The sequence below is a fragment of the Streptomyces sp. NPDC090025 genome (genome assembly GCF_044748125.1).
GTDB lineage: Bacteria > Actinomycetota > Actinomycetes > Streptomycetales > Streptomycetaceae > Streptomyces.
The window spans coordinates 175,895-290,275 of the sequence record NZ_JBIVFL010000006.1; the positions used below are offsets into that span (position 1 = coordinate 175,895).

Here is a 114,381-nt window from a genome sequence, read left to right on the forward strand (position 1 = left end):
TACCCCCAGATCCGCCCCACCAGCGGCTACGCCGACCCCCGTATTCGCCACACGGGCCCGGGCCCGGGAGCCGGCACCGAACAGGAGCCCGAGCGCTCCTCCAAGCTCTCGGCCCGGCTCACCCTGGCCCTCACCGTGGTCATCGGCCAGCTGTGGGGCCTGACCATCGTGGTCGACGAATGGATGGCGGGCGACACAGGCACCGCCTGGTGGGGCGCCGGATTCCTGGTCCTGTCGTTCCTCGTCGTCCTCGGCCTGTGGCTGCTCGACCCCAAGGACCGCTGACCCGCCCGCACCGCCCCGCACCCGGAACCGCCCTGATCAGCCCCTGGATCGACCGGGTACGGGGCGGTTCCCGCGGCGTACCCTGAAGACATGAGCACCGCCCCCGCCCACGGACCGCGAGCAGCGAAGCAGTCCGACGACGCACCCGAACCGACACCGCGGCCGGCACTGATCTTCGACGATCCGCTGGACCAGCAGTCCACGGACGACACGGACCGTGGCTGGGGCGAGCGGCCTCCGGCCGGCGGCAGCGCCGCCGACCTCGCGCGCTTCCTCGACGAGAAGCCGCCGCACCACCTCTGACGCCGACGGGCGCCGCCGGTCAGGAGGTGGGGTGAGCCCCGCCACCGCCGGAACCGGGCACGGAGCCCGAACCGGAACCCGCGCCGGGACCGCGCTGCGCGACGAGGTGGTCCCGGATCTCCTTGAGCACTTCGAGCTCGCTGATCTCCATGGTCTCCTGCACGCCTTCCTTCGCCTTGTCGTGCGCGGCACGCTTGGCCAGGATCTTTGCCATCGGCAGGACCATCAGGAAGTAGACGACGGCCGCCGTGATCAGGAAGCTGAGGATCGAGCTCAGGACCAGACCCCACTGCAGCTCGATGCCCTGCATCTCGCCGTTCACGACCTTGCAGGGGTCCTTGATGCAGCTGGTGTAGCTCTCCAGGTCCTTGGTGCCGAAGGCGCCGACCAGCGGATTGATGATCCCCTTCACGACCGAGTTCACGATATTGGTGAACGCGGCGCCGATCACGACCGCGACCGCCAGGTCGATCACATTGCCTCGCATGAGGAAGGCTTTGAAGCCGCCCAGCAAGCTCTCCTTCTTGGCGCTCACCCTTGTGCCCTTCGTTCGGTGTGCAGTGTGCGGAGCCATTACGCCGCGAACGACGCGAAGGCGTCCAATCCGTACACACGGGACGGTGACTTGACAGGGCGTCAGTGCGAATCAGCACAACGTCACCGCCAGTTGGGACGTCATGCCCGCCCCGGCGAGCGCGGTCGCCGTCGACCGTGGAACGGACAGGACGACCAGAGCCCCACCGTCCGAACGAGTCTCACCCGAGCGCGGCACTTCGGCCACTCGAACGCCCGAGGCCACCACATGGGCCTCACCGGCCTCACCCAGCGCCGAGTTGGGCGCGGCGATCACGTCGACACGGTCGCCGGGCCGTAGCAGCCGCACCGTCGCCGCGTCGGAGATCCGCACCGGTGCGGACACGAGCGGGACGGGGGACGGCCGGTGCGCCGGCCGGTCCGAGACCGGGGGTGGTGGCTGCGGGGACAGGTCGTCGGCCCCGGCGACGCCGGTCGCCGCGAGCGCTGCGGCCGTCATCGCGAGAACCGCGGCGGGCGCCCGACGCCGCCTGCGCAGGGCCCGGCGCAGCCTCAGCCGCGCACCGCGCACCCGGAGCGGGTCGAACTGCGGGACCCCGCACGGCGGGGGCACCGAGCCGCGTGGCGAGGGAAGGCAGGAGTGTGTGGTCATCGCGCAACCGCCTGTCGTGACATCGCGGTTCACCGGACCGTCCGGCGAACCACGATCACCGTGCCGCACCCCGCCACCGTCCCGCTCGGGCCTGTGGACTACTCGCCGGTTGTGGACAACTTCCTCACTCGCGTGAGCGATTGCCGGAGCGGGCCGGGGGCGAGCACGCTGGAGTCAGTCCCGACCCGTGGGCGGCCGGCCCTCACCCGGTCCCACTCCCCGGTCCGCGCGGTTCAGGGCAGCTCGATGCCCAGGTCCCACCCGTCGTGGGCCTGGGTGCACAGGCAGGCACGGTCGGCCGTCGCGGGGAGCGCGGCGACCGCGTCGAAGAGCACGTCGCGCAGCCGGCCGACGTTCTCGCCGAACACGCGCAGTACCTCGGTGTGGGAGACGCCGTCCCCGGTCTCCGCACCCGCGTCCAGATCCGTCACCAGTGCGAGGGAGGTGTAGCAGAGTCCCAGTTCCCGGGCGAGTACGGCCTCGGGGTGGCCGGTCATGCCGACCACCGACCAGCCCGCGGCCGCGTGCCAGCGCGACTCGGCGCGCGTGGAGAACCGGGGGCCTTCGATGACGACCATCGTGCCGCCGTCGACGGGCTCCCAGCCCCGGCCCCGGGCGGCCTTGAGGGCCACCAGGCGGCCGTCGGGGCAGTAGGGGTCGGCGAAGGTCACGTGGACCACGTTGGGGACGGCGCCGCCCCATGCCTCCGGCAGTGGCTCACCGTCGAAGTAGGTCTGCGTCCGCGACTTCGTCCGGTCGACCAGCTGGTCGGGCACGACGAGGGTGCCGGGGCCGTACTCCTCGCGCAGGCCGCCGACCGCGCACGGCCCGAGGACCTGTCGCACGCCCAGGGAGCGCAGGGCCCAGAGGTTGGCGCGGTAGTTGATGCCGTGCGGCGGCACATGGTGGCCGCGGCCGTGCCGGGGGAGGAAGGCGACGCGCCGGCCGGCGATCTCGCCGAGGAAGAGGGAGTCGCTGGGGCTGCCGTACGGGGTGTCGACCGACACCTCGGTCACATCGTCCAGGAAGGAGTAGAACCCGGAACCGCCGATCACGCCGATGTCCGCGTACGAGTCCGTCGTGGGGTCAGTCGTCTGCTGGGTCGCCATGGCCGTCACCCTAACCGTCCGCCCGGTCAGGGAGCTCGGGGCGGCCGACCCGGGGCGCCCGGCCCGACCGGGCCCCATACACCAGGCCCCATGCATGGGGGGAGATACGCCGATGCCCCGCCGCGCGAGGCGACGGGGCATCGGGAAGAACCGGGTGAACCCGAGATCGGAGGTCAGGCCGCCGACGTGGAGCTCGACGAGGTCGCGGGCTTCGAGTCCGAGGAGGACGTGGAAGGCGTCGACGACGCGGTGGGGGACGAGGAGGTCGAGGACGAAGTCGTGGAGGACTTCGACGCGGCCGGCGAGCTGCTGGACGACGAGCCGCGGCTGTCGTTGCGGTAGAAGCCGGAGCCCTTGAAGACGATGCCGACCGCGGAGAACACCTTCTTCAGGCGTCCCTTGCAGTTCGGGCACTCGGTCAGAGCGTCATCCGTGAACTTCTGCACCGCCTCGAGGCCCTCGCCGCACTCGGTGCACTGGTACTGGTAGGTCGGCACTTGTCTTCCTCCTGGCACTCACACTCATCGAGTGCTAACGACGATCCATAGTGACGTATTCCGCGGGATCAGTCCACCGCCACGGGAACTCGGTGACCGACGCCACGCGCCGCGACCCGGCTCGCCGCGCGGGGCCGGAGCCGCGAGCGGAGGGCGAGCAACGTGATCAGGGCGAGCAGGGTGCCCACCATCGGGACCAGGAAGCCGGTGCTCGCACCGTGGGCGTCGGCGAGGCGGCCGGCGACCGTGACGGCCATGGCCTGACCGAGCGCCACCGCGGCGGTCAGCCAGGTGAAGGCTTCGGTGCGGGAGGTCGCGGGGACCAGGGTCTCGACGATCGTGTAGCCGGTGATCAGGGCCGGGGCGATGCACAGACCCACGACCAGGCCGAGGGCGCCGAGCAGCAGGACGGAGTGGGCCGACCACAGAAGGGAGGCGGCGACGGTGAGACCGATGTAGCCGAGGATCAGACGACGGCGGGGGCCGATCTTCCAGGCGACGGCACCCATGGCGATACCGGCGAGCATGTTGCCGGCGGCGAAGACGCCGTACAGCAGGCCGTTGGCGCCCGGGTTGCCGATCTCCTCGGAGAAGGCGGTGAGCGAGACCTGCATGCCGCCGAAGACGGAGCCGATGCCGAGGAAGGCGATCACGAGGACGCGGACGCCGGGCACCGACAGGGCCGAGCGGTGCGGTTCGCCGTCGGAGCGACCGGCCGCGGCGGCCAGGCCGTGGGCGGGCTGGGTGCGGCGCTGGGCGGCGAAGAACAGGCCGCCGATCAGGGTGAGACTCGCCTCGGCGATCAGACCGGCCGCCGGGTGGATGCCGGTGCACAGGGCGGTGGCGAGGACCGGGCCGACGACAAAGGTGAACTCGTCGGTCACCGACTCGAAGGCGGCGGCGGTCGACATCAGCGGGGTGCCGTCGAGCTTGGCGGCCCATCGGGCCCGGACCATCGGGCCGACCTGCGGCACCGAGGCACCGGCCGGGACGGCGGCCAGGAACAGCGCCCACATCGGGGCACCGGCGAGGGCCAGCACCACGAGCAGGGAGACGGAGGCGGTGTGCACGAGCACACCGGGGAGGAGGACCGCGCGCTGGCCGAAGCGGTCGGCGAGCTTGCCGCTCTGCGGCGCGAAGAGCGCCATGGAGACACCGGTCACGGCGGCGACGGCGCCGGCGCTGCCGTAGGAGCCGGTGGTGTGCTGGACGAGCAGCACGATGCCGATGGTCAGCATCGCGAAAGGCTGTCGGGCGGCGAAGCCCGGCAGAAGGAAGGAGAGAGCACCGGGAGTGCGGAGCAGTTGTCCGTAACCGGGCCGCTTCTCGGTGTTGACCGTGGACGCCACGGTCCATGCCTTTCTGCCGCCTGGTAGCGGGCCCGGGCAAGGTGGTGCGGGCAACGCCGAGAGCTGTCCTCTTGCGCGGAACTGCGGTAGATACCGGGACCCACTGCGAGGTTCCGCGGCCGCCATACGGTCGCGCCAGCTCTGCGTCAGGCAGAGTTGGTTCGATCTTGTGTTCCTTCATGGTACAGGGAAGGGCGTCTTCCCGCCTGGGAAAACGCCCTGGGGCCCGAATTAATGCCTGGGATTAACCGGAGGTTCGCCTGGGTGGCCTCCGGAACGGGCGTCGCATGGCGGTCGGGCCGTGGTCGGCGGTGCTGACCGCCGTGGCGCCGCCCGTGCCCAGCCAGCCGGCCAGCTTGCCGCCCTGGCCGACCGCCCTGAGGCGGCGCTCGGCGGCGTCCCTGACCGGGTCGGTGGCGACGACGAGGAGTTCGTCGCCGCGGCGCAGCACGGTGGCGGGGCCGGGGACGAAGCTCTTGTCCTCGCGGACGACCAGGGTGACGGCGGCGCCCGCGGGCAGGCGGAGCTCGGCGACCTCGACGCCGTGCATCTTGGAGCTCTCCGGGATGGCGACGGAGAGCAGGTGGCCGCGCAGCCGCTCCAGCGGGGCGGACTCGACGCCGAGGTCGGCTGCCTCGCCCTGGTCGCCGAGCTTCAGGGCCTTGGCGAGCCAGGGCAGGGTCGGGCCCTGCACCAGGGTGTAGACGACGACCAGCACGAAGACGATGTTGAAGATCCGCTCGCTGCCCTCGATCCCGGACACCATCGGGATGGTGGCCAGGATGATGGGCACGGCGCCGCGCAGGCCGGCCCAGGACATGAGGGCCTGCTCCTGCCAGGGGATGCGGAACGGAAGGAGGCTGACCAGGACCTCCATGGGGCGCGCGACCACGGTGAGGACCAGGCCGATGATGACGGCGGGCCAGAAGTCGTTCACCAGCTCATGGGGGGTGACCAGCAGGCCGAGCAGGACGAACATGCCGATCTGGGCGATCCAGCCGAGGCCCTCGGCGAAGCCCCGGTTGGCCGGGGCGTGTGGCAGCTTGGCGTTGCCGAGGACCATCGAGGCGAGGTAGACGGCGAGGAAGCCGGAGCCGTGGGCCATGGCGCCGGCGGCGTAGGCGACGACGGCGATGGCCATGACGGCGATCGGGTAGAGGCCGGAGGCGGGCAGCGCGATGTGGCGCAGTCCGTAGGCGCCGGCGAAACCGACGGCGAGTCCGACGGCGGCGCCGATGGCGAGTTCGAGGCCGATCTTGCCGACCAGTACGTACCAGGCGTCGACCGGGCCCGCGGTGGAGAAGGCGACGACCAGGATGACGACGGGGGCGTCGTTGAAGCCGGACTCGGCTTCGAGGACACCGGTCACCCGGGACGGCAGCGGCACCCTGCGCAGTACGGAGAAGACGGCGGCGGCGTCGGTGGAGGACACGACGGCGCCGATGATGAGGGCCTGCTGCCATTCCAGGCCGACCAGGTAGTGCGCGGCCGAGGCCGTGATGCCCACGCTCACCGCGACGCCGACGGTCGACAGTGCGACCGCCGCAGGCAACGCGGGTTCGATCTCCTTCCACTTGGTGCCCAGGCCGCCCTCGGCCAGGATCACCACCAGAGCGGCATAGCCGATCACCTGGGTGAGTTCGGCGTTGTCGAACTGGACGTTGCCGATGCCGTCCTGCCCGATGGCGATCCCGATCCCGAGGTAGAGCAACAGGCTGGGGAGCCCGCTCCGGGACGAGATCCGCACCGCCGCGACAGCGATGAGCAGCACGAGCGAGCAGATGAGCAGGAGTTCGTTGAGCTGGTGGACAGTCAGTGGCCGTTCCTTCCCCTCGCGTACGGGTCGCCGGATCGTTCCTCCGACACCGTTACTTCGTTACCTTACCTAATCTTTAACGCATCCTTGACGCCTCCTTGGTGTTACATCGCACATCAGTACGTATAGGAACGGTGCTCTTCCTGACTCCGCGTCCGGGCCCTCCGGGCGCTGCGCCTAAGGTTGCTCCCGTACTCCAGGACCACCCTGCCCCTCGAAGGACAGCGATGCCCTCCAACACGACCGCGCCCCCCACCAAGAAGAAGGGGCGGCGCGCCCGCCTGATCGTCCTCGTCCTGGTCCTCGCGCTGCTCGCGGGCATCGGGTACGGGGGGTACTGGGGCGTCAGCACCGTCCGGGCCTCGTTCCCGCAGACCAGCGGCACGCTCCGGCTGGACGCGCTGTCCGCGCCCGTCGAGGTCAAGCGCGACGCCTACGGAGTCCCGCAGCTCTACGCCGACAACGAGTCCGACCTGTTCCGCGCCCAGGGCTATGTCCAGGCGCAGGACCGCTTCTACGAGATGGACGTCCGCCGCCACCTGACGGCCGGCCGCCTCTCCGAGATGTTCGGCAAGAGCCAGGTCGACACCGACGCCTTCCTGCGGACCCTGGGCTGGCGCAAGGTGGCCCAGGAGGAGTACGACAAGGTCCTCACGCCCGAGACCAAGAAGAACCTCCAGGCGTACTCCGAGGGCGTCAACGCGTACCTCAAGGGCCGGGACGCGTCCGACGTGTCCGTCGAGTACGCGGCCCTCGCCTTCACCAGCGACTACAGCATCGAGCCGTGGACCCCGGTCGACTCGGTCGCCTGGCTCAAGGCCATGGCCTGGGACCTGCGCGGCAACATGCAGGACGAGATCGACCGGTCCCTGATGGCCAGCCGGCTGAGCGCCGCGCAGATCAAGGACCTGTACCCGGGGTACCCGTACGACCTGCACCAGCCGATCGTCGGGCAGGGCGCTGTCGACAAGATCACCGGCAAGTTCGACCCCGACGCCGAGCCGCGCGGCGGTGACGGCGGCAGCTCCGGCGGCGGGTCCTCCGACAACGGCATCCAGTCCCAGCTCGCCGGGCTCTCCGACGTCCTCGACAAGATCCCCGCCATGCTCGGCCCCAACGGCAACGGCATCGGATCCAACTCCTGGGTCGTCTCCGGCAAGTACACGACCTCCGGCAAGCCGCTCCTGGCGAACGACCCGCACCTCGCGCCGATGCTGCCGTCGCTCTGGTACCAGATGGGCCTGCACTGCCGCACGGTCTCCGCGACCTGCCGCTACGACGTCGCCGGATACACCTTCTCCGGCATGCCCGGCGTGATCATCGGCCACAACAACGACATCGCCTGGGGCTTCACCAACCTCGGCGCCGACGTGACCGACCTCTACCTGGAGAAGATCGGCACCGACGGCTACCAGGTCGACGGCAAGACCAAGCCGTTCATCACCCGCGACGAGATCATCAAGGTCGCCGGGGACAACGACCGCAAGATCACCATCCGCTCCACCGAACACGGCCCACTGGTCTCCGACCGCTCCACCGAGATGGAGAAGGTCGGACAGACCGCCCCCGTCGGCAACGCCGCCCCCGACCGCGGCACCGGCTACGGCGTCGCGCTGCGCTGGACCGCCCTCCAGCCCGGCAAGTCCATGGACGCCGTCTTCGCGCTCAACCGCGCCAAGGACTTCACCACCTTCCGGGCCGCCGCCAAGGACTTCGAGGTCCCCTCGCAGAACCTGATCTACGCCGACACCAAGGGCCACATCGGCTACCAGGCACCCGGCAAGATCCCGGTCCGCACCAAGGCCAAGGGCTACGACGGCACCCTGCCCGCGCCCGGCTGGGACTCCTCGTACGACTGGAAGGGCTACATCCCCTACGACGAGCTGCCGTACGAGTACGACCCGGCGCGCGGCTACATCGTGACCGCCAACCAGGCCGTCGTCGACGAGAAGAAGTACCCCTACCTGCTCACCAAGGACTGGGGCTACGGCTCGCGCAGCCAGCGGATCAACGACCTCATCGAGTCGAAGACCAAGGACGGCGGCAAGATCTCGCCGGACGACATGCAGACCATGCAGATGGACAACCGCAGCGAGATCGCGACCCTGCTCAACCCGCTCCTGCTGAAGATCGACATCTCCGACCCGCAGGTCCGCGAGGCCCAGAAGCTCCTCGAGGGCTGGGACTACACCCAGGAGTCGGACTCGGCCGCCGCCGCGTACTTCAACGCGGTCTGGCGCAACCTCCTCAAGCTCGCCTTCGGCAACAAGCTGCCCAAGGAACTGCGTGTCGAGGGCGACTGCATCAACGTGCGCGTGAGCGACACCACCGGCCCGGTCGACGAGCAGAACAAGCTGGTCCCCGAGTGCGGCGAGCGCGACGCCGACACCGCGCAGCCGGACGGCGGCGACCGCTGGTACGAGGTGGTCCGCCCGCTCCTCAAGCAGGAGAAGAGCGCCTGGTGGACCACCCCGGGCGACCGGCTGAACCCCGCCACCGAGACCCGCGACCAGCTGCTCGCCCAGGCCATGAAGGATGCCCGCTGGGAGCTGACCGCCAAGCTCGGCAAGGACGTCTCCACCTGGAGCTGGGGCCGGCTGCACCAGCTGACCCTGAAGAACCAGACCCTCGGCACCGCGGGCCCCGGCTTCGTGCAGTCGCTGCTCAACCGCGGCCCGTGGAACCTGGGCGGCGGCGAGGCGGCCGTCGACGCCACCGGCTGGAACGCCGCGGGCGGCTACGAGGTCATCTGGGTCCCGTCCATGCGGATGGTGGTCAACGTCGGCGACTGGGACAAGTCCCGCTGGATCAACCTCAGCGGCGCCTCCGGCCACGCCTACAACGCCCACTACACCGACCAGACGGACAAGTGGGCCAAGGGCGAACTGCTCGACTGGGCCTACGGGCAGGGTGCCGTGGAGGCCAACACCAAGGACACCCTGAAGCTGGAGCCCTAGAAGAACCGCCCCGGGGCCTCCGGGACCCTGGCCCCCGTTGACAAGGGGCCGGGGCCGGTTCCCTCAGGGCGCGAAGCGCCTGACCCCCTCCGGGGTCACCACCGCGTGCACGGGGTGGTCGTGCGGCTCCTCCGGGACCCGCGCGACCACCTCGTTCGCGTACAGGAGCACCACCAGCGCGGGCCGCGCCCCGGCGCGCGCCAGCCGGGCGAGCACCCGGTCGTACGACCCGCCGCCCCGCCCGAGCCGCATGCCGCGCGCGTCGACCGCGAGCCCGGGCAGCAGCACCGCGTCCGCCGTGGTCACGGCGTCAGGGCCGAGCCGTTCCCCGACCGGTTCGAGCAGTCCGCGGCCCGCCTTCGCCAGCCGCTCGGCACCCTCGTACGGCGCCCAGTCCAGGTCGTTGTCCGGCAGCAGCACCGGCAGCAGGACCCGCACGCCCCGCGCGCGCAGCGCGTCGAGGAGCGCGCGGGTGCCCGGCTCGCTCCCCACCGAGACATACGCGGCGACCGTGTCCGCCCGCGCCAGCTCCGGCAGTTCGCGCGCGGAGTCGGCCAGCGCCTCGGCGGCCCGCACCCGCTCGTCGGCACCGAGCGCGGCGCGGGCGGCGAGCAACGCCTTGCGCAACGGCGCCTTTTCAGACGTTTCCGGACCAGGTTCGATGCTCACGGCGACTCGTATTCCCCTTGTGTCGGGCGGTGGCGGCACGGGCGCGAAGGCGGCACGACGGCGGCGCGGAGCCGAGGCGCTGCTGAGGCACCGTCGACGAGGCACGCGCCCGAGCGCACGCCCGCGCGGACCCCGCCATTCTCATGGCTTTTTCGCAGCTTTCTCTCATATTCGGCCCATACCGAACGGCTAGGGTGCTCCGCATGACTCAGACGCCGTCCCTCACCAAGGCTGTCATCCCGGTCGCCGGTCTCGGCACCCGGTTCCTCCCGGCGACCAAGGCGACGCCCAAGGAGATGCTGCCGGTCGTCGACAAGCCGGCCATCCAGTACGTCGTGGAAGAGGCGGTCGCCGCCGGCCTGTCCGACGTCCTCATGATCACCGGACGCAACAAGCGTCCTCTTGAGGACCACTTCGACCGGAACTACGAGCTGGAGGAAGCCCTCGTCCGCAAGGGCGACGGCGAACGGCTCGCCAAGGTCCAGGAGCCCAGCGACCTCGCCACCATGCACTACGTGCGCCAGGGCGACCCGCGCGGCCTCGGCCACGCCGTCCTCTGCGCCGCCCCGCACGTCGGCGACCAGCCGTTCGCCGTCCTCCTCGGCGACGACCTGATCGACCCCCGCGACCCGCTGCTCGCCCGGATGATCGAGGTCCGCGAGCGGTTCGGCGGCAGCGTGATCGCGCTGATGGAGGTCGAACCCTCGCAGATCCACCTCTACGGCTGCGCCGCGGTCGGCCCGACCGACGAGTCGGACGTCGTGAAGGTGGGCGGCCTGGTGGAGAAGCCGGAGGCCGCCGAGGCCCCCAGCAACCTCGCCATCATCGGCCGCTACGTCCTCGACCCCGCCGTCTTCGCCATACTCCGCGAGACCGAGCCGGGCCGCGGCGGCGAGATCCAGCTGACCGACGCGCTGCAGAAGCTCGTCCAGGACGAGCGGGTCGGCGGCCCGGTGCACGGCGTGGTGTTCAAGGGGCGCCGCTACGACACCGGCGACCGCGGTGACTATCTGCGTGCCATTGTCAGACTGGCGTGCGAACGTGATGATCTGGGGCCGGACTTCCGGTCCTGGCTCCGCAGTTACGTCAACGAGGAGATGTAGCACCTTGAGCAGCAGCACGGCTCCGTCGGACCCCGGCCACGGCCATGGCGACGGCCAGGGTCACGCCCACGACTCCGGCCATGACTCCGGCCACGGCCAGGGCCACGGCACCGAAGACGCCCGTGCCGACGCCTGTTCGGGCCCGGCCAAGGGCCTGTGGTCCGTCGACGAGCACCTGTCCGACGTCCTGGCGGCGGTCGCCCCGCTCGAACCCATCGAGCTGCAGCTGCTCGACGCCCAGGGCTGCGTCCTCGTCGAGGACGTCACGGTGCCGGTCGCGCTGCCGCCCTTCGACAACAGCTCCATGGACGGGTACGCGGTGCGGGTCGCCGACGTGGCCGGGGCGAGCGAGGAGTTCCCCGCCGTCCTGACCGTGATCGGCGACGTCGCCGCGGGCGCGGGCGGGCTGCCCGAGGTCGGCCCCGGCCAGGCCGCCCGGATCATGACCGGCGCCCCGCTGCCGCCCGGCGCCGAGGCCGTCGTCCCGGTCGAGTGGACCGACGGCGGCACGGGGGAGGAGGGCGCGGCCGGCACCATGCGCCCCGCGAGCGCCGCCCCCGAGGGCGCCGAGGGCGAGGTCCGGGTGCACCGCCCGGCCGAGGCCCGCGCCCATGTCCGCGCGCGCGGCAGCGACGTCACGGCGGGCGAGCTGGCCCTCGCCGCCGGGACCGTCCTCGGCCCGCCGCAGATCGGCCTGCTCGCCGCCATCGGCCGCGGCACCGTGCGGGTGCGCCCCCGCCCGCGCGTGGTCGTGATCTCCACCGGCAGCGAGCTGACCCAGCCCGGAGAGCCCCTGGGCGAGGGCCAGATCTACGACTCCAACAGCTTCGCGCTCGCCGCCGCCGCCCGCGACGCCGGAGCCCTCGCCTACCGGGTCGGCGCGGTCGCCGACGACGCCGAGTCGCTGCGCTCCGCCATCGAGGACCAGCTGATCAGGGCCGACCTGATCGTCACCACCGGCGGCGTCAGCGTCGGCGCGTACGACGTGGTCAAGGAAGCCCTCACGGCGGACGGCGAGGTCGACTTCCGCAAGCTCGCCATGCAGCCGGGCAAGCCCCAGGGCTTCGGCATGATCGGCCCCGACCACACCCCGCTGCTCGCACTGCCGGGCAACCCGGTCTCCTCGTACGTCTCCTTCGAGCTGTTCGTACGGCCCGCGATCCGGGCCCTGATGGGCCTCGCCGACCGGCCGGACGCCCAGCGGCCCGAGGTGCGCGCGGTCCTGAAGGCCGACCGGGCGCTGTCCTCGCCCGCCGGACGCCGCCAGTTCCTGCGTGGCCGGTACGACGCGGTGTCGGGCACCGTCGCGCCCGTGGGCGGTGCCGGTTCCCATCTGATCGCGGCGCTCGCGCACGCGGACGCGCTCCTCGTCGTACCGGAGGAGGTGACGGCGGTCGAGCCCGGCACCGAGCTGTCGGTGCTCCTGCTCGGCTGACCGACGGCCGGGCGGCCGACGGTCCGGCGGTCGATGGCCGGGCCGTCGATCGGGTGAGGTGACCGGCGGCCGACCGTTCCCGGCCCCCGGACCCGGCGAACGGGTGGTCGGTTCCCGGGTGCCCACCGGTCCTTTTCCGGGGCGCCGGTGACCGGTTCCGGCGGCGGGTGACCGGCTGCCGGGCCCGTTCCGGCGGACCGGCCCCGGTGGGGGTACCGTGTCGTCCCACACAGCGACCGGGAGTGTCACCGCCATGAGCACGCAGCAAGGACTCACCCACATCGACGAGGCCGGGGCGGCCCGGATGGTCGACGTCTCCGCGAAGGACGTCACCGCCCGTACCGCGCGGGCCAGCGGACGGGTCCTCGTGGCACCGCGCGTGATCGAACTGCTGCGCGGCGAGGGCGTCCCGAAGGGCGACGCGCTCGCCACCGCCCGCATCGCCGGGATCATGGGCGCGAAGAAGACGCCCGAGCTGATCCCGCTCTGCCACCCGCTGGCCGTCTCCGGCGTCACCCTGGACCTGAAGGTCACCGACGACGCGGTGGAGATCCTGGCGACGGTGAAGACCACGGACCGCACGGGCGTGGAGATGGAGGCCCTGACGGCCGTGTCGGTGGCGGCCCTGACCGTCGTCGACATGGTGAAGGCCGTCGACAAGGGAGCCGTCATCTCGGACGTACGGGTCGAGGAGAAGACCGGCGGCAAGTCCGGGCACTGGACGCGGGACGAGGCATGACCGGCACGGAGAACGCGAACGCGAACGGGAACGGGAACGGCGGCGCGCTGCTCGCCCCGTACGCCGCGCTCGTCGTCACCGCCTCCAACCGGGCGGCCGCCGGGGTCTACGAGGACAAGGGCGGCCCGCTGATCGCCGAGACGCTGCGGGGCTTCGGCTTCGCCGTGGACGGACCGCAGGTGGTGCCGGACGGCGCGCCGGTCGAGGCGGCGCTGCGCGCCGGGATCGACGCCGGTTACGACGTGATCGTGACCACCGGCGGTACGGGCATCTCGCCCACCGACGCGACCCCCGAGGCCACCCGGCCGCTGCTCGACCGGGAGATCCCGGGCATCGCGGAGGCGATCCGGGCGTACGGCCGGGACAAGGTGCCCACGGCCGCGCTCTCGCGCGGGCTCGCCGGGGTCGCCCGGAACACGCTGATCGTCAACCTGCCCGGTTCGACGGGCGGCGTACGGGACGGGCTCGCCGTCCTGGAACCGCTGCTGATCCACGCCGTGGACCAGATCCGCGGCGGTGACCACCCGAGACCCGCGACGGAAACGGGCCCGGAGTCATGATCCCGTCCTGGCCCGTGGTCCTGGTGGACGGCGATGTCCTGCTCCGCCCGATAAAGATGCGCGACCAACGGGCCTGGCGCGAGGTGAACCGGCGCAACCGGGACTGGCTGCGCCCCTGGGAGGCGACGGTGCCGCCGCCGGGTCCCGGCGGACCGGTGACGCAGCGCCCCACATACCGTCAGATGGTGCGCCATCTGCGGTCGGAGGCGAACGCGGGCCGGATGCTGCCGTTCGTCATCGAGTATCAGGGGCGGCTGGTCGGACAGTTGACCGTCGCGGGAATCACCTGGGGCTCGATGTGCTCGGGCCATGTCGGTTATTGGGTCGACCGGGACGTGGCCGGACGGGGTGTGATGCCGACGGCGGTCGCGCTCGCCGTCGACCACTGTTTCCGCTCGGTCGGACTGCACCGGATGGAAGTCTGCATTCGCCCGGAGAACGCGCCCTCGCGGCGGGTGGTGGAGAAATTGGGATTCCGCGAGGAAGGTCTGCGCCCGCGCTACCTCCACATCGACGGTGCCTGGCGTGACCATCTGGTCTTCGCGCTGACCGCGGAGGAGGTGCCGGAGGGGCTGCTGCGCCGCTGGCACCAGGGACGCCGTCAGCATCACTGACCCCTCGTCGGCGCCACGAACAGAGGCGCGAATGCAATAAGTGTTCGAATTTAATCGCCAGTTGACCGTCAATCGATCTGAACAATCACAAAAAAGTTCAGTGATATCAGCCAGATCGTGCGACACACCGGCCCAATTGGCCGATGCCCTCACCCGAACCCCTCTACGGTGTGAGGCGTGAGCAGCAGCGGCCTCATCTACGCAGTCATCGTCGGGGCCTGGGCCGCCTACTTGGTGCCGATGTGGCTCCGCAGGCAGGACGAGCTGAACGAGGCACGTCCGACGGAACGCTTCAGCACCGCCATCCGGCTGCTGTCCGGACGGGCGGGCATGGAGCGCCGTTACGCCAAGGAGCTGCGGGACCGGGACCGTGCGGCGGACGCGGCGCCCGACGTGGACCCGGACGTGGCGACGGAGCAATTGAGCTCGGTCGACGTCCGGGGCTTCAGCGCGCCCGCGACCAGGACGGAAGCGCGCCTCGAGATGCCGGAACCGGCGCCCGAGGCGCAGGGGCAGGCGGGCTCGAAGGCGGGCCGGAAGGCCGCCGCCAAGGTCTCGCCCGCGGCCTCCGCCCCGGCCCCGCACCAGGCTCAGGCCCACGCCCGGGTCCAGGCGGCCGCCGCCGGTCCCGCGGCCGGGGCCCAGGCCGCCCGGCGGACGTCCGGTGCGGCGGCCGAGCGGGCCCGGCGCAGCAAGGTCCTCGCCCGACGCAGGCGCACCACGGTGCTCCTCTTCGTCGGCTTCACCATCGGTGCGGTGGTCGCGGCCGTCGGCGGCCTCGGCTTCCTGTGGGCGCCGGCCGTCCCCGCGCTGCTGCTCAGCTGGTACATCGTCTATCTGCGGGTCCAGGAGCGGCGGCGCTTCGTGTACGTGATGGACCGCCGCAACGCCGAGGCCGCCGCGGCCCGGCTGCGCGAGAGCCGCCGCCCGGCCCCGACGCCCGAACCGGAGCCCGCCCCGGCCCCGGCCGCCGAGCCCGCCGTCTCCCCGCAGGAGGCGGACCGCCGGGCGCTCGTCGAGCAGACGGACCACGCGGAGTGGGTGGACCAGCAGCGCGAGCGCGGCCCGGTCCGCGGCGACAGCTGGGACCCGGTGCCGGTGCCGCTCCCCACGTACGTCACCGCGCCGGTCGCCCCGCGCGCGCCGGGCGGCGTCGACATCACGGACCCGGAGACCTGGAGCTCGGCCCGCTCCTCCACGGCGGCCGACCCGGCCCCCGCCCCCGCCCCGGCCCCCCGCCAGCGCACCACCCCGCCGCGCTCGCGCCGCGACCACGGCCGTACTCCGCTGTTCGACCAGTACGCGGACGACGACCGCCCGCGCGCGGCCAACGAGTGACCCCGGGCGACCGACCCACAACTGACCTGCGTCCGGCCTGCACCTGACCTGCGAGGGAGTGAATTTCGTCGGACGGCGATCGGGATGCTAATGTTTCACACGTCGCAGGGGCCTGTGGCGCAGTCCGGTAGCGCACCTCGTTCGCATCGAGGGGGTCAGGGGTTCGAATCCCCTCAGGTCCACAGACAGAGAAGATCCCGTCCGATCGTAAGATCGGGCGGGATCTTCGTCGTTTTGAGGTGAGCGTCACGACGCTGCCGGCCCTCCAGTCCTACCGGCCCGCCAGCCTTTCCGGCCCTTCCGGATCCGCGCTCTCCGCGTCCGGGACGGTGTAACCCAGCGCGCGGGCCTGTCGCGCCACCCTCGCGAAGTCCGCCGTGGGCGACAGAGAGGCCACCGTCCGGCGGTTCAGCGGTGCCTGCGTCAGGATCGCCGCCACGGCGTCGCGGTCGATGGCGCGCTCGAAGTAGTCCTCGGCGAAGCTGAGGTACGCGTCCGTGCTGCCGTCGGTGAGGAGCTCGAAGAGGTGGTCCGCGCCGTCCGACTCGTCGGCGGCGAACTCGACCGGGCCGCACTGCCAGGACGTGGCTCCCTGCTCCCGCCACGCACACACCGTCGCGTCGAAGAACCCGTCGAACTCGAACTCCGGCGCTGTCGCGTAGTGCGCGAGCGACGCGGGCAGGCCGTCGAGGAGTCCGGGCCAGTGCGCCCGGGGCGACTCCCGCCACGGGGTGGCGGTGCTCTCGTGATCGAACCCGTAGAGGAAGATCCCGGCCGGATCGAACACGACGGCGTACTGGTCACCGGAGCCGTTGTCCATGAGGGCCAGGCCGACGTCCTCGCGCCAGTCGGAGGCGAACGTGTGGGTGGGAGCGTGCGGGTCGAGGATGGTGTCGAGCAGTGCCAGGGCTCGGCAGCGGGCGAGCAGGACGTCGGGGTCGGGCAGTGAGGCCACCAGCGTGTGAACAGCCATGGACGTCATTGAAGCGCCTGCCACTGACAACGGACCCGTGCCCGGAGCCCGGAACGCTCACACCCGGCACGGGCCGTGTCCGCACGGGACTCTCCTGCCTCCCCCACGCGCGCGCGTGCCGCGCGGACGGACGGACGGGCGGGCGGCCAGCGGCCGTGGGGTTCACGGGTTCACGGGGCCCCGTGGGCGTACGCGGCTGTCGCCGCCTCGACGAAGGCGCGGATCAAGGGGTTCGGGTCGGTCTCGTTCCAGGCGGCGACCACGCGGCTCGGCGGGAGGTCGAGGAGGGGGACCACGGCAAGGTCGGCGGGGAGGTCGTGGCCGAGCGGGGTGAGGCCGATGATGCCGGTCCACAGCACGGCCTGCAGACACTCCTGGACCACGCGGACCACCGGGCCCTCGCGGGGCTCGCCGCCGTTCCAGTAGGACTGCCAGTGCGGGTCGGTGCCCGGCGGGAACTGGAACCAGCGGCGGTCGGCCAGGTCGGCGAGGCGGAGATGGGGGCGGCGGGCCAGCGGGTCGTCCGCGCGGAGGACCACCCCCACCCGGTCGGCGCGGAGTTCACGTACCGTCAGGGCGGTCTCGTCGAACGGCGCACGGGTCAGGGCGACGTCCACCAGGCCCGCGCGCAGCCCGCAGGTGGGGTCGGTGAGGTCGGTGTCGCGGATCCGGATGTCGACGCCCGGGTGGGCGCGGCCGAACGCCGCCGCGAGCCGGGTGGTCCCCGGGTCCGTGCTGTCGCCCAGGATGCCGACGGTCAGCGTGGCGCGACCCGCCGCCGCCCCCACCCGGGTACGGATCAGGTCGGCCCGGTCGAGCAGCGCCCGCGCCTCGTCGAGCAGCGTCGCGCCCGCCGGGGTGAGCAGCACGCCGGCGGGGGAGCGGGTGAGCAGCCGGGCGCCGAGCTCGGCCTCCAGGCGGCGGATCGCCCGGCTCAGCGCCGGCTGGCTCATGTGCAGTCGGTGGGCGGCCCTGCCGAAATGGAGTTCCTCGGCGACCGCCACTAAATAGCGCAGGGTACGTAGCTCCACGCTGCGACGATACCCACCGTGCATCGGCCGTGCGGAACAGGTCTTGGACAGCCGCCCGGCGCCGGCGGTGCACTTGCGGCATGTCCATGAACACCGCCACCGTGATCGCCTACTGGGTACTCGCCGGGCTGCTCGCCCTCTTCTACCTCTACGCGGGCGCCATGAAGCTCACCCGCGACCGCGACCAGCTCCGCCCGATGATGGCCTGGGTCGACCGGATCCCGCTGCCCGCGCTCCGGGGTCTCGGCACGGTGGAGGTGCTGGGCGCGCTCGGTCTGCTGCTGCCGCCCGCCACCGGCGTCGCGCCCTGGCTGGCGCTCGCCGCGGCGGTCGGCCTCTTCGTGCTGCAGATCGGTGCCGTCGTCACCCATCTGACCGGCGGCGACCGCAAGATCGGCCTCAACATCGGCCTGATCGGAACGACCGCCGTGACCGGCTGGCTCGCCGCCGCCGTGTGGCTATGAGCCAGCCGTGAACCAGCCGTGAGCCGGTCGTGAGACAGACGTGAGCCCCATCCCAGGACCAGGTCAGGACGTCTGCGCCTTGTTGTAGAGGGCCTGGGCGTCCGGCCCGAAGTAGGGGCCGAACATCCTGTTCGGCAGGAACGTGTAGCCGAAGCTGTTCACCGACGACTGCAGGCCCGCGCCCGTCGCCTCGTCGAACGAGCTGAACCAGGGACCGCCGCTGGACCCGCCGGTCATGTTGCAGCCCAGCCCGTGGTCCTGGGTGAGCAGGAAGTCCTTCGACGAGTTGCCGGAGCAGTGGATGAGCCTGGTCCCGTCGTACGGGGCCGCCGCCGGGAACCCGAACGCGTACATCGGCTTGTTGTACGCGCCGTTGAACTGCAGGCCCTGCGCGCCGGTGACCGAGGTGAGCGTCCGGCCGTTCAGCGGCGCGACGACCGCCGCGCCCACGTCGTAGTTCATCTCCTCGCTCGCCTCCCACTGCGGGGTGGTGAGCGTCCGGGAGGCCGTCCACTGACCGTAGGGCGCGTTGCCGTTGTCGTACGCCGGGACGAAGACCCAGTTGGTGTGCCAGGCGCCCTGGTACTTCACGCAATGGCCCGCGGTGATGACGGTGCTGGCGTTCTGGCTGGTCACGGCATTGCCGGAGCAGGACGCGGTGCGGCCCTGGAAGGTGAAGAACACCCGCCCCGAGGTCTTCACCACCGCCCCGCCGCCGGTCCACGGGCCGCCCGCCTGCGGGAACGAGGCGGGGGAGAGCGCGGACACGGGGGATGTGTGGCCGGGCGCCGTGGGCGCTGTGGGCGCGATCGTGGTCGGGGCGCCGACGGCGGTGGGTGGGACCGTGGCGGGGGCCGTGGTCCGTAACGCGTCCGGGTCGGCCGTGAGGTCCAGCGGAGTGGCCGTACGCATCCGTTCCGGCGTCCAGAAACCGGTCGCCGCGCGCTGGGCGCCGACGCTGAACGAATGGCCGGTGTTGCCCGCCGCCTGGGCGCTTCCCGAGGCGGCGAGTCCGCCGCCCAGGAGCGCGGCGGCGAGGCCGGTGGTGAGGACGGTGGCGAGGGCCGAGCGGTGGTGGCGTGACACGCAGGTCTCCTTCTGTCGAGGGTCGACGTGCGTGGGCAGCGTCCCAGAGCGTGGCGGACTTGTCAGGGGCGCGTCACGGCCATTCCGTCACGGATCTCCTGCGGATCTCGTTGACGGGCTCTTGCGGGCCCGGACTACAGCTGCTTCGCGTAGCAGCGGCTGCTCGGGTAGTCCCGGTAGTAGCCGAACTTCGCGCACGCCTCGTAGCCGCTCGACTCGTACAGGGCGATCGCCTCCGGCTGCGCGTCCCCGGTCTCCAGGACCATCCGGGTTCGCCCGGCCGCCCGCGCGTCCGTCTCCAGGAGGGCCAGGATCCGGCGGGCCAGGCCGAGCCCGCGCGCCTCGGGGATCACGTACATGCGCTTCAGTTCGGCGTCGCCGTCCGCGTACCCCTCGTCGTTCTCGTCCTGGGTGCGCCAGCCGCCGGTCGCGACCGGCCGGTCCTCGGCGTCGTACGCGATCAGGTAGAGGCCCTGCGGCGGCGCGAACATCGACGGGCTGAGCGGTGTGAGATCGCCCTCGCCGTCCTCGCCGTCCTCGTCCCCGTACCGCACGGCGTATTCGAGCTGTACGGCGTCGTTGAGCTTCACCGCGTCCGGGTGGTCAAAAGGAGTGGGGCGAATGTCCATGCGCAAAATCGTACGTCCATGCGATGCGCCGAAGGCGTGGGGGCGCGAGGTGTCGGTATTCTCCCGGGATGCTCACTGTCACGTCCGTGAACGTCAATGGTCTCCGTGCCGCCGCCAAGAAGGGCTTCGTCGAGTGGCTGGCCGGGACCTCCGCCGATGTGGTCTGCCTGCAGGAGGTGCGCGCCGAGGAGGCGCAGCTGCCCGCGGAGGTACGGGCCCCCGAGGGCTGGTTCACCGCCCACGCGCCCGCCGCCGCCAAGGGGCGGGCCGGGGTGTCGCTGTACACCCGGCGTGAGCCGGACGCCGTTCGCGTCGGCTTCGGCTCGGCCGAGTTCGACGGCAGCGGCCGCTACATCGAGGCCGACCTGCCCGGCGTCACCGTCGCCAGCCTCTACCTCCCGTCCGGAGAGGTCGGCACCGAGCGGCAGGACGAGAAGATGCGCTTCATGGGCGAGTTTCTTCCGTACCTGAAGGCACTCAAGGAGCGGGCCGCCGCCGACGGCCGCGAGGTCGTCGTCTGCGGCGACTGGAACATCGCGCACCAAGAGGCCGACCTCAAGAACTGGAAGGCCAACCAGAAGAGCTCCGGCTTCCTGCCCGAGGAGCGCGACTGGCTCGGCCGCGTCCTCGCCGAGGGCGACGGCGGATACGTGGACGTGGTCCGCGCCCTCCACCCCGACCAGGTCGGCCCCTACTCCTGGTGGTCCTACCGGGGCCGCGCCTTCGACAACGACAGCGGCTGGCGCATCGACTACCAGATCACCACGCCCGGGCTCGCCGCCAAGGCGGTGAAGGCGTACGTCGAGCGCGCCGCCACGCACGCGGAGCGCTGGAGCGACCACGCGCCCGTGACGGCGGTCTACGAGCTGTAGGCGCTTGGCCCAGCCCCAGCCCCAGCCCCAGTCTCGGCCCCGGCTTCGGGTCTCAGCCGTGGCTCCGACCGTGACCGTGGCTGTCGCCATGGCTCTGGCCATGGCTGGGGCTGTGGAGGCGGCGGTCGAGGGCGAGGGACAGTTCCGCCTCCACCACGCTCTTGGCGAGCGGACGCCACCGCCGCAGAGCGTCCTCGTCCTCGTCCTTGCCCCTGTCGCTGTTCTTGTGCTTGTCCTTGCTCTTGCTGTTGTTTGTCTCGTTCGCGTGGGCGCCGTCCCCGGGTCCGCCCGCGTACCGGCCGAGGATGTCCGCGAACAGCTCGGCGAGCGCGTCCGCGTGCTCGCGCACCCGGGCGCCCGCCTCCAGGACGGCCGCCAGCGGCACGCCGTCGCGGACCAGCTCGGCCGAGACGTCGAGCAGGCGGCGGCTGACGTGCACGATGTCCTCGCCGTCGGTGGCGAGGTAGCCGAGCCGCAGGGCGGCGGCCAGGTTCTCCGGCGTCACCTGCCCCGCGAAGTGGTCCGCCAGCTCCTGCGGGGTGAGCCGGACCGGCTCCTCCTCGGTGGGGACGCCGAGTTCGAGCACCTCGCCGACGTCGCGGCCGGACTCGAAGGCGGCGGTGAGATCGGCGATGCCGTTGAGGGTGTGGCCGCGGTCGAGGAGCGCGGAGATCGTCCGCAGCCGGGCCAGGTGGTGCTCGTCGTACCAGGCGATCCGGCCCTCGCGGCGGGGCGGCGGGATCAGTCCGCGCTCGCGGTAGAAGCGGAGGGTGCGGACGGTGATCCCGGCGGCTTCGGCGAGGTCGGCCATCCGGTACTCGCGGGGGGCCGCTGCCATCACGCCGGTTCCGGGGTCCGTGCCGGTGCCGGTGCCGGTGCTGGCACCGGGGTCGGCGCCCGTGTCCGTGTCCGGCTCGCCGCTCCGGCGCGCGCCCGCTCCCGCTACCGCGCTCGCGCCCCCGTCGGACGCCGCGCCCGCCCCCGTACCCGATCGTTTCGCCACGTCCGCCAGCCTATGTTGTACCGCCGGTAACTTTCCCCGGCCGACCCCTACCGCTCGGTATGCCGCTGCTCTACAGTCCCGATTGTGCCAGTGATTGCTGGCGGAGTCTTGGCCGGGCGCACGGGAGGCGGCATGGCGAAGCACGAGCACGTACGGGTGGCGGTGATCGGATCGGGGTTCGGCGGGATCGGGGCCGCCGTCCGACTGCGACGTGAGGGGATCACCGACTTCGTCGTCCTGGAGCGGGCCGACGCGGTGGGCGGCACCTGGCGCGACAACAGCTACCCCGGCTGCGCCTGCGACGTTCCCTCCCACCTCTACTCCTTCTCTTTCGCGCCAAACCCCGACTGGCCCCGCACTTTCTCCGGCCAGCGGCACATCCGCGCGTACCTGGAGCGCGTCACCGACACCTTCGGCGTCCGGCCGCATCTGCGCCTCGGCCACGAGGTCACCAGGGCCGCCTGGAACGAGAGCGAACTGCGCTGGGACATCGAGACCAGCCGCGGCACCTTCTCCGCCGACGTCGTCGTCTCCGCGACCGGGCCGCTCTCCGACCCCAAGATCCCCGACATCCCCGGGCTCGCCGGCTTCACCGGCAAGGTGTTCCACTCGGCCCGCTGGGACCACGACTTCGACCTCGCGGGCAAGCGGGTCGCCATGGTCGGAACCGGCGCCTCCGCCATCCAGATCGTGCCGTCCATCCAGCCGAAGGTCGCCCGTCTGACCCTCTTCCAGCGCACGCCCCCGTGGGTGATGCCCCGGGTGGACCGGGCCATCACCGGCCCCGAGCGCTGGCTGCACCGGCAGCTGCCGGTCACCGCGACCGCCCGCCGCGGCCTGCTCTGGGGCATCCGGGAGCTGCAGGTCAGCGCGTTCACCAAGCGGCCCGACGAGCTCGGCCTGGTCGAGCGGCTGGCCAAGCGCAACATCGCCCGGTCGATCAAGGACCCGGTGCTGCGGGCCAAGCTGACGCCCTCGTACCGCCTCGGCTGCAAGCGGATCCTGCTGTCCAACGCCTACTACCCGGCGCTCGCGCAGCCCAACGTCGACGTCGTCGCCTCCGGTCTGGAGGAGGTGCGCGGCAATGTCGTGGTCGGCACCGACGGGACCGAGGCGGAGGTCGACGCGATCGTCTTCGGCACCGGCTTCCACGTGACCGACATGCCGATCGCCGCCCGCGTCTTCGGCGCGGACGGGCGCTCGCTCGCCGAGCACTGGAAGGGCGGCATGGCGGCCCTGCGCGGCGCGACGGCCGCCGGGTTCCCCAACTGGATGACGATCATCGGCCCCAACACCGGGCTCGGGAACTCCTCGATGATCCTCATGATCGAGTCCCAGCTGAACTACCTGGCCGACTACCTCCGCCAGATCGACGTCCTCGGCGGCCGCACCGCCCTCGCCGCCCGGCCCTCCGCCGTCAACGCCTGGAACCGGAAGGTCCAGACCCGGATGGAGCGCACGGTCTGGCAGGGCGGCGGCTGCGAGAGCTGGTACCTCGACGCCAACGGGCGCAACACCACGCTGTGGCCGGGCACGACGGGCGAGTTCCGGCGCGAGACGCGGGGGGTCGACCTGTCCGAGTACGAGGTGCTGCGCGCCCCCGCGCCGGTCCCGACCCCGACCCCGGCACTGACCCCGACTCCGACCTCGGTTCCGGCTGCGGCTGCCGAGGCCGCGGGTGCGGGGGCGGGCGCGAAGGCAGCGGGCCGTTCCCGTACCGGCTCCGGTACGAAGAAGGAGGCGGTCCAGTGAGCCCCGACCTGCGGCTCGTGAGCCCCGACCCGCGGATCGTGACCGCCGTCTCCGCCGACGGCACGCCGCTGCACGTCGAGGTGTACGGCCCCGAGGGCGCGCCCGTCGTGGTCCTCGCGCACGGCTGGACCTGCTCGACCCGCTTCTGGGACGCGCAGATCAGGGACCTCGCCGTCGACCACCGGGTGGTCGCGTACGACCAGCGCGGGCACGGCGGTTCGCCCGCCCCGGATCCGGTCGGCACCGCCGCCGGGGCCGTGCCGGGATACTCGACCGAAGCGCTCGCCGACGACCTGGAGGCGGTGCTCGGCGCCACCCTCGGCCCCGGCGAACGCGCGGTCCTGGCCGGGCACTCCATGGGCGGCATGACGCTGATGGCCGCCGCCCGGCACCCGCTCTTCCGGCAGCACGCGGCCGCCGCGCTGCTCTGCTCGACCGGGCCGTCCCGGCTCACCGAGGAGTCGCGTGTCGTGCCGTTGCCGCCCGGTCGGCTGCGGACCCGGCTGACCAGGGCGGTGCTCGGCTCGAAGGCGCCGCTGGGGCCGGTGAACGGGATCTCGAAGCGGATCCTCAAGTACGCGACGATGGCGCCGGGTTCGGCGCCCGACCGGGTCGACGCCTGCGCCCGGATCGTGCACGCCTGCCCGCGCGGCGCCCGGTACGGCTGGTCGCAGGTGCTGGCCGGGCTCGATCTGGAGCCGGGGATACGGGAGTTGCGGCTGCCCGTCGCGGTGCTGGTCGGCACCGACGACCGGCTGACGCCGCCCGCCCACTCCCGGGCCATGGCGGCGGCGCTGCCGCACTGCACCGGTCTCCTGGAACTGACCGGGGCGGGACACATGACGCCGATGGAGGCCCCGGAGGCCGTCACGGCACAGATCCGCGAACTGACGCTGACGTATCTGGGCGCCGGAGTGGGTGCCCGAGCGGGCGAGGAGGCAGGGGCATGAGCAAGGTGAGTCTGGAGGGGCAGGTCGCGGTCGTCACCGGCGGTGCCCGTGGCGTCGGCGAACTCCTCGCCCGCAAGCTCTCGGCGCGCGGCGCCAGGATCGCGCTGGTCGGGCTCGAACCGGAGCTCCTGAAGGAGGTCACCGGGCGGCTGCACACCGAGGCCGACTGGTGGCACGCCGACGTCACCGACCACGAGGCGATGGCCCGGGTCGCGAACGAGGTGAAGGAGCGGTTCGGCAAGGTCGACATCGTCGTCGCCAACGCGGGTGTGGCGGCGGGCGGTCCGTTCGTCGACTCCGACCCGGCGGCCTGGCGGCGGGTGATCGAGGTCAACCTGATCGGCGGCGCGGTCACGGCCCGCGCGTTCCTGCCCGTACTGATGGAGTCGCGCGGCTACTTCCTGCAGATCGCGTCGCTCGCGGCGATGACGCCGGCGCCGATGATGACCGCGTACTGCGCCTCGAAGTCGGGCGTCGAGGCGTTCGCGCACAGCCTGCGCGCCGAGGTCGCGTACAAGGGGGTGAAGGTCGGCGTCGGCTACCTCTCCTGGACCGACACCGACATGGTGCGGGGCGCTGACCAGGATGACGTGATGCGCGAGCTGCGCACCCGGCTGCCGTGGCCCGCCAACTGCACGTACCCGCTGGGCCCGGCCGTCGAGCGGATCGTGGCGGGCGTCGAACGGCGCTCGGCGCACGTGTACGCGCAGTGGTGGCTGCGCGGGATGCAGTCCACCCGCGGATATCTGCCCGGGATCATCGCCTCCGTCGGGCAGCGCGAGATGCGGCGCTTCGAGCCGCGGCTCGGGGCGGTGTCCAAGGGGCTGGTCGGCGCGGGCGGCGCGGCGGACGAACAGTCCCGGCGGCAGGAGCGGGTCTGAGCTGAAGGGGAGGGGCGGGGCTGAGGGGGAGGGGCGGGGCTGAGGTGGTCCGAGCTTGTCCTGACTCTCCGTGTCTGATCGAAGTGCGCGGTATGTCCGGTCGTGTCAGGCTGGTCGAGGCCCAAGGGGCGGCACGCCCCGCATCCCTCACACCCTTCTAGGAGTGACTCTTCATGGGCATCAAGGACCAGTTCCAGGACAAGGCGCAGGAGCTCAAGGACAAGGCCCAGCAGGCGATGGGCAACGCGAAGGACGAAGCGTCCGAGCGTGCCTCGCAGGCCAAGGACCGCGCGCAGAAGAGCCAGGACACGGCTCAGGACGCGGCCCAGGACGCGGAGGACCGTTTCCGCGGCTGACTCTCCGCCGCACCGGCTCTCACGCAGTCGGCTCTGACGCCGTTCTGTGAGGAAGGCGCACCCGGGACGCCGGGTGCGCCTTCGCGTTTGTCTCGCCCCAGCTCTCTTTCCAACTCGTCGGATCGGCCTGTGGATAACCCGGTGCACGAAGTTGCGAAGTTACGTAGAGTGATGTTCATGGCCGCAACTGATCTCACCCACGCAGCTGACAACACACCCGTGTCCGGCTCCGCGTCCGCTCCCGAGTTCGTCCTGGAGCGGCTGCGTGCCGATCACGCGCCCGCCCTGCTCGCCTTCGAGCGGGAGAACCGGGCGTACTTCGCCGCCTCGGTGCCCGACCGGGGCGACGACTTCTTCGAGGAAGCCGGGTTCGCCGCCCGGCACCGGGCCCTGCTCGACGAGCAGGAGACCGGGACGATCCTCTTCCATGTGCTGGTCGCGGGCGACGGGGAGATAGTCGGGCGCTTCAATCTGATCGACGTCGCCGACGGCAGCGCCGAACTCGGCTACCGGGTCGCGGAGAAGGTCACCGGGCGTGGCCTCGCGACGGCGACGGTACGGGAGTTGTGCGTACGGGCCCGCGACGAGTACGGGCTGCGCCGGCTCACCGCCGGGACCACGGCGGAGAACAGCGCGTCCCGGGCGGTCCTCGCCCGGGTCGGCTTCGGCGCGGTCGGCAGTGTGCCGCTGCGGCTGGGGATATCCGGCATCGCCTACGAGCTGGACCTGGGCGGCAGCTTCGGGCGGGAGCGGTCCGGCACCTCCTCGTAGCCGGGCGGGCTCGCGGGCGGGTTCTCGGCCAGCAGGGCGACGGCCACGTGCACGGCGTCGTCGAGCTGGGCGTGGCGGCCCTCGGCCCAGTCGAGCGGGGTACGCAGGATCGAGAGGTCGGGCGCCACCCCGTGGTTCTCGATGGACCAGCCGTACTCGGGGAACCAGGCCGCGTTCATCGGGACGGTGATCTGGGTGCCGTCGCCGAGCCGGTGGCGGCCGGTCATGCCGACCACGCCGCCCCAGGTGCGCTGGCCGACGACGGGGCCGAGGCCGAGCAGTTTGAAGGCGGCGGTGATCATGTCGCCGTCGGAGGAGGTGGCCTCGTCGGCGAGGGCGACGACCGGGCCCCGGGGAGCGTTGGAGGCGTAACTGACCGGCTGGGCATTGCGGGTGAGGTCCCAGCCGAGGATCTTGCGGGTGAGTTTCTCTATCACCAGCTCGCTGATGTGGCCGCCGGCGTTGCCGCGGACGTCCACGATGAGGGCGGGGCGGGAGACCTCCATCCGCAGGTCGCGGTTGAACTGGGCCCAGCCGGAGCCGCCCATGTCGGGGATGTGGAGGTAGCCGCAGCGGCCGCCGCTCACCTCCCGGACGACGGCGCGGCGCTTGGCGACCCAGTCCTGGTAGCGCAGCGGGCGTTCGTCGACGAGCGGGACGACGGCGACGCGGCGGGAGCGGCCCTCGCCCTCGGCGGGGGTGAAGGTGAGTTCGACGGTGGTGCCGCCGGTGCCGGAGAGGAGGGGATAGGGGCCGGTGACGGGGTCGACGGGGCGGCCGTCGACATGGGTGAGGGCCGCGCCCTCACGGATGCCGGTGCCCGCGAGCGGCGAGCGGGCCTTGGAGTCGGAGGAGTCGCCGGGCAGGATCCGCTTGACCAGCCAGCGGCCGTCGCGGGGCACGAGGTTGGCGCCGAGCAGACCCTGGGCGCGCTGGTAGTGCGGCGGGCCCTCGTTGCGGCGGGCCGGGCTGACGTACGCGTGCGAGGTGCCGAGCTCGCCCATCACCTCGCGCAGCAGGTCGGCGAACTCGTCGGGTGAGGAGACGCGTTCGACGAGCGGGCGGTACTGGTCGAGCACGGCGGTCCAGTCGACGCCGCCGAGCTCCGGTTCCCAGAAGTAGGCGCGGACGATCCGGCCGGCCTCGTCGAACGACTGCCGCCACTCGGCGGCCGGGTCGACCTCGTGCACGATCCGCCGCAGGTCGAGGTAGACCGTCGAGTCGCCGTCGCCGGACTCGGTGGCGGGCACGGCCCGCAGTTCGCTCTCGTCGACCACGACGAGCCGGGAGCCGTCGCCGCTGACCGCGAACCAGTCGAGGTGGTCGACGAGTTCGGTCTTGCGGCCCTTGGTGATGTTGTAGTGCTCGAGCGTCGGACGGGGGGAGGGATCGGAAGGGTTGGCGAAGGTCTCGCCGAGAGCGCCGGAGATCGGCCAGCGCAGCCACACCAGGCCGCCGCCGGACACCGGCTGGAGCGCGGAGTACTTGGAGGCGGACACGGGGAAGGGCGTGACCCGTTCGGGAAGTCCCTCGATCTCGACGGTGACCGTGCCGTCGCCGGACCCCGCACCCTCGTCGTCGGGGTCCATCCCGCCGGCGGCGGGCCGTCCGTCGGGAAGCAGCGCGAAGGGGGAGGGGGTCGCGGAGGAGAGCGGTACGAGATAGGGGCGGCAGCCCAGCGGGAAGGACAGGTCGCCGGTGTGCACGTCGTACACCGGGTCGAAGCCCCGCCAGGAGAGGAAGGCGAGATAACGGCCGTCGCGGGTGAAGACCGGGTTCTCGTCCTCGAACCGCCCGTTGGTGACGTCGACGATGACGCGGGCTCCGGGGCCCGAGATCCGGGCCATCTTGATGGAGCGCAGGGAGCGGCCGATGCCGGGGTGGGACCAGGTGAGCCAGCTCCCGTCGGGGGAGAACGCGAGGTCGCGGACGGGGCCGTTGACGGAGCGGATGAGCTCGGTGACCTGGGCGGGGGACGGGTCGGTGCCGGCGGGCTGGCTTGGGGCGGTGCCCGGTTCCGTGCCGGACTCTGTGCTGGTGCTGGTGCTGGTGCTGGTGCTGGTGCTGGTGCTGGTGCCGGTGCCCGGGCCCGGGCCCGGGCCCGTACCTGCGCCCGTATCCCCGCCCGCACCCGTACCCACACCCGCGCCCGTCTCCGACGCGGCGGCCGACCCGCCCCGCGGTGTCGGCTCCGGCTCCGTCAAGGGCTCGGGTGGTTCCTCCTCGGTGGTGTCGATGAGGAGGAGGCGGCCGTCGCTGCAGGCGATGGCGAGGCGTTCGCCGTCCGGGTCGGAGACCAGTTCCTCGACGCGGCCGAGTTCGCCGGAGGCGAGGCGGCGCGGGGGGCGGTCGCCGGTGGCGCGGGGGAGGTAGGCGATCTCGATCGCGTCCTCGCCCTCGGCGTCGGTGACGTAGGCGACCTGGCCGCCGCTGCCGAGCATCTCGGGGAGCCGGACGCGGACCCCCGGGGTGTCGGCGATGGTGCGGGCGGGGCCGTCGCGGTGGGTGAGCCAGTACAGGCTGCCGCGTACCGAGACGGCGCTGGCCCGGCCGGTCTCGTCGACGGACAGCGCGTCCACGTGCTGGGCGGCGGGCACCTGGTAGGGGCGGCGGCCGGTGCGGGGGCCGCCGAGGCGGATGTCGAGGCGGCGCGGCCGGGAGTCGGCGGTCAGCTGGTCGACGATCCACAGTTCGCCCGCGCATTGGTAGACCACCCGGTGCCCGTCGCTGGAGGCGTTGCGGGCGTAGAACTCGTCGTGATCGGTGTGGCGGCGCAGATCGGTGCCGTCCGGGAGACAGGAGTAGAGATTGCCGATGCCCTCGTGATCGGAGAGGAAGGCCACGCGGAAGGCGTCACCGCCGCCCGCACCCCCCGCGCCGCCCTCGCCCTCCGGGGCGGTGACGAACATGGGCGCGTCCAGGTGGCCGCCGATGTCCGGGAGCAGGCGGCGGCCGTGCAGCCAGAGGCGTCCCATGGCGCCGCCCCGGTAGCGCTTCCAGGAGGCGGGTTCGTGCGGTGGGGTGCCGGTGAGCAGCAGGGTGCGCCGGGAGGTCTCCTCGTCGGCCTCGGGCGTGGCGAGGTCGGCGACGGCGATGTCGGTGACCGGGCCCCAGGGCATCCGGCCGCCGGGGGAGCCGTCCGTGGGCACGGTGTAGGCCCAGGAGAAGTACGAGAACGGCTGGCCGTGCGAGGAGACGGCGAGGATGTCGCAGTGGCCGTCCTTGTCGGGCGGTGACCAGCCGCAGACCCGGGTGTCGGATGAGCCCCAGTAGGTGAGCCGCCGGGAGGGCCCGCCGTCCACCGGGGCGAGGTGGATCTCCGGGTCGAGGCTGCGCCAGCTCGTATAGGCGATCCGGCGGCCGTCCGGGGAGAAGCGCGGATGGCCGACGCGGGTCCGGTCGGCGGTCAGCCGCCAGGCGCGGCCCGGGCGGTGGCCCTCGGGGACGAGCGGGGCGACCCAGAGGTCGTCCTCGGCCGCGAAGCACAGCAGCTCGCCGTTCAGGTGCGGGAAGCGGAGATACGCGTGGTCGTCACTCACCTCCTCATGCTTTCCGCGCGGAGGGGGTGCGGCAACTCGTATGGGGGCGCGGATGCGTGTGCGGACGTGATCACGGACGGGGAAGGCGGGCGCGACGGCAGCCGTGGGTGAGGGCCGACGGGGGTGCGGGGCGACGGGGTTGCGAGGGTGTGGCCCAGGACACGTACGAAACGGTTTCGTTTCGCTAGGGCCGGGGGTATCGTCATGGTGTACGAAACAGTTTCGTTCGCTCGTCGGACCAGGATCGACCGGGAACAGGAGACGGCATGGCCAGCAGGCTCACCCCCGAACGGGAGGCCGAGCTGTACGAAGCCGTGCTCGACCTGCTCCGCGAGGTCGGCTACGACGCCCTCACCATGGACGCCGTCGCCGCCCGCACCCGGTCCAGCAAGGCCACCCTCTACCGCCAGTGGGGGAGCAAGCCGGAGCTCGTCGCCAAGGCGCTGCGCCACAACAAGCCGGTCTCGCTCGCCGAGATCGACACCGGCAGCCTGCGTGGTGACTTCCACGCGATGCTGCTGCGGACCGACGACTGCCAGATGGAGAAGGACTCCGCGCTGATGCGGGGCCTGGCCCATGCCGTCCACAACAACCCCGAACTGCTCCAGGCACTCCGCGAGCTGCTCATCGAACCCGAGATGACCGGCCTCCAGGAAGTGCTGAACCGAGCCGTCCGGAGGGGCGAGATCGACGCCGAGAACCCGGCGTTGAAGTTCGTCGCCCACATGCTGATCGGAGCGTTCATCGCCCGCCCGCTGATCGAGGACCAGCCGGTGGATCACGACTTCCTCAGCGCCTATGTCGACGCCGTGATGCTCCCCTCACTCGGCGCCTGACCGGCACCCACCCACCACCCACCGGGCCTCGTACCCCCGCGCGCCCCTGCGCGGATCCCGAAGCCCGCGGTGCCGCGACACCTCGGTGCGCGGTACCTCAGTACCTCGATTCCGCATACCCGCAGACCCGCAGTTCCTGACGTCGCACCGCTCACGCCGTCGGGCCGGCTCCCCATGCCCTGTCCCACTGACCAATGGGAGTACGCCCCCGTGGCCACGTTCCTGTACAAGCTCGGCCGGTCCGCCTTCCGGCGCCGACGGCTCGTCGCCCTGCTCTGGGTGGCGCTCCTCGCGCTCGCCGGAGTCGGCGCCGCCACCGCCCCCACCGCGACCTCCAGTTCCTTCTCGATCCCCGGCACCGAGGCCCAGCGCGCCTTCGACCTGCTCGAAGAGCGCTTCCCCGGCGGCAGCGCCGACGGCGCCACCGCCCGCGTGGTCTTCAAGGCCCCGGCCGGCCAGTCCATGAAGGACCCGGAGAACAAGGCCAAGGTCGAGAAGACCGTCGCCTCGCTGAAGTCCGGCTCCGACCAGATCGCCCGGGTCACCGACCCGTACACCGGTCAGGCCGTCTCCCAGGACGGTTCCACCGCCTATGTCTCCGTGGCCTACAAGGTCAACGGGATGGAGCTGACCGACGAGACCCGTGACGCGCTCAAGGCGACCGGCGAGGCCGCCCAGGGCCAGGGGCTGACCGTCGAGATCGGCGGCGACGCGCTCCAGAGCATGCCGGAGACCGGCGCGGGCGAGATCGTCGGCGTGATCATCGCGGGCATCGTGCTCGTCATCACCTTCGGTTCCCTGGTGGCCGCGGGGCTGCCGCTGCTCACCGCGATCATCGGTGTCGGCATCGGTGTCTCGACCATCACCGCGCTCGCCAGCGTCCTGGACCTCGGCTCCACCACCTCCACCCTCGCGATGATGATCGGCCTCGCGGTCGGCATCGACTACGCCCTCTTCATCGTCTCCCGCTACCGCGCGGAGCTCGCCGAGGGCCGCGCCAAGGAGGAGGCCGCGGGCCGCGCCGTCGGCACCGCCGGTTCGGCCGTCGTCTTCGCCGGTCTGACCGTGGTCATCGCGCTCGTCGGCCTCGCCGTCGTCAACATCCCGATGCTCACCAAGATGGGCTTCGCGGCGGCCGGCACGGTCGTGATCGCCGTCCTCATCGCACTCACCCTGATCCCCGCGCTCCTCGGCTTCGCCGGTGACAAGGTCGTCGGCCGCAAGCAGCGCAAGGCCGCCAAGGCCGATGCCGCGGCGGACGCGAGCGAGACCGGCACCGGCAACGGCGGCAAGGCCGGTGCCAAGGCCACCGCCAAGGTCAACGCGGGTACCCGCTGGGCCCGGTTCGTGCTGCGCCGCCCGCTGATGGTGCTGCTCGTCGGCGTCATCGGCCTCGGCGCCATCGCCGTACCCGCCGCCTCCCTGGAGATGGGCCTGCCGGACGACGGCGTGAAGCCCACCTCCGCCACCGAGCGCCGCGCCTACGACCTGCTGTCCGACGGCTTCGGCCCCGGCTTCAACGGTCCGCTGCTCGTCGTCGTCGACGGCGACAAGGCGGTCGCCGACAAGACCGTCGAGACCATCAAGGGCCTCAAGGGCTGGGCCGCGGTCACCCCGGCCACGCCCAACAAGGCCGGCGACGCGGCGATGATCACGGTCGTCCCGAAGGACCGCCCGTCCTCCGTGCAGACCGAGAACCTGGTCCACGACATCCGCGGCGCCACCGGCGACGAGGTCCTCGTCACCGGCGCCACGGCGATGAACATCGACTTCTCGCAGAAGATGAACGACGCCCTGCTGCCCTACCTGGCCCTGGTCGTCGGACTCGCCTTCCTGCTCCTCATGGTGGTGTTCCGCTCGATCCTGGTGCCCCTGAAGGCGGCCCTCGGCTTCCTGCTCTCCGTCGTCGCCGCCCTCGGCGCGGTCGTCGCGGTCTTCCAGTGGGGCTGGCTCGGCAGCCTGTTCGGGGTCGAGCAGACCGGCCCGATCATGTCGATGATGCCGATCTTCATGGTCGGCGTGGTCTTCGGTCTCGCCATGGACTACGAGGTCTTCCTCGTGACCCGGATGCGCGAGGCGTACGTCCACGGGGCGCGCCCCGGCGAGGCGATCGTCGAGGGCTTCAAGCACGGCGCCCGGGTGGTCTCCGCCGCCGCGGTGATCATGATCGCGGTGTTCTCGGGCTTCATCGGCTCCAGCGAGCAGATGGTGAAGATGATCGGCTTCGGTCTCGCCGTCGCCGTCCTCTTCGACGCCTTCGTGGTCCGCATGGCGATCGTCCCGGCCGTGCTCGCGCTGCTCGGCCACAAGGCGTGGTGGCTGCCGAAGTGGCTTGGCCGGGTGCTGCCCAACGTCGACGTCGAGGGCGAGGGCCTGGCGGCGCTCGACAAGAAGGACGCCGACGACGACACCGACGGCAGGGGCCCCAAGGGCCCGGACGGCGACCGCGAACTCGTCACCGTCTGAAGCGACCTGCCCGACCTGCCCGACCTCGTGCCGCTTTGACCGCAGCCGCTTGACCTGAGCGGCACGACCTACCCGAGACGTCCGGCCCGACCCGAGTGGTCGGGGCGGACCCGGACCCCGGGGCCCACCGCGTGAGCGGGCGGTGCGCCCCGGACCGCGGCGGAACCTGTGGGGACGGGGAGCCGGCGCGGCCCGTACGCCGTCAGCGTGCCGATACCGGCGCGCCGACGGCGTACGTGTGCTTGAGGAAGCGCAGCAGCGCCGTGGTGTCGAACTGCACGACCGCCACCCCGTCGTCCGTGTGGAACTCCACCACCGTCTGCACCCGCCCGCACGGCCACACGCCTATGTCGCCGCGGCGGGCCGGGGCGCGCAGCCCGGTCTCCAGGAGGGCGCGCGGGAACGACCACTCGATGTTGCCGGGGAAGACGAAGCGCACGGTGGCGGGCTGGAAGTCCGGATCGAAGCGCAGGGCCACCGGTACCGGCCGTGAGAGCGGGGCGTCGCTGATGATCCGGCCCTTGGCGTGGTCCTCGACGTGAAGGTCACGGTTGTGGTCACGATCGTGGTCAGGGGCATGGCCATCGGCGGCGCGGGGCATCGGGCGGCTCCTCACACTTATTCGTACTTATTAGTCCCTAATGTCCCATTATTTGGCGGCGTGCGCCCGGTCAGGGACGGGCTCCTCTCACCACTCCTGACCTCTCAGCGCTCTTGCAAACAGTTCGCAGGAGGGCTCTATCATGCGGGCGTGCATGTACCTGACGGATTCATCAACGCCCCCGTATCGGCCGCCGCCGGTGTCGTCGCCGCCGGCGCCGTCGCCGTCAGCCTGCGCGGTGCCCGCAAGGAGCTCGGGGGCACCTCCCGCGCCGAAGGCCACGGGGGAGAAAGGACCGCGCCGCTCGCGGGCCTCGTCGCGGCCTTCATCTTCGCCGTGCAGATGCTCAACTTCCCGGTCGCGGCCGGGACCAGCGGCCACCTCCTGGGCGGCGCGCTCGCGGCGATACTCGTCGGCCCCTACACCGGCGTGCTCTGCATAGCCGTCGTCCTGCTCATGCAGGGCGTCCTCTTCGCCGACGGCGGCCTGACCGCGCTCGGCGTCAACATCACCGTCATGGGCGTGGTGACCGTCGTCGTCGCGTACGCCCTCTTCCGCGGCCTGGTCCTCGTCCTGCCCCGCACCCGGCGCTCGGTCACCATCGCGTCCTTCGCCGCCGCGCTCGTCTCCGTACCGGCCGCCGCCACCGTCTTCACCGTGATCTACGCGATCGGCGGCACCACCGACGTCCCCGTCGGCAAGGTGCTCACCGCCATGGTCGGCGTGCACGTCCTCATCGGCATCGGCGAGGCGGTCATCACCATGCTGACCGTCGGCGCGGTCATCGCCGTCCGCCCCGACCTCGTGTACGGCGCCCGCGGCCTCACCGCGCCGCTCAAGCTCCGCGTGGACGGCGAACTCGTCGACGCGGCCCCCGTGGCTCCCGCCCCGGCCCCGGCGGCAGCCCGTACCGGCTCTAAGGGCTCCGGCACCTCCCGCGCCTCCGCCAGGAAGCTGTGGATCGCCGGACTCGGCACCGCGCTCGTCCTCGCCGGATTCGTCTCCTTCTACGCCTCCGCCAGCCCGGACGGCCTGGAGAAGGTCGCCGCCGACAAGGGCATCGACGCCAAGGTCGAGCCGCACGCCGCCGCCGACTCCCCGCTCGCCGACTACGGCGTCAAGGACATCTCCGACGCCCGTCTGTCCGGCGGCCTCGCCGGGGTCATCGGCGTGACCGCGACGCTGGCCGTCGGCTCCGGCGCGTTCTGGGCGGTGCGCCGCCGCCGTGACAGCGCGGCGGCGGCCACCGGTTCCGGCTCCGGTTCCGGCTCCAGCCCCAACTCCGCGGAAACGGTCTGACATGGGTGCGGGGCACGCGCACAAGCTGTACCGGCGGGCGGCGTCGCCGGTGCACGCGCTGCCCCCGCACACCAAGCTCGCCGCCGTCTTCGGCTTCGTCGTCGTGGTCGTCGCCACGCCCCGCGAGGCGGTCTGGGCGTTCGGCGGGTACGCCGTGCTGCTCGGCGCGGTCGCCGTACGCGCGCGCGTACCGGCCGGATTCGTCCTGCGCAGGCTGCTGATCGAGATCCCGTTCGTGGCGTTCGCGGTGCTCATGCCGTTCGTCGTGCCCGGCGAGCGGACCACCGTCCTCGGCGTCTCGCTCTCCGTCCCCGGCCTCTGGGGCGCCTGGAACGTCCTCGCCAAGGGCACCCTCGGCGTCGCCGCCTCCGTGCTGCTCGCCGCCACCACCGAACTGCGCGAACTGCTCCTCGGCCTCCAGCGGCTGAAACTCCCGCCGCTCCTGGTCCAGATCGCCTCCTTCATGATCCGCTACGGCGACGTGATCACCGACGAGATGCGGCGGATGTCGATCGCCCGCCGCTCGCGCGGGTTCGAGGCCCGTGGCGTACGGCACTGGGGCGTCCTCGCGAAGTCCGCGGGGGCCCTCTTCATCCGCTCGTACGAGCGCGGCGAGCGCGTGCACCTCGCCATGGTCAGCCGCGGCTACACCGGCACGATGCCGGTCATCGACGAGGTGACCGCGACCCCGGCGCAGTGGCGGCAGGCCGCCGCGCTGCCGCTCGCCGCCCTTCTCATCTGCCTTCTCGGATGGACGCTATGACCGCGATGACCACGACCCCGCACCCCTCTCCGGCCGACGACCCCGCGCCCGCCTCCCTCGACGTGCGCGGCCTCGCGTACGCCTACCCGGACGGCCACCAGGCGCTCTTCGGCGTGAACCTCACCGTCGGCCGCGGCGAGCGGGTCGCGCTGCTCGGCCCCAACGGCGCCGGCAAGACCACCCTGGTGCTGCACCTCAACGGCATCCTGACCGGGGGCGCGGGCGGCGTGAGCGTCGCCGGGCTGCCGGTCGGCAAGAAGCACCTCGCCGAGATCAGGCGCCGGGTCGGCATCGTCTTCCAGGACCCCGACGACCAGCTGTTCATGCCCACCGTCCGCGAGGACGTGGCCTTCGGCCCGGCGGCGGCCGGGGTGAAGGGCGCCGAGCTGGAGGCCGTCGTCCGGCGGGCCCTGGAGCGGGTCGGCATGGCGGAGTTCGCCGACCGTCCGCCGCACCACCTGTCCTTCGGGCAGCGCCGCCGGGTCGCGGTGGCGACCGTGCTCGCGATGGAGCCCGAGATCCTCGTCCTCGACGAGCCCTCGTCCAACCTCGACCCGGCCTCCCGCCGTGAGCTGGCGGACATCCTGCGCTCGCTGGACGTCACCGTCCTGATGGTCACCCACGACCTGCCGTACGCCCTGGAGCTCTGCCCGCGCGCGGTGATCCTCAGCGAGGGCGTGATCGCGGCGGACGGGCCGACGGCGGAGATCCTCGCCGACGCGGAACTGATGGCCCGGCACCGCCTGGAGCTGCCGTTCGGCTTCGTGCCGGGCGCGGCGGCCTGACGCCTCCCTCCCGGCCGGTGGTCCCCGGATCTTGGATCCGAGATCCCGGACCTTGGATCCGAGACCTTGGATCCGAGACCTTGGATCCGAGATCCGAGATCCGAGATCCGAGATCCGAGATCTTGGATCCGGGATCCAAGGACCCCGGAATCGGCGGGCCGCCGCCCCCGTTGCACCATGAGGGGCGATCGGTACGAGCCGACCGCGGTGACGAGGCAATCGGTACGAGAGGGAGTGTGGGTCCGGTGGACGTCCGGGGCACGGTGGCGGCGGGTTTCGAGCCGGTCAGGGACGCGTTCCTGCGCAACTTCGAGCAGCGCGGGGAGCGCGGCGCGGCGGTCGCGGTCTACCGGGACGGCAGCAAGGTGGTCGACCTGTGGGCGGGCGCCCGGGACGCCGACCATGGCTCTGCGGGCCCCGAGGGCTCCGAGGCCCCTGACGGCTCTGCGGGCTCCGGCAACGGCGTGCCGTGGGCCGTGGACACCGCGCAGGTGGTGCGCTCGGCCACGAAGGGCGTCGCCGCCGCCGTACCGCTGCTGCTGCACCAGCGCGGGCTGCTCGACCTGGACGCTCCGGTGGCCACGTACTGGCCGGAGTTCAAGGCGGCGGGCAAGGAGCGGGTGACCGTACGGCAGCTGCTCGCGCACCGCGCGGGCGTGCCGGTGCTCGACCGGCCGCTGACCCTCGCCGAGGCGGTCGACCTGCCGACGGCGACGGCCGCGATAGCCGCCCAGGCGCCGTTCTGGGAGCCGGGCACCGCGCACGGCTACCACGCGCACACCTTCAGCTGGCTGCTGTCCGGGCTCGTGCACCGGGTGACCGGGCGGACGATCGGCACCTGGGTCGCCGAGGAGATCGCCCGGCCGCTCGGGCTCGACCTGTGGATCGGGCTGCCGGAGGCGGAGGCGCACCGGGTCGGGCGGCTCGGCCCGGTCGAGGAGATCGAGCCCGCCGACAGCCCGGCGCTGCGGCTGCGGCCCAAGCCGGCGGTGACGGTGGCCTATCAGGACCCCGGGTCGCTGACCCGGCGGGCGTTCGCGGTGATCGAGCCGCGCCCCGACGAGAACGATCCGGTGTACCGGGCGGCCGAGCTGCCCGCTTCGGCGGGGGTCGCGACCGCCCGGGCGCTGGCCCGCTTCTACGCGGCGACGCTCGGCCCGGTGGACGGCGGGCCGCGCCTGTTCGCGCCCGCGACCCTCACCCTCGCCAGGACCGAGGAGTCGGCCGGGCCCGACCGGGTCCTGGTCGTCGGCACCCGCTTCGGCCTCGGCCACATGCTGCACGGCCCGGCGTCCCCGCTGCTCGGCCCCGGCTCCTTCGGGCACCCGGGCCGGGGCGGCTCGCTCGGCTTCGCCGACCCCGACACGGGCATCGCCTTCGGCTACGTCACCAACGGGATGCGCAAGACGGTCACCGCGGACCCGCGCGCCCAGTCCCTGGTCCGGGCGGTGCGGGCCGCGCTGGCGTGACGCCGGGCGGGTGACCGCCGGTACCGCCCGGGGTCAGCGGGCCGTCCAGAACTGGTCGGCCCAGCCCTCGCACGGGTACTGGAAGACCCGGCTGCCGTTCTCGAAGCCCTGCGCGACCAGGCACATGCCGCTGTTGACGTTCTTCAGCTGGAACTTGTCGGGGTTTCCGGCGGCCGGGACCTTCTTCCAGAGCTGGTCGGCCCAGGGCCCGCACTCGTACTGCTCGGCGCCGGTCCCGTTCTCCATCCCGCGCACGATCAGGCACTTGCCGCTGTTGGCGTTCTTCAGCCGGTAGCCGCCGCCCTGGGGCCGGTCGAGGTAGGTCGTGTCGAACACCCACCGCTGGTCGGCCCAGGGGCCGCACTCGTACTGCTCGGCGCCGGTCCCGTTCTCCATCCCGCGCACCAGCAGGCAGTGCCCGCTGTTGGCGTTCGTGACGCTGAACTCCGACTCCGCGGCCCCGGCGGCCCCGCCCGCGGCGACGACGGTGGTGACGGCGAGCGCGGCGGTGGCCAGCGCGGAGCCGACGATGCGCGACCTGATCATGGATCCCCCTCGGTTCACGACAGCAAGATGATCTTGATGTCCCGATCAGGACCATAGGGGGCGAGGGTCGGACAACGGAACCCAGTTCAGGATGTGAGGGGACACCCTCCGGTTCCGGCGCGGTCGTGCGGTCAGGGGGCGGGCGGTCAGGGGCGGGCGGTCAGGGGGCGGGCGGTCAGGGGGCGGGCGGTCAGGGGGCGGGCGGTCACGCCGGGGCGAGCCGACTCGTGAACCCGGCGGAGCGCAGCCGCTCGTAGGCGTCCGTGACGTCGGCGGGGACGGGCAGCTCGATCATGAAGCCCCGCTCGGGGTAGACCATGAGTCGTTGAACGGCTCCGACCAGCATGTCCAGGACGAGTTTCGGGTCCCCGATCGACTCCGCGTAGGCGTCGAGCGACATCGGGGAGGACGCGCAGAGGAACTCCACCCCCGGCCACGCGCGCCGGGCCGTGGCGTACGCCCTGCGTTCCTCGTACGGCTTGCTGATCAGCAGCGCGGACGAGACGTCCACGCCGTGCTCGGTGAGCAGGGCCCGGGTGAAGGCGATGTTCTCGCCGGTGTTGCGCGCCCGCGGCTCGACCAGCACGGCCGAGGCAGGGACACCGGACGCCAGTGCCCGCTCGCGGTAGTGCTCGGCCTCGCCGCGCGGCATCCGGTCGACGGTGGTGCGGCTGGTGGCCCCGGTGAAGACGATCAGGGGGATCAGACCGCGCCGGTAGAGGCCGACGGTCACGTCGGCCACGCCGAGGTCGTGACTGCCGAGCCCGATGCCCACCGAGCACGCGCGCGGGGCGTGCCCCATCCGCTGGAAGTCCCAGAGCAGTTGGGCGTCGGCCCGGTGCGGGGCGGGGATCACTCCGTGCCTCCGGTGGCGCTGTCGGGAACCTGGAACTCGTACGTCCACGAGAAGCGGGTCGCCGCGTGGACGCCGATCGCGAACTCGACGACGGTGCCGTCGGCCGTGCACGTCGTCCGGTACAGCTCCACCACCCACTCCCCGGGAGCCAGTTGGAGTCGTGCACCCTCCTCGGTGGTGGCTGCCCTGGCGTGCAGCTCCTCGCGCATGTGGTCGATCTCGTACCCCGCCTCGTACAGCACGCGGAACCCGCCACCTCGGCCGGCGGGGCCGGGGGCCGGGTCCACGAGCCGCGTTCCCTCGACGTGTTCGGGCAGGTAGTAGCTGGTCAGGGAGTGTGTCGGCTGAGTGCCTTCGCGCACGAGGCGGGCTCGCGCGTACACCTCCGTGCCCTCGGCGATCCCGAGCGCCGCCGCCACGACGGCGGATGCCGGTACGCGCTCGACCGTCTGGGTCTGCTCGCCGCGTCGGTAGGTGCGTCCGGAGGCGACGCGATCGGCGATGAAGGCGACTTCGTCGCCGTCTCGCCACTTCGCCTTGTCGTAGCGGGTGATCCCTAGTCGCTTGAGAGGGTGCCGCTGTCGTACGACGGTGCCGTGTCCGCGTGAGGAGCTGACAAGGCCCTCCGCCTCCAGGGCCTTGTAGGCGGCGTGCACCGTCGACTTCGATCCTTCGCCCGCTTCGACGAGTTCCCGGATGTGCGGGAGCCGTTCACCGGGTGCGTAGGCGCCGCTCCGGATGCGCTCGGCCAGCCGGTCGGCCAGCTCGCGCCACTTGGGTGTCACACGGGCTCCTCTCGCCGCCTGCTCGCGGACCGGTGGGGCATCTCCGATCGGCAGGGGGTGGGGAAGGTCGTCTGGGCCGAACTGCGCGGGGTCGCGGTCGGTGAGGGAGGGGGAAGGGTCGGTCAGCTCGCGTAGAGCATCAGGCCGATGCCCACCACCATCAGGCCCGCCGCCGCGACGCGGGGGCCGCCGAAGCGTTCCTTGAAGAGGAGGGCGCCGATGGCCGCGCCGACGATGATCGAGGATTCGCGGAGGGCGGCGATCGGGGCGAGCGGGGCCTTGGTCTGGGCCCAGAGGACGAGGGCGTAGGCCAGGACCGACATGGCGGCGGCCAGCAGGCCGCGGGCCGCGTACGGGCGGAGTTGGGGGAGGAGGTCGGAGCGCAGGCGGTAGGCCGCGTACGCCGGGATGGCGAGGCCCTCCACCAGCATCAGCCAGGCGATGTAGCCGAGCGGGGTGCCCGAGGCGCGGACGCCGATGCCGTCGACGACCGTGTACGCGGCGATCGACAGGCCCGTCGCGCCCGCCGCGAGCAGGGCCGGCCAGTGCGGCTTGGCGCCCTTGCCGCGGATGCCCCACAGGGCGAGGCCCGTCAGGCCCGCCGAGGCGATGGCCACGCCCGTGAGCTGGCCCGCGTCCGGGATCTCGCCGACGAACACGGCGGCGAGCAGCGTCACCACGAGCGGCGCCGTGCCGCGGGCGATCGGATACATCTGGCCGAAGTCGCCCAGCGCGAACGACTTCATCAACAGGATGTAGTACGCCACGTGCAGCAGCGCCGAGGTGATCAGGTACGGCCAGGCCGCCGCGTCCGGCACCGGCGTGAAGCAGGCGCCGACCGCGCCGATCAGCAGACCGCCGCCGGATATCAGGGTGAAGGAGATCAGCTGGTCCGTGATGCGCGCGGCGATCGCGTTCCAGGTCGCGTGCGTCACCGCGGCGAGCAGCACCGCGACGGCCACCAGAGGGGTCACGCCGTACGCTCCCTGACGTCCACGAGCACGCCGCCCGCCTGCGCGATCAGCGTCGCCGGGTCCAGCGCGAACACCGTGTGCGGGTCGCCCGCCGCCGCCCACACCACCGCGTGGCCGAGCAGCCCCCGGTCCGCGAGCACCCGCGTCGCCGTGCGGTGCCCGAACGGCGGGACGCCGCCGATCGCGTACCCCGTCGTCTCCCGGACCACCCGCGCGTCGGCGCGCGTCACCTCGCCCGCGCCCAGCTCACGCCGTACCGACTCCACGTCCACCCGCGAGGAACCGTCCATCAGGACCAGGACCGGCACCCCGTCCGCCGCGAACACCAGCGACTTCACGATCTCCGCGACCTGGCAGCCGATGGCCTGCGCGGCCTGCTGCGCGGTGCGGGTCTCGTCGGGGAAGCGGCGGACCTCCACGTCGAGGCCCCGCTCGCGCAGGGCCTCCGCGAAGAGGGGGTGGGCGAGTTCGTACGACGTCGTCATGCGCGCACGCTAGCGGGTCGATGTAAACGCCACACGAACTTCCGGGTGGAGGGCCCACCGGGTGTCCGGTCGCGGTCGGTCCGCGGTCAGTCCGCGTTCAGGACCGACGCCACGATCGGGCCCGCCGCCGTCGCCCCGTGGCCCGCGCCCTCCACGAAGGCCGCCGCCGCCAGGTCGTCCGCGAAGCCCGTGAACCACGAGTCCGACGTCGCCTGCCCGTCGACCTCCGCCGAACCCGTCTTCGCGCCCTTGTCCCCGCGCACCGAGGCCATCGCGCCGGTCGCCGTGCCGTAGCCCGCCGTCGCCGTCGTCCGCATCATGTCGCGCAGCTGGCGCGCCACCGAGGCGGGCAGCTTGCGCTCGGCCTCCGCGAACTGGCGGTCGTCGACATCGGCCGCGACCAGGTACGGCTGCCGGAACACGCCCTCCTTCGCGGTCGCCGTGATCGACGCCATGTTCAGCGGGTTCATCTGGACCGTGCCCTGACCGATGTACTGCGCCGCCGCCTCGCCGCCGGTCTCCGCCGGGATCGAACCGTCGACGGACCGGATCCCGGTCTTCCAGTCGAGGCCGATGCCGAAGACCTCCTTGGCCTCCTTGCCGAGGGCGGCGTCGTCCTTGACGTCGTCGATCTTCTTGATGAAGGCGGTGTTGCAGGAGCGGGCGAAACTCTCCTTGAAGGGCGCGTTGTTCAGCGAGAAGCCCTCCAGGTTCCGGATCGTCCGGCCGTAGTACAGCGCGCTCGGCGGGCACTCGGCGGCCTGGTCCGGCTTGACCAGGCCCTTCTCCAGGAGGAGCGCCGCCGTCACGATCTTCAGCGTGGAGCCGGGCATCTTCTTGCCCTCGAACGCGGCGTTGAAGCCGTTCGCCGGGCTGTTCGCGACCGCCCGCACGGCGCCCGTCGACGGCTGGACCGCGACCACCGACGCCGAGCCGAACCGCTTCACCGCCCGCTCGGCCGTCGCCTGCACATCGGCGTCGATCGTCGTCCGGACCTTGCCCGCCTCGCCCTTGGCGAGGGTGAGGAGCGTGGTGTCGGGCACGCCCTCCTTGCCCGCGTCGACGACGACCTCGACGCCCGGCTTGCCGCCCGCCGTCGCGCCGTACCGCTCGCGCAGCTGGGCGAGGACCGGGCCGAGCGAGGGGTACGTCTCCGCCGTCAGGACCCGGCCCTTGCGGTCCAGGGCCTCGATCTCACCGGTCTTCGCGCCGCCCGTGCGGAGCGAGGCGCCGACGGTCAGCTTCGGGTGCACCACGGTCGGCGTCCAGCCCACCAGCGGCCGGCCGGTGGTCTGCCCGCGCACCACGGTGAGCCGCGAGGTGTACGTCCAGGGCTTGGTGACCCCCTGGTACGTGACGGTCGCCTCGACCGTGAACGGCACCGTGGTGCCGGTCGCCGGGCCCGGGGTGATCGTGGCCCGCGACACCTTGGCCTCCTCGCGGAAACCGAGCAGCGCGGGGCTCGCGTTCACCGGGTCGGTGGTGAGCTGGGCGGCCCGGTCGGCCTCGCCCGCGGCCCAGGCGGCCAGGAAGTCCTTCGAGGTCGCGGTCACCTCCTCGGCGGTGACGGGCCCGGACTTCTTGGCGGCGGAGTCGCTCGTGCTGTTGGCGCCGGTGGACGAACCTCCGGTGACGCCCGTCCAGAGGTTGTAGCCCCCGTATCCGATGCCGCTCGCGACGACGACGAAAACGCCGCCGATGATGCCGACCTTGACTCCACTGCGCATGACCGCGGTCCCTCCCCCAGGTGTGGTGCCCCTGAGGCAGCGTAAGCGTCAGGCGTGAACGGGGGGACGGTTGTGACCGGATAGCGATCGGAAAGCGACCTGGGGGGCCGGTTTTCTTGGCCCGGGGGCCCGGGGAGGGCCGGGGGCCGGGGGAGTGGCGCTGGCCCTCCCCCCCCGGGGCCCCGGGTCAGCCGCAGAAGGGGATCGTGCCGATGTTCCTGGCGTACCGTGCCGCGATCCAGCCGCGGCCGTTCGCGAGCTTGTACCAGAGGTCGTTGCCGTTGACGTTCTCGCCCTTCACCTTGCAACTGATGCGCACGATGGTGTCGGTGGCGACGGTGCCGGTGACGGTGTGACGGCGGTGGGGGCCGCTGTGGACGGGGAGCCGGTCGCGGGAGACGATCCGGGCCTTGTGGACGTTGTCGGTGCAGTTGGTTCCGCAGGTGCCGGGGTCGCCCTTGGGGCCGGTCGGCCCCTTGGGGCCAGTAGGGCCGGTAGGGCCGGTGGGTCCAGCCGGTCCGGTGGAGCCTGTCTGGCCCTTGGGGCCGGACGTGCCGGTCGGGCCGGTGGGGCCTGTGGGGCCTGTTGTTCCTGTGTCGCCGGTCGGTCCGGTGGTACCTGCGGGACCCGTCGGACCGGTCGCGCCCGCTGCGCCAGTGGCACCTGTGCTGCCTGTCGCTCCGGTGGCGCCCGCCGGGCCGGTGGGCCCCGTGGCTCCTGTTGCTCCTGCGGTGCCCGTTGGGCCAGTGGGCCCTGTGGCTCCGGTTGCTCCTGTGGCCCCGGTGGGGCCTGTTGCGCCAGCCGTACCCGTTGCGCCCGTAGGACCGGTCGCTCCGGTGACCCCGGCCGTACCCGTTGCGCCCGTAGGACCGGTCGCTCCGGTGACCCCGGCCGTGCCGGTGGCGCCCGTTGGTCCCGTCGCGCCGGTGGGTCCGGTGGCTCCCGTCGCGCCGGTGGGCCCGGTCGGGCCGGTGGTGCCCGTGGCACCCTCGGCTCCTGTGGCGCCCGTCGAACCCGTTGCTCCGGTCGTGCCTGCGCTTCCTGTGGGGCCTGTTGCGCCGGTCGGACCCGTGGCTCCCGTTGCCCCCTTCGCGCCAGCCTCTCCGTCAGCGCCGGTCGCTCCCGTAGCGCCGGTCGGTCCGGTCGGGCCCGTGGTCCCGGCGGATCCGTTCGCACCTGTGGCGCCGGTGGGACCCGTCGCCCCGGTCGGCCCCGTCGCGCCAACAGCGCCAGTTGCTCCCGTGGCCCCGGTAGCCCCGGTAGCCCCGGTAGCCCCGGTGGCTCCTGCCGCACCTGCGGCTCCGGTCGGGCCCGTCGCGCCGCTGGCGCCCGTTGCGCCGGTGGCTCCCGTCGGACCGGTCGCCCCGGCCGCGCCCGTGGCTCCGGTCGGTCCCGTCGCTCCAGTTGGGCCAGTGGCCCCGGCTGCCCCCGCCGTTCCGGTCGCGCCCGTGGCTCCTGCGGCCCCCGTTGCCCCTGTGGCTCCCGTTGGGCCAGTGGCCCCGGCTGCCCCGGTCGCCCCAGCAGCGCCCGTGGCTCCTGCCGCGCCTGTGGCCCCAGTTGCCCCCGTCGCGCCGCTGGCGCCCGTTGGCCCCGTGGCTCCGGTCGCTCCCGTCACCCCCGCCGCACCGGTAGGGCCCGTCGCCCCGGCCGCGCCCGTGGCCCCGGTGGCTCCAGCAGCTCCTGCCGCACCTGTGGCCCCCGCCGCACCGGTAGGACCCGTCGCCCCGGTCGGGCCAGTAGCCCCCGTCACCCCCGCCGCACCGGTCGCGCCCGTCGCTCCCGTCGCCCCCCGCACCGGCGTCACCACCGCGAACACCGCCGGCGACGCCGTGTACCCGTTCTCGAACACCCACCGCCCCTCCAGCGTCGTCCCCTCCGGCGCCGCCGCGTCGACCTTCAGGACGACCGCCAGGCGGGTCGTGGAGCTGGCAGGGAAGGTGTAGGCGCCGGTGGAGGGGCAGGTCAGGAGGGTGTTGTCGGTCGAGGCCGTGCAGGTGATCGAGCCCTGGGCGTCGTTCCAGTAGTAGCGGGACTCGGCGAAGGTCGTCTGGGTCGGGGCCGTGATCCGGAAGGCGTTGATCGACGCGGCGCCGGTGCCGTTGCGGGCCAGGAGGGTCGCGCGGCCCGTCGCGCCGGGGGCGATCGTCGGGACGTACGGCTGGCTGAAGGTGATGTTCGAGGCGTCGGCGAAAGCCAGTGGCGGCAGCGGCGTCAGGAGCGTGCCCGTGGCGAGGGCGGCGACCGTTGCCGCGCGCAGGTGCCTCGTACCGAATCGGTGGGGGGAGCGGGACATCGGCGGGGATCCCTTCGGACCGTCCTCGTCGGACGGGAACGGACGGGAGCCGGACCGGACGGACGGGCCGGCCGGAGGCGTGGGGTGGCAGAGCTCCCCGAAGGAACTCGTCCGACGAGATGATCAGATGTCCGACCCTCTCCGGTCCCCGCGCCACGCCCTCCGGTGCCCCGAACAACCCCGCGCGGAGCACCCCGAACCAGTTCGGAGCACTCCGCGCGGATCGGGCACGGAACCATTCGCCGGAATGACCGGATCATCAGGACCATCAGGATCATCCGGATCGTCGCCGAAAAGCGACCGCCGCGACTGTTTTTCCTTACACCCAGGTGTCCAGCCACATCCGATTCCGCCAGGCGTCGATGGGAATCGCCTGCCCGGTGTACAGCGGCCAGAAGTAAATGAAATTCCAGACGATGAGCAGCACCAGCACGCCCGCCGCCACCGCACCGAATGTGCGCCGTCTCTCCGAGGATCCGGCCGGGCCCACCATCGCCCCCAGCATCATCGCCACCGCGAGACACAGGAACGGGACGAACACCACCGCGTAGAAAAGGAAAATGGTGCGTTCCTGGTAGAGGAACCAGGGCGCCCAGCCCGCCGCGATGCCGCACGCGATCGCGCCCGCCCGCCAGTCGCGGCGGAACACCCAGCGCCACAGCACGTACAGGATCGCGAAGCAGGCCGCCCACCACAGGAGCGGGGTGCCGAGGGCCAGCACCTCCTGGGCGCACTTCTCCTTGGCGTCGGCCGGGCAGCCCGCGGTGCCGGGGGACGGGGACTCGTAGAAGTACGAGACCGGGCGGCCCAGGACGATCCAGCTCCACGGGTTCGACTCGTAGGTGTGCGGGGTGCTCAGGCCGACGTGGAACTTGTAGACCTCGGTCTCGTAGTGCCACAGGCTGCGCAGCCACTCCGGCAGCCAGCTCCAGGTGCCGCCGCCGGTCACCCGGTCCTGCTCGGCCGCCCAGTGCCGGAAGTAGCCGCGGTCGGTGAGGATCCAGCCGGTCCAGCTCGCCACATAGGTGGCGACGGCCACCGGGACCACCGACACGAACGCCGGGATCAGATCGCGCCGGGCGACCGTCGCGTACGGGCGGACCGCACCGGCCATCCGCCGCGCGGCGACGTCCCACAGGACGGCCATCAGACCGAACGCGGCCATGATGTAGAGGCCGTTCCACTTGGTGCCGGCGGCCAGGCCGAGCATCACGCCCGCCGCGAGCCGCCACGGCCGCCAGCCGAGGCCGAGGGTCGCCGCGACGGCGGCGTCCGGCCGCAGCAGCGGCTTCCCGCCGGGCCCGGTCTCGCCGTCCGGGTCCGTCGGCAGCCCCGCGATCAGCCGGGCCCGCGCCCGGTCCCGGTCGACGACCAGGCAGCCGAAGGCGGCGAGCACGAAGAACATCAGCACCTGGTCGAGCAGCGCGGTGCGGCTCATCACGAAGTGCAGGCCGTCGACGGCGAGCAGCAGGCCCGCCAGGCAGCCGAGGAAGGTGGAGCGGAACAGGCGGCGGCCGATCCGGCACAGCATCAGCACCGACAGGGTGCCGAGCAGCGCCACCATGAAGCGCCAGCCGAACGGCTCGAAGCCGAAGAGCTTCTCGCCGATGCCGATGATCCACTTGCCGACCGGCGGGTGCACCACATAGCCGGGGTCGGTCGGCACGAGCACCGAACCCGGATCGGTCAGGATCGACTTGTCGATGTCCTTCGGCCAGGCGCCCTCGTAGCCCTGGTTGATCAGCGCCCAGGAGTCCTTGGCGTAGTACGTCTCGTCGAATATCACCGCGTGCGGTTTGCCGAGGTTCCAGAACCGCAGCACGCCCGCGAGCAGCGCGACGAGCAGCGGGCCGGTCCAGGCGGCGGCCCGCCACAGCCGTTCGGCGAGGTGCGGCGGGACGCCGAGCAGCGACCACACCCGCGGCGAGGGCCGGGTGTACGGCGGGTCGAGCCGTTCCCGCAGGCCGACGGCGAGCGGATCGACGGCGCGGCGGCCGAAGGCACGGCCGGTGCCACGGCCCGGGCGGTAGCCGAAGTGGCGCAGTCTGCGCTCCCAGGAGGAGGGCGGCGCGGGCTCTGCCACGGTCGGTGCCACGGGGTGCGGACCCTCCAGGGCCTCGGGTGCGGTACTGGTCACCGCGCCATCGTAGGGAACGCTCCTGTGCGCGTCGCCCGTCCGGGCCGGGTCCGGGCCTGGGCAGGGGCCGGGTGGGGGCCAGGCAGGGGCTGGGTACGGGCTCGGCTCCGGGCTCGGCTCCGGGCCCGCGTCCGACCCCGCCCGGTCCGGGTCCGGGCCGGGTCCGGTCCGGGTCCGGGCTGGGTGGAGCACCGGCCGGGCTGCGAGGATGACCCTTGTGACAGGAACGCTGGTACTCGCAGGGACCCCCATCGGCGACATCGCGGACGCCCCGCCGCGGCTCGCCACCGAGCTGCAGAACGCGGACATCGTGGCCGCCGAGGACACCCGCCGACTGCGCGGGCTGACCCGCGCGCTCGGTGTGCACACCTCGGGCCGGGTGGTGTCCTACTTCGAGGGCAACGAGGCCGCCCGCACCCCCGAGCTCGTCGAGGCGCTGGCCGGCGGGGCGCGGGTGCTGTTGGTCACCGACGCGGGCATGCCGTCGGTGTCCGACCCCGGCTACCGGCTGGTCGCCGCCGCCGTCGAGCAGGACATCAAGGTGACCGCGGTGCCGGGCCCGTCCGCCGTGCTCACCGCGCTCGCGCTGTCCGGGCTTCCGGTGGACCGCTTCTGCTTCGAGGGCTTCCTGCCCCGCAAGGCCGGCGAGCGGCTGAACCGGCTGCGCGAGGTCGCCGCCGAGCGCCGCACCCTCGTCTACTTCGAGGCCCCGCACCGCCTCGACGACACCCTCGACGCGATGACCGAGGCGTTCGGCGCCGAGCGCCGCGCCGCCGTCTGCCGGGAGCTGACCAAGACGTACGAGGAGGTCAAGCGCGGGCCGCTGGGCGAGCTCGCCGCGTGGGCGAAGGAAGGGGTACGGGGCGAGATCACCGTCGTCGTCGAGGGCGCCCCGGAGACCGGGCCCGCCGAGCTCGACGCCGAGGAGCTGGTGCGCCGGGTGCGGGTGCGCGAGGAGGCGGGGGAGCGCCGCAAGGAGGCCATCGCGGCGGTCGCGGCCGACGCGGGCCTGCCCAAGCGGGAGGTGTTCGATGCCGTCGTCGCGGCAAAGAACGCGGCCGCGCCGGGCCCCGGAAACGGTAAAGGGCTAATCTGAAAGGCAAAGCGGAAACCGCACGGCGGGGCCGCTCGAAGCCCTTTGGGCAAGGAAACGCCAAACTGCGTTCATGGTTTCTCCGGCGCTGATGCGCTCGGGCCCGAAAAGGCGTCCACTGGTTCAGTGGAGAGGAGCTGGAATGACTGAGATCACCGGCACCGGAACGCCCGTCGTGCATGAGGCGTATGCCTTCGCGTGCATGAGATGCGGATACGGCTGGGAGCAGGCGTACGAGATAGCGCACCATGTCGACGCGCACGGGAACCCCTTCGTCGTCTACACGGCGGACGGCCAGCGGGTCCCGTCCCCGCTGTCCCGGCCGACCTGCATGAACTGCGGAAGCCACGTCGTGCGGATCATGCGGTCGGGCATGGTGTCGTCGGTGCTCCAGATGGCCGCCGCGCGCGAGCACCACGGGCGCGGGGCGAGAGCGACGAAGCCGGTGTCCCCGGCGGGGCCGATCGGGCAGGAGCTGACCGAGGACGTCCCGGCCGGGGGCGAGGAGCCGCCGCCGGTCCCGCACCACTGGCACCTCTCCGACCTGCTGCACCCGTTCCGCGCCCGGAAGTGACCGGCGGAAGTGACCGGCGGGAGACCGGCGGGAGACCGTGAGGGCCCCGGCACCGCCGCGCGGTAATCCCCGCGCGGCGGCGCTCGGGGCCCTCGTACGATCGTGGTCATGACTGCCAAGGACGCCCCGCCGCCGCTGCCCGAGCCCCTGCTGGTCCCGGTCGCGGACTCGCACACCCACCTCGACATGCAGTCCGGCACCGTCGAGGAGGCGCTCACCAAGGCCGCCGCCGTCGGCGTCACCACGGTCGTCCAGGTCGGCTGCGACGTGAAGGGCTCCCAGTGGGCCGCCGAGACCGCCGCCGCCCACGAGAACGTCCACGCGGCCGTCGCCCTGCACCCGAACGAGGCGCCCCGGATCGTGCTGGGGGACCCCGATGGCTGGTCACGGCAGGGTGCCAGGGCCGGGGGCGGGGACGCCGCGCTCGACGACGCCCTGGCCGAGATCGACCGCCTCGCCGCCCTGCCGTACGTCCGCGCCGTCGGCGAGACCGGCCTCGACACCTTCCGCACCGGCCCTGAGGGCATGGCCGCGCAGGAGCGTTCCTTCCGCGCCCACATCGAGATCGCCAAGCGCCACGGCAAGGCCCTGGTCATCCACGACCGCGAGGCCCACGAGGACGTGCTGCGGGTGCTCGACGAGGAGGGCGCCCCCGAGCGGACCGTCTTCCACTGCTACTCCGGCGACGCCGCCATGGCCGAGATCTGCGCCGCCAAGGGCTACTACATGTCCTTCGCGGGCAACGTCACCTTCAAGAACGCCCAGCCGCTGCGCGAGGCCCTCGCCGTCGCCCCGCTGGAGCTCGTCCTGGTCGAGACCGACGCCCCGTTCCTCACCCCCGCGCCCTACCGGGGCCGCCCCAACGCCCCGTACCTGATCCCGGTCACCGTCCGGGCGATGGCCGCGGTCCGCGGGATCACCGAGGAGGAGCTGGCCGGGGCGATCGCCGCCAACACCGCCCGCGCCTTCGACTACTGACCGGTCCCCGATCCAGGGTCACCGATCGATAACGGTTACGTGAGGTAGTCGAGTCGTTTTGGAGAGTGACGGGCGCTGCCGCTAGGGTCGCGGCCTCGTGAGCACCTCTCATCGGTCCGGCGCCCGACGGCGCAAGGCGAACCCGCCCGCCGACGGCCTGCGCCGGATCGTCCCGCAGGCCCTCGTCGTCGCGTTCCTGGCCGGCGGCACCAGTGCCTTCGTCGCCAACGACAAGGCGGTGAAGCTCTCCGTCGACGGCGTCCCCCGCACCCTGCACACCTTCGCCGACGGCGTCGACGAACTCCTCGCCGCCGAGGGCCTCGCGGTCGGCGAGCACGACATCGTCGCCCCCGCCCCCGGCACCGACCTCGCCAGCGGCGACGAGATCGTGGTCCGCTACGGCCGCCCCGTCGCCCTCACCCTCGACGGCCGCCGCCGCGAGGTGTGGACCACCGCCCGCACCGTCGACGGCGCCCTGCGCCAGCTCGGGGTGCGCGCCGAGGGCGCCTATCTGTCGGTGTCCCGGTCCGCGCCGATCTCCCGGCAGGGCCTCGCCCTCGACGTCCGCACCGAGCGCGCCGTCACCTTCCTCGCCGACGGCCGCGAGCGCACCGTCCGCACCAACGCGGCCACCGTCCAGGAGGCCGTCGAGGAGGCCGGGATCACCCTCAGCGGCCAGGACACCACCTCCGTGCCGCTGGACTCCTTCCCGCGCGACGGCCAGACCGTCACCGTGCTGCGGATCACCGGCACCCAGGAGATCCGCGAGGAGCCGCTGCCGTTCGCCGTCGAGCGCACCCGCGACCCCGAGCTCTTCGCGGGCACCGAGGTCGTCGAACGGCAGGGCGCGCCGGGCGTCCGCCGGGTCACGTACGCGCTGCGCACCGTCAACGGGGTGCGGCAGCGGCCACACCGGGTCCGCGAGGAGATCGTCCGGGAGCCGGTCGCCCAGCGGATCCGGATCGGCACCCGCCCGCTGCCCACCTCGGTCGCCGGGGCCGACGGCCTGAACTGGGCCGCGCTCGCCGCCTGCGAGTCCGGCGGCAGGCCGGGCGCCGTCGACCCGTCCGGCACCTACGGCGGGCTCTACCAGTTCGACCCCGGTACGTGGCGCTCGCTCGGCGGCAGCGGCGTCGCCCAGGACGCGCCCGCCGGTGAGCAGACCTTCCGGGCGAAGAAGCTGTACGTGCAGCGCGGCGCCAGCCCCTGGCCGCACTGCGGCCGCAGGCTCCACGGGTGACCGCGGCGCGGGGACCCGCCGCCACCCCGGCCCCTCGGTCGGCCGCCGTGGACCGCCCCGGACCGGTGAGGCGTGGGGCGGGCCCGCGGGCGCCCCGTAGGCTGTACCGGTGAGCACCACCACCGGCCCCGAAGGCCCCGACGCCCTCCTCGGCCCCGCAGACATCCGTGAGCTGGCCGCCACCCTGGGCGTCCGCCCCACGAAGCAGAAGGGCCAGAACTTCGTCATCGACGCCAACACCGTGCGGCGGATCGTCCGCACGGCCGAGGTGCGCCCCGACGACGTGGTCGTGGAGGTGGGGCCCGGACTCGGCTCCCTCACCCTCGCGCTGCTTGAGGTCGCCGACCGGGTGACCGCCGTCGAGATCGACGACGTCCTCGCCGCCGCGCTGCCGTCGACGATCGCCGCCCGGATGCCCGAGCGGCAGGACCGCTTCGCGCTGGTCCACTCCGACGCCATGCAGGTCCAGGAGCTGCCGGGCCCGGCGCCCACCGCGCTCGTCGCGAACCTGCCGTACAACGTGGCCGTGCCGGTGCTGCTGCACATGCTGGAGCGCTTCCCGACCATCGAGCGGACCCTGGTGATGGTCCAGGCCGAGGTCGCCGACCGGCTGGCCGCCCAGCCGGGCAACAAGGTGTACGGCGTGCCGTCGGTCAAGGCCAACTGGTACGCCGAGGTGAAGCGGGCCGGGTCCATCGGCCGCAACGTCTTCTGGCCCGCGCCGAACGTCGACTCCGGGCTCGTCTCGCTGGTCCGCAGGACCGAGCCGCTCGCCACCACCGCGACCCGCCGCGAGGTCTTCTCGGTCGTCGACGCGGCCTTCGCGCAGCGCCGCAAGACGCTCCGGGCCGCGCTCGCCACCTGGGCGGGCTCACCCGCCGCCGCCGAGACGGCGCTGGTCGCCGCCGGGGTGTCGCCGCAGGCGCGCGGCGAGGCGCTGACGGTCGAGGAGTTCATCCGGATCGCCGAGAACAAGCCGCTGTCGGCGCCCCAGCCGCTGTCGGCGTCCCAGCCGCAGTCGAAGGCCAAGGCGAAGGCCGAGGCCAAGGCGAAGGACGCCAGGTACCCCGAGGCCCCCGAGGCCGCCGAGGACGCGACGGCCGCCGAGGACGCGAAGGAGCAGGAGGCGTGAGTGCGAGCGGGAGCGCGGGCGTCACCGTACGGGTGCCCGCCAAGGTCAACGCGCAGCTCGCGGTCGGTGCCGCACGGCCCGACGGCTTCCACGACCTCGCCAACGTCTTCCTCGCCGTCTCGCTGTACGACGAGGTCACCGCGACCCCCGCCGAGACGCTGACGGTCACCTGCGAGGGCCCGGACGCCGGTCAGGTGCCGCTCGACCGCAGCAACCTGGCCGCGCGCGCCGCCGAACTCCTCGCGGCCCGCCACGGCATCGCCCCCGACGTCCATCTGCACATCGCCAAGGACATCCCGGTCGCCGGCGGCATGGCGGGCGGCAGCGCCGACGGCGCCGCCGCCCTGCTCGCCTGCGACGCCCTGTGGGGCCTCGGCACCCCGCGCGCCGAACTCCTGGAGATCTGCGCCGAGCTGGGCAGCGACGTGCCGTTCAGTCTGGTCGGCGGTGCCGCGCTCGGCGTCGGCCGGGGCGAGAAGCTGACCGGGCTGCCGGTCGGCGGCACCTTCCACTGGGTGTTCGCGGTCGCCGACGGCGGCCTGTCGACGCCCGCCGTGTACGGCGAGTTCGACCGGCTCACCGCGGGCGTGGACGTGCCCGAGCCGGTCGCCTCCCCGGCGCTGCTCGACGCCCTCGCGGCCGGTGACACCACCGCCCTCGCGGCCGCCCTCGCCAACGACCTCCAGGCCGCCGCCGTGTCGCTGCGCCCGTCGCTGACGGCGACCCTCGCGGCCGGGACCGGGGCGGGCGCGCTCGCCGCGCTGGTCTCGGGCTCGGGGCCGACCACCGCGTTCCTGGTGAAGGACGCGGAGGCCGCCGAGCAGGTCGCCGCCGCCCTGATCGCGTCCGGCACCTGCCGGACCGCGCGGGTCGCGACCTCCCCGGCGGCCGGGGCCACGATCGTCTGACCGGGCCCGGCGGCCCCGGGACCGGCCCCGGTGGCCCGCCCGGCTACCGCTTGTTCTTGGAGATCCGGGCGACCAGCAGGTTCGGGTCGGGCGCCGAAGTGGCGTAGTAGGCCGCGCTGTTCACATGGACCCGTTTGGCGTGCACGGCCAGCGAGGTCGGGTTGCGCAGTCCGTCCTTCGCGGTCAGCACCGTCTTGTGGCTGCCGTCGGGACGGACGAGCGCCACCTCGTCGCTCGGCAGCAGCGCGGCGAGCACGGTGCCGCCGTGGTGCCCGGTGAAGGCGAAGTCGTCGATCCCGGTCAGCCCGCTCGCGCGGACCTCGACCGGACCGGCGGCCCGCTCCGGCGGCGGGCCCGCCGGGATCCGCAGCAGGGTGGCCCGGTCGGTGTTGGACACCCACACCGCCCCGTCGCGGAACTTCAGCCCGTTGGCCCCGAAGCCGCCCGCCGCGGCGGCCCGCAGCGCCGCGCCCTCGGCCCACACGGCCGGGGCGCCGCCGTCCCGGGGGACGCTCCACACCACCCCGCGCGCCGAGTCGGCGACGTAGAGCGTGCCGCACTCCTCGTCCAGGGCCAGGCCGTTGGGCAGGCCGTCGGCCGGGAGCTGGGCGATCTGCTCGGGGGCGGCGCCGGGGGCGATGCGCCAGACGCCGGTCTCGGCGGTGCCGGTCGCGTAGTTCACGTACAGGGTGCCGTCCTCGGCCCGCGCGATGCCGCTGACGGCGGCGGCGCCGATCAGCGGGGTGTGCGGGTCCGCGACGGGCGGCAGGGTGGCGAGCACGGTGACGGCGCCCGTGCGGTCGACCCGGGCGACCTGCCGGGCGAAGGAGAAGGTGACGTCGGCGGAGCCGTCGGGTTCGAGGGCGATGTTCTCCGGGGCCCGCCCGGCCGCGAAGGGGAAGTGGGCGAGGACCCGCGCGTGCGAGACGGTCGGGTCGCCGCCGGACGGCGTCGCGGCGGTCGCGGTGGCGGTCGTGGCGCCGGCGGGGGCGAGGAGGGCGAGCGCGGCGGCGAGCGGCGCGGCGAGGCGGGGGAGTGCGGGCACGGTTCCTCCGGTGAGGGGTGGCTCGGTGGGTGAGCGGGTGCGGTCGGGACGAAGATGACCGGCCGTCAGGGGCGGGACCCGGTGCCCCGGCCGCCAGGTCGCCCGCCCGGTGGACCCGGCCCCGCCATCCGCACCCGCGCACGCCCACCCGTCCCGCGCGCCCCCGGGCCGTACGGGAGTCCTCGCCGCCGCCCCGTACTCATCCCCGAGTTGAGTATCCGAGCGCTCCCGCCGCCCCGCCCCGCCCGGCACCGTGCCCTGAGGGATCGGGACCGGGACCGGAATCGGGACCGGAATCGGGATCGGGATGGGGGACGGGGAATGGGAATGGGCAAGGGACTCGGCGCGCGGGAGCTCGCCGCCGCGACACCGGCGACCCGGGACCGCTATGTCGACCTGCTGCGGGTCGCCTCGCTCGGCGTCGTGGTCCTCGGGCACTGGCTGATGGCCGCGGTCACCGCCGACGGGCAGGTCGGCAACCTGCTCGCCGAGGTGCCCGCGCTCCAGCCGCTCACCTGGGTGCTCCAGGTGATGCCGGTGTTCTTCTTCGTGGGCGGCTTCTCGCACGCCCTCGCGCACCGCTCACGGCCGGGGTACGCGGTCTTCCTGCGGGCCCGGCTGCGGCGGCTGCTGCGGCCGACGATGGTGTTCATCGCGGTGTGGGGCGTGCTCGCGCTCGTCGTGCAGCTGCTCGGCGCGGACGGCGGGCTGACCGGGGTCGCGCTGCGGCTCGTCACCCAGCCGCTCTGGTTCATCGGGATCTATCTGGCGATGGTCGCGTTCACCCCGCCGCTCCTGAAGGCGCACGAGAGGTACGGCTGGGGCGCGTTCGGCGGTCTGGTCGCGGGGGCGGTCGCGGTCGACGTGCTGCGGTTCGCGGCCGGGGTGCCGTACGTCGAGTTCCTCAACTTCGCCTTCGTCTGGCTCGCCGTCCACCAGCTCGGCTTCCTGCGCGCCGACGGCATGATCCGCCGCCCCGAGCTCCTCGCCGGTGCCGGACTGCTCGGCGCGGGCCTGCTCGTGGCCCTCGGCCCGTACCCGCTGTCGATGGTCGGGATGCCCGGCGAGCAGGTCTCCAACATGGCCCCGCCGACCCTGGCGCTGCTCTGCCACGGCCTGTGGCTGGTCGGCGCGGTCGAACTCCTCAAGGGCCCCGGCGCCCGGTTCACCGCGCGGGCCCGGGTGTGGCGCGGGGTGGTCGCGGCCAACGGGATCGCGATGACCGCGTTCCTGTGGCACCTGACGGCGATGCTCGGCGTGTACGGCGCGCTCCTCGCGCTCGGCGTCCGGCTCCCGGACCCCGCGACCGGCACCTGGTGGGCCCACGTCCCGCTCCGCCTCGCCGCCGCGGCCGTCCTCACCGCGCTGCTCGTCGCCCTCTTCCGCCGCTTCGAGTCCCCCACCCCGGCCACCCCGCCCCCACCCGGCCCGGCGACCGGCACCCCGCTCGCCGCCCTCGGCATCACCCTCGCCCTGCTCGGCGTCCTCGCCCTGTCCATGACGGGCCTCGGCGGCCTCCTGGAGGGCCACGCGGCCACCCTGATAGCCGCCAGGGTGACGGCCCCGGTGGCGGTGGGGATGGCGCTGGCGGGGTGGCTGCTGGTGGAGCGGCCTACAGCTCGTCGATCCCGCTGAGATCGATGTCGATCGGGAAGGGGACGGAGAGCTTCAGCCGGTCCCGGTGGACACCGGTGGACGTGTACGTCTTCGTCACCGGGTCACGCTCGTAGACCCGTACGACCGCGCTGCTGTCGCTGTCCATCTCGACGAGCCAGAAGTGGTCGATCCCGGCGGCGGCGTACTTGTGCGGCTTGGTGTCGCGGTCCCGTGACTCGGAGTCCGGAGAGACGACCTCGACGGCCAGCACGACGTCCCCGACCGGGTACGAGGTCTGGGCGAGGCCGCGCACGGCCTCCTTGTGGACGACGAGGAGATCCGGCTCGGGACAGTTGCGGCGGTCGATGATCACAGTCATCCGACCGTCCACCCGCAGCTGCGGCGGAACACTGCTCCGCAGCCCCATGCGGAGCAGGAAGACGAGGATGTCGTGGGATCGGCGGCGCGGGCTCACGAACACCAGGCTCCCGTCGAGCAGCTCGGTGTGCGCGGGGAGGGCGGGCAGGGTGAACAGATCGTCGACGGTCCAGCCGCCCTGCGGCGGCCTCGGCCAATGCCGGGCGCACTCGTGCTCCGACCCGGTCGTCCGCTCGGCGGACACGGTTTCTCCCATGGGCGTGATTCTTCGGCTCGTCCGTCACAGCAGCCCCCGGATCCCGACCACGTCATCACAAAGAGTGACCGCGTCATCCGTCACCGCCGCCGACGTACCCTTGGGCGTCGATCGTGTGCCCCGTACCAGGAGTGAAATGGCCGTCAATCTGGTCAATGTCGAGTCCGTCACCAAGGTGTACGGCACCCGTGCGCTCCTTGACGGGGTGTCCCTGGGTGTCTCCGAAGGGGACCGGATCGGCGTCGTCGGCCGCAACGGCGACGGCAAGACCACCCTCATCCGGATGCTCGCGCGCCTGGAGGAGGCCGACACCGGGCGGGTCACGCACAGTGGCGGGCTGCGGCTCGGGGTGCTCACCCAGCACGACTCGCTCGACCCCGAGGCCACCATCCGCCACGAGGTGATCGGCGTCCTCGCCGACCACGAGTGGGCCGGCAGCGCCAAGATCCGCGATGTGCTCACCGGGCTGTTCGGCGGGCTCGACCTGCCCGGCTTCGAGAAGGGCCTCGACACCGTCATCGGGCCGCTGTCCGGTGGCGAGCGGCGCCGGATCGCGCTCGCCAAGCTGCTCATCGAGGACCAGGACCTGCTCGTCCTCGACGAGCCCACCAACCACCTCGACGTCGAGGGCATCGCCTGGCTCGCCGGGCACCTGCAGACCCGGCGCTCCGCGCTCGTCTGCGTCACCCACGACCGGTGGTTCCTCGACCAGGTCTGCACCCGCATGTGGGACGTGCAGCGCGGCGACGTCTACGAGTACGAGGGCGGCTACTCCGACTACGTCTTCGCCCGCGCCGAGCGCGAGCGGATCGCCGCCACCGAAGAGGTCAAGCGGCAGAACCTGGTCCGCAAGGAGCTGGCCTGGCTGCGCCGCGGCGCCCCGGCCCGTACCTCCAAGCCCCGGTTCCGCATCGAGGCCGCCAACGCGCTCATCGCCGACGTGCCCGCGCCCCGCGACAACACCGAACTGATGAAGTTCGCCAACGCCCGGCTCGGCAGGACCGTCTTCGACCTGGAGGACGTGACCGTCACCGCCGGGCCCAAGACCCTGCTCCAGCACCTCACCTGGCAGCTCGGCCCCGGCGACCGGATCGGCCTGGTCGGCGTCAACGGCGCGGGCAAGACCTCGCTGCTGCGCGCTCTCGCCGACGCCGCCCGCACCGACGGCGAGCAGCAGCCCGCCGCGGGCCGGATCGTCGTCGGCAAGACCGTGCGGCTCGCCTACCTCTCGCAGGACGTCACCGAACTCCCCGCGACGCTGCGGGTCCTGGAGGCCGTGCAGCAGATCCGCGACCGGGTCGACCTCGGCAAGGGCCGCGAGATGACCGCGGGCCAGCTGTGCGAGCAGTTCGGCTTCGGCAAGGAGAAGCAGTGGACGCCGGTCGGCGACCTCTCCGGCGGTGAGCGCCGCCGTCTCCAGCTGCTGCGGCTCCTGATGGACGAGCCCAACGTGCTGTTCCTCGACGAGCCCACCAACGACCTCGACATCGAGACCCTCACCCAGCTGGAGGACCTCCTCGACGGCTGGCCCGGCTCCATGGTCGTCATCTCCCACGACCGGTTCTTCCTGGAGCGCACCACCGACCGCACCCTCGCGCTGCTCGGCGACCGGGCGCTGCGGATGCTGCCGCGCGGCATCGACGAGTACCTGGAGCGCCGCCGCCGGATGGTCGAGGAGGCCGTGCCCGCCGCGACGACGGTGGCCGCCGCCCCCGGCAAGGAGAAGTCGGCCGCCGACGCCCGCGCCGCGAAGAAGGAGCTGCAGAAGGTCGAGCGTCAGCTCGACAAGGTCACCGAGAAGGAGACCAAGCTGCACGCGCAGATCGCCGAAAACGCCACGGACTTCGAGAAGGTGGCGAAACTGGACGCGGAGCTCCGGGAACTCGCTGGTGAACGCGAGGAGTTGGAGATGCGGTGGCTGGAGCTCGCCGAGGACGCGTAGAGATGTCGTAGAGGACGCATAACGACGGCATCACGGGCCGGTCCTCCCTTGGGAACAAGGGGAGGACCGGCCACTTTTGCGCCATCCCCCGAGTGGTAGAAAGAAAACCCGCTCACATCAAGGGGGAAGCGCTGATGACCCAACCGCCCAGCAACCAGCCACCGGAGGGCTTCGGCGCGCCGGACCCGAACCAGGGGCAGAACCTGCCGCCGGTCCCGCCGATGCCTCCGCAGGCACCGCCGGTCCCGCCGCAGCCGCCGCAGGCTCCGGCCCAGCCGCCCGCGCAGCCGCCCGCCGGGCAGCCGCCGCAGGCCGCCGGCCCGTACGGGTACCCGCAGCAGCCGCAACAGCCCCAGCAGCCCGGCCCGTACGGGTACCCGCCCCAGCAGCAGCCTCAGCAGCCGGGCCCCTACGGGTACCCGCAGAAGGGCGAGCAGCCCGGCCCGTACGGCTACCCGCAGCAGCCCCAGCAGCCCGGCCCGTACGGCTATCCGCAGGCGGGCCAGCAGCCCGGCCCGTACGGCGGCTACCCGACCGCCCCGATGCCGCCGGCGCCCGCGGGGGGCGGCGGCGGCAAGAACTTCTTCAAGGGCAAGCCCGGGATCATCGTCGCCGCGGCCGTCGCCGCCGCGCTCGTCATCGGCGGCGGCACCTGGTTCGCCCTCAGTGGTGACGACGACAAGAAGCCGGTCGTCCAGCCCACCCAGTCCGCCACCACCGGCCTGCCCAAGCCGACCGAGTCCGTCGACAAGGGCGACGGCAAGGGCGACGGCGAGGAGGGCGACCCCAACGACCTCAACGCCGGCCGCAAGGACGGCGAGGCGAAGATCAACTGGCTGCTCAAGAACAACGTCGACCTGCCCCGCAACGGCGCCGACGTGTACGGCCCGTGGATCGTCGGCGACGTCGTCGTCAAGGGCATGTACAAGAGCATCGACGGCTACAGCCTCGCCGACGGCGCCCCCAAGTGGCACATCGACCTGCCCTTCGACCTGTGCGCCGCGCCGCCGGAGCCCAACGCCAACGGCGTCATGGTGTTCGGCTTCAAGGACAGCGCGGGCGACCGCGCCAAGTGCCTCCAGCTGAAGCAGGTCGACCTCAAGACCGGCAAGAGCGCGTGGACGAAGTCGGTGCCCAAGCCGACCGGCCTCTTCGCCTTCTCCGACAACACCCTCACCATCAGCGGCAACACGGTCACCGCGGCCGGCTCCAGCTCCGCCTACGGCTTCTCGCTGACCGACGGCAAGCAGCTCTTCACCTCGCCCACCACCGGCTGCAAGCCGTACGCCTACGCGGGCGGCAGCAAGCTCATCGCGGCCACCAAGTGCCCGTCCGGCGACGTGAACAAGGAATCCCACGCGGTCAGCGAGATCGACCCGGCCACCGGCAAGGTCCGCTGGACCTACAAGCTGCCGCTCACCTGGGAGGTCGACCGGGTCTACTCCGTCGACCCGCTGGTCGTCTCCATGACCCAGCGCGAGCAGAAGAAGTGGTCGATCGTCGCGCTCACCGCGGCGGGCAAGCAGCGCTCCCAGATCCAGGGCGCCGCCAACGACAAGTTCGCCCCGCGCTGCGGCGGCAGCTTCGTCGTCTTCGGCAAGAACCTCCAGGGCTGCACCGGTGTCGCCGCCGACCCGAACACCTTCTACATGGCGACCGAGACCGCGTACGGCACCCCCAACGAGGTCGTCGCCTTCGACCTGGCCACCGGCAAGCCCAAGTGGCGTTCCAAGGCGCCGGGCGAGCAGTCCATGACACCGCTGCGGATGGAGGGCTCCGACGTCCTGCTGTACATCGAGCCGCGGTACGACGCGGGCAGCGCCGTCGCCACCCTCGCCCCGACCGGCGGGGCCCCCAAGGTCGTGCTCCAGGGCCAGGCGGCGGTGTCGACGGTCGAGAGCTCCTTCTACGACGCCGCGTACGCGTACGGCAACGGCACCTTCGTGATCGCCGCGGGCCGGGTCTCCGCCCCCAGCGACGCGGAGGAGAAGGAAGCCAAGACGATGATGGCGTACGGCAAGTGAGCGCCGCCCTCAGCACGTCGCCGCGCTCGCGCCGCCCGTCCCGTCCGCTTCCCGACACCGTCGAGACCTCCGAGGTGCCCACGCCATGACGCAGCCGCCGCCACCGCCGAACCAGCCCCCGGGTCCGCCCCCGGGCGGGTTCGGCGCGCCGCAGGACCCCCCGCCGGGGGGTTTCGGCGCGCCCCAGGACCCGCAGCAGCAGCCGTACGGCTACCCGCAGGCACCGCAGCAGCCGCCGCAGTACCCGCAGCAGCCGTACCCGGGGCAGCCGGGCCAGCCGGGTCAGCCCGGACAGCCGGGTCAGCCCGTGTACGGGTACCCGCAGCCCGGGCAGCAGCCGTACGGCTATCCGCCGCAGCCGCCCCAGCAGCAGCCCGGGTACGGCTACCCGACGCAGCCGCAGTACCCGGGGGGACAGCCGGTCCCGCCGGTCCCGCCGGTCCCGCCGGGCTCCGGCGGGGGGAGCGGCCGCAAGCTGTCCGCGCAGGCGCAGATCATCATCGCGGCGGTCGTCGCCGTGGTCCTGATCGTCGGCGGCGGCGTCTGGTACGCGAACTCCGGCGGTGACGGCGGCAAGAACGACGACGCCAAGGGCACCTCCGGCGCCGCCAGCGGCTCCAAGGACGGCGGTTCGGGCGGCTCCGGCGGCGGCGACGGAGGGCTCGGCGGCGGCGGTACGGAGAAGGTCCCGGCGGACCCCACGTCCACCGCCTCCTTCCAGCTGCCGCTGCCGCAGGTCCCGGACATCACCGACGTGTCCGGCTCCTGGATCACCGACAAGGCGTACGTGAAGACCGGGGTCGACTCGGTCGTCGCCTACGACCTGGACAAGGGCACCGTCCTGTGGACCCTGCCGCTGACCGGCCAGGTCTGCGGCGCCTCCCGGCAGATGACCGCCGACTTCAAGGTCCCGGTGCTCTTCGAGGCCGCCAAGCGGACCCCGCCGCGCTACCTCCAGCCGTGCACAGAGGTCGGCCTGCTCGACCTCGCCACCGGCAAGCTGGTCTGGTCGACGTCGGTGACCGGCGGCACCGGCGGCGACAAGAAGGTGACCTTCAGCGAGGTCACCGTGCACGACCGGACCGTCGCGGCCGGCGGCCTCGACGGCGGCGCGGCGTTCGACCTCGCCAACGGCAACCCGCGCTGGAAGCCGGTGGCCAACGCGGCCTCGTGCGAGGACCTCGGCTACGGCGGCGGCGCCGGCCTGGTCGCGGTCCGCAAGTGCGGCCCGTACGACAGCCCGACCGTCACCATCCAGAACCTCAATCCGATGACCGGCGCTCCCCTCTCGCAGTTCAAGATGCCGCCGGGCGTCGACTGGGCGTCGATCGTCTCCACCAAGCCGCTGGTGGTCGCCGCGAACGTCGGCGACACCGCCACCGACGGCAGCGGCATCTCGGACTTCTTCTCCATCGACGAGAAGACCGGGAAGCTGAAGGCGAAGATCACCGCCGACTCGGACCGCTACGCGGCCCGCTGCCGCTCCACCAAGGTCGAGTCCTGCACCCAGGTCGTCGTCGGCAACAACCGGCTCTACGTGCCGACCGAGGAGCACGACGGCAGCACCGGCGAGTACGCCTCCCGGACCAACGAGATCGTCGGCTTCGACCTGAACACCGGGCGGCTGACGCCGAACAAGGCCGACGCGGGCGACCGTTACACGCTGTTCCCGCTGCGCATGGACGGCGGCGACATCATCGCGTACAAGTGGCCGCCCTACGACAAGGGCGGGCAGATCGTCTCCATCAACGGCGGCACCATGAAGGCGACCACGCTGATGGAGAACCCGTCGTTCAAGGCCACCCGCGACATCGAGACCAGCTTCAGCCAGACCGGCGCGGAGTACCGCTACGCGAACGGGCGGCTGTTCGTCTCGCAGACGACGCTCAGCAAGCCGTCGAGCTCGTCGACCACCTACAAGCGCTATCTGGCCGTCGGTTTCAGGACCACCGGCTGAAGGGCTGACCGGCGCCGCCGGTGATGCGATTCTGGGGTCCCTCCGGTGGAGGGGCCCCAGTGCCGTTTCCGGGCGGGGGTGATGGGGGCCGCCGCCGCGCATGGGGCAAAGCGGGGCGGGGGAGTGTGTAGCTTGCCGGGCAGCAGGGTGGCCGGGGGAAGGCCGGCCCGGGGATGGGGGAGGAACGATGGGCGTACGCCTCATGGTGGTCGACGACCACCGCCTGCACGCGGAGGCACTGGCCTCGGCGCTGAAGCTGCGGGGGCACCGGGTGCTCGCCGCGGCGGCGCCGGTGGCCGGGGCCGCGGAGCTGGTGGTGAGCCGCGCGCCCGAGGTGTGCCTGCTCGGCACGGCCGCGCCCGCCGAGCCCGGGGTCTTCGACCCGGTGGTCCGGATCAAGCGCGAGCGGCCGCAGATCGCCGTGGTGGTGCTCGGCCCGGTGCCCTCGCCGCGCGGCATCGCGGCCGCCTTCGCCGCCGGGGCCTCGGGCTATGTGCGGCACGACGAGCGCATCGAGGGCGTCGAGCGGGCCCTGGTGAAGGCCAGGGCGGGCGAGGCGGCGGTGGCGCCGCAGCTCATCCAGGGCGCGTTCGCCGAGCTGCTCAACCCGGCCGCGCAGCCCGACGACGAGGGCCAGCGGCTGCTGCGGCTGCTGACCCCGCGCGAGGCGGAGGTGCTCGTACGGGTCGCCGAGGGCGAGGACACCCGGCTGATCGCCGCCGGGATGGCGATCGCGCCCAGCACCGCGCGCACCCATGTGCAGCGGGTCCTGATGAAGCTGGGTGTCGGCTCGCGCCTGGAGGCGGCGGCGCTCGCGGCGCGGACGGGGCTGCTCGACCGGGTGCCGATGCAGCGGCGGCCGTAGGCCCGGCCCTGGGCGGCCGGGTCCAGGGTGCGGAGTGTTGTGTCGCTCGTTGAGGTGGTGGCGTGGGGTGCGGTGTTGACCAGCGCTGTTGCCATCGATGTTTGATTGTGGTTTTTTGTGGGTGGTTCTGTTTGCCGGAGGCCGAGGAGCCGCCCGTCATGAACACCCTGAACGCCCCGCAGGTGACGAAGACCGTCCGCCGCCTCGCCGACGGGCGCGAACTGCTCTACTTCGACGCGCCCGGCCCCGCCGACGCCCGCGCCGCCGCCCCCGCCGCGGCCCCCGGGCGGGACGCCGTCGACCGCCGCACGCTCCCGCCGGTCACCTCCGCCGCCGAGATCCGCCACGACCCGCTGCTCGACGAACACGTCGCCATCGCCTCCCACCGGCAGGGCCGCACCTACCACCCGCCCGCCGACAGCTGCCCGCTCTGCCCCGCGACCGACGACCGGCACGGCGAGATCCCCGCCGCCGACTACCAGGTCGCCGTCTTCGAGAACCGCTTCCCCTCCCTCTCCGGCGAGCACGGCCGCTGCGAGGTGGTCTGCTTCACCCCCGACCACACCGCCTCCTTCGCCGACCTCACCGACGAACGCGCCGCCCTCGTCCTCGCCGCCTGGACCGACCGCACCGCCGAGCTCTCCCGGCGGCCCGGCGTCCGCCAGGTCTACTGCTTCGAGAACCGCGGCGCCGAGATCGGCGTCACCCTCGCCCACCCGCACGGCCAGATCTACGCCTTCCCGTACGTCACCCCGCGCACCGCCACCATGCTCCGCAGCGCCGCCGCACACCGCGCGCGCACCGGCCGCAACCTCTTCGACGACGTCCTCGCCCGCGAACGGGCCGGGGGCCGGGTGGTGCTCGCCGGGGAGCACTGGACCGCGTTCGTGCCGTACGCGGCGCGCTGGCCGTACGAGGTGCACCTCTACCCGCACCACCGGGTCCCCGACCTCACCGCGCTCGCCCCCGCCGCCCGCGCCGAGCTGCCCGGCCTCCAGCTGGAGCTGCTGCGCCGCTTCGACCGGCTGTTCGGCCCGGCCGAGCCGCCCACCCCGTACATCGCCGCCTGGCACCAGGCGCCGAGCCCCGGACCGGGCGCCGCGGACCCCGCCGAGTTCGCGCTGCACCTGGAGCTTTTCACCGTCCGTCGGGCCTCTGGCAAGCTGAAGTTCCTCGCGGGCACCGAATCCGGCATGGGCGCGTTCATGAACGACGTCTCGCCGGAGTCCGCGGCCGACAGACTTCGAGAGGTGGCAAGCAGTTGAGCAAGTACCTGGTGACGGGCGGGGCCGGCTATGTGGGTGGCACGGTCGCCGCCCACCTGTTGGAGGCGGGGCACGAGGTCACCGTCCTCGACGACCTCTCCACCGGCTTCCGCGAAGGCGTCCCCGCCGGGGCCGACTTCATCGAGGGCCGGATCCAGGACGCCGCCCGCTGGCTCGACGCCTCCTACGACGGCGTGCTGCACTTCGCCGCCTACTCGCAGGTCGGCGAGTCCGTCGCCAAGCCCGAGAAGTACTGGGACAACAACGTCGGCGGCACCATGGCGCTGATCGCCGCCATGCGCGCGGCCGGGGTCCGCAAGCTGGTGTTCTCCTCCACCGCCGCCACCTACGGCGAGCCCGAGACCGTCCCGATCACCGAGGCCGCGCCGACCGCGCCCACCAACCCCTACGGCGCGACCAAGCTCGCCGTCGACCACATGATCACCGGCGAGTGCGCCGCGCACGGCCTCGCCGCCGTCTCGCTGCGCTACTTCAACGTGGCCGGCGCCTACCAGGAGTGCGGTGAGCGCCACGACCCCGAGTCGCACCTCATCCCGCTCGTCCTCCAGGTCGCCCTCGGCCGGCGCGCGGCCATCAACGTCTACGGCGACGACTACCCGACGCCCGACGGCACCTGCGTCCGCGACTACATCCACGTCGCCGACCTCGCCGAGGCGCACCTGCTCGCGCTGACCGCGATGACCCCGGGCGAGCACCTGATCTGCAACCTCGGCAACGGCAACGGCTTCTCGGTCCGCGAGGTCGTCGAGACCGTCCGCAAGGTCACCGGCCACCCGGTGCCCGAGGTCATGGCCGAGCGCCGCGCCGGTGACCCGGCCGTGCTCGTCGCCGCCGCCGACACCGCCCGCGAGCGGCTCGGCTGGACCCCGTCCCGCCCGGACCTGGCGGCCATCGTCGAGGACGCGTGGGCGTTCGCCCGCGCGCGGGAGCAGCAGGAGGGGTAACCGGTATGACGGCGAGCGGTGGGCTGACGAGCGGTGCGGGTGACGGGGCCGGTGAGGCCGTGGTGGCCGGGGTGGCCGAGGAGTTCCGGGCCCTGTACGGGGCTCGGCCCGAAGGCGTCTGGGCCGCGCCCGGGCGGGTCAACCTGATCGGCGAGTACACCGACTTCAACGACGGCTTCGTGCTGCCGCTCGCCCTGCCGCACACCGCCGTCGCCGCCGTCTCCCGGCGCGCCGACGGCCTGCTGCGGCTGCACTCCCGCGATGTGCCCGGCGGGATCGTACGGCTCGACGTCGACGCGCTCCGGCCGGGCGCCGTGCCCGGCTGGGCCGCCTACCCGGCGGGCGTGCTGTGGGCGCTGCGCGAGGCCGGGCACCCGGTGCGCGGCGCCGACGTCCACCTCGCCTCCACCGTGCCCACCGGGGCCGGGCTCTCCTCGTCCGCCGCCCTCGAGGTCGTCCTCGCCGCCGCCCTCGACGAGCTGTACGGCCTCGGCCTCGGCCGCCCGGACCTCGCCCGGCTCGCCCAGCGGGCCGAGAACGCCTTCGTGGGCGTGCCGTGCGGAGTCATGGACCAGATGGCGTCCGCGTGCGCCGTCGCGGGCCACGCGCTGTTCCTTGACACCCGCGATCTCTCGTACCGCCAGGTCCCGTTCGACCTCGCCGCGCACGGGCTCGCGCTGCTCGTCGCCGACACACGGGTGAAGCACGCGCTCGGCGACGGCGCGTACGCGGAGCGGCGCGCCGGGTGCGAAGCGGGCGCGCGGGCGCTCGGTGTGCGCACGCTGCGTGACGTGCCGGACGTGCAACTGCCCGAAACGCTCGGGCGTTTGAGCGATGAAACGGTTCGTCGGTATGTCCGGCACGTGGTGACCGACAACGAGCGGGTGCGGCGGGTGATGGCGCTGCTCGACGCGGGCGAACCGGCGTCCGTCGGCGAGGTCCTGGTGGCCGGGCACGCGTCGCTCCGTGACGATCTGCGGGTCTCCTGCCCGGAGTTGGACCTGGCGGTGGCGGCGGCGGTGGGCGCGGGGGCGCTCGGGGCGCGGATGACGGGGGGTGGGTTCGGCGGGTCGGCGGTGGTGCTGGTGGCCGCCGACGAGGCGGAGAAGGTCGCGGACGCGGTGCGGGTCGCCTTCGCGAGTGCCGGGTACCGGGAGCCGCGGGTGTTCGGGGCGGTGCCGTCGGCGGGGGCGCGGCGCGTGGGGTGAGGCGGTGCGGGTGCCGCGGTGCGGCCCCCACTCACGTTCGATTCGCACGTGCGGGTGGACTCTTCCGCGATTTTGCCGCGAGCGACGGGGGGCGTGTCTAGGCTGGGCGCAGCGCCGGTGGGGGCCGGTGCTGATCAGGGGTATCGAGACCCGCCGGGTACGGCGCCCGGAGCGGGGTAACTGTCCTGGCACGGCGGCGGCCGTGCCGATGATGGCCCGCTCCCGGCGTCGTATCCGCGTCGGGCCGTTCCTCGACCACTTGGGGGTTCCGTGGCCCGGATCCGGGTTCTGGTGGTGGACGACCACCGTGTCTTCGCCGAATCGCTCGCCGCGGCCCTCGCGGCCGAGCCCGATGTCGACGTCGCCGCCGCGGGCAGCGGGTCCGCCGCCGTGCGCTGTCTCGACCGGGGTGTCGCCGAGGGGCGGCGGTTCGACGTGCTGCTGCTCGACGCCGATCTCGGGTCCGGTGACGTGGTCGAGCTGATCGGGCTGCTCCGCGAGGGCCGGGCCGGGCTGCGGGTGGTGGTGCTCGCCGAGAAGGACGACGCCGCGCGCGCCGCGCTCGCCCTGCAGGCGGGCGCCTCGGGCTGGGTCGCCAAGGACTGTTCGCTGCAACGGCTGCTCGGTGTCGTACGGGGGGTGCTGCGGGACGAGACGCATCTGCCGCCCGCGCTGCTCACCGGGGTGCTCAGGGAGCTGACGGAGGCCCGGCGGCACCGTACGGAGAGCGAGCGGCTGGTGGAGTCGCTGACCCCGCGCGAGCGGGAGGTGCTGCGCTGCATGGTGGCCGGGCTCGGCCGGAAGGCGGTGGCGGAGCGGCTGTTCCTGTCGCCCCACACCGTACGGACCCATATGCAGAACGTGCTCGGGAAGCTCGGTGTGCACTCCACCCTGGCCGCCGTCGCGCTCGCGCGGCGGGCCGGGGTCGATCCGGCCGCGCTAGCCGGGGATGTTGTCGAACGGGGCGGTCAACTGGCGTAGCAGCCCGGCCAGTTCACCGCGCTCGCCGCGGGAGAGCCGGGCCAGGATGGCCCGCTCCTGGGCGAGCAGTCCGGCCAGCGCCTGGTCGGCGCGGTCGCGGCCCTCCGGGGTGAGCCGGACCAGCACGCCCCGGCGGTCGCTGGGGTCGGGCAGCCGCTCGACCAGGCCCTTCTTGGCCAGCCGGTCGATCCGGTTGGTCATGGTGCCCGAGGTGACGAGGGTCTGGGTGAGCAGTTGTCCTGGGGAGAGCTGGTACGGCGCGCCCGCCCGCCGCAGCGAGGTCAGGACGTCGAACTCCCAGGGCTCCAGCTGGTGCTCGGCGAAGGCGAGTCGACGAGCGCGGTCGAGATGGCGGGCCAGTCGTGAGACACGGCTGAGCACCTCGAGCGGTTCCACGTCGAGGTCCGGGCGCTCGCGGCGCCATGCAGCGACCAGACGGTCGACCTCGTCCTCCATGGCGATCAGTGTAGAGGGTCTGTTGACATAAAGTCTCTTGGGTTTGAGTTTCTTGATGTCGAGAATCTTGACATAGAGATATAGTCGGCTTGACTATGGGGAAGAGACCCGGCCGGAACTCCGTTCCGCTTCGGCAACTCGTTCCAGCAAGGGGGCTTCGAACATGCATTCCGTGGAATCCGCCGCACCCACGTGGGACCCGCAGCAGTACCTCCGTCACTCGGGTCACCGCACCCGGCCGTTCCTCGACCTGCTCGCACGAATACCGCAGCTGCCGAACCAGCGGCGCCCCGCCCGGATCGCCGACCTCGGCTGCGGTCCCGGCAACGTCACCGTCCTCCTCGCCGACCGCTGGCCCGACGCGCACATCTCCGGATTCGACCTCTCGCCCGAGATGCTGGAGCGGGCCGACAAGGACTGGGCCGGCACCACCGCCGGCGGCGGCTGGATCGACTTCCGCCCCGCCGACGCCGCCCACTGGACCCCCGACGAGCCCTACGACCTGATCGTCTCCAACGCCGCCCTGCAATGGGTGCCGAACCACCCCGAGTCGTTCCCCGTCTGGCTCGACGGACTGCGGCCCGGCGGCACCTTCGCCTTCCAGGTCCCCGGCAACTTCACCTCGCCCAGCCACGCCCTCCTCGGCGAACTGTGCGAGCGCCCCGAATGGCGCGACCGGATCGGCGACCAGGGCCGCCGCTTCGTCCACATCCTGCAGCCGGTCGACTACCTGGACCGGCTCACCGCCCTCGGCTGCGAGACCGACGTCTGGGAGACCACGTACATCCAGCTGCTCCCCGGCGAGGACCCCGTCCTCGACTGGGTCAAGGGCACCGCCCTGCGGCCCGTCCTGACCGCCCTCCAGGGCGATCCGGAGGCCACCGGCGCCTTCCTCGCCCAGTACCGGGACCTGCTGCGCGAGGCGTACCCGCCGGGGCCGCGCGGCACCGCGTTCCCGTTCCGCCGCATCTTCGCCGTCGCGACGAAGAAGGAGTCCTGAATGTTAATCGCCGTCGATCATGTGCAGCTGGCCGCTCCGGTCGGCAGCGAACCGCGGCTGCGGGCGTTCTACGCGGGTGTGCTCGGCATGACCGAGATCCCCAAGCCGCCCGCCCTCGCCGCCCGCGGCGGCTGCTGGTTCGCCGCCGGAGCCGTACAGCTGCACATGGGGATCGAGGCCGACTTCAGGCCCGCGCGCAAAGCGCACCCCGGCCTGAGAGTCGGCGGAATCCACGACTACGCGGCCCGCCTGGAGAAACGCGGCGCCCCCGTGGTCTGGGACGACCACCTCCCCGGCCACCACCGCTTCTACACCGAGGACCCGGTCGGCAACCGGCTGGAGTTCCTGGAGCCGGTGGAGTGAGGGCCGCCTGAACGACGCCGTCCGAACGGCGAGGGGCGCCGCGCACCCGGTGCGCGGCGCCCCCCCCGTACACCGGGGGACGGCTCAGTTCTTGCGGTGCCCTATCAACCGCGGCTTCTGCTCCAGACCGTCCAGACCGTGCCAGGCCAGGTTCACCAGATGCGCCGCGACCTCCGCCTTCTTCGGCCTGCGGACGTCCAGCCACCACTGCCCGGTCAGCGCCACACTGCCCACCAGCGCCTGCGCGTACAGCGGCGCCAGCTTCGGATCGAAGCCGCGGGCCTTGAACTCAAGACCCAGGATGTCCTCGACCTGCGTCGCGATGTCGCTGATCAGCGACGCGAACGTGCCCGTCGACTGGGCCACCGGCGAGTCCCGCACCAGGATCCGGAAACCGTCCGTGTACCGCTCGATGTAGTCGAGCAGCGCGAACGCCGCCTGTTCGAGCAGCTCCCGCGGGTGCCCCGCGGTCAGCGCCCCCGTCACCATGTCCAGGAGCTGGCGCATCTCCCGGTCCACCACGACCGCGTACAGGCCCTCCTTGCCGCCGAAGTGCTCGTACACCACCGGCTTGGACACCCCGGCCTTCGCCGCGATCTCCTCCACCGACGTGCCCTCGAAGCCCTTCTCCGCGAACAGCGTGCGACCGATGTCCAGCAACTGCTCCCGGCGCTGCGCGCCCGTCATCCTCACCCGGCGGCCACGCCGGGGCTTCTGCTCGTTCGCGCTGCTGGTACTGCCGTCGATCGCCACGTCATCCATCATGCCGCGTCGGCGGGCACACCCCGGCGCCGGGCATCGCCCTGGCGGCGGGCGTCGATCCGCTCCTTGGCCGGCCAGCGCACGTCGTGCGCCCAGCCCAGCGCCTCGAACCAGCGGATCAGCCGCGCGCTGGAGTCGATCTGCCCGCGCAGCACCCCGTGCCGCGCCGACGTCGGGTCCGCGTGGTGCAGGTTGTGCCAGGACTCGCCGCAGGAGAGCACCGCGAGCCACCACACGTTGCCGGAGCGGTCCCGCGACTTGAAGGGACGTTTACCCACGGCGTGGCAGATCGAATTGATCGACCAGGTCACATGGTGCAGGAGCGCGACCCGCACCAGCGAGCCCCAGAAGAACCCGGTGAACGCGCCCCACCACGACATCGTCACCAGGCCCCCGACCAGCGGCGGGATCGCCAGCGACAGCAGCGTCCACAGCACGAACTGCCGGGAGATCGCCCGGATCGCCGGATCCTTGATCAGATCCGGCGCGTACTTGTGCTGCGGCGTCTGCTCCTCGTCGAACATCCAGCCGATGTGCGCCCACCACAGCCCCTTCATCAGGGCCGGCAGCGTCTCGCCGAACCGCCACGGCGAATGCGGGTCGCCCTCGGCGTCCGAGAACTTGTGGTGCTTGCGATGGTCCGCCACCCAGCGGACCAGCGGCCCCTCCACCGCCAGCGAACCCATGATCGCGAGACCGATCCGCAGCGGGCGCTTCGCCTTGAACGAACCATGGGTGAAATAGCGGTGGAAGCCGATCGTGATGCCGTGGCAGCCGATGAAGTACATCGCCGTCATCAGCCCCAGATCCAGCCAGCTCACCCCCCAGCCCCAGGCCAGCGGCACCGCCGCGAGCACCGCCAGGAACGGCACCGTGATGAACAGCAGCAGCGTGATCTGCTCGATCGAACGCTTGTTGTCCCCGCCGAGCGTGGCGGAGGGCAGATCGGGCGGCACGGACGACGACGGCGACGACGACTCCGAGGACGGTGACGTCACCTCGGGACTTGTGGTCATGGGTGTCCCCTGGGGATGAGGGTGGGGTGGGCGCGGATCCGATACGGGGCGGAAACGCGCCGTAGCTACGCTTCCGTAACCTACGGCGTCGTAAGTATGGCAGCGCCCCGGCGCGCGGCAAGAGGCCCAAGGATCGACAACAGGTCCAAGGATTGGGCCGTGGCCCGCGCCGCGAAGATGGACACCTATCCTGGGTGCGTCGGACAGCGCGGTCCGCAAGCCTCCAGTACCCCTCCAGACGTGCTCAAACACTGCAAGGAGCCGCACCTGTGAGCAGTGCCGACCAGACCTCCACCGCCAGCGCCGAGCTGCGATCCGACATCCGCCGACTGGGCGATCTGCTGGGCGAGACCCTCGTCCGGCAGGAGGGCCCGGAGCTCCTGGAGCTCGTCGAGAAGGTCCGCCGCCTCACCCGCGAGGACGGCGAGGCCGCCGCCGAGCTGCTCCGCGGCGTCGAGCTGGAGACCGCCGCCCGCCTGGTGCGCGCCTTCTCCACCTACTTCCACCTCGCCAACGTCACCGAGCAGGTCCACCGCGGCCGCGAACTGCGCGAGAAGCGCGCCGCCGAGGGCAGCCTCCTCGCCCGCACCGCCGACATGCTCAAGGACGGCGACCCCGCCCACGTCCGCGAGACGATCAAGAACCTCAACGTGCGGCCGGTGTTCACCGCCCACCCCACCGAGGCCGCCCGCCGCTCGGTCCTCAACAAGCTCCGCCGGATCGCCGCCCTCCTGGAGACCCCGGTCATCGAAGCCGACCGGCGCCGCCACGACCTCCGGCTCGCCGAGAACATCGACCTCATCTGGCAGACCGACGAGCTCCGGGTGGTCCGCCCCGAGCCCGCCGACGAGGCCCGCAACGCCATCTACTACCTCGACGAGCTGCACGCGGGCGCCGTCGGCGACGTCCTGGAGGACCTCGCCGCCGAACTGGAGCGCGTCGGCTTCGAGCTGCCCTCCGGCACCCGCCCGCTCACCTTCGGCAGCTGGATCGGCGGCGACCGCGACGGCAACCCCAACGTCACCCCGCAGGTCACCTGGGACGTGCTGATCCTCCAGCACGAGCACGGCATCACCGACGCCCTCGAACTCGTCGACTACCTGCGCGGCCTGCTCTCCAACTCCATCCGCTACGCGGGCGCCACCGACGAACTCCTCGACTCCCTCCAGGCCGACCTGGAGCGCCTCCCGGAGATCAGCCCCCGCTACAAGCGCCTCAACGCCGAGGAGCCGTACCGGCTCAAGGTCACCTGCATCCGGCAGAAGCTCCTCAACACCCGCGAACGCCTCGCCGCCGGCACCCCCCACCAGGACGGCCGCGACTACCTCGGCACCGCCGAACTGCTCCGCGACCTCACCCTCATCCAGACCTCGCTGCGCGAGCACCGCGGCGGCCTCTTCGCCGACGGCCGGATGGACCGCACCATCCGCACCCTCGCCGCCTTCGGCCTCCAGCTCGCCACCATGGACGTCCGCGAACACGCCGACGCCCACCACCACACCCTCGGCCAGCTCTTCGACCGGCTCGGCGAGGAGTCCTGGCGCTACGCCGACATGCCCCGCGACTACCGGCAGAAGCTCCTCGCCAAGGAACTCCGCTCGCGCCGCCCGCTGGCCCCCACCCCCGCGCCGCTCGACGCCGCCGGACAGAAGACCCTCGGCGTCTTCCACACCGTCAAGGAAGCCTTCGAACGCTTCGGCCCCGAGGTCATCGAGTCGTACATCATCTCGATGTGCCAGGGCGCCGACGACGTCTTCGCCGCCGCCGTCCTCGCCCGCGAGGCCGGACTGATCGACCTGCACGCCGGCTGGGCCCGGATCGGCATCGTGCCGCTCCTGGAGACCACCGACGAGCTCAAGGCCGCCGACGTCATCCTCAACGACATGCTCGCCGACCCCTCCTACCGGCGCCTCGTCGCCCTGCGCGGCGACGTCCAGGAGGTCATGCTCGGCTACTCCGACTCCTCCAAGTTCGGCGGCATCACCACCTCCCAGTGGGAGATCCACCGCGCCCAGCGCCGACTGCGCGACGTCGCCCACCGCTACGGCGTCCGGCTGCGCCTCTTCCACGGCCGCGGCGGCACCGTCGGCCGCGGCGGCGGCCCCTCGCACGACGCGATCCTCGCCCAGCCCTGGGGCACCCTGGAGGGCGAGATCAAGGTCACCGAGCAGGGCGAGGTCATCTCCGACAAGTACCTCATCCCGTCGCTGGCCCGCGAGAACCTCGAACTGACCGTCGCCGCCACCCTGCAGGCATCCGCCCTGCACACCGCGCCGCGCCAGTCCGACGAGGCCCTCGCCCGCTGGGACGCGGCCATGGACACCGTCTCCGACGCCGCCCACACCGCCTACCGCAAGCTCGTCGAGGACCCCGGCCTGCCGGCGTACTTCCTCGCCTCCACCCCCGTCGACCAGCTCGCCGACCTCCACCTGGGCTCACGGCCCGCCCGCCGACCCGGCTCCGGCGTCTCCCTCGACGGACTCCGCGCCATCCCCTGGGTGTTCGGCTGGACCCAGTCCCGCCAGATCGTCCCCGGCTGGTTCGGCGTCGGCTCCGGCCTCAAGGCGCTGCGCGAGGCCGGCCTCGAAGCGGTCCTCGGCGAGATGCACGAACACTGGCACTTCTTCCGCAACTTCCTCGCCAACGTCGAGATGACGCTGGCCAAGACCGACCTGCGGATCGCCCGCCACTACGTCGACACCCTCGTCCCGGACAACCTCAAGCACGTCTTCGACATCATCGAGGCCGAGCACGACCTGACCGTGCAGGAAGTCCTCAAGGTCACCGGCGGCGAGCGGCTGCTCGACTCCCACCCGGTGCTCCAGCAGACCTTCGCCATCCGCGACGCCTACCTCGACCCGATCTCCTACCTCCAGGTCGCCCTCCTCGCCCGCCAGCGCGCCGCCGCCGAGCGCGGCGAGGACCCCGACCCGCTGCTCGCCCGGGCCCTGCTGCTCACGGTGAACGGCGTGGCGGCAGGACTGCGCAACACCGGCTGACGCCGGGCGCGTTCGGACGTACGACGGTGCCCCCGCGGGAATCCCGCGGGGGCACCGTCATGAACGGGTGGGGGGAGCTGTCCGGCGCCTGCGCCGGACCGGCCCGGTGGCTACAGCGTGAAGAACGCCCCGAGCAGCAGCGCCGCCCCGGCCCCCGCCACCGACCACGCCGTCCGCGCCATCCGCATCCCGCCCCCGATCAACGGCGCCGCCAGCAGCAACGCGCCACCCAGCGGCAGCCACGCGTGCAGCCCACCGCCCCAGCCCGTACGCACCGCCTCGTCCGTCCCCGGCTTCAGCACCACCGGCAGCGTCTGACCCTTCTCCGCCGCCACCGAATGCGCGATCGTCGCCGTGTGCCGCCCCGACCCCGCCCGGTCCTCCGGCACGTAACGCCCGCTGCACGTCTCCTCGTTGCAGCCGGTCACCGTCAACGTGCCGTGCTCCCGCCCCTTCGAAAGCAGCACATGCTGAGCGGTGTCCCAGGACGTCCACGCCCCGGCGACGACGAGCAGCAGGACGACCAGGGCCATGGCGGCGTTACGGGCATGCGTCATGACCCGCGATCGTACAGTCGCACCGCGGGCGCACCCCGCCCGCGCCGGTCAGGAGCCGACCACGAGCCCCACGACGGTCAGGAGTTGTACGCCGACTGCGCCCGCTCCAGGCCCTCCGCGACCAGACACTCCACCGCGTCCGCCGCCCGGTCCACGAACCAGTCCAGCTCCTTGCGCTCCGTCGACGAGAAGTCCTTCAGGACGAAGTCCGCCACCTGCATCCGGCCCGGCGGCCGGCCGATCCCCACCCGCACCCGGTGGTAGTCAGGGCCCATCGCCTTCGTCATCGACTTCAGCCCGTTGTGCCCGTTGTCACCGCCGCCCAGCTTCAGCCGCAGCACCGCGTAGTCGATGTCCAACTCGTCGTGCACCGCCACCACATGGGCCGTCGGCACCTTGTAGAAGTCACGCAACGCCGTCACCGGACCGCCCGACAGGTTCATGAACGACTGCGGCTTCGCCAGCACCACCCGACGGTTCGCGGGCCCCGGCGGACCCATCCGGCCCTCCACCACCTGCGCCTGCGCCTTCTGCGCCCGCTTGAACTTCCCGCCGATCCGCTCCGCGAGCAGATCGACCACCATGAACCCCACGTTGTGCCGGTTGCCCGCGTACTCCGGACCCGGGTTGCCGAGGCCGACGATCAGCCAGGGGGCGTTCGCGTCGTCCGTCATCTGCGTCTCGTCTCCTCGTCAGCAAAAGAAACGGGGTGACGGGCCCGAAGGCCCATCACCCCGTCGGGGTCAAGCAGAGCCTACGGCTCAGGCCTCGGCACCCTCGGCGTCGCCCTCGGCGGCGTCGGCGGCCGGCTCCTCGGCCTGCGCGGCCACGACCTGCAGGACGACGGCGTCGCCCTCGGTCACGAGGGTCACACCGGCGGGCAGGGTGATGTCCTGCGCGAGGACGGACGAACCGGCCTCCAGGCCCTCGACCGAGACCGTGACGGACTCGGGCAGGTGGGTGGCCTCGGCCTCGACCGAGAGGGTGTTCAGGACGTGCTCCAGCAGGTTGCCACCGGCGGCCAGCTCGCCCTCGGCGACGACCGGAACCTCGACGGTGACCTTCTCGCCACGCTTGACCAGCAGCAGGTCGACGTGCTCCAGGAAGCCCTTCAGCGGGTCACGCTGAGCGGCCTTCGGGATGGCGAGCTCGGAGCCCTTGCCCTCGATGTCCAGGGACAGCAGGACGTTCGGGGTACGCAGCGCCAGCGCGGTGGCGTGGGCCGGCAGGGTCAGGTGGACCGGGTCGGTGCCGTGGCCGTACAGGACGGCGGGGATCTGGTCGGCGCGACGGATCTTGCGGGCGGCGCCCTTGCCGAACTCGGTACGGAGACCGGCGGCGATCTTCACCTCGGACATGTGCACTCCTCGTAAGTGGTGACGGAATCGTCTGTCACCCGGCCACGACTAACCGATGGCCTGCTACGAAGAGCGCGTCGATAACGGACCGCCGAAGCCCCGAAAGGGGCCGGCCTCCCTCGCCGAGCAACCACGACAGTCTAACGGCACCACCCCGCGCGCCCAAATGGATCACCCGGAGGCTCTGCCTGGGCCCTCTGGCGTACGGGAAAGGGCCGCCCCCCATCGGGGAGCGGCCCTCACACCACAGCGTCAGGCCGTACGGCCGAGGCTCAGTGCTCCTCGAACAGGCTCGTCACCGAACCGTCCTCGAACACCTCGCGCACCGCGCGCGCGATCGTCGGCGCGATCGACAGCACCGTGATCTTGTCCAGCTCCAGCGAACCCGGGTCCGGCAGCGTGTCCGTGAACACGAACTCGCTCACCTTCGAGTTCTTCAGCCGGTCCGCGGCCGGACCCGACAGGATGCCGTGCGTCGCCGTCACGATGACGTCCTCCGCACCGTGCGCGAACAGGGCGTCCGCCGCCGCGCAGATCGTGCCGCCCGTGTCGACCATGTCGTCCACCAGGACACACACCCGGCCACGCACGTCACCGACGACCTCGTGGACCGTGACCTGGTTCGCCACGTCCTTGTCACGACGCTTGTGCACGATCGCCAGCGGCGCGTCCAGACGGTCGCACCAGCGGTCCGCGACCCGCACCCGACCGGCGTCCGGCGACACGATCGTCAGCTTGTCCCGGTCCACCTTCGTGCCCACGTAGTCCGCGAGCACCGGCAGCGCCGACAGGTGGTCCACCGGACCGTCGAAGAAGCCCTGGATCTGGTCCGTGTGCAGATCCACCGTGAGGATCCGGTCCGCACCGGCCGTCTTCAGCAGATCGGCGAGCAGCCGCGCCGAGATCGGCTCACGACCGCGGTGCTTCTTGTCCTGACGGGCATAACCGTAGGACGGAACGATCACCGTGATGCTCCGAGCGGAAGCCCGCTTCAGCGCATCGACCATGATCAGCTGCTCCATGATCCACTTATTGATCGGAGCCGTGTGGCTCTGGATCAGGAAGCAGTCCGCGCCACGCGCCGATTCCTGGAAGCGAACGTAGATCTCACCGTTCGCGAAATCGAACGCCTTGGTCGGAACAAGGCCGACGCCCAGCTGATGCGCGACCTCCTCGGCCAGCTCGGGGTGGGCGCGGCCGGAGAAGAGCATCAGCTTCTTCTCGCCGGTCGTCTTGATCCCGGTCACAGCACTGTCTCCTCGACGGGTCTCTGGTCGCGAATCCCCGCGCTCCCGTGCGCGTGTGCGAGCCAGCCGAATTTGTGTGCACGTATCACGGTACGCCGACTCCGACGTACTCGTTTCCGGTCAGCTTTCGCCTGCGGACTTCTCAGTGGCAGCCACAGCCGCCTGCGCGGCCGCACTCCCCGGACGCTTCCGCGCCACCCAACCCTCGATATTCCGCTGCTGGCCACGGGCGACAGCCAGCGCACCAGGCGGCACATCCTTCGTGATCACCGAGCCGGCAGCGGTGTAAGCACCGTCCCCGACCGTGACAGGCGCCACAAACATGTTGTCCGAACCCGTCTTGCAGTGAGACCCCACCGTCGTGTGGTGCTTCGCCTCACCGTCGTAATTCACGAAGACGCTCGCGGCACCGATGTTGGAATACTCGCCGATCGTCGCATCACCGACGTACGACAGATGGGGGACCTTCGTCCCCTCACCGATCTGCGCGTTCTTCATCTCCACATAGGTGCCGGCCTTCGCCTTCGCACCGAGCACCGTCCCCGGCCGCAGATAGGCGTACGGGCCCACCGAAGCGCCCTCGCCCACCGTCGCCGTGTCCGCCACCGTGTTGTCCACCCGGGCCCCACGGCCCACCATGGTGTCCTGAAGACGCGTGTTCGGACCGACCACCGCGTCCTCCGCCACATGCGTCGCACCCAGCAGCAGCGTGTTCGGCAGCACCACCGCGTCCGCCTCGAACGTCACCGTCACATCCACGAACGTCGACGCCGGATCCACCACCGTCACACCCGCCAGCATCGCCCGCTCCAGCAGCCGCCGGTTCAGCAGCGCACGCGCCTCCGCCAACTGCACCCGGTTGTTGATCCCCAGGATCTCCCGGTGATCCGCGGCCACCGACGCACCCACCCGGTGCCCCGCCTCCCGCAGGATCGACAGCACGTCCGTCAGGTACTCCTCGCCCTGGCTGTTGTCCGTCCGGACCTTCCCCAGCGCGTCCGCGAGCAGCCCGCCGTCGAACGCGAACACACCCGAATTGATCTCCCGGATCGCCCGCTGCTCCGCCGACGCGTCCTTGTGCTCCACGATCTCCGTCACCGCGCCCGAGACGGCGTCCCGCACGATCCGGCCGTAGCCGGTCGAGTCCGGCACCTCGGCGGTCAGCACGGTCACCGCGTTGCCGTCGGCCTCGTGCGTCGCCGCCAGCGCCTTCAGGGTCTCGCCGGACAGCAGCGGCGTGTCACCGCACACCACCACGACGGTCCCCTCCGGAGTCCGCCCCAGCTCCCGCAGCGCCATCCGCACCGCGTGCCCGGTCCCGTTCTGCTCCTCCTGCACCGCGGTCCTGGTCCCGGCGTACGCCGCCTCCAGATGACCCTTCACCTGCTCCCGCGCGTGCCCGACGACCACGACCAGGTCCTCGGGCTCCAGCTCACGGGCGGCCGACACGACGTGCCCGACGAGCGAGCGCCCGGCGATCTCGTGGAGGACCTTGGGAGTCTTCGACTTCATGCGGGTGCCCTCACCCGCTGCGAGGACGACGACGGCGGCCGGGCGATTGGCGCTCACGGAATGCCCTTCGGCTTTCGGGTGGTGGACGTCCGAAGGATACCGGGGGGTACCGGGCGGGATACGAGTAAGGGTCCCGACCTGGGAGGTCGGGACCCGAACCGAGCAGCTCCCCTGCCAGGACTCGAACCCGGACATAGGACTCCAAAGGTCCCAGTGCTGCCGATTACACCACAGGGGATGGTAAAGCCGACAAACCGGACATCAAGTCCTGTTGGTCACGTCGACGGCCCCTACTATGCCGCACCACCACCCTTCGATGCGACGGTACAAGTCGGCGCCTTGAAGAACCCGCACGGAGAGACAGCCGTGGTAGCCGGGGCCGATGTTCTTCCGGTTCGTCCTGGGTGTGTGCCTCTTGAGCGAGGTCTTGCCGAACTGCTCGGGCTTCGCCCGGGTGACGGAGGCCCAGTGGGACTCCGCGGCGGCGACATCCGCCGTTTCGTGGATCTGTACGAAGAACCGAAGGCGGTCGTCGGTGATGCCGAGGAGCCGTAGCCATCGCAGGAACATGCGGATCACGTCGGGGTCGCTGTTCACGAACGTGATGCGCGGATGCGGCCTCGGTTTCGCGCCCTCGGCCCAGTAAAGGGTCACGCCGAGCAAGAAGAGCTCGCGATCCGTGATGTCGCCGATTTCCGCCGTGGCGGACTCCTTGACCTGGCGGATCTCCTCCGGGCTGCGGCGCGGTGTGGGTGTGCGCTTCCCGGCTCCCGGGACCGCCGGCTCGGCGGTGCGCCGCTCGGGCTTCGGCAGGTCCCGCACCCACAGCGAGATCGAGCTCTTCGAGCAGCCCAGCTCGACCTGGATCTGGTCGTACGTCATGCCCGCCAGCCGCAGCTCGCGTGCGCGGTCGCGGAGGTCGTCCTTGGCGTTGGGGCGGCGGGTCCAGGCGGGTGGGGGTTCGCCTTGCAGGAGGCGGTTGAGCAGGTCGTTGTTGTCGACGTGGATGCGGTCGCGGATCTGGCGGCGGCTGAGGCCCGCGCGGCGCAGGGCGAGGGCTTGTTCGCGCAGGTTCTCGAAGTCCGCGTACTTGCTGGTGCTGGAGGTCATACGGGAAGCGTCGTCCGGAATCCGGACGTCCGGGTCGAAAACCTGGGCGATTCAGTAGTTCGAGGGACGGGTGTGCGCGGGGGTTGACGTGCGGTGTGGCGTGGCGTGGCGGGGTGGTGCCGGGGCGGGGAATTCGGTGGACCGCGCCCGTAGGGTGGAAGGCATGACCACTTCGGGGGCGCACCAGGACGCGGCGGGCACGGGGAGTGCTGCGCGGAGCTGGTGGTGGTGGGGGCGGCGGCGGAGTGTCGCGCTCGATGTGTCGCTGGCCGTGGTGTCCGCGCTGGAGTGTGCGTTCGAGGGGATCGGGTTCGCCGGGAAGGCGTCGCTGCCGGTGCCCGTGGGGGTGCTGTTCGGGCTGGTCGTGGGGTCGGTGCTGCTGCTGCGGCGGAAGTGGCCGATCACCGTGGTGCTGGTGTCGATCGCGGTCACTCCGGCCGAGATGGGCTTCCTGATGGGGATGGTCGGCCTGTATTCGCTGGCCGCCTCCGAGGTGCCGCGGCGGTTCACGGCGGTGCTGGCCGGGATGTCGACGGTCGCCGTCTACATCGTGACCGTGGCCCGGATGCGGTCGGATGTGGCGCACGCGGACGTGGGCGAGCCGGACTTCGATCCGAGTGGCTGGTACGTGCCGGTCATGTCGTTGTTCCTGACGCTCGGCCTGAACGCGCCGCCGTTGCTGCTCGGCCTCTACATAGGGGCGCGGCGTCGGCTGATGGAGTCGTTGCGGGAGCGGGCGGACAGTCTGGAGCAGGAGCTTTCGCTGCTCGCGGACCGGGCGGAGCAGCGGGCGCAGTGGGCGCGGCAGGAGGAGCGGACGCGGATCGCGCGGGAGATGCACGACGTGGTGGCGCACCGGGTGTCGTTGATGGTGGTGCATGCGGCGGCGTTGCAGGCGGTGGCGTTGAAGGATCCGCAGAAGGCGGTGCGGAACGCGGCTCTGGTCGGTGACATGGGTCGCCAGGCGTTGACGGAGTTGCGGGAGATGTTGGGGGTGCTGCGGGAGCCCGCGGTGCCTGGTGGCGAGGTGTCGGCGCGGGTTCCGGCGGTGCCGCTGGCGGCGGTGGGCCGGGCCGCGGCGGCGGCCGCCGAGGCGGCCGCGGACGGTGGGCCTTCGCTGGACGCGCTGGAGGCGTTGGTGGAGCAGTCGCGGCAGGCCGGTGCGGTGGTGGAGTTCGTGGTGGTCGGCGAGGTGCGTGGGTACGGGCCCGAGGTCGAGCGGACGGCGTACCGGGTGGTGCAGGAGGCGTTGACGAACGTCCACAAGCACGCGGCGGGTGCGGAGGTCGTCGTACGGCTGGCGCATCGGGCTGCGGAGGTCGCGATGCAGGTGGAGAACGGTCCTTCGGACGCGTCGGCCGCGGCGGCGGATCTGCCGAGCGGCGGGAACGGTCTGGTGGGGATGCGGGAGCGGGTGACGCGGCTCGGGGGTGTGTTCGTGTCGGGTCCGACGGACGCGGGCGGGTTCAAGGTGAGTGCGGTGCTGCCGGTGACGGTGGTGGTTCCCGTGGTGGATGCGGACGGGGATGCGGAAGCTGAGGCGGAGGGGGGCGCGGCCCGGTCCGCGTCGGCGTAGCCGGGCCTGGCCGAGCCCGTACGAGCCCTGCTCCGGCCCGTTCCGTACGTCCGGCAGCCGCCCCGCCGTCCGTCAGCCGCCCGCGACCAGGCGGGTCGGCAGGGTGCCGGTGACGAGGGTGGCGAGGGCGGCGTCGATGTCCTGGCCCAGGTACCAGTCGCCGCTGTGGTCGATGCTGTAGACGCGTCCCTCGATGTCCATGGCGAGGACCGCGCGCTGTTCCGTCCCCTCGCCCTCCTCGCCGAGCGGGGCGAGTTCGGTGTCGAGGGCGCGGCCGAGGTCGGCGAGGGTGCGGGCGAGGTGGAGGCCGGCGAGCGGGGCGAAGTGGAGGGTCGCGGGGGCGATCTGCCGGCCGGGTCCCGGTGCGGTGACGCGCAGGCCGCCGAATTCGGCCCAGGCTTCGACGACGGCCGGGAACACGTGGTGGCGGTGGCCGCCGGGGGAGACGTGGGCGCGCAGGGTGTCGGCCCATTCCTCGGCGCGTTTGATGTCCCAGCGGCCGGGCTGCCAGCCGGCTTCGCGCAGGGCGGCGTCGACGTTCACCGGGAAGCGGGTGCTGTTGAGGTCGGGCATGGGTGGCGGTCAGCTGTTCTGGGAGTGCGGGCCGGGCGCGGTCGGGTCGACCGTACGGACTCCGAAGTGGGCGAGCATCTCCGCGCAGGAGCGGCAGGGGGCGACGTAGCTGCCGTGCAGGGGGTCGCCTGCCTCGCGGATGCGGCGGGCGGTGAGCTTGGCGTGCTTGAGGGAGCGGCGGGCCTCGCTGTTGGTCAGCGGTTTGCGCTGGGCGCGCCGGGAGCGGGTGCTTTCGGCGGCGGTGAGGTGCCGGGAGAGCAGGATGGCTTCGGGGCAGCGGCCGGTGAAGCGTTCGCGCTGGCCGCTGGTGAGGGTGTCGAGGAAGTCCTGGACCAGCGGGTGGAGCGTGGGTGGTTGGTCGCCGCGGGCGGCGGTGCAGGTGAGCGTGGTCTCGCCGCGTACGGAGAGGGCGGCGCCGACGGTCGGCAGGATGCCGTCGCGGCGGTGGCGCGGCGAGGGCGCGTGGTGGGCGGTGCTGTCGGTGCCCCAATTGAGGCGTGGGTCACCCTGTGTGGACGCCGGTGCTGGTGTGGTGCTCGCGTGCATGGTGCTGGTCTTCCCCTCCCGCAATCCCCCGAGTTGCGTGAACAGCCTGCCAAACCCGTTGCCCGATCGGGAAGCGGGGGCGTGAATTGGGGCGTTCGGTGTGTCGGAACCATGGCGGTCCTGTCATGCCGTCGTGACAGTTGGTCACCGTGGGCGGGGTCCCGGGTGCGGGCCCGGGGCGGGCCGGGTCGGGGGGTTGTGCCAGCGCTTAGGCTGTGCGGACCGGCAGGTTCGGTGCGCGCCGTGGGGCTGGTTCCGATCGCCGGTACCGGTGACACCGCGACACCGGCGACAGTAGTAGTAGAAGCAGCCACGCCAGCAGCCGCCACGCAGGCACCAGCCACGCAAGCGCAGGCACAGCCACTCAGGGGGCAACCGCCATGACGACAGGTCGGGTCGGCCAGGACACCGCGCCGCCGCCGAACGCGGCGTACGCCGGGCAGGTCGTGCATTTCCCGGACCCGGTGCGCGCGTCCCGTCATCCGCGAGGGGTGCGGGTGGACGAGCACGGTCATCCGGATTTCTCGCCGTACGCGCGCGCGGCGGTGGAGATCGCCGATCCGCCGGAGGGTTTCGGTGTCGACGAACTGCGGCTGACGGACTACGTGTCGGCGAACGCGGCGCTCGCGGCGACCGGGCACGAGCTGTGGGACACGATCCCGTCGGTGGCGACGCCGCACGGCTGGACGTGGCACCACGTGGCGCGCTCGCGCCGCCTTGAGCTGGTCCCGGTCGAGGTGAAGGCGCTGCTCCGGCATCACGGCGGGATCGCGACGGCGCCGGGCGTGGACCAGGCGAAGCGGGGCACCCGGCCGTTGCAGGAGACCCGGCCGGCGCACTTCGGGCTGCCGAAGCGCGTGGTGGCGGTGTCGGAGCAGCAGGTGCAGGGCGTCGAGGAGGACCTGGGCTACCGGCTGCCGGGGGCGTACCGCTCGTTCCTGAAGGCGGCGGGCGGCTGCGCGCCGGTGGGGACGGCGCTGGACGCGGAGCTGGGGCTCCTGGTGGACCAGCCGTTCTTCACGCTGCGCGAGGAGGCGGGCGTCAACGACCTCGTCTACATGAACAAGTGCCTGCGGGACCATCTGACGAAGGACTTCCTGGGGGTCGCGTTCGTGCAGGGCGGTCTGCTCGCGGTGAAGGTGCGGGGCGAGGCGCCGGGTTCGGTGTGGTTCTGCGCGTACGACGACGCGCGGGACGCGGGCGAGACGGCCGCCGGGTGGACGGTGAACGAGCGGGTGGAGCGGCTTCTGCTGCCCTGCGGCGCGGACTTCGACGATTTCCTCGGGCGCCTGGCGGGCAGTCCGCCGGAGTTGGAGACGGTGGCGAACCTGATGGTGGACGGTGGCTTCGCGCGCGCCGTGCCCGTGGTCCCGGTGGGGGAGTGAGCTGGCAGTGGTGACGTTCGCGCAGGCGCAGGAGCGCGCCGAGGAGTGGATCAACGGGGACGTGCCCGCGTATCTGCACCGTGAGGTGAAGGTGCGGGAGTTCGGGCTCGGTTTCGTGGTGTGGGCGGAGGACCGCGAGGCGGCGCCGACGCCGGACGCGGGCCGTCAGCGGCTGGTGATCGCGCGGGACAGCGGTGAGGCGACGCTGTGGCCGGGGCTGCCGGTCGGCGAGGTGATCCGGCGGTACGAGGAGGAGTACGGCGCGGTCGCGGAGGCGGCCGCTCCGGCGGCGGCCCAGGCGGCGCCGCGGATCGATCTGAACCAGACGTCGTTCCTGCTGACGCCGCCGGAGTGGTTGCAGGAGGCGGCGGACAAGATCGGTCTGCCGCCGGTGGGCACCGGGTCGAACGCGTCGCAGGCGAGCGGGGACGCGTCGGCGGAGAGCGCGTCGGCGACTCCGGCGTCGGGGCTGCCGACGGCACGGGAGGAGGTGCCGGGCCGGGAGGAGGCGCCGGGGCCGGTGGCCGTGGCTGACGCTCCTGCCGTGGCCGGTGGCGCCGAGGACGTGGTGCCGGGTGCGGTGTCGGACGACGCCGCCGGTGCCGGTGCCGGTGCCGGGGACGCGCCGGCCGCGCCGTGGGAGGTTCCGGCGGCGCCGGAGGAACCGGCGCAGGTGCCGGGTCCGGTGCCCGCCGGTCAGGGGAGTGTCGGCGGCGCGACGGCCGTGCTGAAGGCGGCCATGCCGCCGCAGGACGCGCCTGGGAACGAGGCCGTGGACGCGGTGGCGGAGGTGGCTGACGTGTCGGCCGTGGCGGGTGCGTCGGCCGAGGAGTCGGCCGCGCCGTGGGCCGCGCCCGTCGACGGTCCGCCCGTCGACCGCCCCGCCGACCGCCCGGCCGCCGCCGCGCAGAGCCCGTGGGCCGACGCCAATGCCAGCTCCGGTGGGGTCGACGGGGCCGTGCCGCTGCCCGCGACCGTGTTCGCGCCGCCGCTGTCGGGGGCCGACGACGAGGACGCCCCGGCGCCGTCCGTGGGCGCCGACGCGCCGACCGCGCTGATGAAGGGCGGCAGCGCGCTGCCGCCGACCGCCATCGCGCCGCGCCTCAACCCGGACGGGACGTTCGGCCGGAAGGCGCCGGAGGCCGCGCAGCCGCCGAGCTCCCCCGCCACGCCCGCCACGCCCGCCACGCCCGAGGTGCCCGCGCCGCCCGCCGCGCCGCCCGCCGGTGGGTATGTCCGCACCCAGCTGGTGTCGCAGCTGCCCGACGGGCCGCCGGCCCCGCCCGGCCCGCCCGCGCAGCCCGGGGCGCCGGTGCCGCCGCCTCCGCCGCCGGGGGTGCCCGGTGGCGGGACCACGCCCGCCGGTGGGGTCGCGCACGCCGCCACCATGCTGGCGCGGCCCGAGCAGGCCGGTCCCGGTGTGCCGCCGCCGCCCCCGCCGCCGGGCGTTCCCGGGGGCGGGACCACGCCCGCGGGCGGTGTCGCGCACGCCGCCACCATGCTCGCGCGCCCGCCGCAGGGCGGACCCGCCGCGCCGCCGCCTCCGCCGCCCCCGCCGGGGGTGCCCGGGGCCGGTTCGGGTGCCGGTACGCCCGCCGGGGGGATCGCGCACGCGGCGACGATGCTGGCCCACCCCGGTCCCGGCGGACCCGGTGCGGCCGGTGGTCCCGCGGGGCCGCCCCCGCCGCCGGGACCCGCGCCCGCGCCCTCGTACGGCTATCCGCAGCCGCAGCCGACCGGTCTGCCGACCGTCGGCCCCGGCTACCAGGCCGTGCTGCGCTACCGCGCGCCCGACGGCTCGGAGCAGCAGCTGATCCGCCGCTCCGCGCCCGGCACCCCGCACCCGGAGTGGCAGATCCTGCACGAGCTGCGCGCCATGAACGTACCGCCGCAGCAAGTCCTGGAGCTGCACACCGAGTTGGAGTCGTGCGAGCTGCCGGGCGGCTACTGCGCGCGGATGATCCGGGAGACCTGGCCGCAGGCGCGGATCACCAACATCGCGCCGTACGGGCGTGATCACGCGGGCCGTCAGCAGGGGATGCGTCAACTGCTCACCCATCAGGGCGAGTTGCATCAGGTCGCGGACGGTCCGGCGCGGCCCGCGCCGGTCCGGGCGCCGCTGCCGCAGGTGCAGCCCGCGCCGCCGCTGCCGCCGGACGGGGTGGCGCAGGAGCTGGCCGGGGCGTTCGGTCCTGGCATCCTGCGCTTCGACCAGCGCGCGGTGTCCCGGCAGGGCGTGCCGGAGCTGGTCGCGGTGACGCTGATGTGGGCGGGGCTGCCCGCCGACTTCGGGCCGTTCTTCTGGGCCCAGCCCGCCATGCCGGTGGTGCCGACGCTCGCGGAGCTCGCGGCGCAGCGGCAGGTGCAGGCGGCGCCGGACGCCGGTTCGTACCTGGTGCTCGGTTCGGACTTCGGCCGGGCGGTCTGTGTCCAGTACGGGACGGCGCACATCGTGGCCGTGCCGGTGGAGGCGGGTCCCGGCGGGCAGTCGGTGCCGCCGCAGTTCGTGAACACCGGGCTGCCCGAGTTCGTGCGCTCGCTCGCGCTGCTCGGCCGGATGTGGCGGCTGCGGTTCGGGCTCAACCCGGAGCAGGCGGGCCGCTGGACCACCGATTTCCAGGCGCAGTTGGCGATGCTGGACCCGGCGGCCCTCGCGTCGCCGGAGAACTGGTGGTCGGTGCTCCTGGAGCAGATGTGGGACGGGCTGCTCTGACCTGGCCGTGCTGACCCGACCGTTCTTACCCGGTCGCCCGGCCCGGTCGCTCTGACCCTCCGCCCAGGGTGATCGACGGAATGTGACGAAAGGCGCTCGACGTGTGTTCACGTCGGGCGCCTTTCGTGCGCCCGGATGGCGCATCCTTGATGTTTGAGGGCATTTTGAGGACATACCGGAGTCGAAGGGGCGTCAGGGAATGAGTTTCGCCGTCGGACGCGGGCGCGGTTACCGCCCCGAGCAGGTCGACCGCTACCTCGCCGCGCTGTCCGCCGAGCGCGACGGCGCCTGGGAGCGGGCGGCCCGCCTGACCGTCCTCGCCAAGGAGATGGCGGCGGAGGCGGACCGGCTGCGCGAGGCGGTCGCCGCGCTCGCCCCGCAGCGCTACGAGTCCCTGGGGGAGCGGGCCGGGCAGATACTCGGGCTCGCGGAGGCCGAGGACGAACGGCTCGTACGGGCCGCCGAGGCCGCCGCGCAGGAGCTCGCCGCGGCCGCCGACGAGGCCGCCACCGAGGCCGCGCAAGCGGCGGCGGCCTACGCGGAGGGCGTCACCACCGCCGCCGAGGCCGCGGCCCGCGCCGCCCTCGCCGCCGCCGCCGAACGCGCCGAGACGACGCTCACCACCGCCCGCCGCGATGCCGAGGAGCAGCGGGACCAGGCCCGTACCGCGTACGAGGCCACCGCCCGGGACGCCGCCGCGCTGCTCGCCGAGCAGCAGGAGGAGCAGACGGCGGTACGGAAGGACGCCGAGCGCGCCGCCGAGGCGCGGGCCGCCGGCCTCCAGGCCCGGCACGACGAGCTGGACGCCCACGCGGAGGCCCGGCTCGGCGCGGCCCGCAAGGCGCTCGCCGGGACCGAGGAGACCGCCCGGCACGGCCAGGAGGACGCCGAGGCCGAGGCCGCCGAGATCATCGCCGCCGCCCGGCTGCGGCAGGAGCGGATCGAGCGCGAGACCGAGCGGGTGCTGCGCGAGCACGACGAGGCCCGCGACGAGATCCACTCCCACATGGAGCACATCCGCTCCTCGCTGGCCGCCCTGACCGGCCGGGTCGCGGGCCCGCCCGCGGACGGGGACGGGGACTCGGGCGAGGGGCCGGACGGGGCCTAGGTCTGGGGCGCCGGTCAGGGCGTGGCCCGTTCCTCGTCCCTGGGCCTCGGCTCCTCCTGTTCCCCGGAGCCCTCGGGGATTCCGGAGCCCTCAGGGTCCTCGGCGTCCTCGGGGAGTTCCTGCTCCTTCAGGACCGGGAAGCGGCGCGGTGCCAGGGTGAGCAGCGCGAGCAGGGCCAGGGCCGCGGCGGCCGCCGCGCCGAGGTAGACGTAGTCGACGGCCGCGTCCACCGCCCGCCGCAGCTGATCGGCGGCGCTCGCGGTCAGCTCGCCCGGGGTGGACAGGGCGCGAAGGAGTCCGTCCAGATCCCCGCCCGAGGCGCCCGATCCGCCCGATCCGCCCGATCCGTTCGCGCCGCCGCCGAGGCGGGCGGCGAGCACCCCGTTGGCGACGGCGCCGAACAGCGCGGCGCCCACGCTCTGCCCGATCTGCCGGACGAACAGCACCGACGCGGTGGTCGTGCCGCGTTCCTCGTACGGCACGGTCGACTGCACCCCGACGATCAGCGGCAGTTGGAAGAAGCCGAGCGCCCCGCCGAGCAGCAGCATCAGCAGGGTCGGCTGCCAGGGTTCGCCGGGGAACGGCAGCAGCGGGAACGCGAGCAGCACGAGCAGCGCCATGCTGATGCCGAGGATCGCGGTCTGCCGGAAGCCGATGCGGGTGTAGACGCGGTTGGAGAGGGCGGCCGTCAGGGGCCAGCTCAGGGTCATCGCGGACAGCACGAACCCGGCCGCGATCGGGCCGAGGCCGAGGACGGCCTGCGCGTACGTGGGCAGGAAGACGGTCGGCGCGACCATCAGGAGGCCGAGCGCGCCGAGCGCCAGGTTGACGGCGGCGATGGTGCGACGGCGCCACACCCAGCCGGGGATGATCGGTTCGGCGGCCCGGCGTTCGATGACGACGGTCGCGGCGGCGAGCAGCGCGGCCCCGCCGAACAGGCCGAGCGAAGGCGCGGACAGCCAGGGCCAGGCGACACCGCCCTGGACGAGGGCGGTGAGCAGCAGGGTGCCGGTGGCGAACACGGCGAGCGCGCCCGGCCAGTCGACCGACACCCGCTTGTCCTTGCCCTTGTCCTTGCCGTCCGTACCGCCCTTGGCGGTGGCGGCGCGCGGGGCGCCGGGCTCGACCAGATAGCGGGCGATCAGCCAGAGCGCCGCCGCGCCGACCGGCAGGTTGACCAGGAAGATCCAGCGCCAGTCCGCGTACCCGGCGAGCAGGCCGCCCGCCGCCGGGCCCGCGACGGCGGAGGTGGCCCACACGGAGGAGAGCCTGGCCTGGATGCGGGGACGTTCCTTCAGCGGGTAGAGGTCGGCGGCGATGGTCTGCACGGTGCCCTGGAGGGCGCCGCCGCCGAGGCCCTGGACGATCCGGAACGCGATCAGGGAGCCCATGTTCCAGGCCCCCGCGCACAGCACCGAGCCGATCAGGAACAGCACGATGCCGGCGATCAGGACCGGCTTGCGGCCGAAGGTGTCGCTGAGCTTCCCGTACACCGGCAGGGTCACCGTCACGGCGAGCAGATAGCCGGAGAACAGCCAGGAGAAGACGGAGAGTCCGCCGAGGTCGCCGACGATCTGCGGGACGGCGGTGGAGACCACCGTGCCGTCGAGCGCGGCGAGCGCCATGCCCAGCATCAGGGCCGCGACCACCGGCCCACGCCGGGTCCCGGCGCCCGTTCCCGTGCCCGTGCCCGGCGCCGTCTGCGCCCCGGAGCCCGGTCCCGTTTCCGCCGTCGTCCGTTCCGCGCCCGCTTCGGACACCCGGAACCGCCCCCTCCACCGCATCCCGTCGGATGTTTCGTACATCTAAGTGCGCCCCGCGCAGCCTCTCACCCCGACCTGGGGTGGAGAAACCCCTAGGGGGACCTCCCCCATACAGCCCAGGGGCCGTTCGTCCCGGCGGAGGACGAGCCGGAGGTCCCGCCGTCCTTAGCTTGTTCTTACGGAAACCCGGCGGGCCGACCGGCGGGAAGAGCGACTGAGAAACGACTGAGGAGACCTACCGTGACTTCGGCTGTGACCATCCCCAGCCTCGGGGGTACTGGAGGGCGTACGGCCGTCGCCGCGCGGGCGCGGCAGCTCGTCAAGGCGTACGGCTCCGGGGAGACCCGGGTCGTGGCGCTCGACCACGTCGACGTGGACATCGAACGCGGCCGCTTCACCGCCATCATGGGGCCCTCGGGCTCCGGCAAGTCCACCCTGATGCACTGCCTCGCCGGTCTGGACAGCGTCAGCGGCGGCCAGATCTTCCTGGACGACACGGAGATCACCGGCCTGAAGGACAAGAAGCTCACCCAACTCCGGCGCGACCGCATCGGGTTCGTCTTCCAGGCGTTCAACCTGCTGCCGACGCTGACCGCCCTGGAGAACATCACGCTGCCGATGGACATCGCCGGCCGCAAGCCCGACCGGGCCTGGCTCGACCAGGTCGTCGAGACCGTCGGCCTCGCCGGGCGCCTCGCCCACCGGCCCAACCAGCTCTCCGGCGGCCAGCAGCAGCGCGTCGCCGTGGCCCGTGCGCTCGCCGCCCGGCCCGAGATCATCTTCGGCGACGAGCCGACCGGAAACCTCGACTCGCGCGCCGGAGCCGAAGTCCTCGGCTTCCTGCGGCAGTCGGTCGACCAGCTCGGCCAGACCATCGTCATGGTCACCCACGACCCCGTCGCCGCCTCCTACGCCGACCGGGTGCTCTACCTCGCCGACGGCCGGATCGTCGACGAGATGCGCTCGCCCACCGCCGAGCAGGTCCTCGACCGAATGAAGGACTTCGACGCCCGGGGGCGTACGTCATGACCGTGCTCAGAACCTCGCTGCGCAACTTCCTCGCGCACAAGGGCCGGATGGCGCTCTCCGCCGTCGCCGTGCTCCTCTCCGTCGCCTTCGTCTGCGGCACCCTGGTGTTCAGCGACACCATGAACACCACCTTCGACAAGCTCTTCGCCACCACCGCCTCCGACCTCACCGTCAGCCCCGCGCCCGCCGCCGGGGCCGAGGGTGAGGACGACGAGAACCCGCAGTCCGGGCGTCCCGCCACGCTGCCCGCCGCGCTGGTCGAGCGGGTCGGCCGGGTCGACGGCGTCAAGGCCGCCACCGGCGTGGTCGCCTCGATGTCCGTCACCGTCGTCGACGCGCACAACGAGAACGTCGGCCCCACCTCCGGCGCCCCCACCATCGCGGGCAACTGGACGTCCAACGACCTGCGTTCGGTCGACATCGCCGCCGGTCACGAACCGCGCGGCCCCACCGACGTGATGGTCGACCGGGACACCGCCGACAAGCACGGCCTGAAGCTCGGCGACACCCTGCGCACCATCGCCGTCACCGGCGACTTCACCGCGAAGATCAGCGGCATCGTCGAGTTCAAGGTCACCAACCCCGGCGCCACCCTGCTGTTCTTCGACACCGCCACCGCGCAGCGCCAACTCCTCGGATCCGTCGGGGTGTTCAGCCAGGTCACCGCCGACGCGGCGGACGGCGTCAGCGACGAGACGCTGAAGCGGAACGTCGCCACCGCCCTCGCCACCGGAGCCACCGCTCCCGCCGCCACCGGCACCCCTGACAGTGCCCCCGCCGCCACCGGCGGCTACAAGCTGCAGACCGCCGCCGAGGCCGCCGACGCCGGCCGCGCCGACGTCGCCGGATTCCTCGACGTCATGAAGTACGCGATGCTCGGCTTCGCCGGGATCGCCTTCCTCGTCGGCATCTTCCTCATCGTCAACACCTTCTCGATGCTGGTCGCCCAGCGCACCCGCGAGATCGGCCTGATGCGGGCCATCGGCTCCAGCCGCCGCCAGATCAACCGGTCCGTCCTCGTCGAGGCGCTGCTGCTCGGCTTCGTCGGCTCGGCCGCCGGTGTCGCCTCCGGCGTCGGCCTCGCCGTCGGCCTGATGAAGCTGATGTCCTCCATGGGCATGGAGCTGTCCACCCGCGACCTCACCGTCGCCTGGACCACCCCGGTCGTCGGCGTCGTCCTCGGCGTCGTCGTCACCGTCCTCGCCGCCCTCGTGCCCGCCCGCCGGGCCTCGAAGGTGTCCCCGATGGCCGCCCTGCGCGAGGCCGGGACCCCCGCCGACGCCAGGGCGGGCGCCCTGCGCGCCGCCCTCGGGCTCGCCCTCACCGCCGCCGGGGCCGCCGCCCTGTGGGCCGCGACCGAGGCCGCGAAGGCGTCCACCGGCTCGCTGTGGCTCGCGCTCGGCGTGGTCCTGTCGCTGCTCGGCTTCATCGTGGTCGGCCCGGTCCTCGCGAGCGGTGTCGTCCGGGTCCTCGGCGTCCTCGTGCTGCGGATCTTCGGCCCGGTCGGCCGGATGGCCGAGCGCAACGCGCTGCGCAACCCGCGCCGCACCGGCGCCACCGGCGCCGCCCTGATGATCGGCCTCGCCCTGGTCGCCTGCCTGTCGGTGGTCGGCTCCTCCATGGTGGCCTCCGCCACCGAGGAGCTCGACCGGTCCGTCGGCGCCGACTTCATCGTCCAGTCCGCCACCGGCCAGCCGGTCGTCCCGCAGGCCCAGGCCGCTGTCGCCGCCACCCCGGGCCTCGACCACGTCACCTCGTACCGGATGCTCGGCGCGACCGTCACCGACCCGCGCGGCAAGGCCGAGAAGACCTGGCTCGTCGCCGCCGACCCCACCTACGCCCAGGACGTGCGGCGCGAGACCACCGCGGGGAAGCTCACCGACGCCTACGGGCCCGGGGCCATGTCCGTCGGCAGCGACTACGCCACCGAGCACGGCGTCAAGGTCGGCGACAAGCTGACCGTCGCCTTCACCGGCGGCTCGTCGACCACCCTGCGGGTCGCCGCGATCACCTCCGACAGCGGCAACCTCGACAAGGGCGCCAAGTACATCGGCATCCCCACCGCCGACGCCCAGCTGCCCGCCGCCAAGCGGCCGCCGAGCACCCTGGTCTTCGCCACCGCGAAGGACGGCCAGGAGGAGGCCGCCTACCAGGCCCTGAAGGACGCGCTCGCGCCGTACCCGCAGTACAAGGTCGCCGACCAGGCCGACTACAAGAAGGACCTCCAGGACCAGGTCGGACAGCTGCTCAACATGGTCTACGGGCTGCTCGCCCTCGCCATCGTGGTCGCCGTCCTCGGCGTGGTGAACACCCTCGCCCTGTCGGTCGTCGAGCGCACCCGCGAGATCGGCCTGATGCGCGCCATCGGCCTCTCCCGGCGCCAGCTGCGCCGCATGATCCGCCTGGAGTCGGTCGTCATCGCGCTCTTCGGCGCGCTGCTCGGCCTCGGTCTCGGCCTCGGCTGGGGCACGGCCGCGCAGAAGCTGCTCGCCCTGGAGGGCCTCGGGGTCCTTCAGATCCCGTGGCCGACGATCGTGGCGGTGTTCGTCGGCTCGGCGTTCGTCGGACTGTTCGCGGCGCTGGTCCCGGCGTTCCGGGCGGGCCGGATGAACGTCCTGAACGCGATCGCCACCGAATGACCGAGTGACCGAGTGACCGCCACCGAGTGACCGGGTGACGGAATGACCGCCACCGAGTGACCGAGCAGCCGCCCCGGCGGTACGACCGCCTCTCGGCCCGGCCTCCCGGGCGCGCACCCACGGGGGTGGCGCGCGCCCGGGAGGCCGCATTGCTGGTACAGGCCCGCCCCCGGTCCGGACGCGGTTCGGCGGCGGGGGCGGGCCGCGCGTCGTAGGGTGGAGACCCCGGCCCGTGCGACGTGTCGGGCGGTTCGCGTTGCCCACTGCCGGGATGGAAGACCCCATGAGCCTGCACGGTCTGCTTGATGTCGTCGTCCGCGACGCGGCCCTCGCCGAGGCGGTGAAGGCCGCCCGGGACGGCAACCGCCCGTACGTCGATCTGGTCGGCCCGCCCGCCGCCCGCCCGCTCGCCGTCGCCGCGCTGGCCCGCGAGTCCGGCCGCCCGGTGCTCGCGGTCACCGCCACCGGCCGGGAGGCCGAGGACCTGGCCGCCGCCCTGCGCTCGCTGCTCGACCCGGACACGGTCGTCGAGTACCCCTCGTGGGAGACGCTGCCGCACGAGCGGCTCTCGCCCCGCTCCGACACCGTCGGCCGCCGCCTCGCGGTGCTGCGCCGGCTCGCCCACCCGGCGCAGGACGACCCGGCCGCGGGCCCCGTCTCGGTCGTCGTCGCACCGATCCGCTCCGTGCTCCAGCCGCAGGTCAAGGGCCTCGGCGACCTGGAGCCGGTGGCGCTGCGGTCGGGGCAGAGCGCGGACCTGGGCGAGATCGTCGCGGGCCTGGCGGCCGCCGCGTACTCCCGGGTCGAACTGGTCGAGAAGCGCGGCGAGTTCGCCGTCCGCGGCGGCATCCTGGACGTCTTCCCGCCGACCGAGGAGCACCCGCTCCGGGTCGAGTTCTGGGGCGACGACGTCGAGGAGATCCGCTACTTCAAGGTCGCCGACCAGCGGTCCCTGGAAGTCGCCGAGCACGGCCTGTGGGCGCCGCCGTGCCGCGAGCTGCTGCTCACCGACTCGGTGAAGGAGCGGGCCGCCGCGCTCGCCGAGGCGCACCCCGAACTCGGCGAACTGCTCGGCAAGATCGCCGAGGGGATCGCCGTCGAGGGCATGGAGTCGCTCGCCCCGGTCCTCGTCGACGACATGGAGCTGCTGCTCGACGTGCTGCCCGCCGGGTCGATGGCCGTGGTGTGCGACCCGGAACGGGTCCGTACCCGGGCCGCCGATCTGGTCGCCACCAGCCAGGAGTTCCTGCAGGCGTCGTGGGCGGCGACGGCCGGCGGCGGCGAGGCGCCGATCGACGTCGGCGCGGCGTCGCTGTGGGGGATCGCGGACGTCCGGGACCGGGCGCGCGAGCTGGGCGTGTTGTGGTGGTCGGTGTCGCCGTTCGCCGCCGACGACACCGCGAGCGACGCCGACACCCTCAAACTGGGCATGCACGCCCCGGAGTCGTACCGCGGCGACACCGCCCGGGCGCTCGCCGACACCAAGGGCTGGCTGGCCGACGGCTGGCGCACGGTGTACGTGACGGAGGCGCACGGCCCGGCCTCGCGGACGGTGGAGGTGCTGGGCGGCGAGGGCATCGCGGCCCGGCTCGACGCCGATCTCGCCGACATCTCGCCCGCCGTGGTCCATGTGGCGTGCGGCGCCATCGACTTCGGCTTCGTCGACCCGGCGCTGAAGCTCGCGGTGCTGACCGAGACCGATCTGTCCGGGCAGAAGGCGGCGGGCAAGGACGGGCAGCGGATGCCCGCCAAGCGGCGCAAGACGATCGACCCGCTGACCCTGGAGGCGGGCGACTACATCGTGCACGAGCAGCACGGTGTCGGCCGCTACGTCGAGATGGTGCAGCGCACCGTGCAGGGCGCGACCCGCGAGTACCTGCTCGTCGAGTACGCCCCCGCCAAGCGCGGCCAGCCAGGCGACCGCCTCTACATCCCCACCGACCAGCTGGAACAGGTCACCAAGTACGTGGGTGGCGAGGCACCGACGCTGCACCGGCTCGGCGGCGCGGACTGGACGAAGACGAAGGCGCGGGCGAAGAAGGCGGTCAAGGAGATCGCCGCCGACCTGATCAAGCTGTACAGCGCGCGGATGGCCGCGCCCGGCCACGCCTTCGGCCCCGACACCCCCTGGCAGCGCGAGCTGGAGGACGCCTTCCCGTACGCGGAGACGCCCGACCAGTTGTCGACGATCGCCGAGGTGAAGGAGGACATGGAGAAGACGGTCCCGATGGACCGGCTGATCTGCGGCGACGTCGGCTACGGCAAGACGGAGATCGCGGTACGGGCCGCGTTCAAGGCGGTCCAGGACGGCAAGCAGGTCGCCGTCCTGGTGCCGACGACGCTGCTCGTGCAGCAGCACTTCGGCACCTTCTCCGAGCGCTACGGCCAATTCCCGGTCAAGGTACGGGCGTTGTCCCGGTTCCAGTCGGACGCCGAGGCGAAGGCGACGCTGGAGGGGCTGCGCGAGGGCTCCGTCGACGTCGTCATCGGCACCCACCGGCTGTTCTCGTCCGAGACCAAGTTCAAGGACCTCGGCCTGGTCATCGTCGACGAGGAGCAGCGCTTCGGCGTCGAGCACAAGGAGCAGCTGAAGAAGCTCCGCGCCAACGTCGACGTGCTGACCATGTCCGCCACCCCGATCCCGCGCACCCTGGAGATGGCGGTCACCGGCATCCGCGAGATGTCGACGATCACCACCCCGCCGGAGGAGCGGCACCCGGTCCTCACCTTCGTGGGGCCGTACGAGGAGAAGCAGATCGGCGCGGCGGTGCGCCGTGAACTCCTGCGCGAGGGCCAGGTGTTCTACATCCACAACCGGGTCGAGTCGATCGACCGGGCGGCGGCGCGGCTGCGCGAGATCGTGCCGGAGGCGCGGATCGCGACCGCGCACGGCCAGATGTCGGAGCAGGCTCTTGAGCAGGTGGTCGTCGACTTCTGGGAGAAGAAGTTCGACGTGCTGGTGTCGACGACGATCGTCGAGTCCGGCATCGACATCTCCAACGCCAACACGCTGATCGTGGAGCGCGGCGACAACTTCGGCCTGTCGCAGCTGCACCAGCTGCGCGGCCGGGTCGGCCGTGGCCGCGAGCGCGGCTACGCCTACTTCCTGTACCCGCCGGAGAAGCCGCTGACCGAGACCGCCCACGAGCGGCTCGCGACCATCGCCCAGCACACCGAGATGGGCGCGGGCATGTACGTGGCGATGAAGGACCTGGAGATCCGCGGCGCGGGCAATCTGCTCGGCGGCGAGCAGTCGGGTCACATCGCGGGCGTCGGCTTCGACCTGTACGTGCGGATGGTCGGCGAGGCCGTCGCCGACTACCGCAAGTCCCTGGAGGACGGGGTCGAGGAGGAGGCGCCGCTGGAGGTCAAGATCGAGCTGCCGGTCGACGCGCACGTCCCGCACGACTACGCGCCGGGCGAGCGGCTGCGGCTGCAGGCGTACCGGGCGATCGCCTCCGCCAACTCGGAGGACGACATCAAGGCCGTACGGGAGGAACTCACCGACCGCTACGGCAAGTTGCCGGAGCCGGTGGAGAACCTGCTGCTCGTGGCGGGCCTGCGGATGCTGGCCCGGGCGTGCGGCGTCGGTGAGATCGTGCTCCAGGGCCCCAACATCCGCTTCGCGCCGGTGGAGTTGCGCGAGTCGCAGGAGCTGCGCCTGAAGCGGCTGCACCCCAAGTCGGTGATCAAGCCGGCCGTCCACCAGATCCTGGTGCCGCGCCCGACGGCGGGCCGGATCGGCGGCAAGCCGGTCGTCGGCCGCGAACTCCTCGCGTGGACGGGCGAGTTCCTGGCGGAGATCCTCGGATCGTGAGTCCGGGGTCGTGAGTCCGGGGTCGTGAGTCCGGGGTCGTGACCCTCGGATCGTGAGCCGTTTCTCCCTCCGTTCCGGCAGGATGTGCCTGCCGGGGCGGGGCCTGCCGCGGCGGGGCCTGATGGGGCGGGGGAGGGGTGCGGGTGATGCGCAGAGGGGTCATCGGGTTCGGGGGCTGCGTCCTCGTGATCGGCGGCGTGCTGTGGGCGCTGGCCGGGCGGTCGGGCGCGCTCGACCTGTCGCAGCGGACGGATCTGATGGCGTTCGCGTGCGGGGCGATCGGTGTGGTCGGGCTCGTGGCGACGTTCTGGCGGCGGACGGAGGAGGACGAGGCGGGGGCGGCGGCGCGGCTCGCGCGGGTCGTGAGGGCGACCGGCGAGCCCCAGTGGGCCGACGCTCTGGGCGGTGACCTCACCGCCATCGACGTGACCTTCACCTTCCGCCCGTACGCCACCGCCCGGGCCGCCGTGCTGCCGGCCAGCCCCGAGGGGCGCCTGGAGAAGGTGGTCGAGGACTATCGCGGGATCAGGCCGCGGCGCCTGGTCGTCACCGGTGAGCCGGGTGCCGGGAAGACCGTCCTGGCGCGGAAGTTCGTGATGGAGCTGAACCGGGTGCGGGCCGCCGACGAGCCGGTCCCGGTGCTCGTCGCGCTCGCCGACTGGGACACCGGCGAGTCGTTGCGCGACTGGCTGGCCCGCCACCTGGAACGCGACTACGGCATGCCCGCCGCGTCCGCCCGCAAGCTCCTCGCGGCGGGGCTGGTGCTGCCGGTCCTGGACGGGCTCGACGAGATGGACCCGTCGTCGGGACCTGCCGGGCCTGCTGGGGCGGCCGGGGGGCCCGGGGTGGCCGGAGTGGTCGGGGGGACGCCTGTCGCGGGCGAGCGCGCGGCGCGGGCGCTCGCGGCCCTCGCCCGCTACCAGGACGGCACGGAACCGGCCCCGCTGGTGCTCACCTGCCGGTCGCGGGAGTACGACGCGCTGGAGGCGGCGGGCGCCCACATGCTCGACGCGGCCCGCCTGGAGATCGACCCGGTCACCCCCGCGCGGGCGCACGCCTTCCTCGCCTCCCGCGGCGCGGCCCGCCGCCCGGCCCGCTGGCAGCCGCTCCTCGACGAACTCGCCGCCCGGCCCGCGCTCTGTCGACGCCGTGGCGGCTGACGCTGGTGGCGGTGGCGTACGACGGGGACGGCGACCCGGGCGAACTGCTGGCGTGCGGGACGGAGGCGGCGGTCGCGGACCGTCTGCTCGGTCACTTCATCCGGGCGTCGGCGGCGAACCTGCCGGAGGGTGAACGGCGATACCCGCCCGCGCGGGCCCACCGCGCCCTCGCGGTGATCGCCCGGGGACTCGGCCGGGGCAGCGCGGCGGAGACCGACCTGGTGCTGCTCGCGGTGGGCCGCCGGGTGCCGCGATGGCTGCTCGGCTCGGTGGTGACGGTCCTGATGGCGGCCGTGGTGGCCGGGGAGGGCGTGCTGCTGTTCATGGACCCGAGCGGGACGTGGGCGTGGGGCGGCTGGGCGGTCTTCCTGGCGGTGCGGTTCACCGTACGGACCTGGCGGGGGCGGGCCGTGCTGGAGTCCGGCATGGCCGTGCCCCGGCTCGGCAGCCCGCTGTGGCGGGTCGCGGGGGCGCGGGCGCTGCGCTCACTGACGACGAGCGGCTACGGGGTGATCGCTGTGCTCACCTGCGGGGGTGTCGTGGGGCTCCTGGTCGGGCTCGGCGAGACGGGCCTCGCCGAGGGCGCGCTCGTCGGCCTGCTCTCGCTGATCGCCTCGGTGCTGGTGATGACGGTCATGGAGGTCGATGCCACCACCGCGGGCCCCACCGGGGTGCTCCGCGGCAAGGTGCTGCTCCTGGTGCTGGTCGGCGTGGCCTTCACCAGGGTGACGAGTTCGGTGATCGGCGACGACGTGCTGGCCGCCCTGCTGTCCACGCTCGGGCTGGCCACCGCCTGGGTCATGACGTACCTGGTCGGCCTGCTCGCGTACGGCCTGTTCCTGGCCACGCACGCGCGCCGCGTCCCTCTCCGGCTCGCCCGCTTCCTCGACTGGTCCGTCGCCGCCGGGCTCATGCGGACCTCCGGTGCCACCTACCAGTTCCGGCACCGGGAGTTCCAGGAGTGGCTGGTGCGGCACCCCGCGCCGTGACCTGGTGGCCACGGGGCGGGGTGCCGGGGGTGCCGGGACCGGACCCCGGGGGCTACAGCTCGTCGAGGTCCAGCGCGGCGGCCATCGCCCGGTAGCCCGCGTCGCCCGGGTGGAGGTGGTCGCCGGAGTCGTACGCCGGGAGGATCCGGTCCGGGTGGGCAGGGTCGGCCACCGCGCGGTCGAAGTCGACGACCGCGTCGTACGCCCCCGAGGTCCGCACCCAGGTGTTGAAGGCGTCGCGCTTCGCCTCGTTCTCCGCGGAGAAGTAGAAGCTGCCCTCGATCGGGGTGAGGGTCGCGCCGACCACCTTCAGGCCGTGGGCGTGGGCCTGCCGGATGAGGGCGCGGTGGCCCTCGATGAGGCGGTTCACGGACACCTCGGGGGTGGGGTCGCTCGGGAACGACTGGCCGCTGCCGCCGATGTCGTTGATGCCCTCCAGGAGGATCACCGTGCCGACCCCGCGCTCGCTCAGCACGTCCTTGCGGAACCGGACGAGGGCCTTCTCGCCCGCCCAGGTGGTGTCGTTGGTGACCTGGTTGCCGCTGATGCCGTGGTTGAGGACGGCGCGCGGGCGGCCCGCGGCGGCGAGGCGCTCGGCCAGCTCGTCGGGGTAGCGGCTGTCGGTGTCGACGCTCGCGCCGACGCCGTCGGTGATGGAGTCGCCGAAGGTGACGATGCCGTCGCGCCGGGCCGGGCCGCCGGAGGTCTCGACGCCCGTCAGGTAGTACCAGGAGGTGCTGGTCTCGGTGAACGCCGCGCCCGACGCGTCCGCCCGGTGGTCGCCCGCCGCGCGGTAGCTGGTGGCGTCGCCGACGTGGTGGAAGGTGGCGGAGCCGGTCGGGCCCGCGAGGTAGAGGGTGACGGTGACCGTCTCGAACGCGCGGGTGCGCAGCCCCACGCCGTCGCTGAGCAGGGTGCCGCCGACCGGGATCGTGGTCGAGGCGCGGCCGCCGCCGAAGGTGAGCGTGCGCACTGAACCCGGCTCCACGGCAGGGCTGTTGGCGGACGAGGCGCCGGGCACGGTCCGGGCCACGGTGGCGCCGGTGATGCGCAGCGGCGTGCTCCCGTAACGGTTCGACAGCTCGATCCGGGCCTTGGTGCCGCCTGCCGTGATCCGTACGGTCTGGCGCACGGTCTGGTTGTCGAAGCCCTGCTGCGACCAGTTGGGGGTGAAGGGCGCGGTCGCGTTCTGCGGGGAGGCCGCCCAGGCGCCCTGCCAGGATGTGCCGTGCCAGGACGTGCCGTGGCCGTACGAGGCGGCGGACGCGGCCGGGTGGTGGGCGGCGGCCGGGGTGGCGGTGGCGGCCGTGGCGGGGAGCGCGGTCAGGGTGAGGGCGGCGAGCAGGGGTATGCCCGCGCGCCGGAGGGTGTTGCCGGTGGTCATGTCTGGTCCCCGTTGCGTCGTGTGCGAGTGCTCTTCCTGTACTGCTTGCGTGCACGCGACAGTGGACAAGGCGTGATCGTCGCGGTCTATTCCCGGGTGTTGTCGGGGAGTTGACCGGAACCGAGCAGTCCGGCCAGCGCGCGGAACACCTCGCCCGGGTCCCGGCCCGCCAGCGGCGCGTCCAGGTTGCGGGTCAGGAGCAGCGTCGCGAAACCGTGCGCGAGGGACCAGGCGGCGATGCCCGTGGTGCGCGGATCGAGTCCGTCCTGGGGCGGCAGATCACCGACCCCGGCGCGCAGTTCGGCCGAGGCGTGCTCCTTCGCGGCGAGCAGCGCGGGGTCGTCCGCGCGGTGCAGCTCGGGCTGGAACATCACCTGGAAGTGCGCGGGATGCCCGGCCGCGAACCGTACGTAGCGCACCCCCCGCTCACGCAGGTCGGGCGCCTCGGCGAGGGCCTCGGCGAGCAGCTCGTAGCCCTGCGCGGCGATCGCGGTGAGCAGTCCGGTGCGGTCCTTGAAGTGGTGCGCGGGGGCGGCGTGCGAGACGCCCGCGCGCCGCGCCAGGTCGCGCAGGCTGAGCGCGCCGGGGCCTTCGGTGGACACCACGTCGAGCGCGGCGGAGAGGACGGCCTGCCGGAGGTCGCCGTGGTGGTAGGTGCGCCGATCGGTCATGACAGCAGACTACGCGGGATCTAGGCATTGACAAGTTCGCGGGGCGGGAGGAATCTAGGCAGTGACAAGATGAGTGGGCGCGACGGAGGAGGACGTCATGGACGCTGTGTCCGCGGAGACGGGTGTGGGGACAGGGACGGGTTCGGGTTCGGGTACGGCGAAGGGCGCGGGCGCCGGGGCGGCGGCCGGTCCGGTGGCCGGTCCGGTGGCCGCGGTCGAGCCCGGGCGGGTGCGCCAGATGTGGCACCTGCTCGAACCGCTGCACGCCGTGATCTATTACGCGCCGGAGGCGTTCACCGAGGCCGCCTCCCTCGGCTACGACACCAGTGAGCGCTGGCCCAGCTACTTCGCCTGGCGCGCCGCCCCGCTCGGCCCCGTCGGTGCCGCCCGCACCGCCTCCGCCTGGTACTCCTTCGACCCCGCGATGGTCGCCCGGTACGTCCCCGCCGTCTGGGACGTCGCCACGCCCGAGGCCGTCCTCGCCGCCCGGCTCCGCGCGGTCGACGCCGCCTACCGCGCGATCCTCGGCGACGAGGTCGTCGAAGGACCCGACATCGCCGAGGCCGCCGCCCTCGCCCGCCGCGCCGCCGAGGCCACGGACCTTGCCGGCCGCCCGCTTGCCGCCGCCAATGCCGAACTCCCCTGGCCCGACGCCCCGCACCTGGTCCTCTGGCAGGCCGCCATGACCCTCCGCGAACACCGCGGCGACGGCCACCTCGCCGCCCTGCTCACCGCCGGACTCGACCCGGCCGAGTCCCTGGTCTCCTTCGCGGCGATCGGCGCCGCGTCCGAGGCGACCTTCGCCGGCCGCGGCTGGAGCGAGAAGGACTGGTCGGCCGCCCGCGCCCGGCTCGCTGCCCGCGGCCTTGTCACCCCCGACGGCGCCGCCACCGAAGCGGGGCGCGCTCTGCGCGCCGAGGTGGAGCGCCGGACCGACGAACTGGCCGCCGCGCCGTGGGCGGCGCTCGGCACCGAGGGGACGGCCCGGCTCGCGGACCTGCTTGGTGGGCCGTGGCTCGCGGTGATCGGATCCGGGGTGCTGCCGTCGGAGAACACGCTGGGGATCGGGAAGGTGTGAGGCGGATCCGGGATGCGGGATCCGGGAGGTTGGAGGTAGGAGGTTGGATCCGATATCCCGGATCCCGAAGGTTGGGTCCGGAGGGGGAGGTTGGATCCGATATCCCAAATCCGGGACATCGGATCCAGGATCCAGAGTCCGGGGCGTCGGATCCTGGAGGTTGGATCCGGGATCCAAGAGGTTGGATCCGAGAGGTTGGATCCCGGATATCGGATCCGATCTCCCCAGGTCCGAGCGGCCCGGTGGATCCAATGTCCGGGATCCAGGATCCAAATATTGGATCCGACCGTTGGGGCCCGACTTTTGGATCCCGACCCTGGGATCCCCCCGGGCATCGGACCCGGACGTTGGATCCCGGACATTGGATCCGACCTCTGGACCCGGACATTGGATCCGACCTCTGGGCCCCGGATATTGGATCCCGGACATTGGATCCAAAACGGCTCCATCTAGGATCTTTAGGTGCCGATCACTCAGAAACCCCTCGCCGTCCCTGTCTTCGCCGCCGCGCTCCTGCTCGCCGTCACCGCCTGCTCGCCCGATTCCGGTGCTCCGGCCGGCGACGGCGGCACGCCCCCGAAGGCCGGAGCCGGAGCCGGAGCCGGTGGGGCCGCGCTCGGTGTGGTCGACACGTTGACCGTGAAGGGGCGGGCGCCCAGGACCGGGTACGAGCGGGAGAAGTTCGGCCGCGCCTGGGTGGACGTCGACCGCAACGGGTGCGGGACCCGGGACGACATACTGGCCCGCGATCTGACCGGCGTCCGGTACGCCGACGGGCGGTGCAAGGTCGCCTCCGGGACGCTCAGGTCCGATCCGTACACCGGTGGGTCCATCGACTACGTCCGTGGCCGCAGCAATGTGGACATCGACCATGTCGTGGCCCTGTCGGACGCCTGGCAGAAGGGCGCTCAGAAGTGGTCCGCCGACACCCGGCTGCGCTTCGCCAACGACCCGCTCAACCTCCTCGCCGTGGATTCCGCGGCCAACCGGCGCAAGTCCGACGGCGACGCGGCGACCTGGCTGCCGCCGAACCGGTCCTACCGCTGCACGTATGTGGCCCGGCAGGTCGCGGTGAAGAAGAAGTACGGGGTGTGGGTGACGGCGGGGGAGCGGGACGCGATGAAGCGGGTGCTGGGCGGCTGTCCCGGCCAGCGGCTGCCCTGACCGTCGGCCGCCGCGGGCGTCACCCCTGCTGGCGAAAAATCGTTTCACCATGCCGCTGACGTGCAGTTAGTCTCCGATCCATGGACCTGCGCATCACGACTCTCGCCGAGCGACCTGAGCTTGCCGGAGACATCTGGCAGATGAAGGATCTCTGGCCGGAATTCATGCTGTACGACCCGGTCGGCTGGGCCAACGTCGGGCGGATCGTGGCCGATTTCCCCGAGTACGTGCTCGTGGCCACCGACGACTCCGGGCAGATCGTCGCCCGGGCGTTCAGCGTGCCGTTCCGGCTCCAGGAGTCGGGCCGCGAGGAGCTGCCGGACACCGGCTGGGACCAGGTCCTGCTGTGGGCGGTCTCGGACCTGCGGCACGGGCGGACGCCCGACACCGTCAGCGCCATCGAGATCACCGTGGCCGTCGACGCGCTCGGGCGGGGCATCTCGGGCCGGATGCTGGAGGCGATGCGGGCCAACGCGGGCCGGCTCGGGTTCGCCGACCTGGTGGCCCCGGTGCGGCCCAACGCCAAGCACCTGGAGCCGGAGGCGGCCATCCACGAGTACGCCTTCCGCACCCGGGAGTCGGACGGCCTGCCGCACGACCCCTGGCTGCGGGTCCATGTCCGGGCGGGCGGCACGATCGAGAAGATCGCGCCCGCGTCCATGACGGTCGCCGGTTCGGTGGCGCAGTGGCGCGAGTGGACCGGGCAGCCGTTCGACACCGACGGCCCCGTCGAGGTCGAAGGGGCCTTGGTGCCGGTGCACTGCGACACCGCCCGCGGCTACGCGGTCTACGTGGAGCCGAACGTCTGGATCCGCCACCGCACCTGAGCCCGGGTCCCCCCCCCGAGCGCGCCGAAGGGCGTGAAGGCCACTCCCCTGCGATGGCCTTCACGCCCTTCTCGCGTTCACACGTCCACGCGCGCGTGGCGCGCGCGACGCGGCTTCCTCAGCCGAAGCTCTTCTCGTCCACCACGTCCTTCTTCGGCGGCGTCTTCGCCGCGACCGGCTGGTCGTAGTGGGAGAAGGAGATCGCCCCCGGCTCCTTGCCGCCGGTGCTCACCACCCGCAGCAGATAGGGCTTGCCCTCGGTGGCCACGTAGAAGGTGTCCTTCTCGCCGCCCTGGTAGTCGAGGGTCAGCATCAGGGCCTTCTTCCCCTCGACCGTGGTCTCGGCGCCCTTCACCGTGCCCCGGGTGTCCTGCTCGAAGTCGGCGAGCAGCGTCTCCAGGTCGCACATCCGGAGCAGGTCCTTGGCGTCCGCGTCCGAGCTGTCGGTCTTCACCCAGCGGCCCTTCAGCTGCCGCAGCACCGCCTCGCGCACCTCCGCCGACTCGCCCTTGGCCTGCTCCTTCAGGAGCGCCTCGTCGAAGCGGAGGTAGACGGACTTGTCGGCGGGCGTCGCGGCGGGCCTGAGCACGTCGGCCGTGCCGGTCGTGCCCGCCGTCAGGGTGCCCGAGCAGCGGCCCCGCACGTCGCTGGCGAGGTGGCCCTTCATGGGCCCGTCGGTGGACTTGAAGTCGAACTCGGTACGGAGCGAGGTGGCGGCCTTCGTGGTGGCGATCGCCTTGTCGACGATCTGGGCCCCCGTCAGCTCCCCGAACGGGCCGCTGGGCTTGGCCTTCGGGGCCGCGCCGGAGAAGGGGCCGCAGGCCGTCGCGCCGAGCGCGACGGCGGCACACAGGGCGGCGGCGACGGCGGCCCGGCGGCCCCGGGCGCGGCTCCGGTTCCGGGGCCGGTTCCGGGGCCGGTTGCGGGTGTCGGCGGGGACGTGAGCGGGGGCGTGGGCGGCGGGGGCAGGCATGGGGGAGCTCCGGAAGCGAGGCGTACGGGAAGCACGGGGGTGCGGGGAACGGGGGAGGCGCGGGAGGGCGTGCGGGGGAGGGGGGTACGGGCGCGGGGGCGGGGGCTGCCCCCGGGGCGGCGGGTCAGCCGATCTTCAGGTCCCACTGGACGGCGTCGTAGTCGAAGCCGGGGGAGACCTCGACGGTCAGGTCCTTGGCGTCGGCGGGGGCGTCGAAGGCGTAGACCGCGGTGGCCTTCTTGCCGGGCAGGACCGAGCCGGTGAAGCCGCCGCCGACCTTGTCGTCGGTGATCGTCTCGGCCTTGGTGCCACTCTTGCCGGCGCGGGCGGAGGCCGTGGCCAGGGTGGAGTCGAACGCCCTCTTGCCGCCGTTCTCGATGGTGACGGTCACCTGGTACGCCTTGCTGCCCTTGGTGTGGCCGATGGCGAACTCGCCCGGCGTGAACGGCTTCGGGGCGGACACGGTGACCTTCAGGTCGTCGTCGTAGACCGAGGTGTCGTCGGCGGCGAGCGCCTTGCCCTTGGCGGCCTGGCCGCCGGGCGTCTTCGGGGCGGCGTCCTTCAGGGTCTTGTCGATCTCGTCGACCGCGTCGCTCACGGCGGTGAACGTGATGACCGCTCCGACCACCGAGAGGATCAGGGCCGCGAGGCCCAGGATCGCGCCGGTCAGGGCGACACCCTTGTTGTTCGCCTCGCCGCGCTTGACCCGGCCCCTGCCGACCAGACCGAGGATCAGCGCGATCAGGCCGAGGATGCCCGCCAGCCAGAAGAACAGCGGGATCAGACCGGAGAGCGTGCCGATGATGCCGAGGATCAGGGCCGCGGTGCCGAGGCCGTTGCGCAGGGCCACCGGAGCGGGGGAGTGCGGGAGCTGCGTGTCGTACGACATGGGTGTGTCCTCCCGGACAGTGACTTCGTCTGGTGTGATGGGTCAATCACAGCAGAGCTTGTGAACCGAGTCAACACGGTTCGCATGAAACAAGTCCGCTCACGCTGTGAAGCGAGGAATCCTGTGTTCGTCAGTAAGATCGGCGACACACGTCAGGCGGGACGATCGGGCGGGACGAGGGGAGTGGCAGTGCCGGAGAGCGCAGCAGAGGTGACGGCGGCGGGCATCGCCCGGCTCGCGGGGGTCGGCCGCGCGGCCGTCAGCAACTGGCGACGCCGCCACGCCGACTTCCCCAAGCCGGTCGGCGGCACCGAGACCAGCCCGTCGTTCGCCCTCGCCGAGGTCGAGGAATGGCTGCGGGCCCAGGGCAAGCTCGCCGAGGTCCCGCTCGGCGAGCGCGTCTGGCAGCAGATCGCCGGACACCCGGCGGGCGCCGTCACCGCGCTCGTCCACGCGGGCTGCGTGCTGCTCCTGGTCCATGACCGGGCCGCCGCCCTCACCACCCTCGCCGCCGCGCCCGAGGACCGGCTCGCGGAACTGCTCCCGGTGCCGCTCGAAGAGGTCCTGACCGAGCGGTTCGGGGCCGAGCGGGCCGTCCGTACCCCCGACGCCCGCACCCTCGCCGCCTCCGCGCCGCTGCTCCGCGCCGTACTGGAGCTCGCCGAGGAGTCCGGCCCGCGCGAGACGGGACCGCGCGCCGCCTTCGAGTTCCTGCTCGGCCGCCAACTGGACGCCAACCCGCGCCAGTACACCCTCACCCCGCCCGGACCCGCCGCCCTGATGGCCGCCCTCGCCGGGCCCGCCGCCACCGTCCTCGACCCCGCCTGCGGCACCGGCGCCCTGCTCCTGGCCGCCCAGCCGCCCGCACCCCCCACCCCCGGGACCGGGACCCCCGACACCGCCCGGTACGGGCAGGACGCCGACCCCGAGCTCGCCGCGCTCACCGCACTGCGCCTCGCCCTCGCCACCACAGCGACCACGACCGCCACCAATGCCACTGCCACCGGGCCCGGTCGCGCCGACGTCCAGGTCCGCGCGGGCGACACCCTGCGCGAGGACGCCTTCCCCGCCCTCGCAGCCGACGCCGTGCTCTGCCACCCGCCGTTCAACGAGCGCAACTGGGGCCACGACGAACTCGCCTACGACCCCCGCTGGGAGTACGGCTTCCCGGCCCGCACCGAGTCCGAGCTGGCCTGGGTCCAGCACGCCCTGGCCCGGCTGCGCCCCGGCGGCACCGCCGTCCTGCTGATGCCGCCCGCCGCCGCCTCCCGCCGCTCAGGCCGCCGGGTCCGCGCCGACCTGCTGCGCCGCGGCGCGCTGCGGGCCGTCGTCGCCCTGCCGGCCGGCGCGGCACCCCCGTACGGCATCCCGCTCCACCTCTGGGTGCTGCGCAAGCCGGTCCCCGGCGCCCGCCCGGCTGCCGAACTGCTGCTCGTCGACACCGCCCCCGAGCCCGCCACCGGCCCCGGGAGCGGCGGCAGCGGGCGCGACCGCCTGGACTGGCCCGCCGTCGAACAGGTCGTGCTCGCCGCCTGGCGCCCCTTCGACGACGACGGCACCCTCACCGAGACGCCCGGCGCGAGCCGGTCCGTGCCCGTCGTCGAACTCCTCGACGACGACGTCGACCTGGCCCCCGCCCGCCACCTCCCGCCGCCCGCCGCGGCCGAGGGCGCCGCCCAGCTCGCCGGGGTGCGCGAACGGCTGACCGAGAGCCTGCGCCGTACCGTCGCCCTCACCCCGAGCCCCGCCGCCGAGCCGTCCGGCGCGCCGGGCACCGCGGGCGCCACCGTCCGGCTGACCGCGACCACCGTCGGTGAACTCGCCCGCGCGGGCGCGCTCACCCTGCGCGCGGGCGGCGCCGGAACGGCCGTCCCCGGCGGCGAGCAGCACCGGGTCCTCACCGACACCGACGTGCTCGCCGGCGGCCCGCCCACCGGCAGCCTCCCCGAGGCACCGCCCGAAGGCCCCGCCGAGGACCCGGTGCTGCTCGCCGCAGGGGACGTCGTGGTCCCCGTGCTCGGCGGCGGCTCGGTCGCCCGGGTGGTCGACGCCGCGGCCGAGGGCGCCGCGCTCGGCCGCAACGTCCATCTGCTGCGCCCCGACCCGGCCGCCCTCGACCCCTGGTTCCTGGCCGGATTCCTGCGCGCCACCGCCAACAACCGGCAGGCCAGCTCGTACGCCTCCACCGCCACCCGGCTCGACGTCCGCCGCCTCCAGCTGCCCCGCCTCCCGCTCGCCGAACAGCGCCGCTACGGCGCCAGGTTCCGGGCGCTCGCGGAGTTCGAGGAGGTGCTGCGGCTGGCCGGGCGGCTCGGCGAACAGCTCGTGCAGGGCATGTACGACGGCCTCGCGGACGGCACCGTCGCCCCCTGACGCCCCCGGTTCCCGGGCCCCGTCGCCCCCGATCCGCTCGAACGGGGCACGGTGTCGGCGGTGGTGTATACGCTCGTCCTCGACAGTCGGTTCGAACCGGGGATCCGGGAGTACGGGAGTACGGGAGCAGGAATGTACGGCCAGGGCTATCCGCCGCCGTCCGCGCCGCCGCAGCGCGGCGCGTCGGCCACCGTCATCGCGCTGCGGGTGCTGTTCGCCGTGCTCCCGCTGCTCAGCGTCGGCCTCCTGGTCTGGGTGACGGCGCTGCGGATCGCGCTGCTGACCCGGCGGGTGATCGACTGGATCCTGCTCGCGGTCTCGGTCGCCGTGGTCATCGCCGGTGTGGTGCTGATCCCGGAGGATCCGGAGGACACCTCGGCCGACTGGGTGGTCGGCATGATCCTGCTCAACGCCGTGGCGTTCACCGTCTACTTCCTGGTCGTCGACATCCGCCGCGGCCGCGCCCCTGGCCGGTCCGTGCCCGTGCCCGCGCCGTACCACCCGTACGCGGCGACCGTGCCCCAGCACCACCCGCTGCCGCAGGTCCAGCACCAGCCGCAGGGACAGCCGTTCGGATACGGCTACCCGCAGGCCCAACCGGCCGCCCCCGCCGCACCGGCCGCCCCACCGCCCGAGGCTCCGGTCGCGAGGCCCGCGCCCGTCCAACAGCACGTCCCCTCGCCCATACCGGCGCCCTCGCCCGTCCCCGTGCCCGCGCCGATCGCGCCGTCCGCGCCGATCCCCGCGCCCGCCAGCCCCCGGATCGACCAGGTCCGCGCCGAGCTCGACGAGCTGAGCGACCTGCTGCGCACCCAGGACGACCGGAAGTGACCGAGTGAACGGACGGGTCGTCGGCGGGCGCTACGAGCTGGCCACCCTGATCGGCCAGGGTGGCATGGGCCAGGTCTGGACGGCGTACGACGGCAGGCTCGACCGCCGGGTGGCCGTGAAGCTGCTCAGCCCGGCCGCCCTCAGCGGCCCGGCCACCGCCGCCGACGAGCTGCGCCGCCGCTTCGTCCGCGAGTGCCGGGTCACCGCCCAGGTCGACCACCCCGGGCTCGTCACCGTGCACGACGCGGGCAGCGACGGCGACGACCTGTACCTCGTCATGCAGTACGTGGCGGGCGCCGACCTCTCCGACCACCTCGCCGAGCACGACCCCTACCCCTGGCCGTGGGCGGTGTCCGTCGCCGCCCAGCTGTGCGCGGTGCTCGCCGCCGTGCACGCGGTCCCCATCGTGCACCGCGACCTCAAGCCGCGGAACGTGATGGTCCGCCCCGACGGCGCCGTCACCGTGCTCGACCTCGGCGTCGCCTCCGTCCTCGACAGCGACACCACCCGCCTCACCCACACCGGCTCGCCCATCGGCACCCCCGCCTACATGGCGCCCGAGCAGGCCATGGGCGGCGCCGTCGGCCCGTACACCGACCTGTACGCGCTCGGCGTGCTGCTCCACGAACTCCTCAGCGGCACCGTGCCGTTCGCCGGATCGACCGCGCTCGGGGTGCTGCACCGGCATCTGTACGAGGCGCCGGTCCCGGTCCGCCGAGTCCGCCCCGAGGTGCCGGAGCCGCTGGAGGCCCTGGTGCTCCGGCTGCTCGCCAAGGACCCGCAGGAGCGGCCGTCCGGTGCGCAGGAGGTGTACGAGCGGCTGCTGCCGCTGCTCCCGCCGCCCGGCGCGGGCGGCCCGGCGGGCCCGCTCGACCCGACCCGGCCGTTCCGCCGCCCGCACGCCCCCTGGCCCGAGCGGGCCGCCGCCCCGGCGCCCGCGCAGGCTCCGCCGCCCCCGCCGATGCCCCCGGTCACGGCCACCCCGCCCGCGTCCGCGCCCGCGAAGGAGGACGTCGCGGCGGCCGTCGACGAGGTGAAGCGGCTGCTCGGCGAGGGCTCCATCACCCAGGCCGTGGACATCCTCGGCGGCATCCTGCCGACCGCCGCCGCCGAGCACGGCGAGCACTCCCCGGTCGTCCGCATCCTGCGCAAGCAGTACGCCACCACCCTGCTCGACGACGGCCAGTACCGGCGCGCCCTGCCCGAGCTGCGCCGCCTCGCCGACGACCGGGCCGCCGAGGCGGGCCCGGCCGACCCGCAGACCCTCCAGTACCGCTACGACGCCGCCCTGTGCCTGGAGCAGCTCGGCGACCCGAGCGCCGCGCTCACCGAGTACCGTGCGCTGCTTCCGCACTACGAGCGGACGGCCGCCGACCAGCCCCGCGCCTTCGACATCCGGCACCGGATCGGGCTGCTGCGGCTCGCGATGGGGGACCACGCGGGCGGCCAGGAGCAGCTGGGGGCGCTGCTGTTCGACGTGGAGCGGGCGCTCGGGCCGTACCACCCGTTGGCGGACGAACTGCGCCGCGCGTTGGAGCGGCAGCGGCAGATGGGCCGCGGTTTCTGATCCCGCGCCAGAATCACGAGTCCGTATCGCCTTCATGAACGAAGCGAAACGGTCCGAAATGGCCATTTTGCGCTGTGTAACGTGCGCGTTCGATCATGTTCACGTCGTTCAAGGATCTTCCATGACCACGCCGCCCCAGCCGTCCGACCCGTTCGCCGCCCCGCAGGGCGCCGAGCCGGTCGCCGCCCCCGCCCCCGAGAAGAAGGGCGGCCTGCTGAAGAAGATCGGCGGATTCGTCGTTCTGGCGATCATCGCCGCCGCGGTGAAGTTCGGTCTGCCGTACGTCACCGGTGACGCCCCGATCCACGCCAAGGTCGGCGAGTGCGTGACCGTCAGCGGCGCGGAGAACGACCCGAAGGTCGACACCCAGCCGTGCGACTCCGGCAAGGCCGACCTCTTCAAGGTCGTCCAGGTGCACGACAACACCTTCGACCTGACCAAGTGCGGCGACCAGCTTTCCGCGCTCGCCCAGCAGCTCAACTCGGACAAGTTCGTCCTCTGCCTCGACGAGGTCAAGAAGAAGTAGTCCGCGCGAGACATGCGCGAAGGGCCCGGTCGTCGCCGACCGGGCCCTTTCCCGTCCCGTACGCCTGAAGTGCGGCGCGCCGTCACTTCCGCCAGAACAGGTGGTGCGTGACCCCGCTCGGACTCGGCACCACGTCCACGTGGAACCGGTCGCTCAGCTCCTCCGGCGACTCCCACAGCTTCAGACCGGTGCCCAGCTTCACCGGCGACACCGCCACGTGCAGGGTGTCGACCAGGTCGGCGTCCAGGAACTCCCGGATCGTGCGCACGCCACCGCCGAGCCGCACGTCCTTCCCGTCCGCCGCCTCCTTCGCCCGCGCCAGCACCTCGGCCGGTTCACCGCCGACGAAGTGGAAGGTGGTGTCGGAGAGCGTGAACGACGGCCGCGGGTGGTGCGTCCACACGAACACCGGCGTACGGAACGGCGGTTCCTCGCCCCACCACCCCTTCCACTCCTCGCTCTCCCACGGCCCGCGCTGCGGCCCGAACTTGTTCCGGCCCATGATCTCCGCGCCGATGTTGTTCCTGAAGTCGCGCGTGAGGTAGTCGTCGAGCCCCCGGCTGCCGCCCGGGTCCGTCCGGTTGGGCCAGCTCGCCGTGGCCCCGGCCCAGGAGAACAGCACGCCCGGGTCGATGGCGAGCCCGAACGGGTTCTCCAGCGTCTGGTCCTCGCCCGCCGCGATGCCGTCGCTGGAGATGTTGAAGTTCTGCACCCGCAGCAGCTGCGGCATGGGGGCCTCCCGTGGTTGCCTGACCGTTCCGTCGATGAGACCCCGCGACGGGCCGGAACTCATCGCAACGCACCGGGGCGGCTCAGCCGAACTGGCCGACCTTGTAGTCACCGCCCGGCACCTGGAGCATCACGTTCATCCGGTTGTACGCGTTGATCAGCGCGATCAACGCGACGAGCGCAAGCAGCTGCTCCTCGTCGTAGTGCTTCGCCGCGTTCGCCCAGACCTCGTCCGACACCCCGGTGCCGTCCGCGATCCGGGTGCCCTCCTCGGTCAGTTCGAGGGCCGCGCGCTCCGCGTCCGTGAAGACCTTGGCCTCGCGCCAGGCGGCGACCATCAGCAGCCGCTGGGTCGTCTCGCCCGCCGCCTCCGCCTCCTTGGTGTGCATGTCGAGGCAGAAGGCGCAGCCGTTGATCTGGCTGGCCCGGATCTTCACCAGCTCCTGCGTCGCCGCGGGCAGGCCGCTGGTGGTGAGGGCCTGGCCGGCCGCGCCGAGGTGCTTGATGAGCTTGCCGCTGACCGCACCGGCGAAGGGGTTGAGGCGGGGTTCCATGACGGGCTCCTCTTGTCGTGTCGTTCTCGTCGCTACACCCCTATGACGGAGCGGCCGGGCGAGGTGTGACACGGCGGGGAGTGATCTGGGTCACGCGTTCTTCTTGACCTTGTCGATGAACGCGGACCAGGCGGTGGCGGCGAAGAGGAGGGCGGGGCCAGTGGGGTTCTTGGAGTCGCGCACGGGGACGAGGGGGAGGCCGTCGGCGACCTCCAGGCATTCGCCGCCGTCCTGGTTGCTGCGAGAGCTCTTGCGCCAGGTGACGCTGCTCAGATCGACGGCTCGCACGACGCTTCCTCCAGTATCTGCAGGATGAACTTCCGCGAATCGGCGGGGGAGAGGGCGCGATCGCGGGCTTGATCGTATCGGAGCTGCAACCGCGCGACGGCGGCTGATTCCGCGACCAGCTCGCCCGAGTAGCCCGTCTCTACCCAGGCCACG

The 114,381-nt window shown here is 72.8% G+C and carries 100 protein-coding genes and 2 tRNA genes (2 of these 102 only partly in view); 57 read left to right on the forward strand and 45 right to left on the reverse strand.

Annotated features, from left to right (window positions below; all coding sequences use genetic code 11):
* Nucleotides 1–285, forward strand: the 3' portion of a protein-coding gene (locus tag ACIPXM_RS16940; RefSeq protein WP_401655824.1) for a hypothetical protein. It extends 135 nt beyond the left edge of the window; 285 of the gene's 420 nt are visible here — the last part of the coding sequence; the start codon falls outside the window, past its left edge; the stop codon is at nt 283–285.
* A gap of 90 nt (nt 286–375) precedes the next feature.
* On the forward strand, nt 376–588 hold the full coding sequence (locus ACIPXM_RS16945) for a hypothetical protein (protein ID WP_401655826.1): 213 nt from the start codon (nt 376–378) through the stop codon (nt 586–588).
* 19 nt (nt 589–607) lie between these two features.
* Here ACIPXM_RS16945 and mscL read toward each other — a convergent pair whose 3' ends face one another.
* From mscL to ACIPXM_RS16975, 6 genes are all read right to left on the reverse strand, one after another.
* The gene (mscL, locus tag ACIPXM_RS16950) at nt 608–1,123 is read right to left on the reverse strand and encodes a large conductance mechanosensitive channel protein MscL (protein ID WP_401655828.1); all 516 of its coding nucleotides are present in this window, start codon (nt 1,121–1,123) and stop codon (nt 608–610) included.
* Nucleotides 1,124–1,234: 111 nt separating this feature from the next.
* Complete coding sequence (locus ACIPXM_RS16955) at nt 1,235–1,621, reverse strand: RcpC/CpaB family pilus assembly protein (RefSeq protein ID WP_401655830.1); 387 nt, start codon at nt 1,619–1,621, stop codon at nt 1,235–1,237.
* A 386-nt stretch (nt 1,622–2,007) separates the two neighbouring features.
* Nucleotides 2,008–2,883 (reverse strand): S-methyl-5'-thioadenosine phosphorylase, encoded by an 876-nt coding sequence (locus tag ACIPXM_RS16960; RefSeq protein ID WP_401655832.1) that lies wholly within the window; start codon nt 2,881–2,883, stop codon nt 2,008–2,010.
* 173 nt (nt 2,884–3,056) lie between these two features.
* Complete coding sequence (locus tag ACIPXM_RS16965) at nt 3,057–3,380, reverse strand: FmdB family zinc ribbon protein (protein ID WP_401655834.1); 324 nt, start codon at nt 3,378–3,380, stop codon at nt 3,057–3,059.
* A 68-nt stretch (nt 3,381–3,448) separates the two neighbouring features.
* A complete protein-coding gene (locus ACIPXM_RS16970) occupies nt 3,449–4,729 on the reverse strand; it encodes an MFS transporter (protein WP_401655836.1) in 1,281 nt (426 codons plus the stop codon).
* Between the two features lie 244 nt (nt 4,730–4,973).
* Entirely contained in the window at nt 4,974–6,500 is a 1,527-nt protein-coding gene (locus tag ACIPXM_RS16975; protein WP_401655838.1) for a potassium/proton antiporter, read from the reverse strand.
* Nucleotides 6,501–6,772: 272 nt separating this feature from the next.
* On the opposite strand from ACIPXM_RS16975, the gene ACIPXM_RS16980 reads away from it, so the two are divergent.
* Nucleotides 6,773–9,502 carry a penicillin acylase family protein gene (locus ACIPXM_RS16980; RefSeq protein ID WP_401655840.1) on the forward strand — a complete coding sequence of 910 codons (2,730 nt, stop codon included), beginning with the start codon at nt 6,773–6,775 and terminating at the stop codon, nt 9,500–9,502.
* Nucleotides 9,503–9,565: 63 nt separating this feature from the next.
* Here ACIPXM_RS16980 and ACIPXM_RS16985 read toward each other — a convergent pair whose 3' ends face one another.
* Nucleotides 9,566–10,129, reverse strand: a complete 564-nt coding sequence (locus tag ACIPXM_RS16985) for a 5-formyltetrahydrofolate cyclo-ligase (protein ID WP_401655842.1) — start codon at nt 10,127–10,129, stop codon at nt 9,566–9,568.
* A gap of 245 nt (nt 10,130–10,374) precedes the next feature.
* Here ACIPXM_RS16985 and galU point away from each other — a divergent pair, with 245 nt between their 5' ends.
* From galU to ACIPXM_RS17020, 7 genes are all read left to right on the forward strand, one after another.
* Entirely contained in the window at nt 10,375–11,274 is a 900-nt protein-coding gene (gene galU, locus ACIPXM_RS16990; RefSeq protein ID WP_401655844.1) for a UTP--glucose-1-phosphate uridylyltransferase GalU, read from the forward strand.
* Between the two features lie 4 nt (nt 11,275–11,278).
* Nucleotides 11,279–12,709, forward strand: coding sequence for a gephyrin-like molybdotransferase Glp (gene glp, locus ACIPXM_RS16995; protein WP_401655846.1), 1,431 nt, complete (start codon nt 11,279–11,281; stop codon nt 12,707–12,709).
* A gap of 253 nt (nt 12,710–12,962) precedes the next feature.
* The gene (moaC, locus tag ACIPXM_RS17000) at nt 12,963–13,448 is read left to right on the forward strand and encodes a cyclic pyranopterin monophosphate synthase MoaC (RefSeq protein WP_401655848.1); all 486 of its coding nucleotides are present in this window, start codon (nt 12,963–12,965) and stop codon (nt 13,446–13,448) included.
* Nucleotides 13,445–14,008 (forward strand): molybdenum cofactor biosynthesis protein B, encoded by a 564-nt coding sequence (locus ACIPXM_RS17005; protein ID WP_401655850.1) that lies wholly within the window; start codon nt 13,445–13,447, stop codon nt 14,006–14,008. Before moaC ends, ACIPXM_RS17005 begins: the two co-directional genes overlap by 4 nt.
* Nucleotides 14,005–14,622, forward strand: a complete 618-nt coding sequence (locus ACIPXM_RS17010; RefSeq protein ID WP_401655852.1) for a GNAT family N-acetyltransferase — start codon at nt 14,005–14,007, stop codon at nt 14,620–14,622. Before ACIPXM_RS17005 ends, ACIPXM_RS17010 begins: the two co-directional genes overlap by 4 nt.
* Before the next feature lie 177 nt (nt 14,623–14,799).
* The gene (gene glpR, locus ACIPXM_RS17015) at nt 14,800–15,960 is read left to right on the forward strand and encodes a gephyrin-like molybdotransferase receptor GlpR (RefSeq protein WP_401655854.1); all 1,161 of its coding nucleotides are present in this window, start codon (nt 14,800–14,802) and stop codon (nt 15,958–15,960) included.
* 108 nt (nt 15,961–16,068) lie between these two features.
* Nucleotides 16,069–16,142, forward strand: a tRNA-Ala gene (locus ACIPXM_RS17020).
* Between the two features lie 89 nt (nt 16,143–16,231).
* Here the strand turns inward: ACIPXM_RS17020 and ACIPXM_RS17025 are convergent.
* Both ACIPXM_RS17025 and ACIPXM_RS17030 read right to left on the reverse strand, forming a co-directional pair.
* Nucleotides 16,232–16,933, reverse strand: a complete 702-nt coding sequence (locus ACIPXM_RS17025) for a hypothetical protein (protein ID WP_401655856.1) — start codon at nt 16,931–16,933, stop codon at nt 16,232–16,234.
* Nucleotides 16,934–17,103: 170 nt separating this feature from the next.
* Entirely contained in the window at nt 17,104–17,988 is an 885-nt protein-coding gene (locus tag ACIPXM_RS17030; protein ID WP_401655858.1) for a LysR substrate-binding domain-containing protein, read from the reverse strand.
* Nucleotides 17,989–18,044: 56 nt separating this feature from the next.
* Between ACIPXM_RS17030 and ACIPXM_RS17035 the strand changes: the two genes are divergently transcribed.
* Nucleotides 18,045–18,428: a DoxX family protein gene (locus ACIPXM_RS17035; protein WP_401655860.1), complete on the forward strand. Its 384-nt coding sequence runs from the start codon at nt 18,045–18,047 to the stop codon at nt 18,426–18,428.
* A gap of 63 nt (nt 18,429–18,491) precedes the next feature.
* On the opposite strand, the gene ACIPXM_RS17040 is transcribed toward ACIPXM_RS17035, so the two are convergent.
* The gene (locus tag ACIPXM_RS17040) at nt 18,492–19,514 is read right to left on the reverse strand and encodes a trypsin-like serine peptidase (RefSeq protein ID WP_401655863.1); all 1,023 of its coding nucleotides are present in this window, start codon (nt 19,512–19,514) and stop codon (nt 18,492–18,494) included.
* A gap of 134 nt (nt 19,515–19,648) precedes the next feature.
* The gene (locus ACIPXM_RS17045) at nt 19,649–20,143 is read right to left on the reverse strand and encodes a GNAT family N-acetyltransferase (protein ID WP_401655865.1); all 495 of its coding nucleotides are present in this window, start codon (nt 20,141–20,143) and stop codon (nt 19,649–19,651) included.
* A gap of 68 nt (nt 20,144–20,211) precedes the next feature.
* Between ACIPXM_RS17045 and ACIPXM_RS17050 the strand changes: the two genes are divergently transcribed.
* The gene (locus tag ACIPXM_RS17050) at nt 20,212–21,015 is read left to right on the forward strand and encodes an exodeoxyribonuclease III (protein WP_401655867.1); all 804 of its coding nucleotides are present in this window, start codon (nt 20,212–20,214) and stop codon (nt 21,013–21,015) included.
* Nucleotides 21,016–21,067: 52 nt separating this feature from the next.
* On the opposite strand, the gene ACIPXM_RS17055 is transcribed toward ACIPXM_RS17050, so the two are convergent.
* Entirely contained in the window at nt 21,068–21,826 is a 759-nt protein-coding gene (locus ACIPXM_RS17055) for a MerR family transcriptional regulator (protein ID WP_401656183.1), read from the reverse strand.
* 324 nt (nt 21,827–22,150) lie between these two features.
* Between ACIPXM_RS17055 and ACIPXM_RS17060 the strand changes: the two genes are divergently transcribed.
* From ACIPXM_RS17060 to ACIPXM_RS17080, 5 genes are all read left to right on the forward strand, one after another.
* On the forward strand, nt 22,151–23,770 hold the full coding sequence (locus ACIPXM_RS17060; RefSeq protein WP_401655869.1) for a flavin-containing monooxygenase: 1,620 nt from the start codon (nt 22,151–22,153) through the stop codon (nt 23,768–23,770).
* On the forward strand, nt 23,767–24,720 hold the full coding sequence (locus ACIPXM_RS17065) for an alpha/beta fold hydrolase (RefSeq protein ID WP_401655871.1): 954 nt from the start codon (nt 23,767–23,769) through the stop codon (nt 24,718–24,720). The genes ACIPXM_RS17060 and ACIPXM_RS17065 overlap by 4 nt, the downstream gene beginning before the upstream one ends.
* A complete protein-coding gene (locus ACIPXM_RS17070) occupies nt 24,717–25,601 on the forward strand; it encodes an SDR family oxidoreductase (protein WP_401655873.1) in 885 nt (294 codons plus the stop codon). Before ACIPXM_RS17065 ends, ACIPXM_RS17070 begins: the two co-directional genes overlap by 4 nt.
* Nucleotides 25,602–25,774: 173 nt before the next feature.
* Nucleotides 25,775–25,957: a hypothetical protein gene (locus ACIPXM_RS17075; protein WP_401655875.1), complete on the forward strand. Its 183-nt coding sequence runs from the start codon at nt 25,775–25,777 to the stop codon at nt 25,955–25,957.
* Nucleotides 25,958–26,134: 177 nt separating this feature from the next.
* Nucleotides 26,135–26,728, forward strand: a complete 594-nt coding sequence (locus ACIPXM_RS17080; RefSeq protein WP_401655877.1) for a GNAT family N-acetyltransferase — start codon at nt 26,135–26,137, stop codon at nt 26,726–26,728.
* Here ACIPXM_RS17080 and ACIPXM_RS17085 read toward each other — a convergent pair.
* Nucleotides 26,671–30,267, reverse strand: coding sequence for a S41 family peptidase (locus ACIPXM_RS17085; RefSeq protein ID WP_401655879.1), 3,597 nt, complete (start codon nt 30,265–30,267; stop codon nt 26,671–26,673). The two genes, ACIPXM_RS17080 and ACIPXM_RS17085, sit on opposite strands and share 58 nt — an antisense overlap.
* 266 nt (nt 30,268–30,533) lie before the next feature.
* Here ACIPXM_RS17085 and ACIPXM_RS17090 point away from each other — a divergent pair, with 266 nt between their 5' ends.
* On the forward strand, nt 30,534–31,103 hold the full coding sequence (locus ACIPXM_RS17090) for a TetR/AcrR family transcriptional regulator (RefSeq protein WP_401655881.1): 570 nt from the start codon (nt 30,534–30,536) through the stop codon (nt 31,101–31,103).
* Nucleotides 31,104–31,313: 210 nt separating this feature from the next.
* Nucleotides 31,314–33,569 carry an MMPL family transporter gene (locus ACIPXM_RS17095; RefSeq protein WP_401655884.1) on the forward strand — a complete coding sequence of 752 codons (2,256 nt, stop codon included), beginning with the start codon at nt 31,314–31,316 and terminating at the stop codon, nt 33,567–33,569.
* Between the two features lie 202 nt (nt 33,570–33,771).
* Here the strand turns inward: ACIPXM_RS17095 and ACIPXM_RS17100 are convergent, their stop codons facing one another.
* Nucleotides 33,772–34,170, reverse strand: coding sequence for an SsgA family sporulation/cell division regulator (locus ACIPXM_RS17100; RefSeq protein ID WP_401655886.1), 399 nt, complete (start codon nt 34,168–34,170; stop codon nt 33,772–33,774).
* A 150-nt stretch (nt 34,171–34,320) separates the two neighbouring features.
* Here ACIPXM_RS17100 and ACIPXM_RS17105 point away from each other — a divergent pair, with 150 nt between their 5' ends.
* The 4 genes from ACIPXM_RS17105 to ACIPXM_RS17120 all read left to right on the forward strand — a co-directional run bounded on the left by ACIPXM_RS17105 (nt 34,321) and on the right by ACIPXM_RS17120 (nt 38,486).
* Complete coding sequence (locus ACIPXM_RS17105) at nt 34,321–35,469, forward strand: energy-coupling factor ABC transporter permease (protein ID WP_401655888.1); 1,149 nt, start codon at nt 34,321–34,323, stop codon at nt 35,467–35,469.
* A gap of 1 nt (nt 35,470) precedes the next feature.
* Nucleotides 35,471–36,232 carry a cobalt ECF transporter T component CbiQ gene (gene cbiQ / locus ACIPXM_RS17110; protein WP_401655890.1) on the forward strand — a complete coding sequence of 254 codons (762 nt, stop codon included), beginning with the start codon at nt 35,471–35,473 and terminating at the stop codon, nt 36,230–36,232.
* 5 nt (nt 36,233–36,237) lie between these two features.
* The gene (locus ACIPXM_RS17115; protein WP_401656186.1) at nt 36,238–37,017 is read left to right on the forward strand and encodes an energy-coupling factor ABC transporter ATP-binding protein; all 780 of its coding nucleotides are present in this window, start codon (nt 36,238–36,240) and stop codon (nt 37,015–37,017) included.
* Nucleotides 37,018–37,262: 245 nt separating this feature from the next.
* Entirely contained in the window at nt 37,263–38,486 is a 1,224-nt protein-coding gene (locus ACIPXM_RS17120; protein ID WP_401655892.1) for a serine hydrolase domain-containing protein, read from the forward strand.
* A gap of 33 nt (nt 38,487–38,519) precedes the next feature.
* Here the strand turns inward: ACIPXM_RS17120 and ACIPXM_RS17125 are convergent, their stop codons facing one another.
* The 8 genes from ACIPXM_RS17125 to ACIPXM_RS17160 form a co-directional block, all read right to left on the reverse strand.
* Entirely contained in the window at nt 38,520–39,032 is a 513-nt protein-coding gene (locus tag ACIPXM_RS17125) for an RICIN domain-containing protein (RefSeq protein WP_401655894.1), read from the reverse strand.
* A 205-nt stretch (nt 39,033–39,237) separates the two neighbouring features.
* Complete coding sequence (locus tag ACIPXM_RS17130) at nt 39,238–39,834, reverse strand: YdcF family protein (protein ID WP_401656188.1); 597 nt, start codon at nt 39,832–39,834, stop codon at nt 39,238–39,240.
* Nucleotides 39,835–39,884: 50 nt separating this feature from the next.
* Nucleotides 39,885–40,673 carry a GntR family transcriptional regulator gene (locus tag ACIPXM_RS17135; protein ID WP_401655896.1) on the reverse strand — a complete coding sequence of 263 codons (789 nt, stop codon included), beginning with the start codon at nt 40,671–40,673 and terminating at the stop codon, nt 39,885–39,887.
* A 122-nt stretch (nt 40,674–40,795) separates the two neighbouring features.
* Entirely contained in the window at nt 40,796–41,647 is an 852-nt protein-coding gene (locus tag ACIPXM_RS17140; RefSeq protein WP_401655898.1) for an EamA family transporter, read from the reverse strand.
* Nucleotides 41,644–42,132, reverse strand: coding sequence for a YbaK/EbsC family protein (locus ACIPXM_RS17145; protein ID WP_401655900.1), 489 nt, complete (start codon nt 42,130–42,132; stop codon nt 41,644–41,646). Before ACIPXM_RS17145 ends, ACIPXM_RS17140 begins: the two co-directional genes overlap by 4 nt.
* A gap of 86 nt (nt 42,133–42,218) precedes the next feature.
* Nucleotides 42,219–43,859, reverse strand: a complete 1,641-nt coding sequence (locus ACIPXM_RS17150) for a penicillin-binding transpeptidase domain-containing protein (protein WP_401655902.1) — start codon at nt 43,857–43,859, stop codon at nt 42,219–42,221.
* 187 nt (nt 43,860–44,046) lie between these two features.
* Nucleotides 44,047–44,178 (reverse strand): hypothetical protein, encoded by a 132-nt coding sequence (locus tag ACIPXM_RS17155; RefSeq protein ID WP_401655904.1) that lies wholly within the window; start codon nt 44,176–44,178, stop codon nt 44,047–44,049.
* Nucleotides 44,179–46,471: 2,293 nt separating this feature from the next.
* Complete coding sequence (locus ACIPXM_RS17160; RefSeq protein ID WP_401655906.1) at nt 46,472–48,289, reverse strand: dolichyl-phosphate-mannose--protein mannosyltransferase; 1,818 nt, start codon at nt 48,287–48,289, stop codon at nt 46,472–46,474.
* A 208-nt stretch (nt 48,290–48,497) separates the two neighbouring features.
* Between ACIPXM_RS17160 and rsmI the strand changes: the two genes are divergently transcribed.
* From rsmI to ACIPXM_RS17190, 6 genes are all read left to right on the forward strand, one after another.
* The gene (gene rsmI / locus ACIPXM_RS17165) at nt 48,498–49,385 is read left to right on the forward strand and encodes a 16S rRNA (cytidine(1402)-2'-O)-methyltransferase (RefSeq protein ID WP_401655908.1); all 888 of its coding nucleotides are present in this window, start codon (nt 48,498–48,500) and stop codon (nt 49,383–49,385) included.
* Between the two features lie 139 nt (nt 49,386–49,524).
* Entirely contained in the window at nt 49,525–49,956 is a 432-nt protein-coding gene (locus ACIPXM_RS17170) for a hypothetical protein (RefSeq protein ID WP_401655910.1), read from the forward strand.
* A 108-nt stretch (nt 49,957–50,064) separates the two neighbouring features.
* Entirely contained in the window at nt 50,065–50,934 is an 870-nt protein-coding gene (locus tag ACIPXM_RS17175; protein ID WP_401655913.1) for a TatD family hydrolase, read from the forward strand.
* Nucleotides 50,935–51,031: 97 nt separating this feature from the next.
* Entirely contained in the window at nt 51,032–52,174 is a 1,143-nt protein-coding gene (locus ACIPXM_RS17180) for a ubiquitin-like domain-containing protein (RefSeq protein WP_401655915.1), read from the forward strand.
* Nucleotides 52,175–52,283: 109 nt separating this feature from the next.
* Nucleotides 52,284–53,306: a 16S rRNA (adenine(1518)-N(6)/adenine(1519)-N(6))-dimethyltransferase RsmA gene (gene rsmA / locus ACIPXM_RS17185; protein WP_401655917.1), complete on the forward strand. Its 1,023-nt coding sequence runs from the start codon at nt 52,284–52,286 to the stop codon at nt 53,304–53,306.
* Complete coding sequence (locus ACIPXM_RS17190) at nt 53,303–54,214, forward strand: 4-(cytidine 5'-diphospho)-2-C-methyl-D-erythritol kinase (RefSeq protein ID WP_401655919.1); 912 nt, start codon at nt 53,303–53,305, stop codon at nt 54,212–54,214. The genes rsmA and ACIPXM_RS17190 overlap by 4 nt, the downstream gene beginning before the upstream one ends.
* Nucleotides 54,215–54,257: 43 nt before the next feature.
* Here ACIPXM_RS17190 and ACIPXM_RS17195 read toward each other — a convergent pair whose 3' ends face one another.
* A complete protein-coding gene (locus tag ACIPXM_RS17195; RefSeq protein ID WP_401655921.1) occupies nt 54,258–55,259 on the reverse strand; it encodes a hypothetical protein in 1,002 nt (333 codons plus the stop codon).
* 327 nt (nt 55,260–55,586) lie between these two features.
* Between ACIPXM_RS17195 and ACIPXM_RS17200 the strand changes: the two genes are divergently transcribed.
* The gene (locus ACIPXM_RS17200) at nt 55,587–56,894 is read left to right on the forward strand and encodes an acyltransferase (RefSeq protein WP_401655923.1); all 1,308 of its coding nucleotides are present in this window, start codon (nt 55,587–55,589) and stop codon (nt 56,892–56,894) included.
* Here ACIPXM_RS17200 and ACIPXM_RS17205 read toward each other — a convergent pair.
* Nucleotides 56,872–57,489 (reverse strand): Uma2 family endonuclease, encoded by a 618-nt coding sequence (locus tag ACIPXM_RS17205; protein ID WP_401655925.1) that lies wholly within the window; start codon nt 57,487–57,489, stop codon nt 56,872–56,874. The genes ACIPXM_RS17200 and ACIPXM_RS17205 overlap by 23 nt on opposite strands.
* A gap of 136 nt (nt 57,490–57,625) precedes the next feature.
* On the opposite strand from ACIPXM_RS17205, the gene ACIPXM_RS17210 reads away from it, so the two are divergent.
* The 8 genes from ACIPXM_RS17210 (at nt 57,626) to ACIPXM_RS17245 (ending at nt 68,696) form a co-directional block, all read left to right on the forward strand.
* Complete coding sequence (locus tag ACIPXM_RS17210) at nt 57,626–59,431, forward strand: ABC-F family ATP-binding cassette domain-containing protein (protein WP_401655927.1); 1,806 nt, start codon at nt 57,626–57,628, stop codon at nt 59,429–59,431.
* Between the two features lie 134 nt (nt 59,432–59,565).
* Nucleotides 59,566–61,455: a PQQ-binding-like beta-propeller repeat protein gene (locus ACIPXM_RS17215; RefSeq protein WP_401655929.1), complete on the forward strand. Its 1,890-nt coding sequence runs from the start codon at nt 59,566–59,568 to the stop codon at nt 61,453–61,455.
* 85 nt (nt 61,456–61,540) lie between these two features.
* Entirely contained in the window at nt 61,541–63,412 is a 1,872-nt protein-coding gene (locus ACIPXM_RS17220; protein WP_401655931.1) for a PQQ-binding-like beta-propeller repeat protein, read from the forward strand.
* 187 nt (nt 63,413–63,599) lie between these two features.
* Nucleotides 63,600–64,277, forward strand: a complete 678-nt coding sequence (locus ACIPXM_RS17225) for a LuxR C-terminal-related transcriptional regulator (protein WP_401655934.1) — start codon at nt 63,600–63,602, stop codon at nt 64,275–64,277.
* A gap of 182 nt (nt 64,278–64,459) precedes the next feature.
* The gene (gene galT, locus ACIPXM_RS17230; RefSeq protein WP_401656191.1) at nt 64,460–65,542 is read left to right on the forward strand and encodes a galactose-1-phosphate uridylyltransferase; all 1,083 of its coding nucleotides are present in this window, start codon (nt 64,460–64,462) and stop codon (nt 65,540–65,542) included.
* Nucleotides 65,539–66,507, forward strand: coding sequence for a UDP-glucose 4-epimerase GalE (gene galE / locus ACIPXM_RS17235; RefSeq protein ID WP_401655936.1), 969 nt, complete (start codon nt 65,539–65,541; stop codon nt 66,505–66,507). The genes galT and galE overlap by 4 nt, the downstream gene beginning before the upstream one ends.
* Before the next feature lie 5 nt (nt 66,508–66,512).
* Nucleotides 66,513–67,715: a galactokinase gene (gene galK / locus ACIPXM_RS17240; protein WP_401655938.1), complete on the forward strand. Its 1,203-nt coding sequence runs from the start codon at nt 66,513–66,515 to the stop codon at nt 67,713–67,715.
* Nucleotides 67,716–67,985: 270 nt separating this feature from the next.
* Nucleotides 67,986–68,696 (forward strand): LuxR C-terminal-related transcriptional regulator, encoded by a 711-nt coding sequence (locus tag ACIPXM_RS17245; protein ID WP_401655940.1) that lies wholly within the window; start codon nt 67,986–67,988, stop codon nt 68,694–68,696.
* On the opposite strand, the gene ACIPXM_RS17250 is transcribed toward ACIPXM_RS17245, so the two are convergent.
* Nucleotides 68,655–69,152: a MarR family winged helix-turn-helix transcriptional regulator gene (locus ACIPXM_RS17250; protein WP_401655942.1), complete on the reverse strand. Its 498-nt coding sequence runs from the start codon at nt 69,150–69,152 to the stop codon at nt 68,655–68,657. The genes ACIPXM_RS17245 and ACIPXM_RS17250 overlap by 42 nt on opposite strands.
* Before the next feature lie 163 nt (nt 69,153–69,315).
* Here ACIPXM_RS17250 and ACIPXM_RS17255 point away from each other — a divergent pair, with 163 nt between their 5' ends.
* Together ACIPXM_RS17255 and ACIPXM_RS17260 are read left to right on the forward strand one after the other, a co-directional pair.
* Entirely contained in the window at nt 69,316–70,152 is an 837-nt protein-coding gene (locus ACIPXM_RS17255; protein WP_401655944.1) for a trans-aconitate 2-methyltransferase, read from the forward strand.
* Nucleotides 70,153–70,515, forward strand: coding sequence for a VOC family protein (locus ACIPXM_RS17260; protein ID WP_401655946.1), 363 nt, complete (start codon nt 70,153–70,155; stop codon nt 70,513–70,515).
* An 84-nt stretch (nt 70,516–70,599) separates the two neighbouring features.
* Here the strand turns inward: ACIPXM_RS17260 and ACIPXM_RS17265 are convergent, their stop codons facing one another.
* Nucleotides 70,600–71,277, reverse strand: a complete 678-nt coding sequence (locus ACIPXM_RS17265; protein ID WP_401656193.1) for a TetR/AcrR family transcriptional regulator — start codon at nt 71,275–71,277, stop codon at nt 70,600–70,602.
* Nucleotides 71,277–72,293, reverse strand: a complete 1,017-nt coding sequence (locus ACIPXM_RS17270; RefSeq protein WP_401655948.1) for an acyl-CoA desaturase — start codon at nt 72,291–72,293, stop codon at nt 71,277–71,279. The genes ACIPXM_RS17265 and ACIPXM_RS17270 overlap by 1 nt, the downstream gene beginning before the upstream one ends.
* Nucleotides 72,294–72,562: 269 nt before the next feature.
* Between ACIPXM_RS17270 and ppc the strand changes: the two genes are divergently transcribed.
* Complete coding sequence (gene ppc, locus ACIPXM_RS17275) at nt 72,563–75,292, forward strand: phosphoenolpyruvate carboxylase (protein WP_401655950.1); 2,730 nt, start codon at nt 72,563–72,565, stop codon at nt 75,290–75,292.
* Nucleotides 75,293–75,402: 110 nt separating this feature from the next.
* Here ppc and ACIPXM_RS17280 read toward each other — a convergent pair whose 3' ends face one another.
* From ACIPXM_RS17280 to ACIPXM_RS17310, 7 genes are all read right to left on the reverse strand, one after another.
* Nucleotides 75,403–75,849: a hypothetical protein gene (locus tag ACIPXM_RS17280; RefSeq protein WP_401655952.1), complete on the reverse strand. Its 447-nt coding sequence runs from the start codon at nt 75,847–75,849 to the stop codon at nt 75,403–75,405.
* A 77-nt stretch (nt 75,850–75,926) separates the two neighbouring features.
* Nucleotides 75,927–76,523, reverse strand: coding sequence for an aminoacyl-tRNA hydrolase (gene pth, locus ACIPXM_RS17285; RefSeq protein ID WP_401655954.1), 597 nt, complete (start codon nt 76,521–76,523; stop codon nt 75,927–75,929).
* Between the two features lie 87 nt (nt 76,524–76,610).
* Entirely contained in the window at nt 76,611–77,207 is a 597-nt protein-coding gene (locus ACIPXM_RS17290; protein WP_401655956.1) for a 50S ribosomal protein L25/general stress protein Ctc, read from the reverse strand.
* A 272-nt stretch (nt 77,208–77,479) separates the two neighbouring features.
* A complete protein-coding gene (locus tag ACIPXM_RS17295; RefSeq protein ID WP_401655958.1) occupies nt 77,480–78,454 on the reverse strand; it encodes a ribose-phosphate diphosphokinase in 975 nt (324 codons plus the stop codon).
* Nucleotides 78,455–78,574: 120 nt separating this feature from the next.
* Nucleotides 78,575–80,023, reverse strand: a complete 1,449-nt coding sequence (gene glmU, locus ACIPXM_RS17300; RefSeq protein ID WP_401655960.1) for a bifunctional UDP-N-acetylglucosamine diphosphorylase/glucosamine-1-phosphate N-acetyltransferase GlmU — start codon at nt 80,021–80,023, stop codon at nt 78,575–78,577.
* A 109-nt stretch (nt 80,024–80,132) separates the two neighbouring features.
* A tRNA-Gln gene (locus tag ACIPXM_RS17305) sits at nt 80,133–80,204 on the reverse strand.
* A gap of 23 nt (nt 80,205–80,227) precedes the next feature.
* Complete coding sequence (locus ACIPXM_RS17310; protein ID WP_401655962.1) at nt 80,228–81,076, reverse strand: hypothetical protein; 849 nt, start codon at nt 81,074–81,076, stop codon at nt 80,228–80,230.
* Between the two features lie 163 nt (nt 81,077–81,239).
* Here ACIPXM_RS17310 and ACIPXM_RS17315 point away from each other — a divergent pair, with 163 nt between their 5' ends.
* The gene (locus tag ACIPXM_RS17315) at nt 81,240–82,652 is read left to right on the forward strand and encodes a sensor histidine kinase (protein ID WP_401655964.1); all 1,413 of its coding nucleotides are present in this window, start codon (nt 81,240–81,242) and stop codon (nt 82,650–82,652) included.
* A gap of 72 nt (nt 82,653–82,724) precedes the next feature.
* Here ACIPXM_RS17315 and ACIPXM_RS17320 read toward each other — a convergent pair whose 3' ends face one another.
* Nucleotides 82,725–83,225 carry an SUKH-3 domain-containing protein gene (locus ACIPXM_RS17320; RefSeq protein WP_401655966.1) on the reverse strand — a complete coding sequence of 167 codons (501 nt, stop codon included), beginning with the start codon at nt 83,223–83,225 and terminating at the stop codon, nt 82,725–82,727.
* Between the two features lie 9 nt (nt 83,226–83,234).
* Nucleotides 83,235–83,771: a YwqJ-related putative deaminase gene (locus ACIPXM_RS17325; RefSeq protein ID WP_401655968.1), complete on the reverse strand. Its 537-nt coding sequence runs from the start codon at nt 83,769–83,771 to the stop codon at nt 83,235–83,237.
* 380 nt (nt 83,772–84,151) lie between these two features.
* On the opposite strand from ACIPXM_RS17325, the gene ACIPXM_RS17330 reads away from it, so the two are divergent.
* From ACIPXM_RS17330 to ACIPXM_RS17340, 3 genes are all read left to right on the forward strand, one after another.
* Complete coding sequence (locus tag ACIPXM_RS17330) at nt 84,152–85,156, forward strand: HNH endonuclease (protein ID WP_401655970.1); 1,005 nt, start codon at nt 84,152–84,154, stop codon at nt 85,154–85,156.
* 7 nt (nt 85,157–85,163) lie between these two features.
* Nucleotides 85,164–87,869 carry an SUKH-4 family immunity protein gene (locus ACIPXM_RS17335; protein WP_401655972.1) on the forward strand — a complete coding sequence of 902 codons (2,706 nt, stop codon included), beginning with the start codon at nt 85,164–85,166 and terminating at the stop codon, nt 87,867–87,869.
* A gap of 199 nt (nt 87,870–88,068) precedes the next feature.
* Complete coding sequence (locus ACIPXM_RS17340; protein ID WP_401655974.1) at nt 88,069–88,977, forward strand: cellulose-binding protein; 909 nt, start codon at nt 88,069–88,071, stop codon at nt 88,975–88,977.
* Between the two features lie 14 nt (nt 88,978–88,991).
* Here the strand turns inward: ACIPXM_RS17340 and ACIPXM_RS17345 are convergent, their stop codons facing one another.
* Entirely contained in the window at nt 88,992–90,761 is a 1,770-nt protein-coding gene (locus ACIPXM_RS17345; RefSeq protein ID WP_401655976.1) for an MFS transporter, read from the reverse strand.
* 219 nt (nt 90,762–90,980) lie between these two features.
* Between ACIPXM_RS17345 and ACIPXM_RS17350 the strand changes: the two genes are divergently transcribed.
* From ACIPXM_RS17350 to ACIPXM_RS17370, 5 genes are all read left to right on the forward strand, one after another.
* Nucleotides 90,981–91,769 (forward strand): ABC transporter ATP-binding protein, encoded by a 789-nt coding sequence (locus ACIPXM_RS17350; protein WP_401655978.1) that lies wholly within the window; start codon nt 90,981–90,983, stop codon nt 91,767–91,769.
* On the forward strand, nt 91,766–94,408 hold the full coding sequence (locus tag ACIPXM_RS17355; protein ID WP_401655980.1) for an ABC transporter permease: 2,643 nt from the start codon (nt 91,766–91,768) through the stop codon (nt 94,406–94,408). Before ACIPXM_RS17350 ends, ACIPXM_RS17355 begins: the two co-directional genes overlap by 4 nt.
* Before the next feature lie 283 nt (nt 94,409–94,691).
* Nucleotides 94,692–98,225, forward strand: a complete 3,534-nt coding sequence (gene mfd, locus ACIPXM_RS17360) for a transcription-repair coupling factor (protein ID WP_401655982.1) — start codon at nt 94,692–94,694, stop codon at nt 98,223–98,225.
* Nucleotides 98,226–98,371: 146 nt separating this feature from the next.
* Nucleotides 98,372–99,385, forward strand: a complete 1,014-nt coding sequence (locus ACIPXM_RS17365; protein ID WP_401655984.1) for an NACHT domain-containing protein — start codon at nt 98,372–98,374, stop codon at nt 99,383–99,385.
* An 11-nt stretch (nt 99,386–99,396) separates the two neighbouring features.
* Nucleotides 99,397–100,374, forward strand: coding sequence for a hypothetical protein (locus ACIPXM_RS17370; protein WP_401655986.1), 978 nt, complete (start codon nt 99,397–99,399; stop codon nt 100,372–100,374).
* A gap of 52 nt (nt 100,375–100,426) precedes the next feature.
* Here ACIPXM_RS17370 and ACIPXM_RS17375 read toward each other — a convergent pair whose 3' ends face one another.
* Both ACIPXM_RS17375 and ACIPXM_RS17380 read right to left on the reverse strand, forming a co-directional pair.
* Nucleotides 100,427–101,758: an SGNH/GDSL hydrolase family protein gene (locus ACIPXM_RS17375; protein WP_401655988.1), complete on the reverse strand. Its 1,332-nt coding sequence runs from the start codon at nt 101,756–101,758 to the stop codon at nt 100,427–100,429.
* Nucleotides 101,759–101,844: 86 nt separating this feature from the next.
* Complete coding sequence (locus tag ACIPXM_RS17380; RefSeq protein ID WP_401655990.1) at nt 101,845–102,429, reverse strand: TetR/AcrR family transcriptional regulator; 585 nt, start codon at nt 102,427–102,429, stop codon at nt 101,845–101,847.
* Between the two features lie 238 nt (nt 102,430–102,667).
* Here ACIPXM_RS17380 and ACIPXM_RS17385 point away from each other — a divergent pair, with 238 nt between their 5' ends.
* The 3 genes from ACIPXM_RS17385 to ACIPXM_RS17395 all read left to right on the forward strand — a co-directional run bounded on the left by ACIPXM_RS17385 (nt 102,668) and on the right by ACIPXM_RS17395 (nt 105,498).
* A complete protein-coding gene (locus ACIPXM_RS17385) occupies nt 102,668–103,507 on the forward strand; it encodes a hypothetical protein (RefSeq protein WP_401656195.1) in 840 nt (279 codons plus the stop codon).
* A gap of 462 nt (nt 103,508–103,969) precedes the next feature.
* Nucleotides 103,970–104,671 (forward strand): HNH endonuclease family protein, encoded by a 702-nt coding sequence (locus tag ACIPXM_RS17390; RefSeq protein WP_401655992.1) that lies wholly within the window; start codon nt 103,970–103,972, stop codon nt 104,669–104,671.
* Between the two features lie 80 nt (nt 104,672–104,751).
* On the forward strand, nt 104,752–105,498 hold the full coding sequence (locus tag ACIPXM_RS17395) for an N-acetyltransferase (protein WP_401655994.1): 747 nt from the start codon (nt 104,752–104,754) through the stop codon (nt 105,496–105,498).
* A gap of 118 nt (nt 105,499–105,616) precedes the next feature.
* On the opposite strand, the gene ACIPXM_RS17400 is transcribed toward ACIPXM_RS17395, so the two are convergent.
* Both ACIPXM_RS17400 and ACIPXM_RS17405 read right to left on the reverse strand, forming a co-directional pair.
* The gene (locus ACIPXM_RS17400; protein WP_401655996.1) at nt 105,617–106,471 is read right to left on the reverse strand and encodes a hypothetical protein; all 855 of its coding nucleotides are present in this window, start codon (nt 106,469–106,471) and stop codon (nt 105,617–105,619) included.
* Nucleotides 106,472–106,595: 124 nt separating this feature from the next.
* The gene (locus tag ACIPXM_RS17405; protein WP_401655998.1) at nt 106,596–107,360 is read right to left on the reverse strand and encodes a DUF4190 domain-containing protein; all 765 of its coding nucleotides are present in this window, start codon (nt 107,358–107,360) and stop codon (nt 106,596–106,598) included.
* Nucleotides 107,361–107,549: 189 nt separating this feature from the next.
* Between ACIPXM_RS17405 and ACIPXM_RS17410 the strand changes: the two genes are divergently transcribed.
* The 4 genes from ACIPXM_RS17410 (at nt 107,550) to ACIPXM_RS17425 (ending at nt 112,657) form a co-directional block, all read left to right on the forward strand.
* Nucleotides 107,550–109,733: an N-6 DNA methylase gene (locus ACIPXM_RS17410; RefSeq protein ID WP_401656000.1), complete on the forward strand. Its 2,184-nt coding sequence runs from the start codon at nt 107,550–107,552 to the stop codon at nt 109,731–109,733.
* Nucleotides 109,734–109,865: 132 nt separating this feature from the next.
* Nucleotides 109,866–110,564 carry a hypothetical protein gene (locus ACIPXM_RS17415; protein ID WP_401656003.1) on the forward strand — a complete coding sequence of 233 codons (699 nt, stop codon included), beginning with the start codon at nt 109,866–109,868 and terminating at the stop codon, nt 110,562–110,564.
* Nucleotides 110,565–110,568: 4 nt separating this feature from the next.
* Nucleotides 110,569–112,131 carry a protein kinase gene (locus ACIPXM_RS17420; protein ID WP_401656005.1) on the forward strand — a complete coding sequence of 521 codons (1,563 nt, stop codon included), beginning with the start codon at nt 110,569–110,571 and terminating at the stop codon, nt 112,129–112,131.
* A 121-nt stretch (nt 112,132–112,252) separates the two neighbouring features.
* Nucleotides 112,253–112,657, forward strand: coding sequence for a hypothetical protein (locus ACIPXM_RS17425; RefSeq protein ID WP_401656007.1), 405 nt, complete (start codon nt 112,253–112,255; stop codon nt 112,655–112,657).
* Between the two features lie 82 nt (nt 112,658–112,739).
* On the opposite strand, the gene ACIPXM_RS17430 is transcribed toward ACIPXM_RS17425, so the two are convergent.
* The 4 genes from ACIPXM_RS17430 to ACIPXM_RS17445 all read right to left on the reverse strand — a co-directional run.
* Nucleotides 112,740–113,387, reverse strand: coding sequence for a dihydrofolate reductase family protein (locus ACIPXM_RS17430; protein ID WP_401656009.1), 648 nt, complete (start codon nt 113,385–113,387; stop codon nt 112,740–112,742).
* An 82-nt stretch (nt 113,388–113,469) separates the two neighbouring features.
* Nucleotides 113,470–113,940, reverse strand: a complete 471-nt coding sequence (locus ACIPXM_RS17435; protein ID WP_401656011.1) for a carboxymuconolactone decarboxylase family protein — start codon at nt 113,938–113,940, stop codon at nt 113,470–113,472.
* 90 nt (nt 113,941–114,030) lie between these two features.
* Nucleotides 114,031–114,228 carry a DUF397 domain-containing protein gene (locus ACIPXM_RS17440; RefSeq protein WP_401656013.1) on the reverse strand — a complete coding sequence of 66 codons (198 nt, stop codon included), beginning with the start codon at nt 114,226–114,228 and terminating at the stop codon, nt 114,031–114,033.
* On the reverse strand, nt 114,210–114,381 hold the 3' portion of the coding sequence (locus ACIPXM_RS17445; RefSeq protein ID WP_401656015.1) for a helix-turn-helix domain-containing protein. 671 nt of this gene lie beyond the right edge of the window; only the last 172 of its 843 coding nucleotides appear in the window; its start codon lies beyond the right edge, outside the window — the gene reads right to left on this strand; it ends in the stop codon at nt 114,210–114,212. The genes ACIPXM_RS17440 and ACIPXM_RS17445 overlap by 19 nt, the downstream gene beginning before the upstream one ends.

Bases quoted from the DNA above. Each gene is read 5' to 3' on its own strand.
- ACIPXM_RS16945 (WP_401655826.1), top strand. From the start codon at position 376: ATGAGCACCGCCCCCGCCCACGGACCGCGAGCAGCGAAGCAGTCCGAC.
- ACIPXM_RS16955 (WP_401655830.1), bottom strand. From the start codon at position 1,621: ATGACGGCCGCAGCGCTCGCGGCGACCGGCGTCGCCGGGGCCGACGAC.
- ACIPXM_RS16960 (WP_401655832.1), bottom strand. From the start codon at position 2,883: ATGGCGACCCAGCAGACGACTGACCCCACGACGGACTCGTACGCGGAC.
- ACIPXM_RS16980 (WP_401655840.1), top strand. From the start codon at position 6,773: ATGCCCTCCAACACGACCGCGCCCCCCACCAAGAAGAAGGGGCGGCGC.
- galU (WP_401655844.1), top strand. From the start codon at position 10,375: ATGACTCAGACGCCGTCCCTCACCAAGGCTGTCATCCCGGTCGCCGGT.
- moaC (WP_401655848.1), top strand. From the start codon at position 12,963: ATGAGCACGCAGCAAGGACTCACCCACATCGACGAGGCCGGGGCGGCC.
- ACIPXM_RS17005 (WP_401655850.1), top strand. From the start codon at position 13,445: ATGACCGGCACGGAGAACGCGAACGCGAACGGGAACGGGAACGGCGGC.
- ACIPXM_RS17010 (WP_401655852.1), top strand. From the start codon at position 14,005: ATGATCCCGTCCTGGCCCGTGGTCCTGGTGGACGGCGATGTCCTGCTC.
- ACIPXM_RS17025 (WP_401655856.1), bottom strand. From the start codon at position 16,933: ATGGCTGTTCACACGCTGGTGGCCTCACTGCCCGACCCCGACGTCCTG.
- ACIPXM_RS17030 (WP_401655858.1), bottom strand. From the start codon at position 17,988: ATGCACGGTGGGTATCGTCGCAGCGTGGAGCTACGTACCCTGCGCTAT.
- ACIPXM_RS17035 (WP_401655860.1), top strand. From the start codon at position 18,045: ATGTCCATGAACACCGCCACCGTGATCGCCTACTGGGTACTCGCCGGG.
- ACIPXM_RS17045 (WP_401655865.1), bottom strand. From the start codon at position 20,143: ATGGACATTCGCCCCACTCCTTTTGACCACCCGGACGCGGTGAAGCTC.
- ACIPXM_RS17050 (WP_401655867.1), top strand. From the start codon at position 20,212: ATGCTCACTGTCACGTCCGTGAACGTCAATGGTCTCCGTGCCGCCGCC.
- ACIPXM_RS17055 (WP_401656183.1), bottom strand. From the start codon at position 21,826: ATGGCCGACCTCGCCGAAGCCGCCGGGATCACCGTCCGCACCCTCCGC.
- ACIPXM_RS17060 (WP_401655869.1), top strand. From the start codon at position 22,151: ATGGCGAAGCACGAGCACGTACGGGTGGCGGTGATCGGATCGGGGTTC.
- ACIPXM_RS17070 (WP_401655873.1), top strand. From the start codon at position 24,717: ATGAGCAAGGTGAGTCTGGAGGGGCAGGTCGCGGTCGTCACCGGCGGT.
- ACIPXM_RS17075 (WP_401655875.1), top strand. From the start codon at position 25,775: ATGGGCATCAAGGACCAGTTCCAGGACAAGGCGCAGGAGCTCAAGGAC.
- ACIPXM_RS17080 (WP_401655877.1), top strand. From the start codon at position 26,135: ATGGCCGCAACTGATCTCACCCACGCAGCTGACAACACACCCGTGTCC.
- ACIPXM_RS17090 (WP_401655881.1), top strand. From the start codon at position 30,534: ATGGCCAGCAGGCTCACCCCCGAACGGGAGGCCGAGCTGTACGAAGCC.
- ACIPXM_RS17100 (WP_401655886.1), bottom strand. From the start codon at position 34,170: ATGCCCCGCGCCGCCGATGGCCATGCCCCTGACCACGATCGTGACCAC.
- cbiQ (WP_401655890.1), top strand. From the start codon at position 35,471: ATGGGTGCGGGGCACGCGCACAAGCTGTACCGGCGGGCGGCGTCGCCG.
- ACIPXM_RS17115 (WP_401656186.1), top strand. From the start codon at position 36,238: ATGACCACGACCCCGCACCCCTCTCCGGCCGACGACCCCGCGCCCGCC.
- ACIPXM_RS17125 (WP_401655894.1), bottom strand. From the start codon at position 39,032: ATGATCAGGTCGCGCATCGTCGGCTCCGCGCTGGCCACCGCCGCGCTC.
- ACIPXM_RS17130 (WP_401656188.1), bottom strand. From the start codon at position 39,834: ATGGGGCACGCCCCGCGCGCGTGCTCGGTGGGCATCGGGCTCGGCAGT.
- ACIPXM_RS17145 (WP_401655900.1), bottom strand. From the start codon at position 42,132: ATGACGACGTCGTACGAACTCGCCCACCCCCTCTTCGCGGAGGCCCTG.
- ACIPXM_RS17150 (WP_401655902.1), bottom strand. From the start codon at position 43,859: ATGCGCAGTGGAGTCAAGGTCGGCATCATCGGCGGCGTTTTCGTCGTC.
- rsmI (WP_401655908.1), top strand. From the start codon at position 48,498: ATGACCCTTGTGACAGGAACGCTGGTACTCGCAGGGACCCCCATCGGC.
- ACIPXM_RS17170 (WP_401655910.1), top strand. From the start codon at position 49,525: ATGACTGAGATCACCGGCACCGGAACGCCCGTCGTGCATGAGGCGTAT.
- ACIPXM_RS17175 (WP_401655913.1), top strand. From the start codon at position 50,065: ATGACTGCCAAGGACGCCCCGCCGCCGCTGCCCGAGCCCCTGCTGGTC.
- ACIPXM_RS17200 (WP_401655923.1), top strand. From the start codon at position 55,587: ATGGGCAAGGGACTCGGCGCGCGGGAGCTCGCCGCCGCGACACCGGCG.
- ACIPXM_RS17205 (WP_401655925.1), bottom strand. From the start codon at position 57,489: ATGGGAGAAACCGTGTCCGCCGAGCGGACGACCGGGTCGGAGCACGAG.
- ACIPXM_RS17210 (WP_401655927.1), top strand. From the start codon at position 57,626: ATGGCCGTCAATCTGGTCAATGTCGAGTCCGTCACCAAGGTGTACGGC.
- ACIPXM_RS17215 (WP_401655929.1), top strand. From the start codon at position 59,566: ATGACCCAACCGCCCAGCAACCAGCCACCGGAGGGCTTCGGCGCGCCG.
- ACIPXM_RS17220 (WP_401655931.1), top strand. From the start codon at position 61,541: ATGACGCAGCCGCCGCCACCGCCGAACCAGCCCCCGGGTCCGCCCCCG.
- ACIPXM_RS17225 (WP_401655934.1), top strand. From the start codon at position 63,600: ATGGGCGTACGCCTCATGGTGGTCGACGACCACCGCCTGCACGCGGAG.
- galK (WP_401655938.1), top strand. From the start codon at position 66,513: ATGACGGCGAGCGGTGGGCTGACGAGCGGTGCGGGTGACGGGGCCGGT.
- ACIPXM_RS17250 (WP_401655942.1), bottom strand. From the start codon at position 69,152: ATGGAGGACGAGGTCGACCGTCTGGTCGCTGCATGGCGCCGCGAGCGC.
- ACIPXM_RS17255 (WP_401655944.1), top strand. From the start codon at position 69,316: ATGCATTCCGTGGAATCCGCCGCACCCACGTGGGACCCGCAGCAGTAC.
- ACIPXM_RS17260 (WP_401655946.1), top strand. From the start codon at position 70,153: ATGTTAATCGCCGTCGATCATGTGCAGCTGGCCGCTCCGGTCGGCAGC.
- ACIPXM_RS17265 (WP_401656193.1), bottom strand. From the start codon at position 71,277: ATGGATGACGTGGCGATCGACGGCAGTACCAGCAGCGCGAACGAGCAG.
- ACIPXM_RS17270 (WP_401655948.1), bottom strand. From the start codon at position 72,293: ATGACCACAAGTCCCGAGGTGACGTCACCGTCCTCGGAGTCGTCGTCG.
- ACIPXM_RS17280 (WP_401655952.1), bottom strand. From the start codon at position 75,849: ATGACGCATGCCCGTAACGCCGCCATGGCCCTGGTCGTCCTGCTGCTC.
- pth (WP_401655954.1), bottom strand. From the start codon at position 76,523: ATGACGGACGACGCGAACGCCCCCTGGCTGATCGTCGGCCTCGGCAAC.
- ACIPXM_RS17290 (WP_401655956.1), bottom strand. From the start codon at position 77,207: ATGTCCGAGGTGAAGATCGCCGCCGGTCTCCGTACCGAGTTCGGCAAG.
- ACIPXM_RS17310 (WP_401655962.1), bottom strand. From the start codon at position 81,076: ATGACCTCCAGCACCAGCAAGTACGCGGACTTCGAGAACCTGCGCGAA.
- ACIPXM_RS17315 (WP_401655964.1), top strand. From the start codon at position 81,240: ATGACCACTTCGGGGGCGCACCAGGACGCGGCGGGCACGGGGAGTGCT.
- ACIPXM_RS17320 (WP_401655966.1), bottom strand. From the start codon at position 83,225: ATGCCCGACCTCAACAGCACCCGCTTCCCGGTGAACGTCGACGCCGCC.
- ACIPXM_RS17325 (WP_401655968.1), bottom strand. From the start codon at position 83,771: ATGCACGCGAGCACCACACCAGCACCGGCGTCCACACAGGGTGACCCA.
- ACIPXM_RS17330 (WP_401655970.1), top strand. From the start codon at position 84,152: ATGACGACAGGTCGGGTCGGCCAGGACACCGCGCCGCCGCCGAACGCG.
- ACIPXM_RS17340 (WP_401655974.1), top strand. From the start codon at position 88,069: ATGAGTTTCGCCGTCGGACGCGGGCGCGGTTACCGCCCCGAGCAGGTC.
- ACIPXM_RS17345 (WP_401655976.1), bottom strand. From the start codon at position 90,761: ATGCGGTGGAGGGGGCGGTTCCGGGTGTCCGAAGCGGGCGCGGAACGG.
- ACIPXM_RS17355 (WP_401655980.1), top strand. From the start codon at position 91,766: ATGACCGTGCTCAGAACCTCGCTGCGCAACTTCCTCGCGCACAAGGGC.
- mfd (WP_401655982.1), top strand. From the start codon at position 94,692: ATGAGCCTGCACGGTCTGCTTGATGTCGTCGTCCGCGACGCGGCCCTC.
- ACIPXM_RS17365 (WP_401655984.1), top strand. From the start codon at position 98,372: ATGCGCAGAGGGGTCATCGGGTTCGGGGGCTGCGTCCTCGTGATCGGC.
- ACIPXM_RS17375 (WP_401655988.1), bottom strand. From the start codon at position 101,758: ATGACCACCGGCAACACCCTCCGGCGCGCGGGCATACCCCTGCTCGCC.
- ACIPXM_RS17380 (WP_401655990.1), bottom strand. From the start codon at position 102,429: ATGACCGATCGGCGCACCTACCACCACGGCGACCTCCGGCAGGCCGTC.
- ACIPXM_RS17385 (WP_401656195.1), top strand. From the start codon at position 102,668: ATGTGGCACCTGCTCGAACCGCTGCACGCCGTGATCTATTACGCGCCG.
- ACIPXM_RS17395 (WP_401655994.1), top strand. From the start codon at position 104,752: ATGGACCTGCGCATCACGACTCTCGCCGAGCGACCTGAGCTTGCCGGA.
- ACIPXM_RS17400 (WP_401655996.1), bottom strand. From the start codon at position 106,471: ATGCCTGCCCCCGCCGCCCACGCCCCCGCTCACGTCCCCGCCGACACC.
- ACIPXM_RS17405 (WP_401655998.1), bottom strand. From the start codon at position 107,360: ATGTCGTACGACACGCAGCTCCCGCACTCCCCCGCTCCGGTGGCCCTG.
- ACIPXM_RS17415 (WP_401656003.1), top strand. From the start codon at position 109,866: ATGTACGGCCAGGGCTATCCGCCGCCGTCCGCGCCGCCGCAGCGCGGC.
- ACIPXM_RS17425 (WP_401656007.1), top strand. From the start codon at position 112,253: ATGACCACGCCGCCCCAGCCGTCCGACCCGTTCGCCGCCCCGCAGGGC.
- ACIPXM_RS17430 (WP_401656009.1), bottom strand. From the start codon at position 113,387: ATGCCGCAGCTGCTGCGGGTGCAGAACTTCAACATCTCCAGCGACGGC.
- ACIPXM_RS17435 (WP_401656011.1), bottom strand. From the start codon at position 113,940: ATGGAACCCCGCCTCAACCCCTTCGCCGGTGCGGTCAGCGGCAAGCTC.